The sequence below is a fragment of the bacterium genome (genome assembly GCA_020444325.1).
In the GTDB taxonomy this organism is placed as follows: domain Bacteria; phylum Bacteroidota; class Ignavibacteria; order SZUA-365; family SZUA-365; genus BM516.
On sequence record JAHLLD010000013.1, the window covers coordinates 1 to 115,343 of the forward strand.

The following is a 115,343-nucleotide window of genomic DNA, read 5'->3' on the forward strand; positions in this document are numbered from 1 at the left end:
GCTCACGCGGGAGTTCGCTGCGCTCACGCGGGAGTTCGCTGCGCTCACGCGGGAGCTCGCTGCGCTCACGCGGGAGCTCGTTGCACTCACGCGGGAGTCCCGTCCGCCTCAAGGCGTCCGGGACGCGGGACATTTTTAGCGGGTTTGTACAGATGGTTGCTTGATGTTTCCATCATTCTTTTTTTCAATCTTTCCATACCCCCCATACCCCGTGAAATGCAATCTGTAATCAGGGATTGCTTCCGTGATCGCAACAAACATCCGGGAACAAGGCAGGGGAAGCAATCCCTGCTCCATGTGGGTTTGCTATCTGGAATCTGGGATCTGCCATTTGCAATCTGCTATAGGTCCGCCAGGAGCTCGCGGGCTTCTGCGATGCGGCGGGGATCGCCGAGGTTGGATGGGCGGAGAGAGATGGCGCGGCGGAGCTGACGGCGGGCGTCGGTGTCGCGGTCCATTTCCAGGAGGGTTTTGGCGAGTTCTACGCGCGGCATGATTTCATCAGGACGCAATGTCACCGCTTCGGCGAGCAGTTCATGCGACTGTTCCAGGCTGGCGTCAGGGAGTCCCCCATACGCGGCATCGAGCACAAGCTTGAGCGCCCAGTTCAGCGATGCCACTTCCCGGTGCCACATCCCCAGCACCAGCATGGCAACATGATTCCTTCCATCCAGCTCGAGCGCACGCCTTGCATGTGCGTAAATCTTCTTGCTCAGATCCACCTTTTCATCATACGGCGCGATCACGGCCAGCTGTCCATACGCCACCGAAAGTGCCACCTGTGCCATTGCCTCCTGGGGACGCACACGCTCGGCGCGCTCGGCGTAGCGCAGGGATTTCTGCAGCAACGCTTCAGCCTTCTTCTCGTCCTTCTCTTCCGCGGCGATCTCGGTATGTACACGCGATAGCCGCCAGAGAACGGCGGCATCCTCAGGTGCGGTACGCTGAGCACGGGTGTAGTAGTCGAGGGCAAGCTTCGGCTTCATGGCGGTCAGGGCGCTGTCTCCGCGCTCGAGCAGCTGCGGAACTGTTTGAGCTGCCAGAGGGGCGGCAAGCACAAAAAGAAGCGATATATATAAACGAATCAACATGCATCAATCGTAAATGTTTCGGTTGTCCCTTCATAACAATTTTCCCGTGTATGTCGGTTCCAAACGCAGTTCTCATGATTCCGTGACACTCCCCGCTATTCTTGCGTTTGATAATTCTTTATCTTTGAAAGATATCGTGAATTCCGGTATTCGGAGGTAAGGGGAGAATGCCGGGAAGCTGACACGAAAACGACGTGCTACATATACCTGTGATACTTTTACTTGGAGGACCTTCATGGCCAAATCCAAATCGAAATCGACGGCAACCCCGCGCGCGAAGAAATACGTGTACTTCTTCGGCGGCAAGAAAGCTGACGGCCGTGCAGACATGAAAAATCTGCTCGGCGGCAAGGGCGCCAACCTCGCCGAGATGGTGAACATCGGTCTGCCCGTGCCGGCGGGATTCACCATCACCACTGATGTCTGCACTTATTACTACGACAACAAGCTCACCTATCCGAAACAGCTCAAGGAGCAGGTGGAGAAATCGCTGCGCAAGGTCGAACGCGACATGAAAGCGAAGTTCGGCGATGCGAAGAATCCCCTGCTCGTCTCCGTCCGCTCCGGTGCACGCGCTTCGATGCCGGGTATGATGGATACCATCCTGAACCTCGGTCTCAACGACATGACGGTGCAGGGACTGATCAAGCGTTCCGGTAACGAACGTTTCGCATACGATTCGTACCGCCGCTTCGTACAGATGTACGGCGACGTGGTGCTGGATCTCAAGCCGAAAACGAAAGATGACATCGATCCTTTCGAGGAAATCCTCGAAGCGAAGAAGGAGGCCCGCGGTGTCACGCTGGATATCGAGCTGACTGCCGAGGACATGAAGGAACTCGTTGCGGAATTCAAGGCTGCCATCAAGCGCGAAACCGGCAAGAAATTTCCGGAGGATCCGCAGGAGCAGCTCTGGGGCGCAATCGGCGCCGTGTTCAGTTCCTGGAACAATCCCCGCGCGAATGTCTACCGCAAGCTCAACGGCATCCCCGACGAGTGGGGTACCGCAGTGAACGTACAGTCCATGGTCTTCGGAAACATGGGCGAGAAATCCGGTACTGGCGTTGCCTTCACGCGCGATGCCGCTTCCGGTGAGAATTACTTCTACGGTGAATTCCTGATGGATGCGCAGGGCGAGGATGTCGTCGCCGGTACGCGCACGCCGCTGCCCATCATCCAGCTGAAGGACAAGGATCCCAAGGCACACAAGCAGCTGCTCGATATCCGCAAGAAGCTCGAGAAGCACTATCGTGACATGATGGACATTGAGTTCACCATTCAGGATGGGGATCTGTACATGCTGCAGTGCCGCGTTGGCAAGCGTACGGCCTTTGCCGCGATCAAGATCGCGGTCGACATGGTGAAGGAAAAACTCATCTCGCAGAAAGAAGCCCTCATGCGCATCGAGCCGGATCAGCTCAACCAGCTGCTGCGCCCGATCTTCGATATGAAGGAAAAGCAGAATGCCATCAACGGCGACCAGCTCCTGACCAAGGGACTCAACGCCGGTCCAGGCGCCGCGTCCGGCCGCGTGGCATTCAATGCCGAAGACGCCGTGCAGTTCGCCAAGTACGGCGATCCGGTCATCCTCGTCCGCATCGAAACCTCGCCTGAGGACATTGAGGGCATGAACGCAGCCGAAGGTATCCTGACCGCACGAGGCGGTATGACCTCACACGCCGCACTGGTGGCGCGCCAGATGGGCAAGGTCTGTGTTGCAGGCTGCGACTCCCTGAAAATCGATTACAAGAAGCGCGAAATGCGCATTGCAGGGCGCAAGGAAGTCGTGCAGGAAGGTGACTACATCTCCCTCGACGGCAGCACGGGTGAAGTGCTCATGGGCAATATCCCCACGCGTCCCAGCGAAGTCGTGCAGGTCCTTATCGACAAGTCGCTCAAGCCCGCCGATGCACCGGTCTTCAAAATGTACGACCGCATCATGAAGTGGGCCGACAAGGCGCGGCAGATCAACATCCGCACCAACGCCGATCAGCCCGATCAGAGCGAAAACGCCGTGGCATTCGGCGCCGAGGGTATCGGACTCACACGCACCGAGCATATGTTCTTCGGTGAAGGAAAGATCGGTCCCATGCGTGAGATGATCCTGGCAGAGGATACGGAAGGACGCCGCAAGGCACTCGCGAAGCTGCTGCCGCTGCAGCGCAAGGACTTCGAAGGCATTTTCAAAGCCATGGGCAAGCGTCCCGTGACCATCCGCACCATCGATCCCCCGCTGCATGAATTCCTTCCGCACGACGAGAAGGGACAAAAGGAAGTCGCCGACGATCTCGGCATTCCCGCCGCCAAGGTCAAGGAGCGTGTCGAAGCCCTGCATGAGTTCAATCCGATGCTCGGTTTCCGCGGCTGCCGTCTCGGCATCATGTATCCCGAGATCACCGAGATGCAGGCACGTGCCGTATTCGAAGCAGCAGCCAATGTGCGCAAGAAAGGGATCAAGGCCTTCCCCGAGATCATGATTCCCCTCGTCGGCAACGTCCTCGAGTTGAAGATGCAGGAACAGATCGTGCGCCGCGTGGCAGATGAAGTCATGAAGGCGAAGAAAATCAAATTCAATTACCTCGTCGGCACCATGATTGAAGTGCCGCGTGGCGCCATCACCGCGGCAGAGATTGCCGGTGTCGCCGAGTTCTTCTCCTTCGGCACCAACGACCTGACGCAAACCACACTCGGTGTCAGCCGTGACGATGCCGGACGCTTCCTGCCTTCGTATGTGCAGAACGACATCTACGCTCGCGATCCTTTCGAGAGCATTGACCAGAGCGGTGTCGGCTTCCTGATGAAGCATGCCGTGGCCGAGGGACGCAAGACGCAGCCCGACATCAAGCTGGGTATCTGCGGCGAGCACGGTGGCGAGCCCGCATCGGTGGAATTCTGTCACAACATCGGACTCAACTACGTGAGCTGTTCGCCCTTCCGCGTGCCCATCGCGCGCCTGGCCGCAGCCCGCGCCGCCCTGCGCAACCCCCGCAAGGTGGAAAAGAAAGCCAAGAAGACTGCGAAGAAAAAATAAATCTTTCGCCCTTCCCTGACCTTACGACCAGGTCTTATCCATCCCACGGGTAAGACCTGGTCCATTTTTATGCACATTCTGCATAATCTCGCGCCTGGAATTATGCACTTTCTGCATAAAGGTCGTTTTTCCGTCCCCTTGTAACAAAGCGGGGGGCTTTGCGTGTCTCTTCCGATGTGCCGGTACAATGGCGGACGAAGCTCCGGAACTGCTGTCCGTCCCAACTGATTTTCCTACTCATAACATACTGGTATCCCGATGCAAGCAATGAAAAGTCTCCTTTTCATCATGGGCGCGCTATGCCTGATCTCCACGCTCACGATGGCACAATCCGCGACCGTTCCCACACAACCGGAAGCCCCGCGTCCCACCATGCAGCAGGACGTTGACGCGACAGGACTGCTCTCGGGTCCCGCGGGCGGTCCCTCGATCGCATGGCACAATTTCCGGCAACATAGGTCAGCAAACGATATTGCACCCGGACTCGTGGCGACGTGGGATCTCCCCATCCTCGACCTGGGTGAAGACGCGCAGCTCACCGTGCGTCCCGGACTCAGTTACCTCCACCCAACACTGCTCCTCGACGCCGTCATGCGCCTGCAGTACAGGGGCTACGGTGCCGTGATGGCGGGATTCAGCTTCGATCCCTCAGGCGATCAGGAATTCCGTTTCGAGGAAAACACACCCGAGTGGGAATGGATGAATGAACACGACAGTTTCGGCAAGCGCAGTTTCGCCGTACTTGGCGTGCAACTCCCGACCTCCTTCGCGTACTACGAATTTCTCTACCGCGTCCAACTGGAGAAAGGATCACAGGCCTATTACCTGGGTCCCGATCAGACAACCCGCCTGCGCATGGGTGTCCGTCGCTACTTCCTGCTCTCGGTGGGAATGGGAATCTGGCTGTGACCTGCGCTATGGCTACGCCTGAGCGGGACGACCCGCTCCATGCTGATCGCTGAAGCTGCTCGGGCGTACGGAGTATGGAACAATAGAAAAATGGAAGGATGGAAATATGACAAGGGGCACTCCTCACCCGGAGTGCCCTGATTTTTACGGTCCCGGAAATGCCATTTCGCAACGTGCAGCCAGTTCCGATCCTTCGCGAAATAGGGCACGGCCCCCCCCCTGTTGACTTTTGTCAACACTTCAGACATATTAGGGATAACACATTGCGTCCAAGGCACCCGAACAAAGAAGTCGAAGCGGCAATCCGTTTCGCCGAAAGCTGCGGGTGGCGATATCGCCACCCCGGGTCCTCAGCTCACGCATGGGGATACATGTACTGCCCGCTCGCTGCGGGCGAAGGTTGTAGATTGTCCGTCTGGTCCTCCCCACGCAATCCGGGTAATCACGCAAAACAGATATTGGCAAGAATCAATGCATGCCCAGACACCGGAAGCAGAGTATGAAGAAAAATTATTCGTTCACCCTTATTCTGGAATCCACTTTCGACGCCACTGAGGGTATCGAGGATGCCCTGTATGAATCAGGGTGCTCTGACGGACTGGTGTGGACGCGCAATGGATTCGTCTTTCTTGATTTCACACGGGAAGCGGTCTCCATGGAGGAAGCGGTCTCATCAGCAATTCAGAACATCGAAGGTAGCAGAATTGGTTTGTCGGTCGGAGGGATTGCGCCTGCGCCACTGGTGACACAGTCGATGATAGCTGAACGGCTTGGGGTATCGCGTGAAGCGGTTCGGCTCTGGTCAACGGGCAGGCGAGGTCGAGCCGCGTTCCCCGCTCCGGTCACCATTTCGGGCAAAGGTACCGCGTACTGGGACTGGCTGAGCATTCTTCGATGGCGGGCCGCTGAAGGTGATTCGATCCCGGATGAGGAAATTGAAAAAGCCGAGACCCTCTCCAGGATCTCGAATAAGCTGATATCACGACGACACGCACAGGTCGCGGGATAATGGCATCAATCACCCCACGTCGGGACGGGAGATGAGCTTCGTTACGTCGAAGCCTTTCCGGGCGAGTTCCTGCTTGATGCGGTCGAGTGGCAGATAGTCCGGCTGCGGATCGCGCGCCATGATCCAGAGATATTCGCGGCTGGGAGTGCCGACAGCGACCCACTGGTACGCATCGTCCAGCATCAGAATCCAGTAATCCCCCTTGAACGGCCAGAAGAACGACACCTTCAGCTTCGCATTGTTGCTGCCTTCGACGACCCAGGCTTTGCCTTCGACATCATCGATCTCCCCGCCGACGCTGTCTTCCTCACAGCGGTTGATCACGCGCACCGTTTCGTCGTCGATGAGTGTGTACTCGGCGGTGGAGTTCCAGCAGTCCTCCTGAAACGAATTCGGCAGCCGCGCAATTTCATACCACTTGCCCGCATAGCGCTCAAGATCCACCCGCTCGACCGTCTCCAGCGGCGGATAGCTTCCCCCGCAGCCTGCAATGGCAATCATCGTCAGCGTCAATAGTACTGGTATTCTTTTCATCGGTTCATATCCTGTTCATTGCGGTTTGTTCGGTATGGAAACATGGAAACATGGAAACATGGAAACATGGAAATATAACATCGCGGTGCTATTTCCATGCTTCTATCCTTCCATTTTTCCATCCCGATTCGAAATCCGGGATTGCTTCCACTAAGCCCACAGACATCCGGGTACACCTCACGGGAAGCATTCCCGGCTGCTGTCCGGTTTGTTATCTGCAATTTGAAATCTGCCATCTGACAGAAAACCCCGCAAGTGCTGCGGGGTTTTCCGAATTCTGAACCGAGAAGGTTAAACTCAGAGCTCACCCTTATCATGGCGGGCCTGGAGCTTTTCGAGCATGTCTTTGGTCATGCTGTCGAGGTCGAAGGAGGGGTTCCAGCCCCACTCTTCGCGGGCGGGCGTGTCGTCGACGCCATCGGGCCACGAGTCGGCGATATCCTGGCGGAAGTCCGGCGCGTAATCGACGGTGAAGTCGGGGATGACTTTCTTGATACTGTCGGCGAGGTCTTTCACCGTGAAGCTCATGGAGCCGACGTTGTAGTCGTTGTGGCGTTTGAGCTTGTCGAAGGGTGCTTCCATCAGGTCGATGGTGGCCTTGAGGCAGTCGGGCATGTACATCATCGGCAGGCGCGTGTCTTCACGCACGAAGCAGGTGTAATGCTTGTTCTTGATGGCCTCGTAGTAAATCGCCACGGCATAGTCGGTGGTGCCGCCGCCGGGGAGCGTCTCGGAGGAGATGATGCCCGGGTAACGGAGTCCGCGACTGTCGAGGTTGTATTTCTGTACGTAGTAGTCGGCGAGGATTTCGCCGCAGACCTTGGTGACGCCGTACATCGTGGTCGGATGCAGTGCGGTATCCTGCGGGGCGATGGCGGGAGTGCCCGGACCCCACACGGCGATGGAACTGGGAATGACCACGCGGGCCATCTCATGCTTGACGCCGAGGTTGAGGATGTTGAGCGTGCCGTTCATGTTGACGTCCCACGCCAGGTTCGGGTTCTTCTCGCCGACGGCGGAGAGGATCGCGGCCATGTGCACGACGGTGTCGATGTCGTACTTCGTAATCATCTCTTCGACCGAGTCGATGTTGTTCACGTCGATGAAATGGAAGGGACCGGATTCCTTCAGCTCTTTGCTGGGCTCGGTTTTGCGTCCGGTGGCGATGACATTTTCGGCACCGTATTTCTCACGCAGGGCCATGGTCAGCTCGGAACCGATCTGTCCGACAGCGCCGGTTACGAGAATCTTCTTGATCTCTTTCATGAATGTGTTCCTGTGTATGATGTTCGAATGCGATTGCGCTGCTGCCGGATGGCAGGAGTCCCGCTCACGCGGGACTCCATGCACTCCGAAGTTTCAGGCGTGCTCTCAGAGCATGCCCAGTTCTTTACCGACTTTCGTGAAGGCGGCGACGGCCTTGTCGATATGCTCGGTATCGTGTGCGGCGGAAAGCTGCACGCGGATACGATCCTTGCCACGCGGAACCACGGGGAAGGAGAAGGCGATAACGTAAATACCTTCTTCGAGCAGCTTGTTGGCGAAGTCCACCGCCAGCTGCGAGCAATTGTCATACTTGCCGAACATGATCGGGACGATCGGATGATCTCCCGGAATGATGTCGAAACCGGCCGCGGTCATTTCCGAACGGAATTTCTTCGTGTTGGCTTCGAGCTTGTCGCGCAGGTAGGTGCTGGAGCTGAGCAGGTCGATCGCCTTGATCGTGGCGCCGACGACTGCGGGCGGCACGGTGTTGGAGAACAGGTACGGACGGCCCTTGTTGCGCAGCCATTCGACGATTTCCTTCTTGCCGGAAACGCAGCCGCCGGATGCACCGCCGAGTGCCTTGCCGAAGGTCGTCGTGATGATATCGGTGCGTCCCATCACGCCGCAGTACTCATGCGTACCGCGACCGGTCTTTCCGAGGAAACCGGTGCAATGGCTTTCGTCATGCAGCACGAGGGCGTCGTACTTGTCGGCGAGATCGCAGATCTCATCGAGCTTCGCGATTTCTCCGTCCATGGAGAATGCACCGTCCGTGACGATAACCTTGAAACGGCAGTCCTTGGCTTCTTTCAGGCAGCGCTCGAGTCCCTTGGCCATTTTGCCCGTGCCCGGATCTTCGGTCTCGGTGTCACCGAGGTGTCCGTGGTTGTAAATCCAGCGCTGGGCCTTGCTCAGACGGATACCGTCGATGAGTGAGGCGTGATTGAGGGAATCGGTGATAATGGCGTCTTCCGGTCCGAACAGCGGCTCGAATACGGCTGCGTTCGCATCGAAACAGGCGGCAAAAAGAATGGTGTCTTCCGTACCGAGAAACTCGCTGACCTTGCGCTCGAGTTCCTTGTGAATGTCCTGCGTTCCGCAGATGAAACGCACGGAGGAAAGACCGAAACCGCGTTCGTCGATGGTTTCATGCGCGGCCTTGATCAGATCAGGGTGCGAAGACAGCCCGAGGTAGTTGTTGGCGCAGAAGTTCAGGACCTTCTTGCCGCGAACGGTGATCTCGGCTCCCTGTTCACTTTCGATGACGCGTTCGTCTTTGTAAAGCTTTTGATCTTTGAGCGACTGAAGTTCCTCAGCCAGAAACTCCTTCATCTTCCCGTACATAAATCAGCTCCTTATGAAATGTGGTGCGTGGAGTACAAGTCCAAAAAAACTGAGGAGATAGGCTCACGTATCCGGCAGGATTTGCAGAGGTGTGAGCGGGTGCTCCCGAAGCGGGAGCCCGATCACAAATATAGTGTTTTTATTCACAATTCACGAAGTAATCCCCTCCGAAAATCCCGTATTTCGGAAGGGAGCAGGGGTGGGATTACCGGTTGTACCCGGATTTCTTGTACTGCGCAGCCAGATCGTGCGAGCCGCGGTAATCGTCCATGCGCAACACCTTGTCATACTGCTTGATCGCGTAATTTCGCTGGTCCATCATGTCATGCACCATACCCATGCGAAGGTTGGCCATCACCATGAAGCCGGAAGGTTCTTCATCCAGCTTGCGCGAAAGGCGATCGCATTCGACGAGATATTTCATGGCCTTGCCATAATCCTTCACCAGCATGGCGGCATAGCCGAGATAGTAATTCGCTTCCCGTTTCATCTTGACACTGTAGCCGCGCTTGTGCTTGAAGGTGCCCTTGAGGACATCGGCGAACACTTCCGCGGCCCGTTTCCAGTTGCCGAGTTTGACGTAGGTGCGTCCGAGATAACGGTGAAATACCGGGTTATCGGGGAACTGGGCATGCAGCTTCCGTGCGTGGCGCAGGGCGGTGGAGGGACGATTTTCCATGCTGTAATTGATCTGCAGCAGGAAATACATGGCTTCCCAGTTGGCGAAGCGGGCATGGTCAGCGGCCTGCTGGAGTTCACGCAGTCCACGTTCCTTGTTCCCTTCGGGCAGAAACATCATCAGCGGTTCGAGAACGGCGTACCGCTCGGGAAGCACGGCGGCATAGTAGTCGTAGATGCCTGTCCCGAAAGCGAGGTCCGCATTGTCGGGCGCGATCTCCGCGGCATCCATCACCACGGGAAGCGCTTCCTTGCCCCGCGTGGCTGCACTCACCCAGCTCTTGCGGTTGGCATGCAGCCGTCCCTGAAATCCAATCGCGCCGCCTTTGAAAAAGAGTCCGGCGATATCACGCTCATTGTTGTCGAGACGTTCGTCACAGAGGTCGATGACGCGGTCAAGCATGTCATGGAAATGATCATCGCGGGATTCGTCTTCCAGATCGATGAGTATCCGCCACCATTCCACCATTGCGAGCAGAAAGTGGCCGGATGGGTGGTCGGGATATTTCTGGACAACGCTCCTGAAAGCTGATTCTGCCTGCTCGAAGCGCATGTTGTAGGTATCGTGAATCCCCTGATCAATGGTGGCTTCCACGGCCTTGTCGTTGATCCACTGAGCCTGCATGGAAGGGGCGGCACACAGCAGCAGCAGAACGGCGGCAATGATGTATTTCATGTTATTCCTCGTTTCCTTTTTCTTCTGATTTCTCGCTTCCCGGACTGAGCATTGAACGCATCGCCGGCAGCATCAGCACCGCGGTTCCTCCGATCAGCACCAGGGTGGACAGGATGCCTCCTTCGGGACCGAATTGTCCTCCGCCGATCCACCAGGTGCCGTTCATGTCCATCACGAAAATACTCCGTTCGATGATGCCACTGACGGGGAAACCATACACGCTGCCGAGAAAGAAATTCCATCCGATGTGCAGTCCGATCGCCAGCCAGAGTGTTCCCGTCACGATCCGCGCTGCGCCGAGCCAGATTCCGGCCAGGAAGATGTTCATAAAACCGAGCCAGCCGATTTCGGGATTAAACCCGTGCATGAGACTGAACAGTACGGAAGTGACGATGAGTGCGAGTGCCGTACTACCCTGCCGCTGCATGGCGCTGAAAGGATACCCGCGAAACAGCAGTTCTTCGGCGACACCTACGAGTGTGAATCCAACGAGGCTGACCGCAAGAAGTCTTACCGCGTAGCCCGTGGTCAGATGCACGGAGCTGATACTTGCCTCACCCAGCAGAAGTTCCAGGCCGAGGAGCGCCGTGACCATAAGTGCGGCAATCCCTATCCCGAGCAGAACATCGCGTATGCTGTGACGGTACCATAGCAACCCCGTCTCCACCGCGAATCCGCGTCCCCCTGCCACGGCGAGCAGGAACGCCGTCGCGAGTCCCGCAGCTATCGCCATCAGGGTGGGATTGGCAAGGCGCCAGTCCAAATTGGCAGGCACCACTTTGGAAGCGGAGTACAGAACAATGAAAAGGAATATGAAAACGGTGAAATAGCTGCTCATTTTCCAGAACAGCCGCAATTCCCCATCATGCAGCCAGAAGGAATTCAGCCCTTTTTCAGGTTTCGGTTCTTCCATGAGAATACCCCAAAAAATCCGAACGCGGAAACGACCACGATATAGTACGCGTGCAGAAACTCAGCCGCAAGTAGGTCGACTGGACGCAGCGGCTGACGAAACAGCGAGGCCGCGGCGAAGAGCACGGCAGCATCCGTGATGCATTTCAGAAGAAAAAAAAGTATGCCAGCCGCAAGGGCTGCCGGCGATCCCAAACTGATGACCGGTGCGGTGGCAGCAAAGAGAAAATACACAAAAAGCACTACAAGAAAAGAAACAAAGCGGCGGTCGATATACTTCGAGGCTTTCGACGACCAGCGGATACGCTGCTGCAGGAACTCACGAACGCTTCCGGCCGCCGGAGTCCGCACGATGGCGCTTTCCCTGCTCACGAATTGCGCATGTCCCCCCTGCCGGTACACAATGTCATGCAGCAGGAATTCATCGTCTCCGCTCACCACCTCACGGTTGCTGCTGTATCCTGCGGCCGCATCAAAGCAGCTGCGGCGGTAGGCAAAATTCGCACCGTTGCACAGACGCGGATAACCGATGCCGAAAAAGCCCGCCCCCACGCCCACCAGGCCGAGAAATTCCATCGCCTGCAGGCGGGTGAAGAAACGTTCGCGGTTGGTGAACACGACAGGACCCGCAACCACATCCGCTCCGCTTACAAACGGTGATGTGAGCGTACGAAGCCAGACAGGGTCATGCGTGCAATCCGCATCCGTCGTGACGATAATCTCCCCGCGCGCCTCCTGCACGCCGCGCGTCAGCGCATCCTTTTTTCCGCTCTCGCTTTCAGAGCAGTGCAGCACGCGAAAACGTGCATCCTGCCCAAGCAGACGCTCCGCTTCCTCCGCACTGCCATCTGTCGAATGATCGTCGATGTACAGCACCTCGAGCCTGTCGGACGGATACTGCTGCGCGGCAAGCGATGCTGCGCTGGCTTCAAGCTGCGGCGCTTCGTCGCGCATGGGAACGAGCACGGTAAGGAAGGGCAGATTTTCAGTGCGTCCCGTATCATGATCGGTATCATGCCGCTGCTGTTCATACAGGTAGCGTATCCCGCTTCGTATGCGAAAAAGGAACAGCATGTATACCGCTGTCAGCGCGGCGAAGAGTGAGAAAAAGGCGAAGGCTGTCATGCGACCGTCCTCAACGGACGCCGCAGCAGCACCAGGAGGCCTGCAAATCCGGGGAGAAGGATGTTGATGGTAAACAGCAGCAGCGAGGCGCCGATGGCGGCCGCTGCGACGACACCCGCAGCGCCGAGCACGAACACGCTCGCGCCTTCACGGATGCCGAGCTCTCCGAGCGTCAGGGGCGGAATCAGTGTTTTCAGCAGCATGATGGTGCTGATGCCTGACAGCGCTGTTGTGGCGTCGACGGGACCGAGTGCCATGAGCAGGAAGTAGAATTGCAGCACGAAGGTGCAGTAGAAGAGCACGGAAAGCAGCAACAGACGGCGAAGCGTTCGCGTATCCAGATGCTGCAGTGAACTGCGCAACCGCTGCCATTTGCGGACGATGCGACCGCGGGTTTCCGCTTCTGACGTGTCGGATGAGTGACGGGCCCACAACAGCCAGAGCAGCACGGCACCGGCGAGCAGCGCTCCTTCGATTACGGCGAGCAGCCAGGTCGGCATGAAGGGATGCTGCACGTTGAACAGCAGAAGTCCCACCCCGCCAACCGTCAGCGTCACGCACAGTGTCGCCATTTTATCGATCGCGGTGAGTCCGACCACCGTCAACCGGCTCGCGCCGCGAATTGATGCCGCACGCGCGCCGAACTCCCCTATGCGTGCGGGAGTGACGACACCAAAGGTAAACCCGAGCAGCAGCGAAGCGCGTATGTCACGTGCTGCCACTGCGGGATACACGCTGTGAAGCAGCAGTTTCCACTTGCTGTACTGGAAATAAAGGTTTGGAAGGAGCAACAGGAGCGCCGTGTAAAGCCAGACGGACTGCATGCTCGCGAGCGTCGCACGCAGACTGCCGGTCTGCAGATTCTGCAGGAGAAGAAACAGGAGGAGCACGGCAAGCAGCAGCTTGCCTGTCCATATCACCCAGTGCCGGATATCCGCGGAAATGACGGACATCAGGAGCCCTCGTCGCTGTCCTTCTTCTGCGCGGTGTGGAAGGTCTTCATCATGACGTCCACATCCTGCAGCAGTTTCTTTTTCTCATATCGCGGAGCGAATACCGATCCGTCGAGATAATAAATGCGGCCCTGCTCCTCGTCATAGAAAAGGTAGCTGACAAAAGGTCCGCCCATGGTATAGTCGTTCATCCGCCACAGTCCCTTCATGCGGATGGCGAAGTGATCGAGAAAATTCACTTCGTCAAACTGCAGGTGATGCGCGGTATCGACGACGACCCAGGAAGAATCATCATACGTGCGATAGAGAATTTCCGTGAGACGATTCCGCAGGTCGAGTGCATGTTCACTGGTGAGCAGACTGGTGTTGTCGGTGTCTTCCCAGTGCACCATCAACCAGCGTTCGGTTTCCTGCGGCGCCTGCCTGCGCAGCAGCACGGTGTTAATGTCTGAACTGTCTTTGCCGACGAACCAGCTGCGGATGATGGCGAACGAGAAACCGTACTCATCCATCAGGCGCTGCTCAAGATCCTTTTCCCTCGGCAGCGACCACATATGAGCGATTTCCCGCTGGTCCCACGCCTCCTTGAAATAGTATTCGAGCTGATCGGCGTTGGTGACCATGAAGTTCCGCAGGTCCTCCATATTCCGGCCCGTGAGATGCACCACGGTCTGTCCGCGATACCAGAGATCCTTTTTCACGAACACATGCTGTTCACCGTTGCGCACAAGTTCTTTCACCGACGAATCCAGCGCTGAGCGCATGTACTCGCCCATGCGGTTGTCGGCATCGAGCGGTGCGACGAGAAGAATGTTGCGGTCCCGTTTGTGATCGAGAAGCTCCCCGAGGTTATAGCGCTGCAGTCTGAACCAGCTTTCGGTCTGCGGAGTGAACAGCGGCTGCATGAAAGCATTTTCCATCACATCCTCAAGCGCGTCATAATCCGCACTGTCGGCAATGATGGTGATGATGTCGTTTTCCCCCATGGCGTCTTCCTTACTGTCGAGTCCACACGAGGTGAACAACAGCGCGGCGGCCAGCAGGGTGAAAGGAAGGAAAGTGCGCATATCAGCCATCCAGAAAATAAACATTCAGTTCCGGGAGAAAGAGCGCATACATGAGCCACAGTGTGGCTCCGATGGCGACAGGGATGGCAAAGTTATCGTCGATGATATCGAAGGAAAAAACTTCGGCGAGGGCACCGAACACCGCAGCGACGATCGCGATCACATACTCCATGGGCGCGTGCGCAACTTTTGGGGTAAACAGGATGACCACGGCGGCGGATACGACAAAGGCCGAACTTCCTTCGAGTGTCTTGTCATTGAATTTTTTCGTTCCGAAGCGCCTGCCCACCAGCGCCGCGACGGTGTCTGATACAATCAGCACCGCGAAGGCGGTAATGGCGATGAGCTTCGGAAAGACCAGCACACAGAGTGTCGCGGAGATCAGCACCCAGCTCGCGCCGTTCAGTGTTTTTTTCTCGCGCGTGATTTCATGCGCACGGAGCATGCGTCCGAAGACTTTGCGGTAGAGCCGGTACGTCCCTTCGTGATACGTACGCATCACATCACCGAGCAGGAACAGCACGGTGAGGGGGATAAGCAGACTCAGCGCCAGTTCGCGCGACATGAAATAGTATGCGATCGGGATGGAAAGGGACATCATGTGAATGCCCTTTCGCATCAGCTCGAACTCAAAGGATACGTGTGCGGGAGTGTCTGCTGCCGGCACGTTCATGCATCCTTGTCCTGTTGCTTCTGCTCTTCTTCCTGCCGCTTGATCTCTTCGACGGCACGGCGGATTTTGTCCGCCCGCTCCTGGTCGATTTTCAGGCGCTCTTCGCCCTCTTTGACGACGCTGTCGCCGTTCTCAGGGATTTTCTTCGGCGGAAGCTCTTCGCCTCGCAGCAGTATGTCTATTTCGTCACTGTCGAGAATTTCGCGCTCGAGCAGCGCCTCGGAGAGGCGGTCGAGCGTCTCACGATGCTCGGTGAGGATGTCATCGGCCCGGGTCATGCCCTGCGTCACGATATCACGCACGGCAGCATCGATGGCGATGGCGGTTTCCTCGCTGTAATCACGATGCTGTGAGATTTCACGGCCGAGGAAGATTTCTTCCTGCTTCGCGCCGAAAGTGAGGGGACCGAGTTCGCTCATACCCCACTCGCAGACCATTTTCCTCGCCAGTGACGTGGCGCGTTCGATGTCATTGCCTGCACCGGTCGTGAGCTGTCCGAAGACCAGCATCTCCGCCGCGCGTCCGCCCATGGCATACGCGATCATCGCTTCGAGATACGGTTTCGAATACGTGTGTTTTTCGTCGATGGGCAGGTACGTCGTAACACCCAGCGCGCGTCCACGGGGAATGATGGTGACCTTGTGCACCGGATCCGCTTCAGGGATCATCTTGGCCACGAGCACATGTCCCGCCTCATGATAGGCCGTCATGCGTTTTTCGTCATCCGAGATGATGAGGCTCTTTCGTTCCATGCCCATCATGATCTTGTCTTTGGCTTCCTCGAAATCGCTCATGGTAACGGATTTCATATTCCGCCGCGCGGCATACAGGGCTGCCTCGTTGACGAGGTTGGCCAGTTCCGCACCGGCGAGTCCGGGTGTGCCTTTCGCCAGCACTTCAATGTCCACATCCGGATCCAGCGGGATTTTCCGCGTGTGTACTTTCAGAATGCCAAGGCGTCCCTTCACGTCGGGACGATCGACAACGATCTGGCGGTCGAAGCGGCCGGGACGCAGGAGTGCGGGATCGAGCACGTCGGGACGGTTGGTGGCCGCGATAATAATCACGGTGCTGCCCTGCTCGAAGCCGTCCATTTCCACCAGCAGCTGGTTCAACGTCTGTTCGCGCTCATCGTGACCGCCACCGAGTCCTGCACCGCGCTGCCGTCCCACGGCATCGATCTCGTCAATAAAGACGATACACGGTGAATTCTTCTTGGCGTTGTCGAAAAGATCGCGCACACGGCTGGCGCCGACGCCCACGAACATTTCAACAAATTCCGCACCGCTGATCGAGAAGAACGGCACACCGGCTTCCCCGGCCACGGCACGTGCGAGCAGGGTTTTGCCGGTTCCCGGGGGACCCAGCAGCAGCACACCGCGTGGAATCTTCCCGCCGAGGCGCTGGAATTTTCCGGGTTCTTTCAGAAATTCGATGACTTCCTGCAGCTCATATTTCGCTTCGTCCACACCAGCGACATCGGAGAACGTCACACGGATGGTGTTTTCGGATACCATTTTGGCGCGGCTTTTGCCGAAGGAGAAGAGTCCTTTCGGTCCGCCGCCCGCACCGGACTGCATCCGGCGCATAAAAAACAGCCAGACGCCGATAATCAGTATCCACGGCAGGAAACTGATCAGGTACTGCGTCCATTCGTTGTTCTTTTCCTTGAACGTCACCTCGATGCCGCGCGACACCCATTCCTTCTGCATCTCGGAATCCACTGCTCCGAGATTCACGGTAAACTCCGAAGAGGTAAAGGCTTTGCCCTCGACGGATTTCATCGAGATTTTGTTGTTCAGATAACCGTGCATGACGTAATCGTTGAGATTCGACTTCTCGACGACGGCACGGTTGATCTTTACTTCCGTGTCATCCAGCGTATGCCGTTCACCGTGCAGCAATTCCTGGTACTGCGAGTAGGTAATGGCCGTTGGATCGGGCTCCGTATTAAAGAAGCTGAACATGACGAAGAAAAGAAGAATGACAATAAGCCAGGTGAGAAACACCTTGGAGTAGCGTTGCCAGTTGTTTTCTTCGGGATTGCGCTGCGGCTGTTTGCCGGGGGGACGCTCACTGTTCTTCCGGGGGGGAGAATTTCTGTCGTCGTCGCTGCCAGCGGCTTTGAGGGGTCTGGGTTCTGGTCTTTCCTGCATGAAATGTCTATCTGCCAACAGTGAGTTTATGCGTCTGTATCGGTACTGTCCTGGCCGTCGAGGATATAGATCGCGGGAAGGTTGCGCGCTCTCTGCGCGTAATCGAGTCCGAATCCCACCACGAAGCGCGGGGGAATCTCGAAACCGACATAGTCGAGGTCATGCGCGATCTTCGTGCTCTCGGGTTTGTGCAGTAATGTAACAATTTTCAGGGAGGCGGGGTTCTTCGCCTGTATCCAATTCTTCATGAAATCGATGGAATAGCCCGTATCGACGATGTCTTCGACGAGCACGATATTGCGTCCTTCCACCTCACAGTTCAAATCCTTCACCAGTTCGACATTCCCGGAAGAGATCTTTCGCTCGCCGTAACTCGAGAGTTTGAGGAAATCGACTTCGCAGTCGATGGTGATCTGCCGAACGAGATCAGCGAAAAACATGAAGGCGCCGTTGAGGACACAGATGAAAATCGGACATTGGTCGGCCATGTCTCGATTGATCTCATTGGCAATCGCAGTGATGCGGGCCTGCAGCTGCTGCACCGGAATGAACGGCGTGAAGCGGTCTCCCTTGATATCGACGTGCGGGGGAATTTCTACGTTCGGAGTCATGCGCTTGTTTGCTGTTGTGTAAATCTGAGCAGGGCGATATCGCCACTGTCGTCACGCAGGGCTGCATGCGCATCGAGACGCACACCGCATACCCAGACGAGTCCGTTCTTCCCTTCGAGCACCGGGATATCGCTGCGCCGATGCGCCGGAATACCGGCCGAGGTCAGGAACCCCGAGACGCGAAGCGAGCCGATCCCTCCAATCGGCGTGAAACGGTCATCAGCCGTCCATGCCCGCAGCGTCAGCCTGTCACCGCATCGCGAAAGATCGATGTACTCCTCGTTCGGGTCGCGGCTGAAGGAGACGTCGTGTCGCGAACACCGCTGCAGTGAAACCCGGGCCGAGCCGAATTCCCGCTGCATACCCGGTTCGAGAACGGTGGCTTCAGGAACAGCGGAAGGACGACGGAATACGATAGCGTCCTTTTCCCTGAATGCGCGAAAGCCGCCACGCAGGACGGCATGTTTACCCGGTTCCGCATCAATAAGATGCAGAAGAGAAAAGACTTCATCGAACTGTCCCTCGCTGCCGCGCAGCATGCCGATCGCTTTGCGCAGCAGGGCCAGTTGCTCATATTCAAAATACCCTTTCAACGGCTGAACCGCAACCTGAAGCCCTTCCGCATCGGCAACGATACACTCCGCTGCACGCGCAGCGATATGCGCTTCGAGAAAACCGTCGAGGGAACGAAAGAGCCGGGCATTGTCCACCGCAACGCCGGGCCATGCGGCACCCGCATGCGCGCGCAGTGCGGGAATGACGTGATGCCGGAGGGCATTGCGACTGTATGCGTCACTGTCGTTGGAGCTGTCGTGGCACCAGCGGAGTCCGCGGACTTCGGCCCAGGTTTCGAGCACGGCGCGGGTTTCCGTGAGAAAAGGACGGTACAGCCGGTCGCGTACCGGGGACATCCCGGCAAGACCACGCACGCCGCTACCGCGCAGGAAATGTGCCAGCACGGTTTCTGCCTGGTCATCGGCGTGATGCGCGAGCATGATGGCATCCGCTTCGTGTTCGTCGGCGATGTCATTGAGCACGGCATAGCGGAGGCGGCGCGCAACATCCTGCAGCGACCCTCCTTCCACATCGTGTACTCCGCGCACATCGATACGGCGCGTGGCGAAACGCGCGCCCAGTAGTCCGGCCATTTCACGTACGAAACGCTCTTCCGCATCCGCGTCATCCCGGAGTCCATGATGGATATAGGCGCACACCAGTTCCAGCGACCATCGCCGCGCGATGCCGCCCATGACATCCGCGAGCACGGTGGAATCGAGTCCCCCGCTCACCGCGATTACGAAGCGGCGCTTCGGAGCCAGCACGTCATGCCTGCGCAGAAATTCTGTTGTGCGTGTGAGGAGGGACATCAGTCCTCATCCCCCATTGCCGTTTCCTCACCTTCGGAGGGATTTCCCTTCCCATCGGGCCGGTGATTGTCACCGTCATCCCGCGTCATTTCCAGCTCCCAGTTCTTCATCCAGGCAAAATCTTCGGCCAGATGCATCAGGTTCCGGAGGGCAGGTTGCGAGACCGCGAGTACGTGGCGATCGACCATGGAGCGGAATTCCTCCTCGCCGTCCGCTACGAACTCCTTCACTTTCGCATGAAAGCTGTGCACGCCATAGGAAAACTCCTCTTCCAGCTTGGCGTACAGGTCGGATTGCGGCGTCTGTTTGTGAATGGCCGATTGTACGCGCGTCAGGTATTTGGCGGTGAAGGACAAATCTCCCAGTTCCGCGTGCTTTCCGCGGTCGGCGGCGTGCTGCAGAAACGCCGCGAGCAGTTCGCCGTCACGCAGTCCATCACGCGTATACGCGTTGAGTACCGTGATAATTTCTTTCACATGGGGAGAGATTTCCATAGGGAAGCAATCCTTTTCCTTGAAGCGGGAAGTGATGATTCTTTTAACATACGCAAAAGCTGACCGGTTCTGAAGGGAATTTCCCGTACACGCGTGCGGGGAACAGAAAGCCCGCACGCCCCGTAACAACAGGGTATACAGCGTGGGAGCGTCCCCGTAACACCATTGATTTTGTTGCATTTCAAGCGATAAAAAAGTAGTTTGGCCTCTTGATGGCACATCATTTCCACAGCCCTGAGTTATCGTAGTCACCTTCATAGTTTTTTGCGGAGTATTATGAAACGCAGCTTCTTCCATCTGCTGGTTGCTACCCTGTTTATGTCCCTCGTGGCAAACGCCCAGCCCTCGAAAAGCGGTGACGGCATTACCTTTGTCTATGCGAATCCCGAAGCATCTTCGGTTTCCCTGGTCGGAGATTTCAATGCCTGGTCTACCGAGACGCATCCGATGAGCAAAGCGGAAGAGGGTAAATGGACCGTAACCGTTGACCTGCTCCCCGGTACCTACCAATACGCCTACATGATCGACGGCAGCAAGATCGAGATCGATCCGGCAAATCCTCTGACCTTCGAATCGGTGGACGGCCGGCGTCTGAACTCGCTGGTTTCGATTGCGGAGGATGGAAAGCTGATCACCCAGGGGTATCCGGTACGGAAGAATCTCAACGACTCATATGCGAAAACCGGTGGCACGGTCTTTCTGAACCTCGTGTTCCGCCACCATCTTCCTCTGTACTACGATGTAGACAAGGATCACATCGTCGCTCCTTTTGTGCGACAGCATGCGCTGCGTGACTACTTCGAGCTGGCGGATGTGATTCAGCGCTACCCGAATGTGCACGCAACCGCGGTGCTTTCCCCGACACTGCTGTGGCAGATTCAGGAAATCTATGTCAAGCGCCTCGAACCTTACATTGAGAAATACCGCCCCAACAATCCGCGTTATGCGGACATGGATGGCGCGCGCTTCCTTCGTGACATGAAGGGAAAGACCGATCCCTGGATCGATGCCTGCCTGACACCCGCCGAACAGCTCACCGAAGAAGACAAGGCTGTGCTCTACAAGAACGAGTGGAATGCCTTCACGATGAGCGAAGTGCGGCTGCACCGCTATCCCGAGCTGACGGCACTGTATGAGAAATGGCGCGACAGCAACGGCAATCCGCAATACACGACGCAGGAACTGCGTCTGCTCAAGTTCATGGCCATCTTCTCGAATTTCGATACCGAGTTCTACGAGCGCCGCGTCCCGCTGATCCAGACCGGCACGCGCATCTATCGCTCGCTCGACATGCGCGATCTCGTTTCCTTCCGCAGTGACGGCAAGTACTATCTCAAGCGTGAGATCACCGAGGAAGACTGTCAGCGCATCGTCGCTTCGATCTGGTATGTCATGGCAAGTATCGTCCCTGCTTTCGACAAGGCACAGTTCAACGCGGACGCAATGATCGGACAGCTTGAGCTTGCGGCGACCTCGTACTCCGACGCCATCCTGCCCCTGCTGATCAATACCGACGTCGCGAAAGACGCCGATCCGAAGGTGAATCTGCCCGCACAGTTTGCCTCGCCGCAGGACGCCGACGCGCAGCTGAAAATGTCGCTCGCCGCTTACAAAAAGTATTTCAATGCCACGCCTTCCGGCTATGTCGCGCCGTACGGCGCGATCTCGCCCGCAGTGATTCCGCTGCTGAAGGAAAACGGTTTCGAGTGGTTCACTTCCGACGAGCAGGTGCTTGCCAAGAGCGCACCGAAAAATCTTCCGAGCACGCTTCCCTACATGGTGTCGGTTGATGATAAGACCATGTACGGCGCGTTTGCAAACGGACTGCTGACGAACCGCATCAACTGGGTATACCGGAATTATTATGCCGAGAACGCGGCCGACGATTTCATCGAGAACGTACTCTCGATGGCGCCGAACAACAAGAAGAAACATTCTCTCGTCACCGTGGTAATCGACGGCGACGACGCCTGGGCGCATTACCAGCGCGATATCGACGGCAAGGGCATTATCAACGGCATCTACCGCAAGCTCAACAAACTGTTCAAGAGCCGCACCGTCGTGTCTGTGACCATGTCCGAGTACATCCACGGCAACCGCATGCGTGGCGTGCCGCCGCATCATCCGAAAGACTTTGACAATATCCGCGAACTCGCCGCCGGCTCCCGCTTCAACGGCAAGTTCAACACGTGGATCGGCACCCGTGAGACGAACAAGGCGTGGGACTATCTCCGCCAGACGCGCCAGGCCATCGGCGACAAGGCCGCACCGGTCACGACCGAAGAATATCTCGACAACTTCACTACCCAGCCATTCAACTTCTTCTACGGCGCGACCAGTCCCCACTGGATGGAAGTGTTCAACAAGAATTCCGTCATGCAGGGCAGTCCGAAACCGTTTGAAGATGCCTTCCGCACGATGCTCGCACAGAGTTATGAACTGGCGGGACTCGCGAAACCTGCATCGCTCGCCTCCTTCATCAATCCGAACGAGTACAAACCCGACTGGACGGCACCACGTAAACGGACGCGCGTGACCTTCATCTGCCGCCTGGTCGATCGCGAAGCCATTACCTCCGTCTTCATCGCCGGCAACCGCAAGGAACTCGCCAACATGGAACCCAACACCATACGGATGTGGGACAATGGCGAAAACGGCGACAAGAACTTCGGTGACAATGCATGGACGCTGATCGTCGAACTCGACGAGGGCGAACTGCTGTACAAGTACTCGAACTCCGGTGGCCAGGGTACGTGGGACGGTGCCGAGACCTTCCCGGATGAGTGGCGCACCATTACGATCAGCGGCGACAAGATGACTGTCGAAGACATCTTCGCCCGCATCAAAAATCGTTACTGACAGCTATGAACGCATACCGGGACATCGTGCTGCGATGTCCCGGTTTTTTTTATCTCATATGCCATGAACGCGAGCATCCCACTTTATAACGAGACCCACTACACGCGGGAAGAACTGATCAAGGACATCGCCGAGCGCGTTGATCCCGTCGATCTGACAACCGTACTCGGCGCGTTCGAGATGGCGAGCAATGTGCATGAGTACCAGGTGCGCAATGATTCAACCCCGTACTTCTGGCATCTCTCCCGCGTCGCATCCATCGTGATCAGGGAACTCGAGTACTATAACGGCGATGTCATCAGCGCCGCCCTGCTGCATGACGTACTCGAAGACAGTGATATCATTACGGCAGAAGTGCTCAAGTACAATTTCAGCGCGTATATCTCGTACATCGTCGAAGTGCTCACGAAAAACATCCATCTTCTCGGCGTACAGCGGCAGCAGGAAGACGGTGAATACATCGAGCGCCTTCGCTTCGCAAGCATCGACTGTAAAATCGTGAAGTTCGCCGAGCGCCTCGACAACTACCGCTGCCTGGAGTTCGGCGTCAAACGCAATCCATTCCGCTACGTCGAAGAAACGGAGCGCGACTACTATCCCATGGCCGAAGCGGAAGACAATGCCATGCTGAAGCGCATCGTGCGCGAAATGGACAGCATCAAGCACAAACTCTTTACCTAGCGCCGTTCCCCCTCTCCTCCGTACATTGTCTGCATACGGATCGAAGAACTTCTGTTTCATGAAGAACGAGGTCGCATGCGACTGCTCATACAGCGCGTCTCCCGCGCCTCCGTCACAGTAGATAACCGCATCACCGGCGAGATCGGCTCCGGCTTGCTCGTCCTTCTCGGCGTGCGCGAAGGCGACACCGAAGAAGATGCGCGCTATCTTGCGTCACGGCTCTCTCGCCTGCGTATTTTCAATGATGACGAAGGGAAAATGAATCTCTCTGTCGAGGATATCGGGGGCAGCGTACTCGTCGTCTCACAGTTCACCCTGCACGCCGATACGCGCAAAGGCAATCGGCCCAGCTACGGACTTGCTGCCGCACCTGCGCTGGCAGAAGAACTCTATGAGCTTTTCGTTGCCGAAATGCGCCAGCTTCTCGCTCCCGATCGCGTCGCAACCGGGGAGTTTGGAGCGATGATGGATGTCGCGCTGATCAACGACGGTCCCGTCACAATTCTGCTGAAGAGCAAGGGTGAGTACACGGATGGCTGATTCCCGCCGTACTCCATCTCACAGGCGCGTCCTGCTGGTGTTTCTCGATGGCGTCGGACTCGGCGTACGCGATCCCGGGCGCAATCCACTCTTCGCCGCACCGATGTCCTTTCTGCGCTCACTGCTGGGTGACCTGCCGTCGCTGGGCAGGCGTCATGTGGAATCACCTTCGGCACTCTGCATTCCCGCCGATGCAAACCTCGGTGTTGCCGGACTCCCCCAGAGCGGCACGGGGCAGTCGACCCTGTACACGGGCATGAACACGGCGCGCATCATCAAACAGCACTTCGGTCCCTATCTTTACTCCACGCTCAAACCCGTCGTCGCCGAACACAACGTCTTTACGCAGCTCAGCAGCAACGGCAATGCGCTTTCCGTCGCCCTCGCCAACGCGTTCCCCCAGCGCTTCTTCGACTACCTCGAGGGTCCCCGCCGCCGTATGGTCGCCGGAATGTTCGCCGCAATCGCCGCTGAGGTCCCTTTCCGCGACATTGATGATCTGAAAAACGGACGGGCGGTTTCCACCGATATCACCGCGGAACGCTGGGCGGCTATCGGACACCCCGATGCACCGGTCATCACACCGTTTGAAGCCGGCTCCGTGCTGGCGGACGTTGCTGCGCAGCATGACTTCACGCTGTTCGAGTATTTCATGACCGACAAAGCCGGGCATGATAAAAGCCCGGAATTTGCCGTCGCGACATTGTCTGATGTCGATGAACTGCTCCGTGGTGTGTACGAGAACATCGATCCTGCGCAGACGCTTGTCATCGTTACCAGCGATCACGGCAATGTGGAGGAAATCGGCATCAAGACGCATACCCGCCACCCGGTCCCGGTACTGTTCTTCGGCAACCGCGGGGAATTCCCCGTGAGGTCAATCACTTCCATCTCGCATCTCGTTCCTGCCATACGTAGTTTCCTCCAGGGATAGACCTTTCTCTCTGGGAGATGAAACATGCAACATTCCTGGCGCCGCATTGCGGGACTCCCCGCCGTGCGCATGCTTGCACTCTACTCTGCTGGTGTGCTGCTGCAATGGTACCAGCCTCAACACGCGTTCCTGCTGCTAACCGTCACCGGTGCAGTATCGCTGCTTGCCGCCGGTTGCGCAGTTGCTGCACTGCGCTGGCGCAGCTGTGCCGCGCTGCGCGACGGCATGCTGCTGCCCCTGCTCCTGCTCTGCGGCATGCTCCGCACGGCGACGGTACTCGAATCCGAACCCACCTCTCTGCTGCATTTCGCTGACAGAAAGGAAAAACTCATGCTCTCGGGATATGTGGATGGCGAGGCGCGCGTGAGCGATGACAGGCAGAGATTTACGTTTCGATGCCGAAGGGTGGAAACGGAGGACAGCGCATACGTCGTGGACGGGCGTGTCATGGTCAGCTGGCGCCGAAGCCGCTACGATGCACAGGACACCCTGCAAACCCTGCGACCTGGGGACCTGCTGCACCTGCGCTGTCGCCTGCGTACGCCCCTCGCGCCGCGTCAGTCCGGTGGATTCGATGCGCGCAGTTGGCTTATCACTGAACACTGTCAGCTGCTGTGCAGCGTATCGAAAGGCCGTGATCTGCAGATCACGGGATACCGGTCTCCCGGATATCACATGGAGATCGTGCACGATCTCCGCCGCGGCATGCGCGAGGCACTCGCAAGCCTGTACGGTCAGGAGCAATATGCGATCATGTGCGGACTCCTGCTCGGCGACCGCAGCAGTATCGGGCGCGAACGCATGAGCGATTTCCGTCGAAGCGGCATCATGCATATCCTTGCGGTCTCAGGACTGCATGCGGGCATCGTGCTCATGCTTTTTTTCATTCCCACCGAGCGACTGCCTTACACCTGGAGGGCGCTGCTGGCGATGGGCGGGATGTGGACCTTCGCCGCGGTGACGGGTTTCGCACCGCCGGTGACGCGCGCTTCGGTCATGGGAACGCTTGCATTGAGTGCAGCCATGCTGCAGCGCAGGTCCGATACCGTCAATGCGCTCGCTGCGGCGGGACTGCTCATTCTGCTCTTCGATCCGCTGCAGCTCACCGGGGTCAGTTTTCAACTGTCATTTACGGCAGTGCTCGGCATACTCATGCTGCATGGAAGGATCACGCGCACGATCACCGGCTGGCTTCCCCGCCGCATCGCGCGTACACCACTGGCAGGAAAAATTCTTGCCCTGCTCGCCCTTACGCTCAGCGCACAGGCCCTGTCGCTGCCCATTCTTCTGCACGCATTCGGGGAAATGAGTACGGCAGGATTGATCACGAATCTCATTGCTGTTCCCCTCGTGTTCATTGTGGTGAGCTGCGGACTCCTTTCCGTCCTTGCCTTCCCCCTTTCCGGCTGGCTTGCCGGCAGCTTCGCGGCAACGGCAGCATTCTGTCTCGATACCATCATGTGGGTATCCTCCGCCATCGCAGACATACCTTTCGCCTCTGTGGGATTTCCGTCGCTGCCCGTGTCCCTGCTTCTCGCATGGCCGTTGATGATCATATACCTCTCCTTCAGCCAGGGCAGGCTCCGGCAGAAAGTCGTCCTTCTGCTGCTTGTGTCAGGTGCAATCTGGATTGCAGCCGGTGTGCATTCCGACAAACAGGAAGGCACACTGCGTCTCACCTTTCTCGATGTGGGACAGGGCGATGCCGCCGTACTCGAACTGCCGTCCGGTCGTGTGATCCTCGTCGATACAGGACCGGGAGGTGACGGTGGCGATGCGGGGAGCTACAGCATCCTGCCTTTCCTGCGGAGCCGCGGAATTGCGGAACTCGATGCCATGATCATCACGCATCCCGACGACGATCATCGCGGCGGAGCAGGATCGATACTACGTGGCCTGCCGGTGGAGAGAGTGATTATTGGCGGCGCCTGGCCGGATGAAGGCGAGGCCGCGGAACTCCTCGCCCTGATCAAACGCACTTCGGATACGCTCTGCGATCTGCGCCGGGGAGATAGTATCGCGCTCGATCCATCCGTGCGGATGTATGTGCTCTCGCCTCCGCCCGGTGCGCATGTGGCTGCGGGAAATGACAATTCCGTGGTATTCATGCTGCAGCATGGCGAGAAGCGCTTTCTCTTCACCGGGGATGCCGAGGCAGGAGCCGAGCGGCAGATGGTCATGCACTTCGATACGCTGCTGCAGGCGGATGTACTCAAGGTCGGTCATCACGGCAGCATGACCAGCAGCATTCCCGCCTTCATTCATGCCGTGCGTCCACGCCATGCCGTGATCAGCGCGGGACGCAATAACCGCTTCAATCATCCGCGCATGGAAATATTGACGCGCCTTCGCACGGTCGGCGCGCGTATCTCGAGAACCGACGTCGAAGGAGCAGTCTGTTTTATCTCGGATGGAAAAACCGTGCGGAAGATTTCCGCGACGGAGTAGATAAGAATTTGCATGAAGGAAGAATCAGGCTTCCCCTTCGGCCCGAAGGCGGTCCATGATGCCCTGCACGATATTCCATTCCCCGCTGTCGTAGGCGACATGGGTGAGAACGAGTCCCTGTGGCGGTGCGAGCATCGGTGCACGTCCCCTGTCCCGCGCCTCGAGAAGTTCGACAAACCCTTCCGGCGTGATCTTTTTCCTTCCCACCTGCACGAGTCCACCCACCAGGCAGCGCACCATTCCCTGCAGGAAACGGTTCGCGCGGATGCGAAAACGCGTCACCTCCCCGTCATGCTCCCAGGATGCCTCGAATACATGACAGTAATGATGCGCCAGATCTGGCACCAGCTTGGAAAACGTGGTAAAATCGTGCGTTCCTGAAAGTGACTGAACAGTTCTGGAAATGACTGCGTGGTCAACCCCTGCAAAAAGCTGCCATTGTGTCCGGCGGTTGAGAGAATTCCGGGCGTGGGCGATGGTATAGCAGTAGCTGCGCGACGACGCTGAAAAGCGGGAATGAAAATCATCATCGGTGATCGCCGCATCGTGAATAGTGACGTCAGGCGGAAGTTCCGCATTGATCGCACGCTGCATGGTGTCGCCGTCGAGCTGCAGCGTGGCGTCAAAATGTGCCACCTGTCCTGTCGCATGCACCCCCGCATCTGTTCTGCCGGCACCATGAATGCGGATATCGACGGAAAACAGGCGTTTGAGCGCAGCTTCGATCTCGCCCTGCACCGAGCGGCCATTGGGCTGCACCTGCCAGCCGACGAAATCGCTGCCATCATATTCAACGATGAGCCTGTAGCGTTGGGATGCCAGTTCCGTCATGGTGTACTCTCCTGAATTCCTTCCGGGGATATAAGGGTGGTGCAGACTGCATCAAAATCCTTCCGGTTCTGCTGCATACGCTCTTTTACTGTGTCGAGAAGTTCCGTGGTTGAAGCACGTCCCATCGCCAGGGCGAGCAGGCGCTGCTGCGCGGGATCCGCCGGGTAGAGGTTGCCCGGGATATCGAGAAGGACGCGAAACAGCAGCTGAAGGTTTCGCAGCATCAGGTGGGTCTCACGCATCCGCTCGAGCGTGTCGCGCAGTGCAGGGAGCGCCGACGCAGATTCCCCGAGGCTGTGCGCGGTATTTCCGGCACTGCGCTGCCTGCGTGAAAGCGCCAGCAGTTGTGCCGCGAACTCGCAGTCCACCAGTCCCCCTGCCGAACGTTTGATGTCGAGGAAGTCCTCTCGCCGGAAGCGATTCTGCGGTTCCATCTGTTCACGCATGCCGCGAATCTGCTGTACATGCTGCGGTGTCAGCTCATGCCCTCGCAGCATGTGACTGATATCCCCATCGATCGCTGCAGTCAGATCCGTTTCCCCGGCGACCACCCGCGCACGAAGCAGCGACTGCAGTTCCCACAGCGATGCGCGCTGTTCGTGATAGCGCAGCCAGGCCGAACGTGTCAAGACGAGAGGAGCGCTGCCCCCTTCCGGACGCAGCCTGGCGTCTACTTCGTACAGCCGTCCCTCAGCGCTGGCCTGCAGTTCTCCGATCAACGCCGCCGCGGATTTCTGTGCCGCTTCATCGGTCCTGTCATCCTCCCCGAGAAAGATGACATCGAGATCACTGCCCGGGATCAGTTCGCAGCCGCCGTATTTCCCCATCGCCAGCACGACGAACGGCGCCTCCACACGCTGCATCGCTGCCCGCAGGATGCTGTCGGCCGTATCTGTCAGTTCCTGCGAACAGGTGCCGAGATCGATGTCGCCCAGCATATAGCGACCCAGAGCTGAAATGTCCCGCACCCGCTGCAGACGCTGCGGCGAAAGCAGGGCGGCATCATACCCGGTAAACACGAGCTCGAGTGCAAGTGGATCGTTTTCCAGCCAGCGCAGCGCAGCGGGAGCAAGTGCCGCAAGACGCAGCAGCAGGCGACGCGCTGGCGCCTGCTCGAGGACGCCAATGAGAGCGGATGGTATGCTCGCGCGATAGAAAAGGCGCTCGAGACTCAGCAGCGCTTCATCGGGCAGCGGCTGCTGTGCCGATTCCTGCATGAGGACGGGGAGCAGACTGCGCATGCGTTCTCGACTGCTGCCGTCGAAGGGACGACTGTCGCGTCCCTCCGCAAGATCCTTGTGCAGACGCTGCGTCGCCTCCCTGTCACGGAATCCCGACGGCAGCTGCTCGCTCTCCTCATCCACGCCTGCACTCCCGAGCATGCCATCACAGATGCGCTGCACATTCGTACGGGTACGGTGAAGCCGTGCTTCCAGTGCCTCACTGTTCGGCATCCGTAGCAGCCAGGCAATGCGAGCAAGTTCGCCGGAGTCCGACGGCAGATCATGACTCTGTTCGAAACGCTCAAGCTGAATGGCATGTTCGACCCGGCGCAGAAAAAGGTAGGCGTCACGCAACAGCGCTTCCTCTTCGAGAGAAAGGAGGGATGCAGCCGCAAGGACGTCGATGGATTGCAGTGTGGAAGGAGTGCGCAGCGCGGTGATGCGCGGAGCGTGCAGCATCTGCTGCACCTGCAGACTGAACTCGATATGCCGGATTCCGCCGCTCATGTGTTTGACATTACGCTCCGCGTCATGGCGTTCGCGCAGACGCCGCTGCACATCACCGGCCAGCTCCGAAGGAAGTCGCAGCCGTGTCCTGGGGTACACGAACGGCACAAGGGCTTCGAGCACCTCCCTCCCGAAGCGCTGATCTCCCGCGCAGCTTCGTGCGCGTAGCAGCATCTGGCGCTCCCACAGCGCGCCGCGGGTTTCGTAGTAGGCAAGCGTCGCATCCAGCGACAGGGCCAATGCCCCCGCCGAACCATCGGGCCGCAGACGCAGATCCGTTCTGTACAGCATCCCTTCCGGCGTCACTTCCGTGAGGATGCGCACGGTTTCCTTCACCAGGTCGCGTACAGCCCTCCCGGCGTCTGTATCAGGCGAATCGTACACCACCATCAAATCGATATCAGAACTATAGTTGAGCTCGCGTCCCCCGAGCTTCCCGAGCGCGAGGATGACGACACGCGTATCGGGCAATGTGCCATAGCGCTGCGCGTGGCGATCACAGGCATCCTCGTACGCGCAGCCGACGACAGCATCGGCCAGCGCGCTGAGTTCCGCGAGCACGCTGCCCATATCCTTGAGACCGAGGACATCCGCAGCGGCTATGCGCAGCAATTCCCTTCGCTGCATGCGGCGCAATGCATTGAGCCGCTGTCGTCCCGGTGGAAAGCGCCGCATGGCGGATTGTGCCATCTCGGTGATCTCCGCTTGCGAGGGCGCCTGCGTGAGAACGTCCGTCGTGAGCAGCCAGCGAAACAGGCTCGCATCCCTGACCATGGTATCCGCGAGCCACTCGGATGCTGCGACCAGCCGGAAAAAGCGGCGCAGCAGATCCGGAGTGCGCAGCATATCCTCAAGCACCGTTGTCGGATTGAGTGACGCCTCCAGAAAGCGATCAAGATGCAGCAATGCTCGCTCAGGATCCGGCAGTTCTGCTGCCTCACGGTTGAGCAGTGTCTCCATGACAGCGATGCCGTTCCGCAACGCTCCCGCAGCACGGATCAGCAACGCGCGAAACAGCTGCGTGCAGCGTTCTGCATCGCTGCTGCGCTGCAGCACCTGCGGTACGGGCTCGGCTGTGCGAACACTGTCGAGCAGCTGCTTTTCCGTATGTGAAGGACGTATCACGATGTTGCTGGAAAGAATATCACGAATGCGGAGCCGGACAAGCGTCGCTGATGGAGTTGCCAACCGGTATGGTTGATGCGCGCAGTATTACTGTACTGACGAGCCAGGTTGAAAATCCATGATACTTCGCATGCCATCCGCTTCAAAGATGTACCGCTGAACATCCTCGGGCAAACGCGAAGTCTGGATGCCGATGATATGCGTACCGGCGGACTGCCTGCCGTCCACCAGGACCATGGCCTCGGCACCGTTACTGTCCATCAAACGGATGCGGACATCCGCGGGACGCCACAGCTCGAAGGCGAGGAGTATATGATCGCTGCCCGCATACTGCGGCGTAGAGATGCGCGGGCCCGGCATGGTGATGGAAGGCGCACTGACTTCCTCTGCTTCGGCGATGGGCGGCAGTTCAACAGCCAGACCGCTCTCATTGTAAAACGCATCGAGCGCAGTCACGCCGGCGTTGTCATATCCATCGGGAAGCTGTGCCGAGCGCGCCCATGCGGGAAGAAGTGCGAGCAGTGTCGCGGAGTTCTTTTCCTCACCCTGCCAGCCGTAGAGTCCATACCACGAGGCACTGTCGCCATCGGACGCAGGAACGGGCGCATCCCATACCAGCATGTCATCGTTGAGCCGGACATGCAGCGGGGGATTCGGTCGAATGTTGTCGCGCCATGGCATGGGTGGAGGAATTGCGAGGTCACGGAAGCGGCCCGCGAATCCGCGCCCTCGTATATGCTCATAGCGGAAGAACACGATGCCGTCCGCTCCGTGGTCACGGGTTGCGTCCACATGATCCTGCAGCCATGGCTGTATCGCATCCTTGTAGGCAGCGACGCCGGCATAGACGTGCCGACCTGAAGCACCCTGTTTCCAGTCGTCGACCAGCGCCTCGAAATCGATGCGCGAGCCGTGACGCCGCAACCCCCAGTAAATCTGGGGCACCACGTAATCACTGTAGCCGTCCTGCAGCCAGCGCCGGGAATCCTGGTAAATCGCGTTGCGTCCTTCCCAGCCTTTCGCACCGGGAATATTGCGATAGATGCCGATGGGAGCCGAACCGACCTGCAGTGCAGGACGCAGGCGCGTCAGTTTCCGGTAGGCCTCGCGCACGATCGTATTGACGTTCTCACGGCGCCAGTCGTCGCGCTGCATCCCGCGTCCATAACGCCGATATGTATCGTCATCACGGAAGCCTCGGTCAGGGTAGCGGACATAGTCGAAGTGAATCCCGTCAATCGGATATTTCCGCACAAGATCTTCAAGCACGCGCAGCGTGTAATCCCGTGCTGCCGGGATCCCTGCGTCCATCCACATATCGTCACCGAAGCGCTGCACCCACTGCGGATGAGCACGCACGATGTGTTCGGGACTGCAGGCAGGAGGCATTCCTGCACTCCAGACGCGGCACACGTTGAACCAGGCGTGCAGCTCCATGCCACGAGCATGCGCCTCACGGATGGCGAAGGCCAGCGGATCCCACCCCGGATTGCGTCCCAGCGTCCCGGTCAGCTCCGACGCCCAGGGCTCAAGCGCCGAGCGATACATCGCGTTTCCCCTGGAGCGCACCTGGAAAAACACCGCATTGAAATGCTGCGATTGCAAATCGTCGAAAATTTCGCGCAGCGCCTGCTGCTGTGCCTCCGGATTTCCGCGGAGAGAGGATGCGGGCCAGTCGAGTCCCAGCAGCGTCGTCACCCACGCGCCGCGCAGCTCCCTGCGCGCCTGCTGCGCATGCAGCGCCGCTGCCGCGGGCAGCAGAAGCAGGAGAACGATAACCGGGATTCGGGATGTATGCATTTATTGCTCGATGGTGAAGGTATATGTGCCGCCGCCCTTTGCACGGAGGGAATCTTCGTGCATCAGCTTCTGTGCGTTTTCAAGGGACGCCTGCGCCTGTGCTGATTGCGGATACAGCTTGACAGCCTTTTCGAGCAGGGCGAGCCCCTCATCCCACTCGTGCCGCTGCATGAGCACATCGCCAAGCGGCACCATGGCCGCCGCGAAATGCGGATGCAGCAGCAGCGCCTTGCGCAGCTGATCAATGGCCGTCGTGGTGTCTTTCAATTGCAGGCTCGCAATCGCAAGCAGTGTATTGCTGCGGCTGGATTCCGGATCTTCTTGCAGCGAACGCTGCAGCACATTCGCCGCCGCCTTGAAACGCTTCTGCTGCATGAGCTGCACGGCCTCCATGTTGAGGGCGCTCGCCCTCTGCGACATGATATGCGTCCGCGTAGGAACGTAGCGGAAAGCTTCGATAATCCCCGGTTCCGTGAGGTCGGAGGAAACGATGGGATTGATATTCACCACTTCAAATTCGTCTCTCGTGGTCACGATATACTTGATGTCCTGACTGTCGAGAAGCTGCACCAGCGCGGGCAGGTCGCCGATGATCGAAAGTACTTCAGGAGAAACAGCGCCCTTCATGTCGAGCACCGCACGATCTCCGTAGTACGACACCGTACCGGGTACATTCGTCGCGATACGGGTATCCGCGGGAGTGTTGAACGACGCCCAGAGTCCCATTTTCGCGTGACGCTCGATCAGGTAGTTCACGCTCTTGTAGTGGGCGCCGCGGAAGGCCAGCCAATCCGAAATCGCGAATCCCGCCGCAACGAGTACCAGTCCGAGAGCGAGCACAGCCGCAGGCATGCGGAGAAACGGCAGAGCCCCTGCCAGCATGCCGATGAGCCGTTCGAGACCCCACAACGCAATCAGGATGAAAAACGGCAGCGTGGGCAGCAGCACGTAGTAGTCGCGGATGACAGGATGGAAAAACCAGAACAGCACTACACTCGCAAGCACATAGGTGAAGCTCATCAGCATGGGAGCGGGGTGACGGCGCAGCACGGCAGCGATGAGTGGCAGCAGTCCGAACAGCGCGAACAGGAGCATGAGAGTGGACCATGACCAGCTGAAGAAATTCTGCACTTCACCGAGATAATCCGTGGTCATGTTGCCGTAGTATGCCATCGTAGCGCTGACGGCATCCGGCAGCATGCCGTTCCCGACGATGAGATTGAATACGACATACGATGCAAGCAGCAGGACGTAGATGATCCCGCCGATGCGGGTTTCCCCGGCGGTGACCGGTCGTCCCGTGGCCTGCTCTTTCCTCAGTTCCGGCTTCACCCCGGCGTGACTGTAGACGAGATGCACAATGGCAGCAAACATGAAGACAATCGCATCGGGACGCACCCAGAGCGCGAGTCCGGCAAAGAGAAAAAACAGCATGGGACGCCGGCCGAAATACGCTGTCGCCGATGCGAGCAGCAGCACGATCAGCAACAGCGTGGGGAGTCCCGACATCGCCGCACTGGCAAAACGCGGGGAGAGCACGAAAAGTAATGCCGCAGCCACAGCCATCCACTGCTGCCTGCGAAACAGCAGCAGTCCCAGTCTGAACATCAGGAATGCCGCAACTGCGAAGCAGAGGATGCCGAACAGCTGGCTGAGAAGAACGAAATCCTCGGTGAACAGTCCACCGACTGCCAGCAGAAGGACCTGCAGCGCTGAAGTCGCACCCGTGGAAACGGGATCGAGATGATGCACGGCATACACGCCGTGTGTGATCAGGCTTCGCGCGAAATCGAGCGGAATGTAGGCTTCGTCGAACGGCAGTCCGGGTCCCCCCGCCAGCTCGGTCATCGGAAGAAGGTAGAGGAGTCCGGCACCGATCGCGGCAAGCGGAAACAGCAGCGACAGCAGCCTGCGCGGCCAGTCGCCGAATTCCAGCGGTGCGAAGACCGGGGTTACTTTGTCAACGGATTGTGTTTGTTGCTTACGTTTTCTGGACATGACTTGCGTGTTTCAATAGAGAGACTATTCCAGAAAATATACGAACTATATGGGATAACGCAGATAGATGAGAAACGCCCGCCTTTTTCCCTCCGCTGTCGCGGGGGACGAAGACGGACAGGCAGAATGTCGCTGATTCTCGCGGAGGAAATTTTTCTTATTTTTCAATGCCATGGCGCAATCTTCAAGCATACTCCCCTCCTCCATCCCCGTCAGTTCACTTCCCGGCGTGGGCAGTCGTCGCGCGCAGGTGCTGACGGCGGCGGGACTGCATACCGCAGAGGATTTACTGCATTACTATCCCCGGCGCTATCTCGATCGCAGTACGCTGGTGACCATAGGCGAACTGGGCATGCATGCGGGCGAAGTGGTGACAGTCATGGGAACCGTGGGCACGGTGCATACGGTACCCGGACGACGCAAGCGACTGGTGGTGACACTCCGCGATGGCGGGGGCAGTATGGAGCTGGTGTTCTTCCAGGGGATCAATTACTGGCAAAGCGCGTTTGCGGCGGGACAGGCAGTCGCGGTATCCGGGGAAGTGCAGTTTTACGGCCGCAATCCGAGCATGGTGCATCCGGACATCGACCGTCTGCATGAAGGAGACACACTCGAGTTCGTGAACACCGGCGGAATCATTCCCGTCTATCCTTCAAACGCAGAGCTTGAGAAAGTCGGTCTCAACCGCCATGGAGGCTTCCGCCGTCTCATGCAGCAGGTACTGGCACGTTATCTGCCGGGGGTGCAGGACTGGTATACCGAGGAATTTCGCGCCGCACATGGATTACTCGGACTGCAGGACGCCCTTGAGAACATCCATCGTCCCACCGACGCCGGCAAACGCGAGCACGCCGCCCATCGATTGATTTTCGACGAATTCTTCATCCTCTCCCTGCAGCTGGCCCTGCGGAAACGTAAACAGGGCAACGCCGCACCGGGAATCGCTTTCAAGGGAGAGAGTCCCACGGCCCGGAATCTCATCGAACAGCTCCCATTTGCACTCACGGATGCCCAGAAACGCGTTCTGCGCGAAATCGTGCAGGACATGCGTACGGAGCGCGCGATGAACCGTCTGCTGCAGGGAGATGTGGGTTCGGGAAAAACCGTGGTTGCGCTGCTGAGCATGCTGCTGGCAGTGGACAGTGGCTATCAATGCGCGCTGATGGTACCCACGGAAATCCTCGCCGAACAGCATTACCGCAGCATCACTACGATGGTCGACGATCTGAGATTATCCGTCGAGCTGCTGACGGGACAGCAGGCGGGTAGCGCGAAAAATGCGCGGCTTGCCGCCGTGGCGAACGGAGACGTACATATCGTGGTCGGCACGCATGCGCTGATACAGGAGCATGTGCAGTTCCACAAACTGGGCATGGTCGTCATCGACGAGCAGCATCGTTTCGGTGTCGCACAGCGCGCCAATCTGCGTTCAAAAGGCCACGCACCCGACGTGCTGGTCATGACCGCCACGCCCATTCCCCGGACGCTCTCGATGACACTGTACGGCGACCTGGATGTGTCCGTCATCGACCAGCTCCCTGCCAATCGCAAGCGTGTGCGCACGGCAATCCGTTTCGATGAAGACCGTGGCGCCGTGTACGATTTCGTACGCAGCGAAGTAGAAGAAGGCAACCAGGCCTATATTGTCTTCCCTCTCGTCAGCGAAAGCGAGAAGCTGGATCTCAAGGCCGCGACCGAAGAGTACGAGCGCCTGAGCGGTGAGGTATTTACGGGACTGCGGCTGGGATTGCTGCATGGACAGATGAAGGCAGAGGATAAGGATGCGATGATGATGCGCTTCAAACGCAGGGAAATCGACATCCTGGTCTCCACCACCGTCATCGAAGTCGGCGTCGACGTCCCTGACGCTACGGTCATGGTCATCGAACATGCCGAGCGTTTCGGACTCGCGCAGCTGCATCAGCTGCGGGGACGCGTGGGACGCAGCGACAAGCAGGCCTATTGCATTCTCATGACGACCAAGCGCATGTATTTCGCGGGACGCGGAAAAAGTACCGACGAACAGAAGCAGATTTCCGATCTGCGGCGCCGGCTCGACACCATGCGCGATTCCACCGACGGATTTCACATCGCGCAGGTGGATATGGAGATCCGGGGTCCCGGAGACCTCTGGGGCACGCAGCAAAGCGGCTACCCCGAATTCCGCATCGCCAATCTTCTCGAACATGAGCATATTCTCGTGGAGGCCCGTGAAGCGGCCTTCACCATCATTGAAAACGACCCACAGCTGCGCAAAAGCGAGCACCGCGGAATCCGGGAAATACTCGGTCCCCGCATCCGCCGGCAGCTGAAAATGGCTGACATATCCTGAAGCCGAGGAAACCCCATGTACATTTACGGACGCAATCCCATCATCGAAGCGCTGCGCGCGAAAAAGGACATCACCAAGATCTTCATCCGCTTCGGGACGCACGGTTCCTCGGTGGAGCAGATCAAGCGCCTGGCGCGCGAGGCCGGCGTTCCCGTCTCGCAGCTCGACAAGCAGAAATTCGACCGCCTCGGCAAGCACAGTGAAGCCCAGGGCATCGTGGCTCTTATCGAGGAGTACACGGCTGTGACGCTCGAGGAACTTCTCGCAGACACCCGTGAGCAGGATCCCCCCTTCTTTCTCGCCGTCGACAATGTCACCGACCCGCGCAATCTCGGTGCCATACTCCGTTCGGCGGAATGCGCGGGCGTGCACGGCGTCATCCTTCCCCAGCGCGATTCAGCCCCCATCACCGATATCGTCGTCAAGACCTCCGCAGGCGCCGCCTCGCACATCCGCATCGCCCGCGTCCCCAACCTGCACCAGGCGTTGGAAAAGATGAAAGAAGCGGGTGTTTGGGTGGCAGGACTCGATGCAGAGGGCGAGACTGACCTGCTGGAGTTGGACGGCTACCGTCCCATCTGTCTCGTCGTTGGAAGTGAGGGGAAAGGACTGCGTCCCGTCATTCAGAAAAGCTGCGAGATCATGATACGCATCCCCATGTGGGGACGCGTCGACTCCCTCAACGCCTCCGTCGCCGCGGCCCTCGTACTCTACGAGGTACGCCGCAAGCGGTTGTGACGCATTTCTCCCACTGAAGTCTCGGGCGTTTTCCCTACATTTGTGTTTTATCCACAAAGTGAACACGTACGTGAAGTGGTTCTTTAACATCATCCGACGCATGTATGACTGGGTGGAGAGCTTTGCCCACAAGCCGGGAGCGCTCTGGGCGCTGTTCATCATCGCGTTCATGGAGTCGAGTTTCTTTCCCGTGCCACCTGATGTGCTGCTCATCGCCCTTGCGGTGTCCATGCCGAAACGATCGATGCGCTTCGCGGCGATCACGACGCTGGGATCCGTCCTGGGCGGTATGTTCGGATATTATATCGGCTGGGAATTGATGGAAGTGGTCGGACGGCCGATTATCGATTTCTACAACGCGCAGGCATACTGGCTGCGTGTGGAGGAAGCGTATCGGGGTCCCATCGGCGTCTGGTTCCTCGTCGGCGCGGCGTTCACCCCCATTCCCTACAAGGTCGCGACCATTGCGGCAGGAGCCACGCTCATGCCCTTTGGATCCTTCCTCATCGCTTCGGCACTGGGACGCGCAGCGCGCTTTTTCCTGGTCGCCGGACTGATCTGGAAATTCGGTCCCACCTTCAAAGTCTACATCGAAAAGTATTTCGACAAGCTGGCCATCGCCTTTGTCGCCCTGCTCATTCTCGGCTTCGTGGCTGTGAAATACATATTCTGACGGCGGATGCCAGGAAGCATCCATTGCAACCGCAACGATATCGCAATACGAAAAAGCCCCGATCCACTGAAGGACCGGGGCTTTTTCACATTCTTTAATGACCTTGCAGCAGGGTCAGTTCTTGTTGTTGTCGCTGCTGCTCATCTTGTGGGCCATCTTGCAGTCTTCACTGCACTTGTCGCCGCACTCGTGATTGCTGGCCATCTTCGCATGCTTTGCCTTGTCGGCGCAGCAGCCGTCACCGGACTTGTTGCTGGCTTTCATGACCTTCGTCGACTTGTCGCCACAGCTCGCCTTGGCTTCGCCTGCACAGGAGGCTTTGGCCTTGCTGGCATGAGCCTTGGTGCTGCTGCAGCACTCAGACTTTGCCTTGTCGGCGCACGCCGATTTGGGCTTCTCCTGTGCGTTCGCGACGTACATCGTCATCGAAAGCGCAAATACGGTAACAAAACTCAGAATTCTCTTCATGGGAACTCCTGTATATGGTGAATAGTGGTGTGACTATTTGGATAAACTTTAGATAAAATATAGAAGTCATCGCATCGATTTCCAAGGGAAATCGAAGTGCCTATCAGAAAGCGAACATTTCTCAGACAGTCTGGAAAACTGGTGATACGGGCAGTTGTCCGAGGCTCAGGGATTGCTGCGAAGGACACGGACACATTCGAAGCACAGGATGCCCGTGGCGACAGCGACATTGAGCGACTGCTTCACGCCGAACATAGGAATTTCCAGCGCAATATCACAATGCTCAAGTGCCTCATCGGATATCCCCGTGATTTCATTGCCGACGACAACGGCGAGCGGGAATTGGTCCGCCTGCAGGTCGAAGCAGGAGAGACTCCCGGTGGTATGTTCCAGGGCCGCGATGCGATATCCCTCGGCATGGAGATGTTCAAGCACTTCCGTGATATCGTATACATGCTGCCATGGAACTGATTCCGTGGCGGAAAGTGCGGTTTTGGATATTTCCTTCCGTGGCGGAAAGGGCGTGAACCCGCAGAGGTACAGTTTCTCCACGAGTGCGCCATCGCAGCTGCGAAAAATTGATCCCACGTTATAGAGGCTGCGCACATTGTCGACCACTACGACGAGTGGATGCCGGGGCTTGCCGGAAATATCCTCGAGCGCAGTGCGTGAAATTTCTTCATGCCGCAGCTTTCGTATTGCCATGCTCAGTCCTTCCCTTTTTGCCAGATGAGCAGGCGTTCCTTTCCAAGCCGGGGTTTGACGGAGGTCCCGGGTGTGCTTTCATGCGCGAGCGAAAAGCGGGAAGCGGCTTCGCGCTTGAATTCTTCCACATCAATGCTGAATGGGGGGCCACCAGGACGGCCATCAACCGGGAAAAGCAGGGCCATGAGAATGCCACCGGGACGCAAAACGGCATGCGAGAATTCGAGGAACTCCTGCCGGCGCGCGGGATCAATGGCGCAGACACAGGTGTATTCGACGATGAGATCGTACGACGCTGCATGTGTGTGCGCAAGAGAGAACATGTCTTCCTGCAGTACTGTCACGGGGAGTCCGGCATGCCGCGCTTCCGCACGCAGCCATTCGAGCGGTTCCGCAGCAAAATCCACCGCGGTGACTTCCCACCCTCTCCCGGCGAAAAGCAGTGCATCATATCCCCTTCCGCTGCAGGGAATCAGCACACGCGGAGGATGGCCCAGCTGCGCGAAATGCAGTGCGCCGAGAGAACGGAAATCCATATCCAGACGTGTAAGCAAATCCGCAAAGACAGGGGTCGGTGTTCCCATGTCCCATCCGTCACGCTCCTCCCTGTAGGCGGCGTCCCAGTATCCCGGCGCGTTGATATCACCCATCACTGCGATGCCACTCCTTCCGGGGCGTATAGGATCTGCTGAGCGCCTTTTTTTCTGCCTGCCGCCGCCGCGCCAGATCGATCAGACGCTCCACAAGGGTTTCATAGGGGATGCCGCTGGCCGCGAATAATTTCGGGTACATGCTGATCGACGTGAACCCCGGTATGGTGTTGATCTCGTTGATATAGAGATCGCCGGTATCACGTGAGAGCAGGAAATCGACACGTGCCATTCCCTCGCAGTCGAGCGCTTTGTAGGCATCGACCGCAAGACGACGCACCGTGTCGGCCACACCTTCCGGCAGCAGGGCCGGAATGTGCAGTGCGGAAGCGCCGTCGACATATTTGGCGTCGTAGTCATAGAATTCGTTGCTCGGTACGACTTCACCCGGGATACTGGCGACAGGGTCATCGTTGCCGAGCACCGCCACTTCAATTTCCCGTGCGCCCGGGACGGCTTTTTCGGCGAGTACTTTGCGATCAAAGCGCGCAGCAAGTTTCAGGGAGGCGACGAGAGCCCCGTGATCCCTGGCCAGGCTGATACCCACGCTGGAACCGAGGTTGGGAGGCTTGACGAAGACCGGGAGTCCGATACGCGCAGTGATATCCTTCGCCACTTCCTCCACGCCGGCCGTTATCTCATGCGAGCGGTAATGCACGAAGGGGACGATGGGAATACCCATGGCCTCATGCAGGCGCTTCTGCAGCACCTTGTCCATCGCCACGGCTGAAGCGGTGACACCCGCGCCGACATACGGGATTTCCGTAAGCTCGAACAGGCCCTGCATCGTGCCGTCCTCTCCGTTGCTGCCGTGAAGAACCGGGAAAAGCACATCGATGGGCTGTTCTACCCACGCGCCATCTTCCTCTACGAGAAGCACGCCACGGCCGGGCTCCGGAGGGAGCATGCAGCGCGGTGGCTGCACATCAGCGCCTTTCAGGAATGCCATGGCATCACTGCCGCAGTACCACCTGCCGTCCTTCCCCACTCCCACCGGAAGTACAGTATACCGGTCAGGTTGCAGGGCCTGCATGACAGATGTGGCGGATACGAGGGAAACTTCATGCTCCCCGGAGCGTCCCCCGAAGAGAACAGCGACAGTAATCTTATCCATGATGCTTCACAGGCGATTGAAACGGTGTCGCAAAAACATACGGCGCAGTGACTGTTTTTGCAACGTGGGAACCTCGCGTTGTTTTTCGCGGTATGTGATGCTAATTTGATTTGATGCAGCGCGCACTATATATCGTCCTCTTCATGCTCTGCTTTCTCCCTGCTCTCCTGCACGCGCAGGATGAAGGAGAGCCGTCAACCGACAGCCTCCACACGCCGGAAGCGCTCGAAATTGAGGCATCCCGCGTCGTTGATGTGGAGGACAGTGCCGATACAAAATCCCCGATGGGTGCCGTGCTGCGTTCTGCTCTCGTCCCGGGTTGGGGACAGTTTTACAATGAGTCCTACTGGAAAGTCCCCATCGTCCTTGGCGTCAGCGGTTTTCTCATCTACGGCATCATTTCCGAGCATCAGAACTTCGTGGATTACGCCGACCAGTACGACGCTACCGTCACCGAGGACAATCCCTCCGGCGATCTGCGACTGAAACGGTACAGGGAGTTCTACCGCGACAACCGCGACAGCTACGGATGGTGGCTGCTGGTGACCTATCTCCTCCAACTCGCCGATGCCTACGTCGACGCCTCGCTCTTCGCGTTTGACGTCTCCCCCGAATCATCCCTCACCCTCCTCCCCCGGCCCGGCGGAGTGGGTGTGCAGCTGAGATTTTAAAGAGGAACGCAGATTCTCACAGATTTTTCGCAGATTTTCGCGGAGTTGTTTTATCATATTTCACTCTGCGAGAATCTGCGCATATTCTGCGAAAATCTGCGTTCCTCTTAATTTATTACACGTCGTAGTAAAGCGAGAACTCGTACGGATGCGGGCGGAGGGCCAGCTGTTTGGCTTCGCGGTTCATTTTGTAGTCGATCCAGGTTTCCACGACGCTTTCGGTGAAGACGCCGCCGCGGAGCAGGAAGTCGTGATCGCGCTCGAGGGCCATGAGAGCTTCCTCGAGGGTGGCAGGGGTGTTGGCTACGTTCTTCAGCTCTTCGGGCTTCATATCGTAAATATCCTTGTCCAACGGATCACCCGGGTCGATGCGGTTGGTGATGCCGTCGAGTCCCGCCATGAGCAGCGCGCTGAATGCGAGGTAGGGATTGGTGGAAGGATCCGGGGTACGGAATTCCACCCGCTTGCTCTTGGGCGAGGAGGAGTACATCGGAATGCGCACCGAGGCGCTGCGGTTACGCTGTGAATAGGCCAGGTTGACCGGGGCTTCAAAGCCCGGGACGAGGCGCTTGTAGCTGTTGGTGGTGGGATTGGTGATGGCGCACAGAGCGGGAGCATGCTTGAGCAGTCCCCCGATAAAGTACAGTGCCATTTCACTGAGTCCGGCATAGCGATCTCCGTAAAACAGCGGCTTTCCTTCCTTCCACAGGCTCATGTGCACATGCATGCCGGATCCGTTGTCGGCGAACACGGGCTTGGGCATGAAGGTGACAGAACGGCCATTGCGATACGCCACATTCTTGATGATGTATTTGAACAGCAGGAGTTCGTCGGATGCCTTGACCAGCGGCGCGAAACGCAGATCGATTTCGGACTGTCCACCCGACGCCACCTCGTGATGCTGCGTCTCCACGTGCAGACCACAGTTCATCAGCTCACGCACCATCTCGTTGCGCAGGTCGTTGAAATGGTCGGTCGGCGGCACGGGGAAATAGCCTTCCTTGTAGCGCGGCTTGTAACCGAGGTTGGGACCTTCGTCGCGCCCCGAATTCCAACGTCCTTCAACCGAGTCGACTTCATAAAACGAGTGGTTTTCCCCGCTGCTGAAGCGGACATCGTCGAAAATGAAGAATTCGGCTTCAGGACCGAAGAACGCTGCATCGGCAATACCGGTGGAAATCAGGTACTGTTCGGCTTTCTGCGCGATATTCCGTGGACAACGCTCGTACTTCTCATGCGTCAGCGGCTCGTAAATGTCACAGATGAGACTGACGGTAGGCTCCTTGATGAAGGGATCGATCATTGCCGTCGCGGGATCCGGAATGATGACCATGTCGCTCTCGTGAATGCTCTTGAAACCACGGAGACTGGAACCATCGAAGCCGAAGCCTTCCTCGAACGAGTCCTCTTCCAGCTGATGCACCGGTACGGAGAAATGCTGCCACTGTCCGGGAAAATCCATGAATTTGAAATCGACCATGGTCACACCCTGTGCCTTGATCATTTCGAAAACGCTGCCGATGGCTTCCTTGCGCGTGTCGCTCATGCTGCCTGTTCCTTTATGGTTGTGTTGATGAATCAATAACGGATAAGTTCAACGTCTCTTTGCGAGTGGAGAGCACCACGCTCGTACGCGTGCGCTGCACTTCTTTCCAGGATTGTATGCGTGATAATACCTGCTCGAGCGTGGAGGTATTGGTCGTGCGGATTTTCAATAGATGCGTCCCTTCCCCGGTGATCGCATGACACTCGAGAATCTCGACATCCTCGTCGACATGTTTCAGGAAATTCTCGTAATGCCGCGAGGTATCAACATGCACCTGCACGAACGCCGTCACATCCTTGTCGAATTTGACGGGATCCAGCAATGCCGTATACCCGGTGATAAACCCCCGCTCTTCCAGCTTCCGCAACCGATCACTCGCAGCAGGAAGCGACAAATCCACAAGTTCCGCCAGATCACTCCGCCGTACACGACCATTTTTCTGTACGGCTTCAATGATTTTCCGATCTGTTTCGTCGAGCATTGACCTTAATAACTAATGATTATTGCCAAATATACATTAATTATTAAGGCATAGCAAGAAGAGGAACGCAGATTATCACAGATTTAACGCAGATTTTCGCAGAGGGCCTCCATAAATTCCTTAGTCAGCGAGAATCTGCTGGTACTTTGCGAAAATCTGCGTTACTCTTTCTTCCTCAGTAATTGCCACAGTGCTATCCCCACCATGGCATAGAAACACAGACTCATGAGTGTGCCGCTGAGGGCGATGAGGATACTCCATGAGGGGTGGTGATAGCGGAGAAGCCACATCCCGCCGAAGGTGAGCACGAGACTGACGAAGGGTTCAATGATGAGGGTTTTGTGCAGCCAGGCAGGGAGACCGGTGGTAAGGAGGAATATGCCGCCGACGGCGAGGAAAAGCAGGCTGAGGCTGAGGATGTGCGTATGCGTCAGCGTCAGGAGTTCGGCGGGGGATTTTTCGTATAGCAGCTCATGGTCAGGAGGCAGTGTCATGGGATCGAGTCCTGCTCCTTCCGTCCCGAGATAGCGCTCCTCGATTCCTCCCGTGTGGAGTCCGGTACTGTGATCTACGAAGAAGACACCGAGCGTGTAGCCGATCGCGGCAGTCAAGAGGAAAGCGGACAACAGGAGACGCAGGGAACGCGGAAGGTCACCGAGCCGGGGAAGCTGCATCACAGGCGTTTCTCCTTTAGAAGATAGTGCATGTACGTAGCACAGGCATGCGCACCGCGGGTGAGCGCACGAGAACTGATGGTTGCCCCGCTGATATTGCGAATATCCTTTCCGACGGTGAGCGCATCGTCATGCGATTTTTTCTCGAACTGCTTGAGGAATAGCGGTGACTGCACCTCGCCGCCATGGGATTCACGGTAGGTAAGAATCTCCATCATGCGTATGCTGCCGTCCATGCCGAATGCAACGAGATAGGTAATGGGACGCGCCTTCCCCTTCACATTGTCCACCATCATAACGCCCACTGTCTGGCCGTTCTGCTGCACACGCCAGACCGCGATTTTTGTCCATGCATGACGTCCGCCATTGAATTTACTCAGAGCTGCTGTTTCAAGGGACGAAAGCTCCTGCCCGGAGCGTTCGAGCTGTACATCATCCCCATATGCAGAAACTGCATATTCCGTGAGATCCTCGCGGGACTGCCCGATGGCAGTCCCTGTGAGGAGAAGCAAACAGATAAGGACATCAGAAAAACGCATATCCAATCCCTGCGTTGAATTGTCCACGTGCGTCAAGATCGCGCGCATCGTCGAACAACTGATAATCCATCTTCACCGCGACTTCCGGCGAGGGCAGCCAGGTGAGTCCGACAGTCACATCATTCCTGTCATAGATGTCCATCGCCTCAAATCCGGTGGTCTCCGCCTGCGTATTGTACATTTCGTAACGACCGAAGACGAAGAGCTGCTGTTCACTGTCCGCAATATGAGGCAGGAAATTATATGCAGCTTCTGCATACCACCCGTTGATCTGATCGCCGATGGCCGATTCCGTGGCCGCGTTGATCATATCGGCATCCGCGATGGAGATGAATGCGGCTTCCCCGCGCAGGCGCAGGTTTCCGACGGCATAGCGCACATCGCCCGCGAACAGAGTGACTGCGGCGTCACCGAATGCGGCATTTCCCATATCCGCGCCGCCGGCAAAGAAGGAACCGCCCAGCGACAGTCCCAGCAGCGGCATGTACTCGACACGTCCCGTCACCGCCATATTGCGCGTCGACGACTCAATGCCCTGCTGTCGACCTCCGCGCAATCCCCCGCCGGCGGAAAAACCCGTCGCCTTGAGACTGCTCACGACATACACCTGGAAGTTCACGGTATGCGCCGGAGCACCGAAAAAGCCGATTCCCGCTTCCCGCCAGGTCGTGGGAATGACGTTGCGGTGATAATTGGGCCGTTCGACGCCGTGAAAGGTGTTCGGCTCGTGATACAGGTTGATAATGCCCACAGGTGCCAGCATGATTCCGGCACGGAAGCCGTAGCGTTCCCAGGGACGCAGTTCGAGATATGCCTGCTCGATGGCAAGCTCTCCGGGAGCGTCCTCTTCAGCAGCGACGAAGGTATGTTCGAGCTCCGTCTCGGATGCAAAGGAGATCCAGTCGTTGAACTGATGATCGAGATAGATCACGAAACGGTGAAAGTCGAGTCGTCCCCCGGCGCTCCCCTCAGGCTCGTTGTAGTGCAGTTCACCGTAGCCGCCGACCGTGGTACCGCTCTCCTGTGCCGTGGCAACGGCAGCCAGGGCGAGGAAAAAACTTAATGTTGCAATGGTAGAAAAGGTCTTCATGGATACTCCATTTCAGCAATTCAGCTTACTTAGATTTGGTATAAATAAAAATAGAAGCTGCAGGGAGAATAAACAACCCTTGCAGCACTTTTTTTATATGAGGCGGGCGCGTATGAATGCCATTGTCTGTTGTCGGCATTGGCGCTATTATGGGAAATAGCCTTTTCCCCGATTTTCGCGGAGCATTCATGAAATCGTTTCTTACCCTTTTCCTTTTCATTTTCCTTCTCCCCGCGCTGCTGCCTGCGCAGCATGTCGAGGCGTCATCGTCATCGCAGCAGCGTTTCGATGATAGCGACGCACCTGCCGCAATGATGCAGCAGGTACATGAAGTCGAAATGCGTCGACATGCCCTGCTCGCGAAGCGCAGCAGTTTCGTACCGGCCGCATCGGAAGATTATGACGTCACATATTACCGGCTCGACGTCACCTTCCCGAGCGATCCCACGCTTTCGTTTTCCGGCAATGTGCGCATGGAATTCCGCAGCCTGGCTGATGCGCTCGGCGAGGTCGTGCTGAATTTCGGCAACCTCGGCGATATCGACAGCGTGCTCGTCGGCGGGAGCCGCCTCGATGCCGCTTCCATCTCTCATGCCGGCGACGTTCTCACACTCACCCTTCCCTCCGAGCTGCAGATGGACGAAGCGGCTGCGGTGACCATGTATTACTCGCATCCTTACGGAGGCAGCGCGGTGATGGTGACCAATGTGCAGAACGTGGATCTCGGGAAATCCATCCTCAGCATTGCGTCGCAGGCCGAGCCGTATGACGCGCGCAACTGGTGGCCGTGCAAGGACGATCCGGCCGACAAGGCAGATTCCGTCGACATTCTCCTCACCGTGGACGAACCGATGTATCCCGTCAGCAACGGCGTCGTGCTCTCGGATGTGAGCAACGGTGATGGTACGCGTACCGTGCACTGGAAAACCCGCTATCCCATCGTGACGTATCTCGTTTCCGTCGCCGCGGCGGAATACAACTACCGCGCCCTGAGCTTCGATTACCAGGGAGAAAGCATGCCGGTGGGCAGCTGGTGGTACGGTATGCCCGGTACCACGATGAAGAGTTTCGAGCAGGATATGCTTGACGGACTGCAGGTTTTCTCTGATCTCTTCATTCCGTACCCGTACATGGAAGAGAAATACGGCATGGCGGAATACGAATGGGGCGGCGCGATGGAACATCAGACCGTCTCGTCCATGGGCTTCTATTCCACCGACGTCGTGGTGCACGAGCTGATGCATCAGTGGTTCGGCGACAAGGTCACCTGCGCCACCTTCGAGCATATCTGGCTCAATGAAGGCTGGGCGACCTACGGCGAGGCGCTGTTCCATGAAGCACGCGGCGGACTGAAAGCACTGAAGGGGAACATGGCTGGGAAGATGTATTTTGGTCCCGGGACCATTTTCGTCGACAACCCGGAGCAGCAGCCGTTCTCCCGTCTCTTCAGCGGCAACCTTACATACAATAAGGCGTCATGGGTCGTTCATATGCTGCGCCATGTGGTCGGCGACGAGGCCTTTTTTGCCGCTACGAAAAAATATCTCGGTGGACTCGCGAGAGACAATTACCGCAGCGTAAGGACCGCTGAGTTTCAGCAATACTACGAGGACGAATCCGGGATGGACCTCGACTGGTTTTTCCAGCAGTGGATCTACGGGGAATACTATCCCACCTACGATTTCACCTGGGATGTCGCGAATCAGGGAGGCAGCTACACGGTGGATGTCAATATCGAGCAGCTTTATCTCAGCGAACGCCAGCTTTTCACCATGCCCATCGACATATACGTGCGCTTTTCCGACGGTAGCGACAGCACCGTGTTAGTGACGAACAATATGGCGATGCAATCCTATTCGTTCACCTTTGAGAGGGATGTCGATTTCCTCCAGCTCGACCCGGACGGCTGGATACACAAACAGGTAATTGAGAAAATGGACAGCCCAACGTTCGACCGGGGCGTCCTTGTGGTCAATGGTGTGGACTGGGACGTGGAAGCATACACCGCCGACCTCAAATCTGCGTTCGTTGATTCTGTGTTCAGCGGTGGACAGCCCTATACGTTCTGGGATCTCTTCCCGGACCCGGCCGTGGGCTACCCCCCCAGCGTCCCGCAGCCCGTAGGTGACGGATACGTCCCGGCGCATGTGCTCGAGCGATACTGTACCGTCGTTTGGATTGGTAACGCATACAACGGCGACGAGAATATCTGGTTCAATACCTCCATTATGAATTACCTCCGGGCAGGTGGCAACGTCATTCTCGTCACACGTATCGGACAGGAATTCATCACCGAGGACATGCGAGATCTGCTCGGCATCAACTGGGAAGCCTTCTATAGCACCGCAGCGAACTGTCAGGCGAAGATCCCCTCCCTGTTCAGCATGGACTTCAATGGTGCCCAGAACCTGCTCCACCTTTTCAACGCTACGCTCACTCGTGAGGAAAACGAGCTGCTGTTCACCGAGACACAGTCCTTCTCGACCGAGCGCGGGATCGGTGTCTGGGGTAAACCGATGATGACGGAACAGGGACTGAGCGGACACATGATGTACATCGGCCTGCGTCCCTACCGTATCAACAACGAGCAGTTCAAACTGAACATGGAAACACTGCTTGCGCAGCTGCCCTGCAACCCGGTGACCTCGGTGCGGGAAACCGCTCCCGTAAGCAACAACATGACGCTCGAGCAGAATTATCCGAATCCCGTCCCGGCCGGAGGAAGTGCGCTGTTCCGCTACAGCCTGGCGCGTCCCGCCACCGCATCGGTTGCACTGCGCGTCTATGACATGCTGGGACGACTGGTGCGCGAACGCGAGGTCCCTTCGGCCACTGCCGGACTGCACAGCGTTTCGCTGTCGACTGCCGGACTCCCTGCGGGTGTCTACACCTGCAGCCTCGAAGCCGCCAGCAGCAGTGTCTCCCGCACCATGGTCATCATCGAATAGGATTACGCGGATTATACGCAGAGAATAGAAGAGAAACGCAGATTTTCACTGATTAACCGCAGATTCTCGCTGAGATAAATTTCATAAAATTTAGCCTGCGAAAATCTGCGGTTGATCTGCGAGAATCTGCGTTTCTCTTCTATTCTCTGCGCAATCCTGTTTATTGCTGGTAGAAGAGTTCGGCGCCGGGGCCGACGGGGAGACCAAGAGTGAACCACACGATAAGAAGTACTGTCCATATCAGGGCGAAGACCACGGAATACGGGAGCATGGTTGCAATGACCGTACCGATGCCTGCGCGCGGATCGTATTTTTCCATGAATGCTACGATGAGTGCGAAGTAAGACATCATCGGCGAGATAATATTCGTCACACTGTCACCGACACGATATCCTGCCTGCACGAGTTCGGGAGAAAATCCGAGCAGCATGAACATCGGGATAAAGACCGGTGCCATGATAGCCCATTTCGCTGATGCGCTGCCCATCACGAGATTGATAACGGCCGTCACGAGGACGAAGGCGAGCATGAGCGGAATGGCACCGAGTCCGGATGATTTCAGAAGCTCGGCACCCTCGATCGCGGTGATGAGACCGAGATTGGTCCAGTTGAAATAGGCGACGAACTGTGCGGCGAAAAACACCAGCACGGTATAGATTCCCAGTGTCTCAATCGCCTTTCCCATGCCCTTCATCACATCGCTGTCATTTTTGATCGTGCGTGCCCCGATACCGTATGCCACGGCGAGCACGACAGCGCCCATGAAGATAAACGCCACCACTCCATCGAGGAATGGAGAATCAAGAATGCCATGGGTTTCCATATTGCGCAGGAAACCATTTTCCGGGATGAGTCCGAGCAGGATAATCGCCGTGCTCACGAGTCCGGTGATACCGGCAAATCGCAGTCCGCGTTTCTCCTCTGATGTCAGGGGACGCAATTCCTCCCGCTCCGCATCTCCCTTGTACTCCCCGAGCCGTGGGATGACGATTTTCTCCGTCACCCAGGTCCCTGCAGTCGCAATGAAAAACGTGGATACAAAAAGGAAATAGTAGTTGGCGGCTGCGTTCACCACATATCCCGGCTCGATGATACGCGCAGCCTCCTGCGAGAGTCCGGCAAGCAGCGGGTCAATGGTTCCGAGCAGCAGGTTGGCGCTGTACCCACCCGACACCCCCGCAAAGGCTGCGGCCATGCCGGCGATGGGATGGCGTCCCACGGCCAGAAAGATCACACCGCCAAGCGGAATGAGCAGCACGTATCCCACTTCACTTGCCGTGTTGGACAGGATGCCAGCGAGAACGATCACAAAGGTGAGCAGTTTCCGCGGCGCTGCCAGCACCATCTGCCGCAGGGCGGTACCGATCAGTCCGCTGCTCTCCGCAATGCCAATTCCGAGCATGGAGACGAACACCGTTCCCAGTGGCGCGAAACTGGTGAAGTTCGTCACCATCGTGGTCAGGATCCGGTGCAGGCCTTCAATCGAAAGCAGGTTTACCGGACGAATGGTCTCCCCTGTCCCGGGATGCTGCACGGCAATGTGGAACTGACTGAATACCCAGGAAAAGAAAATCACCGATAATGCTAGAAGCGCAAAAAGTGTCGCAGGATGCGGCAGCGCATTTCCGACGCGCTCAACCATACCGAGAAATCGATCTATTATTCCCTTGCGGGCACTCTTGTCCGTTGCCATATCAGCCTGTACGTTGTGATTGAAAATTCGATTGCGCGGATAGAAGAGCTACGCTGATTCTCGCTGATTCTTCGCAGATATTCGCAGAGTCAAATTTTAATAAACTTCATTCCGCGAGAATCTGCGTTACATCAGCGAGAATCAGCGTAGCTCTTTTATCTGCGCATAATCCGCGTTACGACTTTGCTTCCGCGAGGAAGGGGTCGTTGATGGGGATTGCGTTGCGGCGACGGAACTGCACGGCAGCCGTCAGAATGAACAACCCGCCGAGAGCGATCGTCGGAGCGAATTCCATCCAGCTCAGGGGAACAGAGGTATGGCTGTAATTGGGCATGACCAGCCAGAACATGTCAATAAAGTGCGCACAGAGCAGAAGAATGGCGCCGCCAAGAAGGACATTGAGACTGCGCTTCGTGGCTTCCGAGAGGAGGAGCAGGAAAGGGAAGATAAAATGAAATACCAGCAGAATGCCGGAGACAACTTCCCATCCGTGACCGAGGCGGTATGTGAAGAACACGATTTCTTCCGGGAGATCGGCGTACCAGATAAGCAGGTACTGGGAGAATGCGATGTAGGCCCAGAAGATGTTGAATGCGAACAGCAGCTTTCCCAGGTCGTGAAAGCGGTCGGAAGTCAGCCAGTCGCTGATCAGACCTGCCTTCTTGAGCAGAACAGCGACAATGGTGATTACCGCAAGTGCACCCACGAGGGATGATGAAAAATAGTACACCCCGAAAATCGTGCTGAACCAGTGCGGGTAAAGGGACATGAGCAGATCGAACGCGGCGAAGGTGATCGTGACAGCGTAAAAAATGGTGATCGGTGCACTGAGCGTCCAATTTCTGCGTGTAGGCTGGATGTCGTTCCGTGTATCCTGCTTGAAGGAATTTCCTACGATAAAGAAGTAGATCCCAATCCAGCTCGCCACATAAAAAAACAATCGAGCGGTGAAAAACGGCACGTTGAGCCATGCGGCTTTCCCCTGCATGATGGCGTCCCCGGGTTCGGGATGCACCCAGTGATGGTAGAGCTCACCGATGCCGAAGACGATGGGGAGCAGGAGAATAATCAGGAGGGGTGTAAAGCCACCGAGAATCTCCGGGATGCGGCGCACCGCGGTCGACCAGCCTGAACGCGTGAGATACTGCAGCATACTGAAGAAGACTGCAGTAACTGCGATTCCGCCCCAGAACACGAATGCCAGGAGATAGTCGAAAAGGAAACGCTGCATGTCGGTCATCGCGGCGGCGATGCTGAGCACGATCCCGAGAACAGCGGTACCAATACCGATCATCTGCATGCGTTTGACAAAGCTGGTGTCCGCCAGCAAAACGTTCTGAACACTCATTGTGCCGCCTCCACATTCTCATTCGCGTTATCCGTTGCATTCGCATTTTGCGCCGCACCCGAATCGCCACCTGCGGCAGTGCTGTCAACCGATGCCGGTGCAGTTTCCGGGTACTTCAGCGGTGCCTTCTGCAGCTCACGCACGTAGTTGACAATTGCCCAGCGGTCCCCCTCTTTCAGCTTGTCCGCATAGCCGGGCATGATATTCTGCCCAACGCTGATGACATGGAAAATGTGGGCATCGGAATATCCCTTTGCGTTTTTCCCCGCCAGGTTTGGTGGCTTCTGCAGCCCGCGCCGTACAACCTCCGTCGTATCCTGTCCACTCGGGGAGTGACAGGGCGAGCAGAACGTATTGAAACGATTTTTCCCGCGGGCGAGCACCTCCGGTGAAACCGCGAGAGGATTATGCAGTGCCGCTTCAGCCTCTTCGGGCGTCGTGTAAGGGTACACCGTGCCATTACGCGGCAGCGTCCCCGGAACGTGACCGCGCATGACGGTACGGTCGGCGAAAAACGTACTCGGTTCCTGCGCCATGTACTTACTCTGATAGTACATGTCGAAACGCACCTTGATCGGCGGCTCCTTGGAACGCAGCGCCTGGAATCCGTTGCCCGCCCAGAGGACGAACAGCACCACGGCAACGATGCCGGTGAGGAGTATGACGGGTAAGGGAATGTGTATGTTCTTAATCTTCATATTCGACTTCGCGTACTTGTTCAGCTCCGAGAGATTCAAGCAGGGTTCGTGTCTTCCCTGCGTCATACATCGCATCCTCACTGTCGACGGTTACCATGAAGGCATCATCCGTCGTACGCAGGAAGTGCGGATCGTTCTGCCACTTCGAATACCAACGGGGAAGTCCGTTCAGCGCAAACATCCCGATCACCGTTCCGATGGCGCAGAACAGTACCGTCAATTCGAACATGATGGGAATGGAGGGTTCGAAAGCGAAAAACGGTTTCCCGCCGATGATCAGCGGATAGTCCACCGCTCCGGTCCACCACTGCAGAAGCGTCGCCGCCAGCGTACCGAGGAGTCCGGTACCAAAGGCAATCCACGGCAGTACCGTGCGCTTCACGCCCATTGCGTCATCGAGTCCGTGCAGCGGATACGGCGTATGGAAATCAAACTGCCGATATCCGGCGCGTCGAATTTCCGTCGCTGCGCTCAGCACCGTATCGGGGTCGTGAAAGAGTCCGGTCATACCGGCTGTCTTTTTCATGCGTCACTCTCCTCTCAATGATGCGAATGTGATGGTTGTGAACCGGGCAAAATGCCCTTGACTTCCGACATGGCCAGGACCGGGATATTCTTGGCAAACAGCAGGAAGAGCGTGAGAAACAGTCCTATCGTTCCCGCGAAAATCGAGATATCGACCCACGTGGGAGAGAAATATCCCCAGCTCGAGGGAAGGAAGTCACGATGCAGTGAGCTCGCGATGATCACGAAGCGCTCAAACCACATACCGATGTTGACGAAAATGGAAATCACCCAGGTGATCGCGAGATTGCGGCGAATGTTCTTGAACCAGAACAACTGCGGGATGAGCACATTACAGGTAACCATCGTCCAGTATGCCCAGCCGTATGCACCGAAGGCACGGTTGATGAACACGAAACGCTCATAGGGACTGCCGCTGTACCAGGCGATAAAGAATTCGATGCCATAGGCATATCCGACCATGAGCCCGGTGGCCATGAGCACCTTGTTCATATTCTCGATATGCTTGATCGTGATGAACTGCTCGAGATTCAGCAGCTTGCGCGCTAGAATCATGAGGGTGAGCACCATGGCGAATCCGGAGAAAATCGCTCCGGCCACGAAATACGGCGGGAAGATCGTAGAGTGCCAGCCCGGCAGAATGGAAACCGCAAAGTCGAAAGAAACGATGGTGTGTACCGAAAGAACCAGCGGTGTGGAGATGCCGGCGAGGATCAGGTACGCCTTCTCATAGCGATGCCAGTGCCTGTTGGCACCCGTCCATCCGAGACTGAGAAAGGTCCAGATATACTTGATGAATACGTTCTTCGCACGGTTTCGCAGGGTCGCGAGATCCGGCACCAGTCCTACATACCAAAACATGGCCGATACCGCAAAATAGGTCGACACCGCAAAGACGTCCCACAGCAGCGGGGAGCGGAAATTCACCCACATCTCCATCTGGTTCGGCAGAGGGAGCAGCCAGTAGATGGCAACCCAGGGACGACCGGTATGGATAACGGGGAAAATCAGGGCGCAGATGACGGCAAAAATCGTCATGGCTTCGGCGGCGCGGTTAATCGCGGTGCGCCATCGCTGCCTGAACAGGAAAAGAATCGCGGAGATCAGTGTGCCCGCATGTCCGATACCGATCCAGAACACGAAGTTCGTAATGGCCCAGGCCCATGCAACCGGCTGGTTGTTTCCCCAGACGCCGATACCGGTATAGACGGTATAGAGTATGGTGATAATGCCCCATCCGGCCAGCATGCTCGTCAGCGTCAGTGTCGCATACCAGAGTTTTGTCGGTTTGCCCTCGACCACATTGGAAATCGTCTCCGTGACGTCATGCGGTTTCGGCTTGCCTTCAAACAGCGGTTCGCGGATTTCATCGGGATTCACGGCGAGTGTACCGCCACTCTCCATATCCCAGCTGTCCTGACGATGCTTGTCAGTCACAGTCTTCATGCAGCTCCTCCGTTCGTATTGCGGATTTTGGCCTTGTACGTGATGGAAGGAATGATGTTCAGGGATTGCAGCACATGGTAGCCACGTTCGGTCTCGCGGCTGCGGGAAACGGCACTCTCCGGGTCATTGATATTCCCGAAGACAATGGCGTCGGCGGGACAGGACTGCTGGCAGGCAGTGACAACTTCACCGTCTCGCAGCAGGTCGCGCCCCTCATTTTTCGCAGCATACTTTGCTGTGTTGATGCGCTGCACGCAGAACGTGCATTTCTCCATGACACCGCGCATACGCACCGTCACGTCGGGATTGAAGACGAGACTGAGCGGATCGCGATCATCGTCGTGATAGTTCAGGAAGTTGAATCGGCGGACCTTGTAAGGACAGTTGTTGGAACAGTACCTGGTGCCGACACAGCGATTGTACGTCATCTGGTTCAGTCCTTCATCATTGTGTGTCGTCGCGGCGACGGGACACACGTTCTCACATGGCGCCTTCTCGCAATGCTGGCAGAGCATGGGCTGCAGCGTCGTGTCCGGATTGTCCTCGTCCCCGCTGTAGTAGCGGTCGATGCGAAGCCAGAACATTTCGCGGCCGTTCATCACTTCTTCCTTCCCCACCATCGGAATATTGTTCTCGGCCACACAGGCGGTAACGCAGGCATTGCAGCCCACGCAGGCTGTCGTGTCAATGGTCATACCCCAGCGATGCTTGCCATTGTATTCGTGTGCCGGCATGATACTGATGGGACGATCCGTGGCGTTTTCCGCACCGTACACAGGGACATCATTCGCATACAGCGCCGCGGGATTGGCCACGAATTCAGCAAGTGACCCCTGCTTGACAATATCCTTCCGGTCGATGCCGAAAAACTCGTCACCGCTCAGGGAATGATGATCCTGCGTTGTTGCGATGGGATACTGGTCTCCGGTCGCCTTCACCTGCACCGGCATATAGCCCAGGACCTGGGTCGCTGAGGATGCCAGCGGAAAGACATTGACACCTTTGTCCGCCAGCACGCGACCACCTTCACTCCGTCCGAATCCGGTCGATGCAATGATGAGATCATCCGCCATGCCAGGCTGTCGGAACACCGGAAGGCGCACACTGCCCGAAGCGGTGCGCAGTTCCACGACGTCTTCATTCGTGACGCCGAGCTTTTCCGCGGTCGCGCGACTCATGACAGCGCAGTTGTCCCACGTCACTTTCGTCACGGGATCCGGGAGTTCCATGAGCCATCCGAGGTTCGCATACCGTCCATCGTCGAGGCTGTGGCTCGGGAGCACGCCAAGCATCATCGCTTTCGCCGGTGCGCTGGCGGTAGACTTGAGCATCTTCACCGTTTCATCCTGTCGAAGCGACGCTGTTGCCGGGGCCGGCTTCAAATTGACGGTGCCTTTCCGCAGCGCATTGTTCCAGAACGCGGTGAATGACGCGGCACCGCTGCCCGGGAACAGTTCCTCCTGCCAGCGACTGCGCACATAGTCATAAAATGTTTTGGTCTCGCTGAAATTCTGTTCGTCATACGCGCGGGCAATGCCCATCAGTGCATCCGCAAGAGATGGCTGCGCCTCGTTGAGCGGCGCGATCAGCGGCTGAGCGACAGCCTGCGAACCGTCGAGCATGGCGACGTCGCCCCAGGCTTCGAGATAGTGATTGACGGGGATGAAAATCGAGCAGTACTTCGACGTCTCATCCGCATACAGGGATAGCGAGAAACGATGCATCACCCGCGAGGTGAGCTTGCGAAACAGGTCGCCCGGCATGCTGTAGGCCGGATTGACATCCCCGAAGATCAGCGCACCGACCTTGCCGCCTTCAAGTTCGCGACGCAGCTGGTCGATGCCGGCGGACTTGTCATTGCTGTATGGCAGCGCATGGCGCGGGTCGATGATCCGATCCTCACCGATGGCACCGATGACCTGATTGCACATGACGCCCAGCGCATGTGTCTCTGCAGGAAGATGACGTCCGATCATGACCACCCCGGCACCGCCGAGAAGATCATCGGCAATCGCACCGATTTCCTTGAACTGCGGGTTGCCGGCATCCGACAATGCAGACACTGCGGCCGCGTCAAGCCCGCCCTTTCCTCGCACCACCACCATTTCATGGAGCAGGGCGCGGAGAAACTCATTGATCTCCGCGGGATGAATGCGGATATGCTGATCGGCGTTCGAACCGGAAACTGTCATAGCCGATTCGACAGCATAGTAGCGGCTCATCTCCGGGAGAATGCGCTCCGGCTTGCGGGACTGCGAGAACTTCCGAATATGGTAGAGCGACTCACTGTCAGTCCCGAGAAAATCGGAGTCCACTCCAAGCACAACCTTGGCTTTCGACAGATCGGGGACCAGCACCGCGTCGATTCCCAGTAACCGGTGGTTCGCCTCAGCAGCACCGTACGATGTCAACGCAGGCCATGTCACAACCCGGGTATCCGGCAGCATGCGTGCAAGATCGCTGTACAGCGCGTGCAGCGATGGTGAGGCATGTTCATCGACCATGATGCGTATACTTCGCCCCTGTTCCGCAACTTCGTGCAATGCATCCGCAATGCGCCGGTAAGCGTTCAGCGGCGTGGAGTCGCTGTCATGGACGGTGGGACGCAGAACGCGATCCGGGTCATAAAGCGACAGCAGTGACGCCTGCGCAAGATGGGTGCTTTTCCCACCGCTGATGCTGCAGAGGTCGTTGCCCTCGATCTTGATCGGACGACCCTCTCTCGCGGTAACCAGCAGACCGGCCGCGAAGTTCTGGCGTGTGAACGCTGTGGTGAAGGTGTTTGCGATGCCCGGTGTAATGTATTCCGGCTTTTTGACGTACGGTACGATCTCCTGTTCCGGCTTGCGGCATCCCGTGGCGACAAGCGCCGTGGAAGCCGCGAGCAGTCCCATGAAGGTACGCCGCGTCATCGCGCTGATGTTACCGCTCGGGACATCGTAGTCGGCAGGAAATTCGTTGGACAGCTGCTCCATGACAGCCGGGTCTTTCGCCAGCTCTCCAAAGCTCTTCCAGTACGTCTTTCCGTTATTCTGCTTTTCAGCCATGCTGTCTATCGTTGGTGTGAATCTTCTGCGTATTGAATCGTTCGGTAGTCGAGATCAGTGATGACATGCGGAACAGTCCGTCGGTCCCTTCGGCAGCGCACGCTGCAGGATGGCAGGATCGACATCGAGTCCGCTGAGCTCACGTGTGGGAATGACATAGGCATCGGGATCACGGTGACAGTCGAGACACCATCCCATGGTCAGCGATTTCTTCTGCACAATGACGCCCATTTTTTCCACTTCTCCGTGGCAGGACGCACAATCAATGCCGCTGTTCACATGCCTGCTGTGATTGAAAAATGCGTACTCCGGCAGCCGATGCACGCGGATCCAGGGAATCGCAACGTTGTTTTCATAACTCGTACGCACCAGTTCCAATTTCGGACTGTCGCGTTTCACCGATGTATGGCAGTTCATGCAGGTCTGCGTCGGCGGCACGGTACTGTGCGGAGAGGTCTCCACACTGGTGTGGCAGTACACGCAGGATATCCCCAGTTCACCGACATGCAGACGATGATCGAAGGGCACCGGCTGCTGCGGCCTGTACCCGACATCCATCACGCTGGGATGGCGAAGGAAGTAAAACGCCACTGCGCTCACCCCGATGAGGATGACGAGACTGACGATGATGCGTTTGAGTTGTGTATCAATTTTAGCAGTAAACATAGTCACTGTTATCCGTTAAAGTGCGTTGTGCCTTCCGCTTCGCGAAGCTTGCGCTGTGCCAGCCAGAGCCGGAGCACAAAGCCGCCGAAAACCAGGAACGGCATAATCATCATAAAGACAATACTGGTATTGAATCCCGAAGCGACAGGCGACTGGCCGTCGCTCATGTATGCCTCCTTACAGTTCGGACAGGCGTGCAGTACATCGGGAAGAATGAAAAACACGCCGAGAAGAAGGACGATATAGAAAGCTTTTCGTTTCATGACACTCAGGCGTAGAAATGATACAACATCAGGTAGACGAGCACCCCGGTCACCGAGGTGTACATCCATATCGGCAGCGTCCAGCGCGCGATGCGCCTGTGGCGCTGCACATTCATTTTGAGTCCGCGGAACAACGTAATGATGGCCAGCGGCGGTACCGCAACAGCGAGCACGGAATGCGAAATCAGGATGAAGAAATACAGCGTTCGGGCAAAACCTTCGCCCTGGAAACGCGTCACCAGTTCCACACTGAAGTGGTAGGTCAGGTAACTGACCAGAAACACGGCGGAGGTAATAAATGCGGACAGCATCATCGCCCTGTGCTGCGGAATTTTTTTCTGCCGGATAAACATGAATCCGATCATGAGGAAGACCGCCGAAAGACCGTTGAGCGTCGCGTTGACCGACGGGAGATCCGTGATGCTCATGCACCCCTCCCGAGCAGGTAATTCAATGCGGCACGCAAATCATCAACCTTGGTCTCATCCGTTCCATCATAATACCCGCGTATCATGCCCTTGCCATCGACGAGGGCGAAACGCGTGCTGTGCATGGCAGGGACGGAGGCATCCCCCATCATGAAACCGTTGGAGGCAAGATCGGCGACAACATCCTTGTCATTCCGCAGCATGTACCAGCGTCCCGGAGTCGCGTGATAGCGTTCGGCATACTTGGTCAAGCGCTCGAGATCGTCGCGCTCGGGATCGACGCTGAAACCGACAATGCGGAAATCATCGGCGTCGGCGTACTCCGCCTGCAGCACATTGGCCGTGGAATTCATGATCGGACACGGTCCACCGCAGGAGGTGAAAAAGAAATAGGCGATGAAAACCTTGCCCTCAAGATCCTCATCGGTCAATTCGCCTCCATTGAAATTCGTGAATTTGAACGCAGGCACGTGCTTGATCTCAGGGAGCTCATGCACTTCATGCTGCGGCGCGCCCGACTGGCAGGCTGCAAGAAACAGCAGCGTCAGGGAAAGCAGCGCGTATGTACGTATGTGGCCTTTCATCGTTGTTGCACCATGCGAAATGAAATCATTGTCAGCAGGAACAGCAGTGCGGCCGTCACAGCGATAGACAATCCCACCGCCGGTGCCGACGACACGGAAATGTCGCTGCCGAGGAAAAAACTCTCTTGGAAAAGTGTCGTGACGTAATACAGCGGGTTGAGCTGCATGACGATGCGCATCCACCCGCTTGCACTCGCAAGGGGAAAGAACGCACCGGAAAGCATCCACAGCGGAAGCAGCAGCAGGTTCATCACTGCGTGAAAACCCTGCGTCGACTGCATGCGCCATGCGATGATGAAGCCCAGCGCTGTCAACATCATACCTGCCACGACAAGAATGATCAGGCTGAGCACAATCGCATTCAGGCTCAGCGAAATGCCGGAAAACGGCAGAAGAATCATGAAGATTACGGACTGCAGCACGGCGATCGTGGTGCCCGCGAGCATCTTGCTCAGCACGATGGCACCGCGCGGTGCGGGTGATGTCATCACCCCCTGCAGGAAACCGGAGTCCCTGTCATCTATCACGGATATCGTGGAGAAGATTGCAGCGAACAATGCGATCAGAAGAATGACGCCCGGGAACAGCCAGCTTCCATATTCCACACCGCCTGCATGCATGCTGTTCCGAAATCCCGCCGCCAGGAAAATCCAGATCACGAACGGTTGTCCGACCGCGCCGATCACCCGGCTGCGCTGCCGCACGAAATGCTGCAGATCACGAATCCAGAGTGCATACGTCGGAAGCAGAAGCGTCGTCAAGCCGTCACCCTCCCTTCCGCTGCCGTATGAATCGCATGCCCGGTCTGTTCAATGAAATAGTCTTCCAGCGTTGGCCTGCGCATATGCACATCACTGATACGCGCGTCCGCTTCATCGAGCAACTGCATCGCGTCATCGAGGCGCATGTTTCTGACCAGCAGCGCATTGTCATGCAGACGCAGCGTCTGCGCCGAGGGTGGGATATACCGCCCTGCCGCCTCAATATCGGTCGAGGTGATTTCCACGACGGAAGCCCCGAATCCAGCCAGCAGCCGGGCGGGTGTATCGTCCGCGATGAGACGTCCCTCTTCGAGCAGGGCGACACGGTCACACTGTCCGGCGAGCTGCAGATCATGCGTGATCAGCAGTGTCGTCAGTGCCCGCTGGGCGGTAATGCCCTGAAGCACGCGGAAGAAGTTTTCACGCACGGCGACGTCGAGACCGGTAAATGGCTCATCGAGCACCAGCAGCGACGGCTCGGGAAGCAGTGCCTTGGCGAGTTCCACGCGACGGCGATACCCGCCCGAGAGCTCCGCGACGCGCACATCGAGTTTGTCGTCGAGTTCGAGCACCGTCAGAAGGTCCGCCGGCAGGTCGCCACGTTCAAAGCGCATGCCATAGAGCATCCCGTGACAGCGCATGTTCTCGAATACCGATAACTGTTCATCGAGCGCGGGCGACTGGAAGACCACGCCGATTCGGGAAACGGCAACCGCTTCCCCGTTCATTTCCACATTCCCTTCCTGCAGGCGCAGCGTTCCCGTGATGAGACGAAACAGTGTGCTCTTCCCGCTGCCGTTCGGTCCGACCAGCGCCGTGATATCACCGGGACGTGCATCGAGCGATACGCCACGCAGCGCCTGCACGCTGCGCTTTCCGCGCGTGCCACGGGTACGGGTGTGATAGGTGTACGCTATGTCGGTGACTTTCAACACGTCGATCAGAGTCCGAGAATGGTTAACGCAAGAACGAAGGTCAGGAAGAAGAAGGCTGGGACATACACGAAAAAGCGCAGTCGGCTGTTATCGAACTTCAGGTGCATGAACACCCAGATGACAAGCCCCGCTTTCGCAATGGCTATCAGCACCCCGACAACGATGTTCATCACATCGCCGAAGTGTATTGTGGTAACCGCGACGGTAAGCGCAGTCAGTACAAGCAGTGCCAGAAACACCTTGAAATAGGACTTCTGTATTGTCTCGAAGCTTTCGCCAGCTGCCATGGTTGTCTCCTTCTCGCTGCTAGAAAATCAGGTAAAGGGTCGGGAAGAGGAAAATCCACACGAGGTCAACGAAGTGCCAGTACAGCCCGAGTGTCTCGACGCGATGATGCATTTCCTGCGGGTATCCCTTGATGAGGGATTTCCCGAGCATCCATGTCATCGGAATCAATCCCCCGATCACGTGCAGCGCATGGAAACCGGTCATCGTGAAATAACTGGCATAGAACGTATTCGTCCAGGGATAGATATCGTGACTGAACTTGGTTGCATACTCGTAGGACTTGATGCCCAGGAATCCGAAGGCGCACACGATGGTCAGCGTCAGGAAGAGGCGGAATTTCGCTTCATTCCCTTTCTCGAGTGCGAGATGGGCAAGCGCCATGGTCAGACTCGAGGTGATAAGCACCGCGGTATTGATCGTTGCAACAACCTTGTCGAGGTGATGCGCACTTTGGGTGAACACCTCGATGTTCATATTGCGCAGTACGATAAAGGCACCGAAGAAACCGGTAAAGAACATGATTTCGGATGCGAGGAATACCCACATGCCGAGCTTTCCGTGGTAGATGCCCGTATCGAAACGAGAGTGACTTGCAGCAAGGGTGGACATGTGATCAGGCCTTGTCTATGAACATCAGGGTGAACAATGCGAGCAGATAGAAATACGATGACAGCAGCACGGTACGTGCGTTACTGTTACTGCGCTCGTAGAAAAAGCGAATGCCGGTCGTGAAAAATCCCGCTCCCAGCAGCAGGGCGCCGATGAAATACAGCACACCGGTATCACCGAACACTGTCGGCAGCAGACTGAAGAGCAGGAGCATCAGTGTATATGTGAGGATGTGCCGGGCAACGACCACACCGCTTCCGTCGAGCACGGTAAGCATGGGGAAGCCGCCCCGTTCGTAATCCTTGCGGTACATCCATGCTAGCGACAGAAAATGTGGCATCTGCCAGAGAAACAGGATCATGAAGAGCGCGAGTCCTTCGCCACCGATACTGCCCGACACCATGGCATAACCGCCAAGCGGCGGAAGTGCGCCCGGGATGCCGCCAACCAGGGTGGAGAGTTGCGTGCGCCGCTTCATGGGGGTGTACACGGCGAGATACAGGAACACAGTCAGTGCTGCCAGAAGCGCCGTCAAGGTCTGGGCGGCAAACAGCATGGCCAGTCCGGCGGTGATGAGTGCCACGCCGAACAGCAGGGCGTTCAGCCAGCTGACGCGTCCCGAAGGAATGGGACGAAACATCGTGCGTTTCATTCCGCGATCAGCGTCATGCTCCATCACGTGATTGAGTACGCAGCTGCCGGCGGAAACCAGGGCGGTACCCAGCACGGTCACCACAAAGAGCAGTGCATATTCAAGCGTGAGGAAATTCCGCGGCAGCGCCAGGTAGAATCCGGCCGCCGTACTGACGACAACCATGAGGGTGATACCGGGTTTGGTCAGCTCGTAATACGCAGCGAACTGCTCGCGCAGTGACAGTGCATCGACCTGCATGGTGTTTACATGGGCCCCGTTGCCGTGCATCGGGAGAACTGTTGACTTGTGATCTCTCATGCGCCTGCCCCCTGCGGATGCAGTGCGACGGATGACTCCGCATCACTGGCGAAGCGGTAATACCTGCGGCTGCGTGCATACGTGAGAAATACAAAGGTGAACGTAAGCGCTCCTCCCATGACATGGAGCGTGTTCGGTACGATGGCTTCGCGCGTCCATATCACCGTCGCACCGAGCATGAACTGGATGAGCACCATGCCGATAGCCAGGGCCGCAGGCTTGCGCAGCAGCTGCAGGTCGGGTCGACGAAGTATACGCACACCCTGCACAAGGATCAGTGTCGTGACGATGAGCGCCCCGACGCGATGCGCAAACTGAATGGCCACACCGAACGTCGTGAAGTCGGGGATGATACTGCCGTTATTCAACGGGAAGTCCGTGATTGCCATTCCGCTGTATGTGTGCCGGGTAATGGCACCGAGCAGAATCTGCACAAAGGTAAAGATGACGGTGAACAGCAGGAGTTTCTGCAGGGATGACGATACCGGGACCTGCGCGGGGGCTTCCCTGCTCATCCAGCGCGGCGATGTCGCTGCGGCAATGAGCATGGTCATGAGCATGAACGACTGTGCGAGCATGGCATGGCTGACGGAGACTGCAGTCGGGAGACGCATCAGGACGGTCATACCACCGAGTACGCCCTGTACGATCACGGCGAGCAGGGCACCGGCAGTCAGCCAGCGGAGCCAGCGCCTGTCGTCGCGCAGCCAGACCCAGATCGTCACGGCGATCATGAGCATGCCGATGACAGTTGCGATCAGGCGGTGTCCGTGTTCATAGACGATGCCTCCGGTCCATTTGCTCACCGGGAAGGTGAACATGTTTTCCCCGTACGTCGTGGGCCAGTCAGGCACAGATAGACCTGCCCCGGCACTGTGCACCAGTCCCCCCTTCGTGATCAGGAGAACCGTACCCACGGCCAGGACGATGGCAAGGCGATGCAGCCAGCGGCGTGATGAGGTCGTATGTTTGTAGCTTCCTTTCTTCATGATATCAGTCCTGCGTTACCGTTGCTTCCTGCTGCTGTTCGAGACGTTTCTGATGGTGACGGTGCTGTTCGGCGAGTTCCTCGGGCGACGTCGTCTGCGGGAGATAGTCCTGCACGGCTTCGGGACTGCTGTACTCATAGGGTCCGCGATACACCTGCAGTGGACGATCAAAGTTGCCATGCGGAGGAGGCGACGGCGCCTGCCACTCGAGCGTGTTCGCTCGCCAGGGATTACGCTTGGCCTTCTGACCGCGGAACCAGCTGTACCCGAAATTGATGACAAGCAGCAACTGGGCGAAGCCGAGTATCATCGCATTGATGGTGATGAATTCATTCATCGGCTGGAACGGCTTGAGGAAATCGTAGATGGTGGGATCGTAGATACGGCGCATCATGCCGCCGATACCCAGGATATGCATGGGGAAAAACGTACCGTTGAAGCTGACGAAGGTAATCCAGAAATGCCATTTTGCCAGGCGCTCATTATACATGCGCCCCGACATTTTCGGGAACCAGTAATGCAGTCCGGCGAAAATCGCGAAGAGACTGCCGCCGAACAAGACGTAATGAATATGTCCGACAATGAAATAGGTGTCGTGAATGAAAACATCCACCGGTGTCGACGCCATGAAAATCCCGCTGAGTCCGCCGATGACGAACATCGAGACGAAGGCAACCGCATTAAGCATGGGCGCCGTGAATTCCATCTTCCCGCGCCACATTGTTCCGAGCCAGTTGAAGGTTTTAATGGCGGAGGGTACCGCGATAACCATGGTGCTCACCATGAATGTCGTACCGAGCAGCGGATTCATACCCGACTGGAACATGTGATGTCCCCAGACGATGATGCCGAGGAAGGCAATGGCGACAATCGCAAACACCATGGCCTTGTACCCGTAGAGGGGCTTGCGTGAGAACGTGGACAGCACATCAGACACCACGCCCATGCCCGGCAGAATCATGATATAGACCGCGGGATGGGAATAGAACCAGAACAGATGCTGCCACAGCAGCGGCTGTCCACCACCCGCGGTACGCGTCATGTCGCGCGCCGGAACGATGAGATTCTCCGGAAGGAAAAAGCTGGTGTTCAGGAAGTTATCCATGAACAGCATGGACAGCGCAGACGCAAGTACCGGGGTACCGATGATGATAATGATGGCGGTAATAAACACGGCCCAGACGGTCATGGGCATGTCGAAGAGCTTCATTCCCGGTGCCCGCATATTGAGCACTGTCGTGATGTAATTGACGGCACCGAGGATTGAGGAAAAGCCGATGAAGAACAGTGCGACGATCCAGAGCGTCTGTCCGGTGGATGCGACGGCACTCAGGGGTGGATAGGACGTCCAGCCTGCTGCGGCCGACCCTCCTTCCACAAGGAACCCGGCCATCATGAGCATGCCCGCGAGCGGGAAGAGCCAGAACGACACCATGTTGAGGAAAGGAAACGCCATGTCATCGGCACCGATCATCAACGGGATGGCGAAGTTGCCGAAAGTTCCCACGAGCAGCGGGATGACAACGGCGAAAATCATGATCGAGCCGTGCATCGTCAGCAGCTGCGTGTACCATTCCGCCGTCACCGCCCCGGCATCATTGACCCAGGTCGATGGCAGAAACTGGCCGATCACGGGAATGGGCTGGCCGGGGTAGGCAAGCTGCCAGCGAATGAAGAGTGCGAAGGCGCCGCCGATGAAAAGAAAAATGATGGCCGTCACCATGAACTGCTTGGCGATCATCTTGTGATCGGTAGAGAATATGTAATGCCGGATGAAGGACTCGTGATGCCCGTGTGAGGCGGCGTGTCCGTGCTGTTCCGAACTGATAGCTGCTTCCATATCGCTTTGTACCGTTACTCGTTGGTCTCTGCAGGTGCCGTGTCAAGCGACGCGAGCACGTTAGTGTACTGTTCGTCAATCCATGTGTCGTATTCTTCCTGCGACGTGACGTCGAGAGTCGCACGCATCAGGTAGTGACCACTCCCGCACAGCTCGGCACAGGCAATCTCATATTCCCCTGTCTTGCGGCTGTTGAACCAGACATCCACCCACTGCCCGGGCACCGCATCCTGCTTGACGCGCATGTTCGGGAGAAAGAAGCTGTGAATCACATCCATCGACGAAAGGCGGACGAGCACGGTCTTGTTGACCGGGATCATCATGCTGTTGATCGTCGTGTAATCGTCTTTCCCGTTCGGGTCATCAGGATCAATGCCGAAAGGATTGGTGCTGCTGATGAATTTCTGGTCACGCCGTCCGAAGAGTCCGTCAGACCCGGGATAGCGGAAGTGCCACATGTACGTCTGTCCCATCACTTCAACGACGACATCCGCATTCGGCGTTTTGCTCGAATACTTGATGTCCTCCCATATCCCGTCGCTGTAAAACGCGAGAAAAAGAAACAGCACAAACGGCAATGCCGTCCAGGAAAACTCCAGGAGGTTGTTGCCGTGGTAATAGTGCGCTTTCTCACCCTTGCGCTTGCGGCGATAGCGAATGATGAAGGTGATGTATATCACATTGACGATCAAAAATATCGCAATTGAGATATAGTAAATGATGGAGAACAGGTGGTCGACACCTTCTCCAAAGATGGAGACATTTTCAGGAAGCCAATCAAGCATGGACGTTTAACCTCGATTGCATTCGGTGCTCGTGTGTCACAGGGAGGATTTGAGTTCTTCTTCTGACCAGGCGCCGGATTTCGATTTCGTCGCCTCGCGCTGCTCTTTCACGACTTCAGGGGTGATCTCAGGGGCGCTGTTGCCGAAATTCGAGCGCACGAATGTCAGCACATCCGCGATTTCCTGATCACTGAGATCGTTCTGCCAGGGCTGCATGACGCCGTTGTACTTCTTGCCTTCACGCTCAATGGGGCCGTGAAAACCGTGCAGTACAATCCGCACAGGTAACCGAGGGTCGCCGGTCGCGATCTGAGATCCGCTCAACGGCGGATACACTCCCGGGATGCCCTTTCCGTTCATCTGATGACAGACAGCACACTTCGCATTGAACACGCTGGCGCCCGGACCACCCGACTGCGCGATCGCGGAGACATCCTGTGCGGAGGACGATTCGTCTTCCCACTCCGGGGGAGTCTCATCATCCACGAAGGCATAGCAACCGTGGAGGAAAATCATCGCGCTGAATACAGCGAGAAAAAGCGTGTAATTTTTACGCAGTCCAAATAAAATTCGACTGGAACAGGGAAAGACGTCGTCACGAGAACTCATTGCGGGCCAAGACTGATGTTGAAACCGTGAATACGTTTGATTAAGGTAATCGAAACAAGCTACGGCTTGTCCGAATTCCAGTCAAGTACACACGGGAAGATTTCAGCGATTTTCTACAATTTTCAACGGATTTGGGAAAGGGAATAGTTCCGTTGAACAAAGGAAGAATGGCCGAAAATCGCCTGTTTTCAGGGATTCAACAGATTTTCGCCTCCCCTTCTCGCTCGTCCTGATCTCCGGTTGCCGTGAAGGTAAGCAACTGTTTTGTGTGTGTTTAGAATACGCGAAACGGGATGCCTTCGGCACCCCGTTTCATTGAATTATTACCTCAAAAATGGCGAGGATTATTTTTCGGATTTCTTTCGTTCATGCGCCGTCTTCGTGTGACAAATTAATATGCGGCGAGCTCGCGCACGGATTTGATATCTCCATCGAGCGTGAGCGTGTGCTCCTCAACCACGAGATCCTGTCGTCCACTCATGGCGAGCGCCTGCTCAACGATCATGGACAACCCACGACAGCAGGGCACTTCCATGATAACCACGATGACCCGCGGAATGCTGCTCTCCTGGAAAATGGCGGCCAGCTTGTCTGCGTAGAGGGCCGTGTTGTCGAGTTTGGGACAGGCAACGACGACACTGCGATTGCGCAGGTAGCGCTGATGCACTTCGGCGGACGCGATGGGACCGCAGGTGCTCATGACCAGCATTTCCTTATTGCGGAAGAACGAGGCACCGGGCTGCACAAGATGCAGCTGCACGGGCCACTGTCCGAGCTCGCTCGGAATGAGCGTCGGCGATGCCGTGGGATTCGTCGTGGGACCTGCCGTGCGCCTGAGCTCACGTGCAGCGGATCCCGGACATCCTGCACTCACCGCCCCGGGGTGTCCGGTACTTGCAACCTGCCCCGCGTTCTCCGCCGAATGCTGCATCACGGGAATATGCACCTCCCGGTGCAGCTCGCGCTGGGCACTTCCCGGACAGCCACCTCCATGTCCGCCCTGCTCTTGCGCAGCATGGATTCCTTCATGTCTAGCCTGCGCCATTTCGTAACGGCGCACGGCTTCCATGCCCTGCGTTTCGAGAAGATGACGCCGGGTGGCTGCGTCATCGAATTCAGGGGCTTCGCGTTTTATGACTTTCAGCGCACCGGTATGGCAGACGCCGATGCAGTCGCCGAAACCGTCGCAGAACTCTTCACGCACCAGGCGGGCCTTGCCGTCAATAATCTGTATCGCACCTTCCGAGCAGCCGACCACACAATCGCCGCAACCGTCGCACAGTGCTTCGTTGATTTCTATGATGTCTCTTGTCATGATACACTCCTGATCAGCAATGATGTCTGCTGCAATATGGCGCGCGCAGGGCGCTGGAGCCTTGATTAAAGTCAACTCAGGTCAGAATTATGCAGAAACTGCATAAAATTCCGGCCACGAATATGCAGAAACTGCATAAACGGCGGCTCAAAAATATGCAGAACCTGCATATTTGGTTGCGTTGTAGTGAATTTCAGTCACCGGTGCAGGCGCGGAGGGCGGAGATATCCTTCAGGAAGAACCCGTTCCGGCGTTCCTCGATCAGATCACCGGATTTGAATTCTTTCAGGGTGCGTGAGAGCGTTTCGGGGATGGTGCCGATCAGGGTGGCCAGTTCTTTTTTGGTGAAGGGTATGGGACAGAAGGCGATGCCTGCGCTGTCTTCCGCGTGACGCAGAAGATAACGGGCCAGTCGCGCCTTGACATCGCGCAGGGCGAGGTCTTCCATCGCGGTGACAAAACCGCGCAGTCGCCGTGAGTATGCATGAAGGATGCGAATCGACAGCGTGGGCTGGTCAAGCAGCAGCGCGATGAAGCGCCGACTGTCCACACGCAGCAGCGTACACTCCGTCATGGCCACACAGGAGGCGGGATACGTCTTGACATCGAACATCGCGGCTTCAGCGATGAGATCCCCCTCCTGCTGTATGTGCACGATAAACTCGTCCCCCGCCGGAGTAATGCGATACACCTTGCACTGCCCTTCGAGCACAGCATAGAACGCGAGGGCGTCGTCACCTTCCCGGTACAGCACATCACCTTTCTCCAGGCTGCGCAGTGTCACGCATTCCCTGGCAAGCGCACGCTCACCCTTATCGAGAGCGGCGAAGAGAAATATCCTGTCAAATGCTTCGTCTACATGCATGCGAAGAACATACTGCAGTGCAATACAAACGGCAAGGGCGACTCCAAAAAGGAGCCGCCCCTGGCATTTCATGACTGGTCCCCTGGATGGCGGGGCCGGTCAGTAAAATATCGTGAGCGTGTCAGCGAAGGATGGCGAGCACGTCGGCGCGGGAGAGAATCAGGTAATCTGTCCCGTCATAGCTGATCTCATCGCCGGCGAACTTGGCAAAAAGGATGCTGTCGCCTTCCTTGAAAATCTCCTGCAGATCTTCGTCAGTGCCGATGGCCACGACCTTGCCCAGCTGCGGTTTTTCTTTCGCGGTGTCAGGGATGATAATGCTCCCGACTTTCTGCTCTTCCTGCTCGATGCGCTCGATGAGCAGACGATCATCAATCGGTTGAATGTTCATGCGTTCTCCGTTACGTGTTTTATTTGAGGTTCAGCAAATTATCAATTTTTGTTTTATCGAAGCCAACGATGGGACGGTTGTTAATCCACAACTGCGGAACGCCCTGCTGGCCCGTCTTGCGCACCATATCGGCCGCCGCGCGACTGTCCCTGCTCACATCCACATCCTTGAAACGAATGCCCTGCTGCTTGAGATAACGCTTGACGTTCACGCAGTGGGGACAGGTGGGGGTGGAAAATACGACTACTCGTTGCGTCTGTGCCATGGTATCAAATCCGTTCGTCTGTGAGTGCTGTTTTTTCCGACTCAGCCCAGCGCCTCAACGGCGAGCAGCACGCCCATGAACGCGAAATACGGGACGGCGACTTTCGGATTGCACATGATCGGACACCCGCCGGTTACACGGCTGAGGTTTTTGCTGATCAGGTAACCCGCGCCGCCACCGAGCACGGCACCACCAAGAGCTGTGAGTATCATCATGGGTGTGTCTTTCTGTTTGCTGTTGCCTGTCGTTGCTGGAAAACGACTGCGCGATGCAGTCGTCGGGATCGGAGCATGCCGTTCTCCCGAAATCGGAATACTCACGTAAGATGCAGGGATGTCCGGGAAGATTCAGTCGTCGCAGCCCACCACGGGACAGTGATCAATCACGCTCTTCAATGCCGAGCGATTCGAGCAGCATGCGCCGCGCGTCGTCGGAGAAACAGGGAGAAGATGCGCGATACAGTCCGATCATCTTGTCTATGGAATCACAGTACGACTTGCAGTCGGGACATTTCTCGAGATGACGTTCCAGCGCGCGACAGCGTTCCGAATCGTCCTGATCTCCGAAATGTGCGCAGATGTAGTCGAGGACTTCCTCGCAGGACTCAAAATGCTGATGTACAGGTTCACTCATGCTCTTGCTCTTTGAAAATGGGTGTCAGTTCGCTCCGCAGAAAGGCGCGGGCCCGGTGCAGCCGCGATTTGACTGCCGGGATACTCAGGTTCGTGATATTACTGACTTCCTCGGTAGATAATCCTTCGATGTCGCGAAGAACGAAAATCACCTTGTACTCAGGTGCAAGCTTGTCGATCGCTTCGTCGAGATGCGACTTGAGATCCGCACGCTCAACGCTCGCTTCCGGATCATGCTCCCAGTGGTCGACAGCAATCTCCGGTATGGTGTTGTCATCATCGTCGAGGCTCATGTGCCGCCGCGTTTTCTCGCTGCGGGCGAGCATCAGACAGTGATTCGAGACGATGGTGTAAAGCCAGGTGGAAAACTTCGAGCGATTGTCAAACTGGTTCAGCTTCTTCAGTATGCTCAGGAAGGTTTCCTGCGTGGCATGTTCCGCCCGGTCCTGATTCCGGCAGATATTGTACGAAAAGCGAAAGATCACAGGCGCATACGTATCCACCAGTTCCTTGATGGCGCGCTTGTCTCCGGCTTTTGCCTTCTCAATTATCCGGGCTTCTTCTTCGTTACTCATGAGGTGTGATGCCGAGTACGGGAAAATGATTCATTCAAGTTTGAAATGTACGAAAATTCGCGTTTTTACGCATCTTCCGTGTTGAAGTCGAGGAGCCAGCCATGTTCACGCAGCCACTTCCTGTGCACGTCATGATCCGGACAGTATCGTTCGACAATGCTCCAGAAACGCCGCGAGTGGTTGAGCTCTTTCAGATGCGCAAGTTCATGGATGATGACGTAGTCGCAGACCTCCACCGGCGTCAGCATGAGCCGCATGTTCAAACTCAGCCTCCCGGTGGAGGAACAGCTCCCCCATTTGCTGCGCTGGTCGCGTATGCCTACGTGACTGTAGCGCAACTTCATCTGCCGCGCGAGGGCCTCTGCCCGAAGAGGAATATCCTGCTGCGCCCATTTGCGCAGCCAGCGTTCAAACAGATCCTGTACCACCACCGCATCCGAGCACATCTCATGCGGAAGATCCACGCGCAGTGCCTGTTTCGTGAGGCGGATTTTCCCTGATCTGCGATCCCATCCCCTGATCTCAAGTGGCGTCCATTTCCCGCGAAGCAGAATCTGCGCACCGTCATGGTAGCGCCATTTTGGCTGTGCCGCTTCCTCCCGGCGAAATTGTTCAAGCCGATCGAGTATCCAGCCGCCCTTCTCCCGCACCATGGCATGCAGCTCCCTGTCGGGTGTGCCGATCGGGGCGGAAATCCGAACACCGTGGCGTGCGGATACCGTCAGGCGCACATAGCGGTTGCGCCTGGTTTTTTCCACCTGGTAATCAATCGATTTCCCCTCTACGGTAAGTCGCGGCATGCTACACTCGGCGTGCGGTGCACACGAGCAGTCCATCCCTGATGGGGACATGGCTCGCATGACAGGAAGGGTCGGCAAAGGCAAGGCGGTTAAGTTCCGCCACTCCTCTGGTGGAGGGGCTGTCATCGTCCTCCAGCATACGTCCCGACCAGAGCGCATTGTCGAAGACCAGGACGCCGCCCTCGCGCAGACGCGGGAACGCCGCGCGCCAGGCATCCGGGTACTCGTGCTTGTCGATGTCGCAGAATATCATGTCGAAATCTCCTTCGATGCCGGAGAAAATCGACAGGGCGTCCCCTGTGTGGAAGGTGATGTGGGGACGCACACCGAACTCTTCAAAAGCGGATTCCGCGTACGCACAGTTCTCCGCGTCACCGTCTGTGCAAATAATCTCCGCATCTTCGCCGAGCACCGTCGAAAACCACAGGGCGGAGTAGCCGAACCCGGAACCCAGTTCCATGATGCGGCGCGCGCCCGTGAGCTGTGCGAGCTGCGAGAGCCAGGTACCGACGAGCGGACCAATAATCGGAAAGCCATTGTCCCGCGCGCGTTCTTCCATGCGCTGCAGCACGCTGTGCCGCTCGGGAAGCAGTTCCGTCATATATGTGTTGATTGCCGGATTGACGATATGCATGGTACTTCCTTTCACCTTCCTCCGCCGCTGACCGCCAGTCGCCGTCTCCGCATTGCAAGTAGTGAGGAATGGGTTTTTACGGCGGTCGTTTATGCGGCGGCGGCAGGAAGGTTGCGAAGACGGCGCATTACTTGGCCAGAAGCATTTTCTTCGTCACCGCGCGGCTTCCGACACGCAGCTGGTAAAGGTACATGCCACTGGGCAGATCACTTCCATCGAAAATGAGGGCATGCGTGCCGGTTTCCATTGTGCCGTCGAGGGGACGCGCGACGAGACGGCCATGCATATCCCGCACCTCCAACGTTCCGTACCGGCCATCGAGTTCCGCGGGAATGTGATACGTCATCGTGGTGACCGGATTGAACGGGTTCGGCCTGTTACTGACCTGCAACATGTTTTTCACGTTCAACGGCTCGATGCAGTCACCGGCGATGGTAATCCATCCATCCTCCGTGAGAACGGCCACGCCCGGCTGCATCTGGAACAGGTGATGCCTGAATTCAAGCGGCTTCTGGAATACACCAAAACTTCCTTCCACGCCATCCTGCGCATGCAGACGGCATTCGAGGTACATCAGCACACCATCTTCATCCACTGCGTTCTGACTGGAGGCGCTAATCCTCACCGTCCCATCCTCCGGGTAGTCGACACTGGGCTCAGGCCAGCTGTCGAGCACGCTGCCATCGAAACTGACGGATGGTATTTCAACAAAAGCTTCGTCCGCTGCTATTGCGATGGTCAATTCCGTAAGTGAGACGTCAGCCGGATTGCTCCAGTATACCGGGACCATGATGGATTCTCCCATGACTCCGACATTGTCTTCAGGGATACGCAGGGAGATCAAGTAAACTTCGGGCTCGACGAACACGATGGACTTACAGCTCACGCCGGGGAATTCCCGGGAGGTCACATCGACGTCAAAGGTGGCACCAGGGGACGGTGTGGAGGAAAGCGCGCGTACACCCCAGCTGATGCTGGCTGTATTGCCTGGGGCAAGAGGCTGTCCGAGAGACTTCAATGAGGACTCACCGCTTTCAAGTAGGAAGTTCACGCCCATCGACAGCGCAGCGCTGACATCCGTGAGCGGCACATTGCCGGTATTGGTAATGCGCACGGTGTAGGAGAAGGGATTCGGATCCCATCCATTACCATTAAAGAACAGGGTGTCGGGGCCGGTACAGCTGACGGCGATATCGACGGAGTCATTGCTGGCCGGATGGAAGAGCACGGTTTCCACGCCACAGTTTCGTACGAGATTCTCATCACTCTCGACGCGAATCGTACTCTGCGCCAGGGTGGTTCCCGTCTGCGGTATCCCGCGGCAGTTCCACGAAATCGTCGCGCTCTGACTGGGATTCAGGTCCACCCCGAGTGCCTTGGTCAACGTCTCCCCAGCTTCGAGTGCGATCTCCGAGGCAGGATTCAGTGTCCCGCGTACGTTGGTAAGGGTACGCGAACCCGTATTCGTGATCTCCGCCTTGATCAGGAATGGCTGCGGATCGTAGGCATTGGCCGATGGCTGGTACGTAATCGTGTCAATCGTCGTGCAGCCCAGTACGAAATCGGAGGGAAGAACAGGAGGCGGCGCGACGATCAGATCCGAAGCGCATTCCTTCAAACTGCCTGCCCCGACAAACTCGACGCGGATACGTTTGCTCTTGTACACCGTCGCCGTATCCCGCACCGTGCTGAGCGTCCACGTTACCTGTTTGCTCGAACCCGGCTGCAGGTTGCGGACAACCTTCACCTGCGTCTCCCCGGTCGCCAGCAGCACGCCGTTCGGCAGAATAATGCTGCAGCGCACCGAATCGACCACCACGGCGGATGTGTTGTGTACCGTGGCGGTGAGGACGGACTGATTGTACTCGCCAGTGGACTGCTCAACGAACACCGTGTCGGGCGCGATGGTGCAGTCCGCGTTAAAACCGCTCTGCTCTGCAGGCGGAATCCATACTTTCGTGCAGCAATTGAGCGGGGAATGGAAGCGCGCGGTAACATTGAAGCAAACATCGACGCTGTCGCCGGTGATACCGCGTTCCGCAACAAGTTTCCAGATGAAATAGCGGATGGCTTCTCCTGGACGAATGGAATCGGCCGTCAAAGTCAGAGGTTGCGACGGCGGTGCGAGTCCGAGCGCACCAGGCAGCTGCACCTGTACGGCTACGTCGTACGCCGTGGCGCTGCCGCCGTTGGTCAGTCCCGCTGCCACGAGCACTGTGTCACCATTGCCCGCATCGGGCTGCTGGATGACTTCACAGCTGAGCTGCAGTGCAGCTTCGCGTGCGGCAGGGACAAAGATGATGACGGGACAGGGTTCGGTCTGCTGCAGGCTCTTGCCCTTCGATTTCACCTGCACCAGGATCGTGTCATAGCGACCAACCGTGCGCGGCACCGCTTTGAGCTGCCACATGGCCACACCGCTTCCATTGACGGGGAGCGTCGACGGAATAAGAAGCTTCGCTGCCTGCTCACCTGCCGCGAGGGTGAAATCAGGCGGCGGAAGAATCTCGGCGACGACGGAATCCGCCGGAGCAGTGCCAACATTCCTTGCCTCGAGCTGTACCGTGAAGGGCGACGGTTCATAAGCATTGAGAGCGTCATTGAACACAAGCGAGTCGGGACCGTCACAGTTGAGTTCAAGCACCGGTCCGCGAACGGCTTCGATGTAGATGATCTTTTCACACACCACCGCGCCGCCATTCGCCGCGTACACGGTAACACGCAGCGTATCGCTGCGACTCACCGTGCGGTCAAGGACCCGGATGCGGAAGCTTGCGTCAATCCCTGCACCCGCGGCGAGCGAATCCGTGAGCAGCTTCAATGCCTGGTCCGGCGCTTCGATCGAAAAATCTTCGCCCTGCAGCAGTGCACCGTACACGCTGAGTGCCGGGTTCGTCCCCGTGTTGTCGACATGCAACTGAAGGGTGAAGGGATTCGGGATATAGCTCCCGGCGTTGTAGCGAATCGTGTCGGGACCGTCAAGCGCACAGGCCAACGTGGGAATCGCATTCACCGTTTCAATATCGAGAGGCGTACAGCACTGCGAACCCGGATAGTTTTCGGCGGTGACATTGACACAAATCGAAGCCGGTGATGTCGGGCGTCCCACGGCGACAACAACCCATTTCACTTCGGCACTGTCCCCGGGCGCGATGACGGCGGAATTCGGGAAATCCTTTGTCGCAACTTCGTTCACCTCGAGATCGAGGAAGGGTGGCAGCTGAATGTGTCCACGCGTCGTCGTCATCGGAAGGTTCGACAGGTTGCGCACTTTGGTGATGATCAGCATGCGCTCGGGGTCATATTCCCCTGTGCCGTCATCGTAGACGAGCACGCGCGTATCACCGCAGCTGAGCTGTGCTCGTACAGGCGAGGCTTCAATGAACACGTCCTGACAGCACACTGCGGTGTCGAGCCCTGCGGCGACCTTGATGCAGAATTTTGTCAGCTCGGATGTCGGCCGTTCAAGGGGTCGCACCATCCAGGTTACCACCCCGGTGTCGGCCCTGGTTATGCGTGAAGGACGCAGTATGGTATTCACCGGGGTTGTACTGTCCACGGCGAAACCGGGAGGAACATGAATCCACGCAGGAACGTCATTCGCGTCCAGATCGCTGTAGTTGCGAATACGCACGGTGACGGGGAACACGTCGGGGATGTATTTGTTCAGACTGTCGCTCCAGACGATGCGGTCAGGCATGCTGCATTCGGCCTCGAGTTTCGTCTGTGCCCGTTCGACGATCACGGTTTTACAGCAGGTCGTCACGCGGCCGCTGTCTGGCTGCACTTCTATACAAATACGGTAAATGCGCGTCGAATCGACCGGCAGCACGCGCAGTGTGAATTCCACGAGTCCACTCTGTCCGGGTGGCAGCGGGTTCTGCGGCAGTGGCACGGTCTTCGTTCCGGACACCAGTTCCATTCCCGGGGGAACGTCAATGGTGACGAGCGTATTCTCCGCGGCAAGATTGGTATTGTTCTGTACGGCAATGCCGACACGAACGATGTCGCTGACAAATGAGCCGGTGCTCTCATCCCACTCCACGCGCAGGGAATCCCCGCAGACAATGTCGAGCCCGGGGCGTTTGAGTATCATCAGGCGATGCGTGTCGCCATCGTATTTCACGCAATCGTCGCTCTTGATATCCAGGTAATACGCCGGATACCAGAATACGGTATCCTTTCCGACAGGCGGCGTGGCATACCGGATTTTCATGAGCGTGGTTGAACCTGCGGACACGTTGAGCGGGCCCGCAACGCTGACAATAAGTGAATCCCCGACAATCTGCTGGGAAACCGTACCCTGCTCGGCGAGGAATCCGGTGGTGACCAGTTCCTGGAAGGTGAGCGGGGGACGCTCGAGGATTTTGAAATCGATGCGCCCCACCGTTCCGGATATATCCGCATGGAAGGTGACGGGAACGAGCATATCGCCCCGCTCATAGGCGTAGGTGGAATCGAAGGTGACGGAATACGTCGGCAGATTCGGATCGAGCGGCGCATAGAAATGTACGATGACGGTATCGGCCAGTCCGCAGGCTTCGGCGATGACTTTCAGTTCGCGCCGCGTGCCGTCGGGACAATTCGAGAGATAGGAGAACGTGCAATCGTTTGCCCCGTTGGTGACATGCGACATCATCGACATGATGACGTTGGCGATGTCATCCGGGTGATCCACAGAGAGGAATTTCCCTCCCGTGGAATCGGCAATCATCTGCATGATCTGCAGTTCATCCTGATTGTCGATGTAGCTGATCCCTATGGTGTACACCGGGATGCCGAGCTGCTTTGCAAGCGCGATAACCTGCGCGAGCGTGGCGCTGCTTTTATTGTCGCCGCCGTCGGAAATCACGACCACGGCTTTGATGGGATTCGTGCCGTTGGTGCGCACTTCATTGAGTGCCGCGATGATGGCGTCGAACATGGCCGTCTCGCCATAGGGCACGATCTTGTTGATGGCCTCATAGAGGTCATTCTGAATGGTGCTCATCGGCATGTGGGTGGTGACATCGTCACCGAAGCTGAGCAGCCCCACTTCGTCATCGCCACTGCCATGCGACTGCATAAGCTCGACAATGCGGAATGCGCCTTCCTGGATCTTGTAGAGCGGAGTGCCGGCAACGGAGCCGCTGCGATCAAGAGCGAGCGCGAGGGATACGGGGACGGTCTGCGCGGGACAGTCGAGCGTTCCCTGCATGCCTTTCAGCACACCGTTCTCATAGATGCGAATTGTCAGGGGATTGATGTTCGAGGTCTGCTGTCCTGCACAGAATGCCCGTGCATAAACCTTGACCGACGGGAAATTGGTCGTGTCAACACGCAGGATGCGGACTTCATTCCATACCTGTGCGTTGGTGGACGCGAAGGGGAAGGCTAGAATGAGCAGAAGTGGAATGAGGAGCAATCGCTTCATACGGGCATCAGGCTAAATACAACAAACCATGAACCCGCACCTCCACTGGCAAGGCACGGTTCACAAGACGTTAGCGGGAGGGAGCGCCCGGGCTCCAGTCGACGACGGTATCCTCATCAAAATACGAAAAAATCTTGCTCCTGCGAGGGATTTCCCCGTCTCCTATCGCAAAAGCATCAAGAGCGGCGGACCTGTACGCGGGGAGATCCTCAACAGTGGAACTGTAGAGACGGCAGAGGACGTCATCCTGGCTGACCACGTCACCGGTTTTCACCTGCAGCACAATGCCCGCAGTCGGATCCACGGTATCCGTGGTCTGTCGCCTCCCTGCACCGATTTCCGAGGCAAGGATGCCGAGCCGGAAGGCATCGACATGATGCACATAGCCGGATTGAGGCGATTGCACCTCGACAATCGCATCCGCATTGCGGTACGAGAGTGTATTTTCGAGCAGTGAGCTGTCCCCTCCCTGCGCTTCGGTGAGACGCAGCAGGTTCTCGAAGGCGAGTCCCCGGCGCACGACATCCCGTGCGATGGCCATGCCTTCGGTGACGGACTGTGCTTTACGGCCGAGATGAATCATGAGTCCTGCAAGCGCATAGGTGACTTCCATCAAATCCGGTGTCTCCCGGCCCTGCAGGCAATCGACCACTTCCACAACCTCCAGCCAGTTGCCGATTGCGCGTCCCAGCGGCTCACTCTGATCGGTGATCAGCCCCACCGTCGGCAGATCGAAATGCCGTCCCACCTGCGCAAGCAGCAGCGCCAGCTCCTCGGCCTGCGCGCGTTCACGCATGAACGCCCCACTCCCTGTTTTGATATCGAGCACGAGTGCATCTGCCCCGCCGGCTACTTTTTTACTCATGATACTGGCGGCAATGAACGGGAGGATTTCCACCGTTGCGGTAACATCCCGCAACGCGTAAATGCGCCTGTCGAGAGGGACGAGTTCGTCCGATTGCCCTGCCATGACCATGCCGATCTCGCCGAGCTGCCTCTGCATGCCGCTCATGGGCATCCGCACGTTGAAACCGGGTATACTTTCGAGTTTATCGAGTGTCCCACCCGTATGCGCCAGTCCCCTGCCCGAAATCATGGGCACGCGCACACCCGCGGCGGCAACAATGGGGACGAGAAGCAGCGATGTTTTATCCCCCACCCCGCCCGTGCTGTGCTTATCCACTTTCACGCCCTGCACCCCGCTGTAATCGAGGCTGGCGCCGGAACGGATGAAGATATCCGTCACAGCGAGCGTTTCCTCCATGCTCATGGGCGTATAGAACGCCGCCATAAGCAACGCGGTCACCTGGTAATCGGCGACCTTCCCCTGCATGTATGCGTGGAAAAATTCCTCCAGCTCCGCGCGGGACAGCGTTCCCCCGTCACGTTTTTTCCGAATGATTTCCTGCGGCAGCATGGGATGAATGTAAAGGAAAAAACCCCGTTATTCAACGGGGTTTTCAGATCATATTGTAATTGCAACGCTTTTGACGAAGCGCTGCAGCACTGCGCGTTATCGCTGCAGTTCCGCCTCGAGTTCGGGACGGAAACGCTCGATCGTAAATTTTACCGGCCAGGCAGCGGCATCACCCAGTGCGCATACCGTATTGCCTTCAATGTTCTTCGCAACACTGTGCAGCAGGTCGAGGTCCTTCGCTTCGCCCTGTCCCTCGAGCAGGCGGTGGAGCACCTTGAGCATCCAGCCCGTTCCTTCGCGGCAGGGCGTACACTGACCGCAGGATTCCACCTTGTAGAAATGCGTGATGCGGGTGAGGATGCGTGTGATGTCCGTGTCTTCATCCATCACCATAATGCCCGCAGTACCGATGGCGGAGCCAACTTCCTTGAGCGATTCGGCGTCCATACGGATGCCTTCGAGCTGATCACCCCGCAACGGCGGCATGGAGCTTCCGCCGGGAATGACCATTTTGATTTTCTTGCCATCGGGAACGCCGCCGGCGACGTCATTGATCAGTTCGGTCAGCAGCATGCCAGTCGGCAGCTCGTAGACGCCGGGTTTGTTCACATGCCCGGAAATACCGTAGAGGATGGGACCGGGGTGCTTCTCGGCGCCGATACCCTTGTACCACTCGGGTCCCTTGTCCATGATGACGGGGATATTGGCAATGGTCTCGACGTTGTTGATGGTGGTGGGGCAGCCCCAGAGTCCGACCTGTGCGGGGAAGGGCGGCTTGACGCGGGGATAGGGACGAATGCCCTCGATGGAGTTCATCAGCGAACTCTCTTCGCCGCAGATGTATGCGCCGGCGCCGCGATGCACGTAGATGTCGCAGGCGAAATCGGTTCCGAAGGTTTCCTTCATTTTCTCGCCGATATACCCCTTCGCGTAGGCATCCGCCACGGCCTTTTCCACCATCTGCACCCAGGCTTCATACTCGCCGCGGATGTAAATGTAGGCCGCCTTGATGCGCAGCGCGCGTCCCGCGATGAGGATACCCTCGATCATAAGATGCGGATTGAATTCAAAAATCTGGCGGTCTTTGAACGAACCGGGTTCGGATTCATCTCCGTTGACGCAGAGATAGTTGGGTTTCTCCCCGTCTTTCGGCATGAACGACCATTTCAGTCCCGTCGGGAACGCCGCGCCCCCGCGTCCGCGGAGACCGGAGTCCTTGACGATGCCGATGATGTCCTCTGGCGTCATGCCCATCGCCTTGCGCGCCTGGGCGTAGCCGCCGTGTTGCTCATACACGTCGATCTTGTGCAGATCGGGGGTACCGGGTAGAATTACGGGCTGGTAGTCAGTCATATGCTGTTCTCGCTCGTGGCGTGGGAGAGGTCTGCATCCCGAGGGACGGCATCCTCAGCCCTGCGCCTTCAGCTGATCAATAAGTTCGTTGATCCTGTCCGGGGTCAGGTTTTCGTGATAATCCTTGTTTACCGACATCATCGGCGCGGTGCCGCAGCTGCCGAGACATTCCGCCTCGTGGACGGAAAACAGTCCGTCGTCTGTCGTCTCGCCGATACCGATACCGATATGGTCCTTGATCGTCTTCAGCACCATGTCGGAGCCGCGCAGCATGCAGGACACGTTCGTGCAGACCTGCAGCTTGTACTTGCCGGTTTTGTGCTGATGATACATTTCGTAGAACGTCACCACGCCGAGCACTTTCTCTTCAGGGACGTCGAGCAGGGACGCCACGTAGGTCACACCTTCGTCCGAGATATGGCCGTACTTGTCCATATACATGTGCAGTACGCCCATGACGGCGGAGAGATTGCTCGGGTAGTGGGATTTGAGTTCTTCGACTTTGCGGAGTTCTTCTTCTGTAAACATCGAGGTGCTTGCCAGTGGTTATTTATCAGCTTCACCCATGACGGGATCGAGACTGCCGAGAACGGCGAGAATATCCGAAAGCAGATGCCCTTTCAGCAGCTGGGGCAGCGCCTGCAGATTGCAGAATGACGGGGAGCGGATTTTGAGTCTCCAGGGATGTCCCTCGCCGCGGCTGACGATGTGGAAACCGAGTTGCCCCTTGGCCGATTCCACGGCATGGTAGACTTCGCCTTCAGGTGGATTCACGCCGAAGTTGACGATCATGAAATCGTGGATAAGCTCTTCCATGCGTGTGTATATGCGTTCTTTGCGCGGGAGCACTTTCTTCGGCTCATGCGCATGGACAGCGCCTGTGGGCAGTTTGTCAATACACTGCCGCACAATTTTCACGCTTTCCTTCATTTCGGCAAGTCGGACGTAGTAGCGCGCCAGCGAATCGCCTTCCGTCTCGGTGATAACGTCGAAATCGAGCTGATCGTACACCATGTACGGATTGTCGCGGCGCAGATCCATCGCGATGCCGGAACCGCGGAGGTTGGGACCGGTGAGTCCTATCGCGAGTGCATCTTCCCCGCTGATTACGCCTGTATTGCGGCAGCGGTCGAAGAAAATGCGATTGCGGTTGAGCAGGCGCTCGCCTTCGTTGAGGCGCTCGGGGAACTGGTCGAGAAAGGCGCTGATGGCCGCGAGCCCTTCATCGGTGATATCCTGTGCAATCCCGCCGATACGCGTGAAACTCGTGGTGAAGCGCGCGCCGACGACGAGATCGAAAATGTCATGAATTTTCTCGCGCTCGCGGAAGCACCAGAGCAGCAGCGTCATGGCGCCGACGTCCATCGCCATCACGCCGAAACCGACGAGATGCGAGGAAATGCGTGCGAGTTCGGAGAGCATGGTGCGGATATACTGCGCGCGCACCGGTGCTTCGATGCCCAGCAGTTTCTCCACCGCGAGAATGTACGCGACGTTGTTGTGAAGGGGCTGCAGATAATCGAGCCGGTCCGTATGCGTGATGAACTCGTGGTAGGTCTCGTTCTCCGCGATCTTCTCGTACCCGCGGTGCAGATAGCCTAGCTCGGGCATGGCGTTCACGATGGTCTCGCCGTCGAGACGCAGAAGGATACGCAGCACACCGTGTGTGGCGGGATGCGATGGCCCCATGTTCAGGATCATGTCGTTTTCCAGCGGATCGTCGAAACTGATGTCGGGATCCATATCCAGCAGTGCCTGCAGCAGCTGCGTGCGCTGCTCCTTCGGCGGCAGGTTCGAGGTGACGACCGGAGTGTCGAAAAAGTCTGTTGTGCTATGTGTAGTGTCGCTCATATGCTAACCTCGTTTGGGCAACGGGATCGACCCCGGCACACCCATCATCGGGAAGTCCTTGCGCAGCGGATGATATTCGTAGTCTTCAGGCATGTATGCGCGGCGAAGATCCGGATGACCGCTGAAGTGCACCCCGATCATATCCCATGCCTCTCGTTCGTACCAGCCGGCGCCGGGAAAGACGCTGGTAATGGACGGCACGACGGCATCCTCTTCGTCCACACGCACCTTGAGGTGAATGCGCACCTTTTTCGTGATGGAGAAGAAATGATAATTGACTTCAAAACGCTTCTTGCGTGTGAAGGCGTCGAGGGCGAAGACATCCTCGCAAAGCGGGAAAGGGACATCTTCATTGTCACGCAGCCAGGTGGCAGCGGCGACCACGACGTCACGCGACAGGACCACGATCACGTCGTCACGAAACTCGCGTACTTCCTCCACGGCATCACCGAACTGCTCCTGCAGTCCGTTTACTACCTGTTCGACAATGCTGTTCATGTGTGTTCGCTGTTTGTTATCCCGCACAGGGGATTTTATGAAACGATAATCGGTTCTTTGCGGTCGCGATAATCCAGCACACTGGAACTCTGCACTTTCTTCTGCAGCTCGATCAGTGCGTTGAAGAGGTTCTCGGGACGCGGGGGACAACCGGCGGTGAATACGTCCACAGGCAGGAACTGGTCGATGCCCTGCACCACGGAGTAGCTGCGGAACATGCCGCCGGAGGAAGCGCAGGCGCCCATGGCGATCACCCAGCGGGGCTCAGCCATCTGGTCATAAATCTTGCGGACGACATGCGCCATCTTGTACGTCACCGTACCGGCGACGATCATGACGTCGGACTGCCGGGGCGAGAAGCGCATGACTTCCATGCCGAAGCGGGAAATGTCATGGCGCGGATCGCCGGCGGACATCAGTTCGATGGCGCAGCAGGAAAGCCCCATCGGCATGGGCCAGAGGGAATTCTTGCGTGCCCAGCCAACGAGTGCGTCGAGTTTCGTGGTGAGATATCCCTCACCGAGGGCGGATTCTAATCCCATTGCAGTGCTCCTTTCTTCAGCTCATAAATGAAGCCGACAACCAGGACGGCGACAAACACTAACATAACAACGAAACCCGGCCATCCGAGTTCCGTGAAACGCACCGCCCAGGGATACATGAACACCACTTCGATATCGAAGATGATGAAAGAGAGCGCCACCATGTAGTATTTGACCGAAAATCGGTAATGTGCGGTGCTTACAGGATCGACACCACTTTCGTAGGTCGTAAATTTTTCCCTGTAAGGTCGCTGGGGACCGAGCAGCCAGGACATGTTGGCAGACACCACGCCGAAGATCAGCGAGACGCCGAGGATGAGGAAAATCGGGATGTAGTTTTCGATCATATCACATAGAAACAGTTGTTTCTGTCAATTAACCAATGTAGGAAAAAGTCCCCATATTCACCAATGAAATAGAAAGGGATCACTGGCGATACATGGCTTCAATAAGGTCCTGGTAGCGCTCTTCCACAACCTTGCGGCGAATCTTCAAGCTGGGCGTCATCGCCCCGTTTTCAATGGTGAACGGCTCATCGAGCAGGGTGAAACGGCGCACTTTCTCAAAATTCGCCAGGTCCTTCTGCGTCGCCTGTATCGTGCCCTCGATCAGCTTGTACACCTCGTTGTGGCTGAGCAGCTCCGCGGTGTCGCGGTAGACGATGTTGCGTGCGTCGGCGTACTCTTTCAGCGCGTTGAAATCGGGGACAATCAGCGCGGTCAGAAACATGCGTTTGTCCCCGATCAATACGAACTGGTCGATGAATTCGTTGCCCGCAAACAGGCTTTCGATGGGTTGCGGCGCAATGTTCTTTCCCCCGGAGCTGACAAACAGATGTTTTTTCCTGTCGGTGATGTACAGGTATCCGTTTTCATCGAGCATGCCGACGTCACCCGTATGCAGCCATCCGTCGGCATCAATGGCCTCCTCGGTGGCTTTTTTGTTGTTGTAATACCCCTTCATGACATGGGGACCGCGGGTGAGAATCTCTCCGTCCTCGGCGATTTTCACTTCCACGTTGCTGAGCGCGTGCCCGACGGTGCCGAATTTCTGTTTGCCGAGACGGTTTGCGGCGATGACCGGACTGCTTTCCGTCAGACCGTAGCCTTCAATGATCGCGAGTCCCACGGCCTCGAAAAACTCACCGAGTTCCCGCGGAAGCGCAGCACCGCCGCTGACGAAGTAGCGGATGCGTCCCCCGGTGCGCTCCTTGAGCGTGCTGAATACGAGCTTTTCCGCAAGCGCACGCTGCGACTTGAGCAGCACTCCCGCGCCGCCTTTCTTTTCCGCCTGCACGTACTTGCGTCCCACGGCAACTGCCCAGTAAAAGACCTTCTTTTTCGCGCCCGATCCTTTGTCGACCATACGGGCGATGCGGTTGTAGATGCGTTCGAAGAGCCGCGGGACGGCAATGACGACGGTGGGACGAATTTCCACCATATTCTCCGCCACGGTTTCAATGCTCTCGGCGTAGGCAACAGTGGCACCGCATGACATGGCGGTGTAGTAGCCTGCCATACGCTCAAATACATGACAGAGGGGAAGAAACGACAGCAGGACGTCGCTGTCGTTGATCTCTATTGCCTCCGCGGCGGCAGTGACGTTCGCGACGAAGTTGCTGTGAGTCAGCATGACACCTTTGGGATTCCCCGTGGTACCCGAGGTGTAGATGATGGTACACAGATGCTCGGGTTTGATGAGAATCGAGGCTTCCCGCAACGCATTCGGATGGCGCCGGTGTTCTGCCAGTCCCGTGTCGAGTACCTGCTGAAAACTGATCACGCCTTCCGGAAGTTCGTCGAGTTCGTTCATCACGATAATGTGCCTGAGCGATTTGACCTCGTCCCGGATGCGCATCACTTTGTTGAGCTGGAAGAGGTTGGAAACGACGACCACGGATGTGCCGGCGTCGTTGAGGATATATGCGACCTGCTTCGCCGTCTGCGAAGGGAAAATCGGAACATCCGCGGCACCGTGGTAGAGGCAGGCCAGATCGGTGACTACCCACTCGGGCCGGTTCTCGGCCAGCAATCCGATGCGATCGCCGTCCTTAATCCCGAGCTTCGCGAGTCCGTGATAGAACTGCGCGACCATTGTGCGCATGTCGCTGTAGCGCAGGGGACGATATTTCCCTTCTACTTTCCGAAGTATCATGGGACGTTCGTCGTGCATGTACTTGTCCGTGAGATTGAGAAACATCTCCGGAATCGTGGCGAAGGTCACAGCTAAGCTCATGATCATTCGGTATTTGTTCTGGATAATGAGGCGAGGTTATCGGAAGATACATCCCTGCCCTTGCAAGTGCAATGCGGGACAGACCATGTCTGTACACCGGGCACGCAGACTGAAAACCTCATGCCCGGTGTACGGAACAGGCTATTTTTTTCCGGACCTGCCGGGTTTCGTGACGGGGAGTCCTTCACGACAGAGGGGACAGTCGTCGGGCTGATGCACCACCACATCAAGCGTGAGCAGCGCTTTCGCCGGAACGCCGAAATCCACCTTGCCACCACTGCGGTCAACCAGGTACGCGAGCCCGATGATCTGCGCCCCGGTCTGCTTGACCGCGTCGATGACTTCGAAGACGCTGCCGCCTGTGGTCACCACATCTTCAACGAGAAGAACGCGATCTTCGGGTCCGAGCGCAAAACCGCGACGCAGCACCATGCTGCCATCCACGCGTTCGGTAAACATGGCGCGCACGCCGAGCTGCTTGGCAGTTTCATGGGCGAGAATGATGCCGCCGGTGGCCGGCCCGAGCACCACATTCGGTTTGTCCTCCGCATACATTTCGGCAAATCCTTCGCAGAGCTGCGCCGTGAGCCCCGGATGCTCGAGTACGCGGAACTTCTCCACGTAATGCGGACTGTGCAATCCGGATGTCAGGACAAAGTGGCCTTCGAGAAAGGCGCCGGATTCCTTGAACATTCCGAGAATTTCTTCCTGTGACTTGGGCATGGGTACTCCGTTGGAATTGATGTGTTTCGGGGACGCTGTCCGCTTGCGCAGCTCAGCCCAGATCGTCGAGTTCGTCCTGCATTTCCGAGGCGGCATGTGTCTCGCCCGCTGCGCGTGCAACTTCTATACCGTTGCGCAGCACGTTGCCAGCTTCTTCCTCGTCTCCCAGCTGCGCCAGCTGCTGTCCGAGCATATGGTACGCGGCGATGTAAGACGGGTCCCGGTCAATGGTTTCACGCAGCAGCGCAATGCCGCGGTCCGTGTCCCTGCGACTGATATGCTCGAGCGCCAGGGCGTAGCGCGTGAAACTGTCCGCGGGATCCGCGTCGAGAAGCTGCTCCAGTTTTTCCAGCCGTTCTGCGGGATTCATTGCGTGAATGCCTCGTCTATCTGTTCAGCAAGCGAAAAATCTTTGTCTGTGATCCCGTTTTCACTGTGCGTCGAAAGACTGATGACCACCTTGTTGTAACGGATATCGATGTCCGGGTGATGGTCTGCCTTTTCGGCCAGGATGGCGATTTGCGCTACGAATCCGATGGCACGGTGAAACGACGCTGCGTCATACGTGCGGGTGATCTGACCGTCGCTGAGCGACCAGCCGGACATCTTTTCAAGGCGCGTATGTACTTCCTGCTGTGCGAGTGCAGACATTATATCTCCGTCAATATGAAACATGCGGTTGTTTCAAGTCAACACGAGAGAGCCGATGATGGTTGCATCGACAATACGGTCAGAACTCATCGTCCTCCAGCTCCGGGAGATCTTCAAAACTCCCTATACTGTCCCACTGAACTCTGAGCAGTTTTTGCAGTTCATTCACCTGGCGCGCAACCTCGAGATTCGAGTCGTCCGCTCGCAATTCCTGCTGTTTTTTTTCGTGTTCACTCTCCACCATGCGCCGCAAGACTCGTTTATATGCATCCAGCATCACGCGACGATAATCCGTCGGCGTTACCGTCTGCTTTCGACTCCATTCGCTGACCAGTCTGTTTTTTTCCATCAACATGTCAGCCAGCAGATTGTGCATCGGTACGTTTTCTTCCACGTAGCGCCAGAGATCGTCTGTCTTGATATGTCCTTCATGTTCCTGTTGCTCGAAAAGGACGTGCAGGAACTGGCGGATACGCGCATCACGGAAATGCCCGATGCGAATGAACTGCAATACTTCCGACTGCAGCTCCGGCGGAGCCTGCAGCAGCAGTTCACAGAACGTCTTCTCTTCCCGTGGAATGGCGGCACCATCGGCGTCCCCCTCGGGTTCGGGTGGCAGCACTTCCGTCGGCAGCTCCCGGGCCGGCTTGCGTTCCTTGCCACGGAGCTCTTTCGCCAGCTCCCTGTAGAGAACGGATTCATAAATGCCGTATTTCTCCGCAATGTGATGCACGTAAAACTCGCGGCGGATCGGATCGTCCATGCGCGCGACGAGATCGACGATGCGCCTGATCACCTGCGTTTTACCCTCCGGCGTCTCGAGTTTTCCTTCCTCACGAAAACGATCCGTGATGAAGTCGACGAAGGAAACCGCATTGTCGAGATGTGCGCGAATACCCTCCGCGCCGTGACGCCGGACATAGGAATCCGGGTCTTCCCCAACCGGCAGCTGGACGATGCGGGCGTCGCAATCCTCATCCAGTATCGTATCGATCCCTCGCAGCATGGCGTTGAGTCCGGCCGAATCCGCGTCATACAGGAAATAGAAATTCCGCGTATAGCGCGAGAGCATGTGCACCTGGTCCGGTGTCAGCGCGGTGCCGCTGGTAGAGACCACGTTCTCAACGCCGGCCTGGTAGAGGGAAAGGACGTCGGCATAGCCCTCAACGAGCACCACGGCATCGAGATCACGAATCGCGCGGTGCGACTGTGAGAGTCCGTACAGGACACGGCTCTTGTTGTAGACGGCCGATTCCGGCGAGTTCAGGTATTTCGGATGGTCGTCGGCTTCGAGCGCGCGGGCGCCGAACCCCAGCACCTTGCGCGACACGCTGATAATCGGAAAGACCACGCGGTTCCTGAAACGGTCATAGGTTTTCCCGCCGTCCTTGCGGATGATCAGTCCCGTCGCCTCAAGAATGTCATCGTCCATTCCCTGCGCACGTGCATGCTCGAGAAAATGGTGCCAGCCCTGCGGCGCAAATCCGAGTCCGAAGGTCCGCTGTGTCTCCTGGCTCCATGCGCGTCCCTCGTAATACTTCCTTCCCACCTCACCCTTCTCGCCCTGCAGGGTATCGTAAAAGAAGCGCGCCGCGAGACGATTCGCTTCATACATGGACTCGATCTGATCGCGGGTTTCCTTTGAAGGACCCCCTTCGCGATTGATGGAAATGTTGTAGCGCTCGGCCAGGGCCTCGACGGCATCGACGAACGAAAGCTGTTCCATTTCCATCAGAAAAGTGAAGACATTCCCGCCCTTCCCGCAGCCGAAGCATTTGAATATTGCGCGCTCGGGATTGACGTTGAATGAAGGCGTTTTTTCCCTGTGAAAGGGACAGAGACCTGTGTAGTTGCGGCCCGCTTTCCTCAGACGCACGAAGCCGCTGACAACATCGACGATATCAGCGGCCGCGCGTACTTCTTCAACCTTTTCTTCGGGAATTCTCATTTCATCAGAAGCATCTTCCGCGATTGCGTGCTGCCGTTGACCAGGAAGCGTGCCGTGTAGAGTCCGGCAGGCAGTTCCTGTGCATCGAACACGACGCGATGCCGGCCGGCGTCGCGTACGCCCTCCTCGAGCACGGCGACACAGCGTCCGAGTGCGTCATGCACCGACAGGCGCACATGCTGCGCATCACCGAGCGTATAGCTCAGCGTGGTAGTGGGATTGAACGGATTCGGGTAGTTCGTCTCGAGCGTCGCGTTCATTGGGGCCGGAAGCAGCTCGGCATCAACGACCTCCACGGGCGGCAGGTCGGGATCGTACGTGACAATGGGACGAATGAAGAGTCCCGCCGATGCTCCCTCCGTCGCCAGACTGTTCTGCGAGGTGGCAGTATCCACGGTGATACTGTAGCGGCGATAGCGCTCGTATTCCGTGACGTTCGGATGCAGCAGCACGCTGAATCCATTCCAGGTGCCCTCCCCGATGGCATAGCGCTGATTGGACTTGACCTTGATTCCGACAATGAAGTCCCTGCGGGGGGAGAATATCACGGGAGGGTCGAGCTGTACGGCGAGGACATCGCGCGCGCCCGCTTCCAGCGGATTTTCAAAACGGATATTGGGACTCGGGAAACCGGCGTCGCCGAGATCGACCTTGTACGTTTTCACAATGTTCGTCAGATGCGGGGGCACCGTCCCGTTCTCGTATACGTAGAGGAACAGCGTGTCATTGCCGGTCAGCGGCTGAAATTTCACGAGGCTGAAACCGACGAGCACCGTATGCAGCGTGCATTTTTCGGCCGGCGTAAAGCGTGCGTTGAACACCACATCGAGCTCACCCGGGAAACGGGTCACCGCGACAAGCTGTCCATTATAAATGTCGTTGAGTCCGTCATACTGCAGCGTATCCGACTGTGCGGACGCAGTGCTCCACAGACAGACGAGAAGGACGAAGGTGGCGAAGTACTTCATGGACGCTCCTGCAATTCTGATGATCGCGTGCGTGAAAGATAATAATTTTCTGTTTCGGTGTCAGCTGTCCGCTTTATCGCCGGTGCGCTTGAGATGGTACTCGATCGAGGCCTTTACGAAATCACGGAACAGTGGGTGCGGTTCGACAAGGCGCGAGCGAAGCTCGGGATGGAACTGCGAAGCGACGAACCACGGGTGATCCGGAAGTTCGATCATTTCCATGAGCGACTCGTCGGGAGAGGTGCCGGAGAACACCAGGCCCTTCTCTTCCAGCTGCGCAATGAAGGCGTTGTTGACCTCGTAGCGGTGACGGTGGCGCTCACTGATGTTTTTCCTGCCGTACGCATCGTAGGCGCGGGTGCCGCGCTTGAGTACGCAGGGAAAGCCACCGAGACGCATGGTACCGCCCATGGTCTGAATGCTTTTCTGTTCGAGCATCAGGTCGATGACATTCGATTCCGTTTCTACGAACTCCGCACTGTTGGCATCCTTGATGCCGCAGACGTTGCGCGCATATTCAATCACGGCGCACTGCAGTCCGAGACAAATGCCAAAGAACGGGATGTTGTTTTCCCGCACGTACTGTACGGCTTTGATTTTCCCTTCGATCCCGCGTTCGCCGAAGCCGGGAGCCACCAGCAATCCATCGAGATGCTTGAGATATTTCGCCGCCCCGTTTGTCTCGATATCCTCGGAATGAATCCAGTCGAGCTTGACCCGTGCGTTGTTTTCCGCACCTGCGTGCGCGAAGGCTTCGATGATACTCTTGTACGCATCATGATACTCGGCGTACTTCCCGCAGAGTCCGATTTCGATTTCGTGCTTGGGTTCCTTGAGCCGGCGCAGAATCTTGGTCCAGCGATCGATTTCCGCATCCTTGGGACGCATGTGCAGCAGATTGGTGACCTTCCTGTCGAATTCCTGCTTGCTGTATTCGACGGGCACCTCGTAGATAGTCTTGACGTCCAGCGCCTCGATGACCAGCTCCGGTTTCACATTGCAGAACAGACCGATTTTTTCCTTGATGGACTGCGGCAGGGGACGGTCGGAACGGCAGAGCAGGATGTCGGGCTGAATTCCCAGCTCGAGCAGCATTTTGACAGAGTGCTGCGTCGGCTTGGTCTTCAGCTCGCCGGCGGACGGGATGTAGGGCACCAGCGTGAGATGCACGATGATGGCGTTTTTCTTCCCGACGTTCATGACGAACTGACGCATGGCTTCGAGGAAAGGAAGGCTCTCGATGTCACCCACCGTGCCACCGATTTCCGTGATGATCACGTCATATTCATCCCCCTTGGCCAGCCGCGCAAAACGCCGCTTGATCTCATCGGTGATATGGGGAATCACCTGCACGGTAGCGCCGAGATAATCGCCGCGGCGTTCCTTGGTGATCACGTGGTTGTAAATCTGTCCGGTCGTGGTGTTGTTGTCTTTCGACATGTCACGGTTGAGAAAACGCTCATAGTGACCGAGATCGAGATCGGTTTCCGCGCCATCCTCGGTAACATACACCTCGCCGTGCTGGTAGGGACTCATCGTCCCGGGATCCACGTTGATGTAGGGATCGAATTTCTGAATGGTGACGTTGAGCCCGCGGCTCTGCAGCAGCATGCCGAGAGAGGAGGCCGCGATGCCCTTTCCGAGGGAGGAAACAACGCCGCCGGTGATGAATACGTATTTGGTCTGTTTCATGGGGGTGTGAGAGTGGTTACGTAACGCGCCGTATCACGCAAATACTACGAAATCAAGGTAGAGAAATACGGCGGGTGAAACAAAAATGAAGCTGTCGAAACGGTCGAACACGCCGCCATGTCCTGGCAGCAGGGTGGACGAATCCTTCACGCCGGCGTCGCGTTTGAGCAGCGATTCGACGAGATCGCCCAGCTGACCGATTATGCCTACGATTGCGCCGATGACCAGGGCTTCGCCGACCTGCAAATACCCGAGCAGCCATTGCTGTGCGATCAGCATACCCGCCAGGGCGGCGACGAATCCCCAGATGGCGCCTTCCCAGGTTTTGTTGGGACTGACGCGTGGGAAAAGCTTGTGCCTGCCCATGGCGCGTCCGCCGAAATAGGCGGCAGTATCGCAGAGCCAGATGGAGGCGAGGACGGAAATCACGGTATATCCGCCCCAGCTGTCGAGCTGCGACATCTGGGCAGCAGTGAGGTCAGCTGTCCCGAAGATCGGACCGACATGAAATTCCAGCACACTGAAAATTTCACGCATGCCAACGGCACTGCCGAGAAACAGTCCGATATACACGGCACCCAGAACGGTAGCCGCCACGTTGAGCAGCGGCCCCTCACGGTTGCGGAACAGCTCGATGAGCAGCACTGCCGGCATGAAAAGAAGCAGAATCCAGATGAACGCCTGCCATTGCAGGGGCCAGGGTATTCCGCCACCGAGCAGTGCGGGGATGTCGGCACTGAGCCGTTCATGGAGAAATACCAGCAGCAGCGCGAGTCCGGCGAGTATCATGGCCGCGGTCTGCGGCGCGGTGCCCTTTGCACGCGCCATGGCCGCGAATTCCTGCAGGGCAACGACCATCACAGCTGCGATGAACAGTGCCCACGCGTAGCCGCCGAGCCAGGCAAGCAGAAGAATGCCCGGAATCGCGATGACCGCGACTATGACCCGCGTGCCGGTATTACTCACCCGTTGTCCTCATCCTCGTCGTCCGACGAGAGCCCTTCCTCGCTCATCAGCGCGGTAATCACATCGCGGGCTTCGTCGATCTGCGCGCGCGGCACCATAACGTTGACCAGCGCAAGTGCGCCCATGTTGGTGAAATACACGTGATCATGCTGGTTGAAGATCATCGCATTGATACCCGCGCCCTCGAGATTGGCCTTGATCATCTCGGCCTCGTAGTCGGTGGACGTGCGGTAGGCGACCACGAATCCCTGATGCAGGTTGAGGTGATCGTCGTTCTCACAGAAAATGCGTCCGTTGTGGCGGGTACTGCACTCTTCACAGACCGGTTTCCCGCAGATCACACAGCCGCCGACGGCACGGCGGTCGGGATGGTTTTCACATTCCGGGGTGTCATCACTCGGAAGATCTGACTGAAGAACTCCACAGTTGTCGCAGAAGGTATCTTCGTCCCGCACGAATTCCTTGCAGTTGGGACAGAACTTCGGGGTGCCTTCAACCAGCGGGATTCTGCAATCGATACATTCCTTGATCCCGGGCTGATATTCTACGTGGCATTGCGGACAGTAAGGCATAAGACCTCCATGGTTAGGATGGCCGGGGGTACTCCCGGTCGCGATGGGCTGTAAGCTGCCAGAACAGTACAAGGCTCGCAATGAACACGGCGAGCGCAATGACGCCCGTGACCGCAAGCATGGCGGCGGAGGGCGTGTTCCCCGCAGTTTCCGCCGGCAGCAGACTGTCCGCATCGAACAGATACAACGCCAGCACCGCGATAGAATTATTCACCACATGTCCGGTCATCGCGTAGACAAGAGACGAACCGCGCCAGGTTATCACGGCGAAATACGTCCCAAGCAGTGCGAGCGGCACAAAGGTGATCGGATTCAAATGAAACATCGAAAAAATTGCGCCATTGAGCAAGAAGGCCCAGCGCAATCGCATACCTTTTTCAAACGACCAGAGGACAGTGCCGCGGAACAGCACTTCCTCGCAAATCGCCGGAGTCACGGCGATTACCAGCCATACAAACAGCGCTTCACCCGGAGAATGCATACCCAGCAGCGTGCCGTACAGCTCTTCGATGAGGTTTTCAAACTTGTCGAGCAGCGTCAGCATACTCTCTGGCAGCAGGTAATTGCGCAGGACGAACTGCTGCGCTTCCATGTACGCCTGCACGACGAACTGCAGTGAGACGACGCCGACGACGACCAGCAGCAAAGGACCAATACGCGGCATGTTCAGCCGAAGCGCCTGTCTCCAGTCCCACCGCATCAACTTCAAGAGAAGCACCGACGGTACAAGGAGGAAAAGAAACTGCGAGAACATGGTCACGAGACGCATTCCCTGCACATTCTCTTCACTGCCGAGTCCGAACAGAAGAAAACTGATGATCCCACCCAGAAGCTGATAGGAAACGAATACAATGATGAGAACAAGAAAACCGAAGAACACGGGATGCATGCCTGAAGAGACTGCGATTCCGCCAGGCATTCCGGTCTGCATCACCCCGCCCGGGCCCTGGAGAGAACTGCGGTCATTCAACGCACCATCGCCCTGCTCCTGCGCGGCATGCTCCTGATCCTGCACGGCATGCTCCTGATCCTGCACCGGATCTTCTCTTTCCTGCGGCTCGTGCTCAGTCATGGCCCTCTCCCGCGGCGCCGGTAATGTGTCTGCGCACCATCGCCGCCAGCAACGGAATCATCAGTTCATGATGGCCGGTGAACACGTACCCGCGTCCCGCTCCGAGCGTGGGACGCGTGACGACGTTCATGTTGGGACGGTAATGCTGTATCATATCGAAATTCGCAGCACTGAATCCGCGGGCGTCATGCCCGAGATTGCGCACGATGGTCAGTGCCTTGAGGAACACTTCGGGCAGGATCACGGCGGAACCGACGTTCATGACTACGCTGCGTTCACGAAGATCCTTTACTGAATGCGCGAGCACACGAAAATCCCTGAAACTCATTTCCCCGGTGACCGCACCGTCCATGCTCGGCTGCTGATGAACGATGTCAGTGCCAATGGCGGCATGGACGCTGACGGGCACGCCGAGCCGTACGCCGGCGGCAAGGATACTGTACGACAGGTAGTCCGGCGCAGTGTCGATAAGTGCGCGTCCGATGGCTTCCCCGAAACCGCAGTCATGCGCATCGCGTGCGGCCGCGAGGCTGCCGTTGATGAAATCTCCTGTCTCCTTCCACATCCCGAAGCTGCCGTCCTGCAAATTCGTTGCGACGTCTTCGGACGTCACCCCGAACAGGGCGGATTCGGAATCGTGAATGGCACCGGCACTGTTGAGCGCCACATGCGTCACCACCCCACGTTCCATCAGATCGATCACCAGCGGAGCGAGTCCCACCTTGATGACATGCGCACCCATCATGAGAATACAGGGCTGTCCGGCGGCATGCGCCACACCCACGACGTCGGCGAATGCGCGCAGCTCGCGGGCTTTGAGAATATTCGGCAGGGAGGCGAGAAATACGCCGAAATCATCTGTTCCGTCGAACGGCTTTGCGCAATCCTGCAGGTTCACCTTGTTGCTGCGCAGCTTGACGGACTGCGTCCGTATGTCGTCGAAATTCAACTGGGGAAACATGTACTACTCATGTAGGTGTGAGGAGACGGTCCCGAAGGACCCGGGAGTCCGTGGGTTCGACAGCACAAAGTACGAAAAAAGTCTTTCTTCCGGCATGTCACGGCTGAATCGCGAAGATCGCCAGGCTGACACGCCCACGCGAGGTACAAAAAGAAGGCGCGCCGTCTCCGCGAAGGGTGAGGGCGCGCCGGGGAAAAGTTCGTTTGCCGCGTCAGTTGATACGGGCCTTGATCGGCCCCCGAATCCCCTTGTACTCGGTAAGTTCGGAAGTAATGGATCCGATGGGGATTTCCGCATCGACCTGCACGGGGATTTTTCTTTCATCATCGGTCATCCAGACGAGGATGCGCCCCGATGCCTTGAACAGTCCACCTTCTTCCATCACCGGTTCGAGGACGATGGTACGGAACGTTCCCGCCTCCACCTCCACCGTTTCCTTGCCGTGATAAACCACGGTGAGTGTGTAGGTGCTGTCCTTGTAGAAATTCTTCAGCTCTACCTTCTGACCCTTGCGCATGCGACTGTAATCATAGGTACGCATGTAGTAGAATGCGGAAAGCACATCCTGCGTAAAGGCCGGCACGGGATACTTCCCTTCGCTTGTATACGCAATTTCCTTTTCGTGATCGAAACGGGCGCTGAAATCACGCTTGTAGCCGCCTTCGCGTATCCGCTGGATAAATTTCCATGGGAACAGGCCCTCCGCATCGATATGGGATTCATAGCGGTCACGCACCTGGTACAGGGCGTCGAAAAACGAGGTGGATTTGACAAGGAACTGGACATGGTAGCATTTCCGGCCTTTCTGCCACGAATAACGTGGAATGGCCATGCGCGCTTGTCCCGCAGTGACGAAGCCATAATTCACATCGAATATGAGTTCCTCGCCAACCGTGAAGGCAGACTGGTCGATTTCCCTGAATCGCGGCGGCTCGGCGCTGCTGTTTCCCGTTTTCTGTGCCATAAGCGTGGGAAAGGCGAGCGTGAGCTGCAGCATGATAAGCGATGTATAGACGAGCAGTTTCATGATAATCCTCCTTGGGCTGCCCATTATACCGCCTCCTGTCTGTCGTGGTTCCCGATTGTTGACCTGTTCATGTATAGTGCCGAATTCCCCGCTGCGAGACAAGACCAATCGCGATGCGCCGCGACGAACTCCTATCCCTGACCCGCGAGCAGATCCTGTGCAGCCTCGGCGGCGTCACTGGCTTCGATGCGCAGCATGTCGTCATGCTGCGGGCAGGAAGATGACGCACAGTCGGTACAGTCTTCCGCCAGGGGTGGGGTGAGGACGCGAACATGGTGTCCGAGGGGACCCCAGCGGCGGGGATGACAGACACGTTCGAAAGGGTAGAGTCCCAACACCGGGGTGCCCACAGCGGCGGCAAGATGCAGGGGGCCGGTGGAATTCGCAACGCAGAGCGCCGCACCGGAGAGTACCGCCGCGAGCTGTACCAGACTGAGTGATGAGGAGATGGGTCGTGCATATCCCGCGGACTGCGCAACGACACGTTCCTGCAGCTTGCGTTCTGAGGGGGTGCCGGTAACGATGGAAATGAGATCCTCGTCTTTGCCCAGCATTTGTGCCAGTTCCGCGAATCGCTCCGGCGGCCAGTCTTTCGCCGAACCTCCGCTCCCGGGGTGCAGCACGACGAAACGTTGTCCCTCTTCAATCCCTGCTGACGCGAGTTCATGGCGCGCTTCCTCACGCAGGGCGTCAGGAATGAGGAGCTGCGGAAGTAATGCTTCCCCCGCTTCTATCCCCGCATTGCGGAGCAGACGCAGATTGTAATCTCTCTCATGCAGCAGGGATGGGTGCCGGTGTTCCTTCCTGCGATGCGTAAAGAGGAAAGAGTACCAGCGGTAAGCGATGCCCGCGCGAATGGGAATACCGGCCAGGCGGGCTGCAAAGGCGAGCCTGGGACGCGGATAGGCAAAAAAGGCGGCATCGAAACGCTGTGCACGCAGGGTACGCGCAAACGTCTGGATGCCGCCTGTCAGATCACGAGCGGGAATGCTGATGACGTCGTCGACGAAGGGACAGAGCGCAACAAGGCTGCTCGTGTACTCCTGCACAACGAAGGTGATGCGGGCAGCGGCGTCATGCCGTCGGAGCGCTTCCGCCATGGGAAGCGTCAGCATGAGATCGCCAATGCGATCAGTGCGGAATATGCAGTAATGCGCCACCGTTCCGCACCGGGATCAGAGCTGCTTCATCATTTCCTTTGCACGCATGGCGTCCTGCGAATCCGGATACTTCGCAATCAGCTCTTCCCAGATTGCGCGTGCTTCCTCCTTGTTGTCGGCCACAGCAGCGAGGGCACCGAGGTTATACATGGCCGTGGTGTTCTCCGGTTCGAGTTTCAGCACACGGCGTGTAATATTCTCGGCTTTGTCTTCCTGCTTGGTCTCAAAATACGCCACCGAAAGGTCGAGCATGGCGGCAGTATTCTTCGGTGCAGCCTTGATGTAGCGTTCGAAAAGCGGCAGGGCGTTTTTTGCCTGATGGGCGTCAAGCAGCATGCGTGCGTACACGAGCACGTCGCTGGTATCGCTGGCATCCTGCGCTTCGATTTTATCACCGAGTCTCTTGAATTCGGCCATGAAATCGCCGCGGACATTCCCGGCGCCCGGATTTTCATCGCCCCCCATATTTGGTACGTCAGGGTGTCCAGGAGGCATTTCTCCTGCCGCCGGCGGCTGCTGCTGCGGCGCTTCATTTTCATCCGGCAGCAGCAATACGATGACAATAATGGCCACCAGCGCCACACCGATGATCATATAAAGTTTTGATGCGTTCATATGTACTTCCTTCTTGTCTTGCGTAAGAGCATGTAAACATGCATTATCAGAACGTAATGATACGAAAAAAGCGGGAGAAGCGGAGGCGCGGGACGCCCGCGATCCCGTTCCCCGCCTTTTCGTCCATTTCGCCAAGTCGCCCGGACTTGCGATATTGGGATACCCCGTTTCAGTAATTATTTCAAAATCCGTGCCGCAATCCCCGCTCATTCTCGCTTCCCGTTCTCCGCGCAGGAGTGCCCTGCTGCGACAGATCGGCCTGGAATTCACCTGTCTCCCCAGCAGCGTGGATGAGATTCTCGATGAAACCGTGTCGCCGGCCGACCACGTCACCATCCTTTCAGAACGCAAGGCGCGGGATGTGGCGTCCACACTGGACGAAGGTGTGGTTGTCGGCGCTGATACCATCGTCGTTCTTGACGGGGAAATCATCGAGAAGCCCGCTTCTCCCGACGAAGCGGTACAGATGCTGCAGCGACTCAGCAACGCCCGGCATGAGGTGTTCACGGGCTACGCACTCGTGGACGCTGCGACGCAGCGCACGCTCACCCGCTTCGAACGGACGGAAGTCTGGTTCCGCCAGCTCGCTGAAGAGGAGATCTCCTCATACGTGCAATCGGGCTCGCCGATGGACAAAGCGGGAGCGTATGGAATACAGGACGATTTCGGCGCCGTCTTCGTTCGCAAAATTGTCGGGGATTACTATAATGTAGTGGGGCTGCCCCTGTGCAGCTTTTACTGCAGTTACCGAACATTCACCAAGCAGGGACCCGAGATCAATGGGTGCACGCTGGCGTAAGAAAATATTTTTCTCACTCGCCTTTGGTGCGCTCGTCTGGATCGCACTGACCATTTACGCGGATTTTGATGATCTGCTCGCAGCATTTGCGGAGTTCAACTGGGCCTGGGCGCCGCTGATCCTCTGCTGCACGTTTATCAACTACGTGTTCCGCTACTGGAAATGGGATTATTACACCGCCACGCTCAATGTGCGACCGAAACGTTCGGAAAACATCATCATATTTTTCACGGCGTTTACCATGGCGGTGACACCCGGGAAATTCGGCGAAGTGCTGAAATCCTACCTGCTCAAGCAGGTGAACGGCACCCCGGTGCGTGTATCCGCCCCGATTGTGATTGCCGAACGCCTCACGGATTTTATCGGACTCATCCTCCTGCTTATCATCGGCGCCTATGTCTTTGACATCAGTCGCGTGGCCGTTATCGCCTTTGCAGTCTTTTTCGCACTGGTCACCGCCCTGCTTGCGTGGAGGCGCGGCTCTCTCAAAATGATCGCACTGTTCGGCCGTCTCCCCTTCTTCAGTCGCTTCATTGAACATGCGGAAAGCGCCTACGAAAGTATGTATGTCATGCTGCGTCCCCGTCCCCTCCTGGTCACCATCCTTCTCAGCGTGGTGTCCTGGTTCTTCGAATGCTTCGGGTACTACATCGTACTGCATGTCTTCGATGCGCCGCCGACCGTGCTCAAGGCCACGTTCATCTATGCATTTTCCACCGTCGTCGGCGCGGTGAGCATGCTGCCGGGGGGACTCGGAACCACTGAGGGCAGTTTGACCGGACTCGCGCAGCTTGCAGGCGCCACGCCTGATGTCGCTGTCGCTTCTACATTTATCATCCGCAGCGCCACGCTGTGGTTCGCCGTGCTGCTGGGCATCATCGTCACTTTCGCGTTCCAGCATCGCCTGCATGTCAACCTCGACGAGATCGATCTCGAAAACATAGAGAGCTGACAACCACATTACGCAATTAGGGAGATTGCATCATGCGTACCGCTATTCTATTGCGGACAGGACTACCATTCCTGTTCGCCATCTGCTGTTGTGCCGCAGCTTCGGCGCAGCAGCATACCATTGACCCAACCCTGCTCGAAGCATTCATTGATCCCGAGCAGGAGGACGATCTCGAGCAGATACTTGACGACCTCACCGCATTGCAGGAGCAGCCGCTCTGCCTTGCCTCTGCCACACGGCACGACCTGGCCGCCCTGCCTTTCCTCGATGAAAGCGACGCGGCTGCTATCATCACAATCATGAATGACAGTGTCCCATCGTGGGAGGCGCTGCGTCGTGTCTTCTCAGGTCAGCCCGCGCAGTTCACCCTGCTTCGCGCATGCGCGAGATTGCGCTGCGATGAAGCAATGGAAATGCATATGGGATTGCGCAGCCGGTTCCAGCAGGAAGATCTCCCGCGCCAGGGATACCTTGACGGCAGCTATACCGGATCACGCGCCCGTCTCCTGCAGCGTTTCAGGATGTCCGTCGGCAGAAATGTGCATGCGGCCGTACTGCTGGAGAAAGATCCCGGTGAGCGCATGCTCACCGATCACTATGCCGGGTATCTCAGCGTGGAAAACATCGGCGTGCTGCGCAAACTCGTACTCGGAGACGCAGCGGTGACTGCGGGACAGGGACTGGTATTCTGGCAGTCGTTCGCCATGTCCAAATCGTCGCAGGCCACCGGCGTGGCGCGCCGTCCCTCCCTGCTGCGCGCGCGGGTGAGTTCGAGTGAAGGCGGGGGCTCGCGGGGTGTCGGACTGCAGCTGAATCTCGCTCCGGCTGACCTGGTTCTGCTGTTCTCGAGCACGTCGCGGGACGCAACCATCGACGAAGAAAGTGGGACCGCGGGGAGTTTCGGTGAAGATGGACTGCATCGGACGGAGAGTGAGCAGCAGCGCAGATCCCGTGTCCATGAGCAGCTCGCCGGGATGCACCTGCTGCTCAGCGACATCGCTCCCGGATTGCAATGCGGTACCTCCATGCTGGCCGCACGCTATTCCGTCGCCTCGCTTGCGTCGAGTCCTTTCTCCTTCGAAGGCGACCGGGCATGGACAGGCGGACTGAACCTGCGATGGTCGGGAGCTTCGGCAACCATCTACGGTGAAGCGGCCCTTGCACATACGCACGCTGCCGCCTTCGTCGCAGGCACGGAACTGCAGCCGCATGCGCATGCGCGTCTTGCGTTACTGTATCGGCGCTATGACGCAGGCTTTGTCAGTCTGCAGGGAAACGCCTTCGGTGAACGCAGCGGCAATACGCAGAACGAGGAAGGACTGTACTGTGGTCTCCGCCTCCGACCGTATCCCCGGCTGCGTGCCGACATCTGGGTCGACATTTTCCACTACCCCAACAGAACAGCCCTGCTCGATCTCCCCGCTTCGGGCAGTGAAGCATCATTTGGTCTCAGCTGGCGTCCCTTCACGCGCACCGAGGCCGCTCTCCGTGTTCGCAGCGAACGGAAAGACCGGGAAGTGGCCGCGACCGATGCGCTCGGACGCGACACGCGCAGTCTGACGTCCCGCAATAGCACGACGCTGCGTCTTCAGCTCGACCACCGCAGTGCGGAGAACTGGCTGCTGCGTCTGCGGGCCGATTATCATCATGTTTCCTGGGACAGCTGGCTGCCGTCCTCCGAAGGCTACATGGCAGGTGTGGATCTGCGCTGGCAGGCCACAGAAAGTGTAAAGCTTACGGCAAGCTGCTGCGCGTTTCACAGCGGCGACTGGGAATCGCGGCTGTACCGTTTTGAATACGACGTCCGCGGTCTCATGCGCAGCATTGCCTGCGATGGTGACGGGTTCCGCAGCTATCTGCTTGTCGACGTTGCCGTCGCACCACGCATCACTATCGGGGCACGCTATGCACTGCTTGTCCGTGAGGGAGTTCAGAAGATCGGCAGCGGGCGCGACGCCGTAGAGGGAGACCGCCTGGGGATACTCTCGCTGCAGCTCGACTGGGAATACGGACCATGAGGCGTCCATGCTTCAGTGCAACCGGGGAAACGGACCGTGTTCAGCTGTCGCGTTCTTCTTCGCTTTCGAGAATCTGGAGGTAGTTTCGATACCGGAGGGGATGGATGTCTTCACGTTCCACTGCGGCCTTGACACCACAGTCGGGCTCATGCGTATGCGAACAGGAGGGGAAACGGCATTCGTCGGCATACTGCAGGAATTCCGGGAAGTACGTATGCAGATCGGTCGCGTCGAACTGGAACAGCCCGAATTCCCGTATCCCCGGTGTATCGGCGATCCACCCCCCTTGAGGCAGCGGGAAGAGTGTGCTGCGCGTCGTCGTATGCATACCGCGCTGACTCTGATCGCTCAGTTCGCTGATCTTCTCATCGACTTCAGGAATCAGGGCATTGAGCAAACTGGTCTTCCCCACCCCGCTGTGCCCTGAGAATGCGGAAAGCTTTCCTTTCACTTCCGCGCGCAACGCGTCGAGTCCCTCATCAGTTACACAACTGGTGAGCACGACATCATATCCTGCGTCATGGTACATGGACTGCAGTTCGTTGATAAAGTCCATACCGTCTTCATCGGCAAGATCGATTTTATTGATGCAGATCAGCGCATGTACCCCGCCCATCGCTGCCGCGACCAGGTAGCGGTCAATGAGTCCGGGACGCAGCAGTTCATCCGTCGCCGCCGCGGTGACGATGATTTGATCGATGTTGGCGACCAACACCTGTGCGTATTCCGCATCGCGTATCGACGAACGCAGCAGGTACGACTCGCGCTCATACACATGGGTGATCACGGCTTCATCGTCGCCGCTGGACAGGTAGCGCACACGGTCACCGATGGCAAGCAGTGTCGTATCGGGATTTTCCGTCGTGGTGGAGCGGCGGGGACGCGCGCGCAATTCTTCATCCCCGTCCAGCAGTACGGCATGGGTCCCCCCGGTCTGCAGCACCAGGGCGTCGCGCTCTTCTTCCTGGGATACGAGATGGAATTGCCGTGGTGCAGATCGTTTGCGGTCGAGCTGATCGTCGTCATTTTCCCCTTCCCCGTCATACGACCAACGGCCGGTCCCTTTGCGCCATTGCTTTGCAATGTCTTTGCGCTTGTGCACCTGGCGGTGCACCTTCTTCCGCTTTTTCTGCTCGTCGCTCATTGCCGCCTATTCATCCTGATCCTCCGGCGCACCAAGCGACTTGCACCAGGTGCTCAGGTCCTCGATGAGTTCGGGCATAACATGCCCTTCCTGCTCATAATTCCATGGCCCCGGCCTGGCATCGGTACGGATGAAAATATGGTAGGCGTCAGGGTACGTGCGGAAGGTGACATTGTCTTTCCCCTCCAGCCATTGCTTCCAGAGCACCATCTCCATCTGTGAGGATTGATAATCCTTGCTCCCGCGCGCGATGAACATCGGGACCTGAAGCTGCCGGGCAAAGGCTTTCTGATCACGCTTGTGCAGGTCATAAAAATACGATGCCGGCATGTGCAGCAGCATCTTGCTTTCCATCAGTGTCTCTTCCTGGATTTCCCTGCTCTTCTTGATCGCATTGTCCAGTTTGATTTTCTCGGTGGGCGAGAGCGTGTCCTGCTGTGAGGCGATGAAGCGAAGCTGATCGGCAATCACAACTTCGAGGGGACGCGCGGTGGGTGCCAGCATGATAACGCCGTCAACCGATGGCATGTGCGCGGCGATTTCCGGGCTCAGGCTCGCGCCGAGGCTGTGTCCGAGAAGGATAAGATGCGTGGTGTCGCATTCCGGGCGGTCGCGCAGCAGTTCGAGTGCCAGGATGGCATCATCGATGGTTTCTTCCTGCACGGTGATTTTCAGCGGGTTCAGCTCCCGCGCGTACTGCCGCGTGCGCTTGACATAGCGCAGCACCATCACACCCCGGCTCGCGAGACCCCAGGCCAGGTCACGGAACATCTTGTTTCCCGCGATTGTCTCGTCCTTATCGTTGGGACCGGAACCATGCACGAGCACGACGCCTGGGAACGGTCCATCACCTTTCGGTACACTCACCACGCCAGGCAGGGGATACTCTTTTCCCACATTTACATCCACCTCGGTGAAGGACGTCGTGTCGGCATACGGAGGGATGGGAAAACTGTATTGCCGGCGAATCGGATTCAGCCAGAATCCGCCGATCAGGTTGCTGGAATCCACCACCATGCGCACATCAATACTGTCTTTTTCCAGGTACAGCCGCCGGACGACATTTGCGTAGCTGCCATTCGGCACGGCAGTGTTCTGCCGGTGGCGGAGAATCTTCCCGGCTGAGGCCTGCAGGCGGTCGAGCAGCTCACCCCATTTCTCGACGGTGATTTTCTCACGCAGCGTTTCATGTTCGAGCGCCTCGACCTTTTCCCACTGGCGATTGATCAGGGCGTCGAGGAAGACCTCCGCGGTGTGCTGCTGCTCAGCAGACTGCGCATGCAGCAGCGAAGCGGCGGGCAACATGGTTGCCGTCAGAATACATATGAAAAAAAATCGGTGTGTCATTATTGACCGGTACTGGTGTGACATCGTCGCCGCTCGTGCGCGGCGCTGCTTGTGCAGAAAGATACAGTGTGACGGCGTGCAGGGAAAGAGTCCGCAGATCTTCATGAAATGGCATCAGGGAATGATGATCAACGGGAAACTCCCGCGCACACCCGCTTCGGGACATGCGAGCATATAGCTCCCGGCAGGAAGTGCGTCCAGCCTCAGTTGCAGCACGTTCTCACCGCGCTGCAGCGAATACGTCTCTGAGAGCCTGGTGCGTCCCAACGCATCGCGCAGCTGCAGTGTGACTTCCTTCGCCTCGAGGCTCTCCGCGGTGAGCGACACGATGCCCTTCGCCGGCTGAGGCCATGGAGCGGAGAGAAACACACCGCTCAGAACGACGACATTGTTGTAGCAGGAATCGCGTACGACAATCATGCCATCCCCTGTTCGGATTTCCACTGCGGCATTGATCCTGGCATCGTCCAGCAGTCTCACGGGGATGCGGTATCCCGCATCGGGAAACACGCGAAGCGGCAGCTGTACAGGGAAATATGCAGAATCTGCATATCCCTGCAGCTCAAGCTGCAGCTGTTCCGCATTATGCACTTTCTGCATATTTGCGCGCGCAACGCGCCATCCCGGCGGCAATCGCAGCGCCGTGGCATCAAATGGGGGCACAAATACGGCCTGATCAGCCGAAATTTCGGCCGTCAGGGTGATGCGCTGCAGCTTTTCCGGCACATCAAGCGGCAAAACATGCAAATGGAGCCAGCCCTCTCCACCGCGGTCGATGCGCACGGTATCGAGCTGCATGACACCCGATGCGGAATATGCACTTTCTGCATATCGCAGGCAGCCGTTCGCGGAACGGGAAATCGTGCCCGCCAGCCGAGGCTGCTCACCCGCAGCATAATGAAGCTGAAAGCGGGCAAGGAGATAATATCCGTCCTGCAATCCGCTCGCCGGGGGCTGCACCGACACTTCGAGCGCTCCCCCTGTCTGCGAGAAACCGGTCACCCATTGCAGGGCTTCCAGCTGCATGGCACGCATGCCGCTGAGTGGAATGCTGAGGGTGAAATCCCCGGGCTGCAATCCTTCACGCAACTCAACACCCATTGCCACCGTTGTCACCGTATCGTCATCCCATGGCTCCGCGGGCGAGAACCAGACGTTGAGCGGCAGAAGATCTCCTTCGCGGTATGGCAGCGTAACCTCCTGACGCTGCCAGAGCGTGTCACCGCTGGCAAGGATATAGCCAATCTCGAATTGCCGGGTTTTGCCGTTCGCGCAGCTGCGTCCCGTCGCAGACAGCGTGCACCAGAGGCGCATGGTATCAGGCCGCAGGATGTCGTTGTATATGGAATCGACAGCACCGGGCACGTCATGTTCAAGCATGAAACCACCCGTCGCCCTGGTCAGTGTCTCCATGGCCTGCACGCCTTCTTCCCTGTTACGCAGCAGGAGCACGTATATGGGGACGTTGTCAACCGCTGCGCGTCCGCGCACCTGTTCCAGCGTCCTGCCGTACCAGCTGGTGTTGTTGTATCCGTCCGTCACGAACACCACCGCGCGCCGGCTTCCGCTGCCCTGCCCCACGGCGTCTTCGATGGCATTGTGCATGCATTCATACAATGCCGTACCGTTGAAGGGCCACTGTGCGACGCTGAGTCCGTCAACCGCCCGCTGCAGGGACGCGCTGTCACGCGTCATATCACGTTCATGATCGATGCCGGTGGCGAACGCCCAGAGGGAAGCTTCTGCTTCCTGATCGGTAAAGCGCATACGCGCGAGAAAGGATTTCGCAATCTGAATGGCAGGCGGAAAATTCGCATCGAGGCTGCGTTCGATGCCCAGGGCGATGGAGGGGGTTTCCACGGGTACGGGGGGACAGTCCAGGCGCACCGGCAGCAGACTCCCGTCCTCACGCAGCACGATACGCGCTTCCTCCGGTGGATACACCGCTCGTCCACCCGCAGTGACGCGCAGGGAAAGCGTGATGGCAGGATACGCGGAAACATCGAGGCCACGTATTTCCAGGCTGTTCTGAGCCGCGGCGCCTGCCACGACCACACAGAGCAACAGTACTGTCAGAGAAGCGCGCATGCCGGAAACTACAAAGATGGAGGAAGGAAAGCCATGCCGGGTCAGTGTGTCCCTGTCTGCCGCAGCCACTGTTCAAAATCCGCGATGCGCTCGGGCGTACCGAGATCACTCCAGTACGCTGCGCTTTCGAAGCCCTGGAGCTCCGCGCCCGCAGCCATCGCCTGACGGTAAATATCGAAGATGTCGGCGAAACCGCGGGGGAAATCCGTACGGAACAGCGCGGGACTGATCACATGCACACCGCAGAAACCGCGCTGCATTGCGTCGGCGGGTGGGAGCTGCGTTTCGTCAAACCAGCTCTGCTTGCCGAGAAAGCGCCAGTCGCGGTCGAAAAGTACGGGACGGCTGGTGGGACGTTCATTGACGAGAAGGGTGGCCAGCGCACCGCGCTCCTCATGCCGCGCGAGCATGGGACGAAGGTCCTGCGCGGTGAACGTATCCGCGTTACACACAAGGAAGCTGCCATCGCCCGCGAGATGCTCTGCGGCGTTGAGTATGCCTCCTCCCGTCCCCAGTATGTCGCGCTCATGGACAAGTGTCAGCCGCATGCCGAAATCCTGCTGCTCGAGCCACGAGGCAATCTGCTTTGCGCGATGATGGAGATTGACGATCACCTCGCTGCACCCGCTGCGATGCAGTGTTTCGAGAGCCAGGGAAATCATCGGCCTGCCACCGGCATGCACAAGCGGTTTCGGAAGCTCGGGGATATGCCCGGCGAGCCGCGTTCCGAATCCGGCGGCAAGCACCATGCCTTTCATTGCCAGCGCTCCCGTTCGGTATGTTCGACCGTACAGGTGTAGCCATGCAGCCGCAGCATGCGTGCCGCATACTCGACGCAGAATACCGAGCGATGCTGCCCCCCCGTGCAGCCGAATGAAACCTGGAGATGTTCAAATTTCCGCGCGTTGTACAGACCGGCGGCATGTTCGATCATCGCGATCGCATGCGAGAGAAAGACGGCGGTTTCGGGCTGCTTCTCCAGGTACGCTCGCACCGCGTCATCGAGTCCGCTGACATGTCTGTACTGCGCCTCCCGGCCGGGATTGGGCAGGCAGCGCGCATCGAACACAAACCCCCCGTGATTGCCGTGGGGATCGACGGGGATACCGCTGCGGTGATAGCCAAAGGAATAAAGCGCAATGGTGAGCATCAGGACTCCGGGAATTCGAGATGAAGGGCGTCAGGCTGACCGCTGATATCGAGCAGCAGTTTCTGCAGGTTCGGAAGGTTCTCCATGATCTCAGCCTCCCTGACAAGCATGGCAAGGCTCTGCAGACGCGAAGGAATCAGAGTGAGAAAGGACGGCTTGTTCTTGTTGAGCCCGAGATTCCCGAATGCGCCGAGCGCCTGCAGCAGGCGAAGAACAGCGAATCCTTCAAAGAGACGGGCGAAGCTGCGCCGTTCTATCGAAATGCGCCGTTGCACACCGTCCATGTAATGTTCAAGCAGACGCTGCCGTATGTCCCGCGGGAGGCGTCCCTTGCTGTCAAACAACAGGGCAGCCACATCATATTGCAGCGCTCCGCGTCGGCCGGACTGAAAATCGATGAACCATGGCGCGCCGTCACGAACCATGATATTGCGGGATTGAAAATCCCTGTACAGAAAGAACCTCCGCTCAGACTCGAGCAGCAATGAAATCAGGCGCTCCCCGTCGCGGACATATGCGCTGCTGTCGTATGGGATACGAACGAGCGGCTCGAGAAACATCGATCGAAAGTACGCGAGATCGAAGCGCATGGCATCGGTCCCGAATTCAGCGGTCTGGTAGCAATAGGAATAGTCGACAGCATCAGCGGCATCGATCTGGAAGCGGAGAAGATCATCGAGGACGTCGCGATACATTTGTTCCGCTGCGGCATCGATGCCATCACCTTCGCGATGCGAGTCCAGCCATGCCGCCAGCGTTGTTTCCCCGAGATCCTCTTCGAGATAACACCGCTCCCGCGGGTCGACGGCATGGATTTCGGGTACAGGGAGTCTGGAAGCTCTGAATCCTCTTGCAAAAGCGATAAACGCGCGATTTTCTTCGAGGGACGGTCCCATGACCCCGATCGCGGAATTGCCACCCCCACGAATACGCAGAAGTTTACGGTCTGAAGCATCCCCCTTGAGCAGGACCGCAGCTTCTGCAGATGCGCCAAAGGTATCGTGGAACGCCTGTTCCAGCCAGCGCAGGTCTTCGTCCTGCACACCGCTGTGTTCAAGCCCCGGGGTTATCATCGCGCGGCAACCGGCGGCGATGGTGCAGGGAGCTTCATCAGCATGGGATGATATTTCGGGTTGATGGTGCCGAACGAAAGCAGGCGGTCATGAAACGCGCGGAGCGAGAACTGCTCCCCTTCCGCGGCCTGCACGCGGTCGCGCAGCTGACGGATTTTCATGTTGCCATAGAAATACGTGCTGAGCTGCACACTGGTCAGACAGGCCCGCCTCCACTTGCCCGCGGCCTCTCCCTCTTCCTGGAAACCGCGGCGCATCATCAGATCCATCGCTTCTGCTTCGCTCATCCCGCCACGATGAATGCGCTGGTCAATAATCGCATTGATCAGGAGGCGGAGATACATCTTGAGCTGCTGCATGTGCATGGCCTCACCACCAAAGCCTGCGTCCGCCATGAACTGCTCACAGTATGTCGCCCATCCCTCTGCGAAGACGCCGCTGGGAAACACGTTGCGCAGCAGTGTCGGTGTCTCGGCATGATTGGCGGTCACGAGCTGCAGGTAGTGCCCTGGCATGGCTTCGTGGACAACCAGATCTTTGAGCATATGCGTGTTGTACTCACGATAGAACGACGCCCTGCGGCTTTCCGGCCAGTGTTCTGGCGTCGGAGCGATGGCAAAGAAGGTCTTCCCGTTTTTCTCGAGTGCCCCGGGGGAATCACAGTACGCGACGGCGACACCACGCTGGAACTCAGGCATGACGATGATATCGAGCGGCTCTTTCGGCACCGTCACGAGCTGATGTTTGAGAACAAACGCCCTGGCTTCCTCAAGCGTCGTTTCCGCCAGTCCGACAATGGTGCTGTCGCTGGGGTGGTCCTGCGCCAGCAGGTCGAGCACAGCGCGGATGCGTTCTCCGCGTTCCGCGGGAAGCGGAGCTTCCGGCATAAGCTTCGCATACAGTGAGGATGCGACCCGGTCCATTTCCTCCGTCGTAACGTCGAGCAGTCGCTCTGCCTCTTCAAGCAGTTCCTGTGGCGCGAGGTCGGTATCGAGTTGCAGCGCGAACTTGCGGCTGTACAGCTCCTCTCCCAGGCGGAAATCCCCTGTCGACCTGTCCAGGAGTTCATTTCGCAGCCAGAGCTCATAGGCTTCCAGCTCCTGCACCGCCGCGTCACGTGCAATGGATACGGAGTCACGCAGTGCCGGAGGCAGCGAATCGATGAAGGGCTGCATGGTGACTTCCAGCAGGGCGATACTTCCCGCATTCTGCAGGATGGCTGTCTGGGTATGGATGAGCGGTGGATGCTGCAGATTCACCCGCGCACACCCCAGGACGTGCTGCATCGCGTTCATCCGATGCATGGCCGAGCGCATACGCTGTTCGAGCGGGATGCCGTCGCGCGCGATGAGCAAATAGATCGCATCACTGGCGTTGTAATCCAGCGGATTCCATTGCCATTCCCGCAGTTCCTCGATTTCGAAAATCCCTTCGTCGAGCACGTGCTGAAAAATGTCATAGTCGATCATGTGCTCGGGCGAAAGCGTCTCCACCCTGATGCTGCGGAGGGTATCGCGGTAGGCGCGGTAGAGTGCCGCAGCTTCGGCATATCCTTCGGCAGTGCAATCATTGAGAAGATCGTCAAAGCGATGGTCGCCCAGCGCCGTGGCCGCTTCGGGGAAGGTGGCGAGATACTGCTGCAGGAAACGATCTGCCAGCGCCTCGAAGGCGCGGTCTTCGTCACTGCGCGAGTCGCTGCTGCATGAGAACAGGAGCAGCAGGACGGGAAGGAGGAAGAGAAGGGTGCGTTTCATGGGAGTCCGGATAAAAAAACGGGATCATCGAAAGTACGTGAATTTCCGGTGATCCCACAAGCGTACGTGCTGCAAGCAACGATTAACGAATACGAATCACTACGATAGTGATGTCATCGTTCTGTTCAGCCCCGTTGCGGTGCAGTTCGACTTCATGGATGAGCATGTCCTGCAGTTCCGCCGAAGTTTCACAGCGTGCCTGCTGCACAATTTGAATCACGCGGTCTTCCCCGAACTCATGCTTCTCCGCGTCCATCGCTTCCGTCAATCCATCGGAATAAAGCAGAAGCAGTCCATCCTCCCGCAGCGGGAATGTCTTTTCTTCCAGGGCCCGCTCGAACACCTCGCCGGGTTCGAGACCGAGACCCATCCCGTCCGATCCGAGGAAGCGCATTTCCCCATTGAGATCCACAAGGGGCTGCGTATGACCCGCACGGCACACGGTCACAGTCCCTGCATCGAGGTCGAAAAGGGCGAGGATCATCGTTATGAAGGAATTGCGTTCCATGCCTTCGTAAATGAGACGGTTGACGCTGCTGAGAATTGAGCGTGGCGTGTCGTACTGCTGCGCGGCAAAGCGGATCATTCCCTGCACTTTCGCCATGTACAGCGCAGCGGAAACACCCTTGCCGGACACGTCGCCGACGGTAACGAGAAGCCTGTTGTTCGGCAGCTCGATATAGTCGTAATAATCGCCGCCCACAGTCATGGCGGGAATGGAGATTCCAGCGATATCGAGGCGATCAATCGGGGGATTGGTTTTCGGCAGCAGTCCCTGTTGTATGCGCTGTGCGATCTTGAGCTGCTCGGCAATTTTCTGCTTATCGATTTCAGAGCGATGCAGACGTGCATTCTCGATTGCGATGGCCGCCTGGCTGGCGACGGTCGAGAGCAAGTCCATATCCTCCTGTGAATACACGCTTCCGCTCATCTTGGGTCCCACATTGATCGCACCGATCATGCGGTCCTGCAGGAACATGGGCACCATCAGAATAATGCCTGACGCTTCGAGTTTCTGTCTGTCGACCTCGCTCGTGATGCGTTCATCTTCATCGAGATGGGCAACGGAAAACGGAGCCCGCGTTTTCTTGAGCAGCTGCAGAATACCGCCTTCCTGCGCCGAAAACTCCACGAACTCTTCAGGGATGTTTTTACTCAGCACATTGCATCCGTTGTCGCCGTCACAGAGTCCGACCGACACTTTCTCGACATGCATGGTGGATGCAATCCGGTTGACCACGCTGCTCAGAATCTGCTCGAGATTGATCTGCCTCGGCAGTTCATTGCTGAATTCGAGCAGTGCCTTCTGGTAATTGTAACGCTCCCTGTAAAAAAGCCTGTCGATGCCAAGCTGCACTCGCTGTTTGAGAGGATCGAACAACAATGCGATGGCGATGAAGGCAACCAGGGTAAGCAGCTGATTGTCCGTTTCCCCCAGCACATTACCGAGCAGGCTTCCCAGACCGAACACGACGCCGAGATAGATCGCAGCGATCGCCGCCGTGATCAGACCGTACATGAGGCTGCGCTTGACGATCACCGTAAAGTCCATCAGTCTGTATTTGATGATGGAGTACCCGAATGCCGGCGGAATGCCGATGACCAGCAAAGCGGGAATCAGCAGATACGGTTGCAGAAAGATGGCGAATCGGTACGTCGTCGTGAGGATGAGGATATACAGGAACGCTGCGATACCGATGAAAACGGACTGCAGGATGGGACGCAGCTGAACGCGACGATCGGGTTCGACCTTCCGGTAATAGCTGTGGATGAACAGTCCAAGTCCCGTCAGGAAGAATGCATACGGCAGGATTTCCGCCACCGCCACAAGTTCCTTCCCGAGGACCAACCCCAGATCTCGCTGAAAATAAAACGCGAGGGAATACAGACTGGCAAGTGCCGTCGTTCCGTAGAGAACGGGCATCAGCCACCGGCGCTGTGTGATGGCGCGACGAACGGGGAAGAACAGGAAGAAGCTGATAAAGGTCGGTGGGGCCAGGGCCCGTGCCAGCAGGTTGATCGATCCCATGGTGCGTACTTTCCACAGCGGGTCGTAGTAGTCACTGATGGCCAGCGTCGACATGCCGAAGAAGAACATGGCGAATATGCCAAACCTGGCAAATTTTCGCTGAATGCTTCCCTGGGGACGCGCCATGACCACGAGATATCCCACGAGCAGAAAACCGAGTCCGAGCAGAAACTGCGCGAGGTAAGGATAGTTGAAAGTTTTCCGCACACTGACGTTGAATGTGCGCAGCTGACCGTCGCGATCGACCAGGAACCTGGCGGTGGATCCCGCTTCGTGCATGTTCAGGTAATACTGCGGTCCCCTCGGATTATTGACACTCACGCCGTCGATACGGAGCAGCACGTCGCCATCTTTCACCCCGGCACGATCCGTGACGCCGTCCTGCACAATGTCGGTGATGACCATGGTTTCAAAAATGCGATCACGCAGCAGAACGCCAAGGGTGTCTTCACCCTCGTGGCGCGTCAGCAGAATCTGCCTGCTGCGGTGGTCACGTTCAATGCCCAGCTGCACGCTGTCGCTGCGTGGCGACGCATCGAGAATGGGACGAATATCGGTGGTGCGGGACACCGGGACGCCATTGACGGAGGTGATAATGTCACCAGGTTCGAGTCCGCCCCTGTCTGCAGCTCCCCCTTCAGAAAGGTGATATACGTGAATACGTGTGGTGTCGGAGTACAGCTGCTGCCACTTGCACTGATCATTGCTCGGTACACGCCACACCATGATGTGCATGAAATTGTACGATGTCACCGCGAGCACCAGCATCGCGAACACCGTATACATCAGGCGGATCCAACTCGTTGATATGCCATTGAGGGTATTGCGCATACGTCGGCAGCGATGGTTCAGCAGTGAGACAAGAAATCTTTATAGCGATGCCTGAAAGTACGATGCAGAACGCATTATTAAAATCTGGAAATTCATCCCTTCTCCGTCGGGATGGTCCTGCACGCAATCCAGGATTGAAATGATGACCTGTACTTTTCAACCTACGTGGAAAACCTCCCACAGTTGCATTCCAAGGCAGGGAAATACGCCTGCCACGATGAGGGATGTCCCCTGTGTCTGCACCCTGTCCTGCTGCAAAGCGCGTGGCTGAAATATTTGCCATTTTGCGGTCTATTCCGCAGATTATTTTCCATCCCTTCAACCAGGAGGCGTCTGCATGGCCTCAACGCTCGCGTTCCCCGATCTGCTGATCGTCGTGTGCTACATTCTTCTCGTCATCGGCATCGGCGTGTACTTCACGCGGAGGGGAACGACGCGGGTCGACTATTTCCTCGCCGGAAGAAATATCGGCTGGCTGGCGATCGGCGCATCCCTTTTCGCGACGAATATTTCGAGTGAGCATTTGCTGGGACTCGCGGGAACGGGGTCCAAATCCGGTCTTGCCGTGGGACATTTTGAATGGCTGGCCTGCCTGATCGTGCTGTTGCTCGGCTGGGTATTCACGCCATTCTATCTCAAGTCGGGCGTGTTCACCATGCCCGAGTTCCTCGAGCGGCGATACGGAAAAAGTGCCCGGTGGTATCTGAGCGTCATTTCCATCGTTGCGTATGTACTGACAAAAATTTCCATTTCCCTCTACGCGGGCGGAATCCTCTTGAACGCCGTGGTGGGATGGGACATGTACACCTCCGCTGTCGTGATCGTGCTTATCACCGGCATCTATACCGTGCTCGGCGGACTCAGCGCCGTGATCTATACTGATCTCGTGCAAATGTTCATTCTCATCTTCGGGTCTGTTGCGTTGACAGTGATTGGACTCGATCGTGCCGGGGGCTGGGATGCCGTGGTGGCTGCGACGCCCCCGGATTTCTGGCATATGTTCAAGCCCATGAGCGATCCGGATTTTCCATGGACCGGCATCGTTTTCGGCGCCCCGATACTGGGGATCTGGTACTGGTG

Annotated in this window: 102 protein-coding genes (1 of these 102 running past the window's edge); 17 read left to right on the forward strand and 85 right to left on the reverse strand. The window is 57.3% G+C overall.

The window, feature by feature from the left end; translation table 11 throughout:
- Window positions 1-341: 341 nt before the first annotated feature.
- Window positions 342-1,091: a hypothetical protein gene (locus tag KQI65_14875; protein MCB2206022.1), complete on the reverse strand. Its 750-nt coding sequence runs from the start codon at window positions 1,089-1,091 to the stop codon at window positions 342-344.
- A gap of 235 nt (window positions 1,092-1,326) precedes the next feature.
- Here KQI65_14875 and ppdK point away from each other — a divergent pair, with 235 nt between their 5' ends.
- The 3 genes from ppdK (at window position 1,327) to KQI65_14890 (ending at window position 6,040) form a co-directional block, all read left to right on the forward strand.
- Entirely contained in the window at window positions 1,327-4,122 is a 2,796-nt protein-coding gene (gene ppdK, locus KQI65_14880; protein MCB2206023.1) for a pyruvate, phosphate dikinase, read from the forward strand.
- 258 nt (window positions 4,123-4,380) lie between these two features.
- The gene (locus KQI65_14885) at window positions 4,381-5,031 is read left to right on the forward strand and encodes a hypothetical protein (GenBank protein MCB2206024.1); all 651 of its coding nucleotides are present in this window, start codon (window positions 4,381-4,383) and stop codon (window positions 5,029-5,031) included.
- A 499-nt stretch (window positions 5,032-5,530) separates the two neighbouring features.
- Complete coding sequence (locus tag KQI65_14890) at window positions 5,531-6,040, forward strand: DNA-binding protein (protein MCB2206025.1); 510 nt, start codon at window positions 5,531-5,533, stop codon at window positions 6,038-6,040.
- 9 nt (window positions 6,041-6,049) lie between these two features.
- On the opposite strand, the gene KQI65_14895 is transcribed toward KQI65_14890, so the two are convergent.
- From KQI65_14895 to KQI65_14955, 13 genes are all read right to left on the reverse strand, one after another.
- Window positions 6,050-6,574, reverse strand: coding sequence for a lipocalin family protein (locus KQI65_14895; GenBank protein MCB2206026.1), 525 nt, complete (start codon window positions 6,572-6,574; stop codon window positions 6,050-6,052).
- A 297-nt stretch (window positions 6,575-6,871) separates the two neighbouring features.
- The gene (locus KQI65_14900) at window positions 6,872-7,831 is read right to left on the reverse strand and encodes an NAD-dependent epimerase/dehydratase family protein (GenBank protein ID MCB2206027.1); all 960 of its coding nucleotides are present in this window, start codon (window positions 7,829-7,831) and stop codon (window positions 6,872-6,874) included.
- A gap of 114 nt (window positions 7,832-7,945) precedes the next feature.
- Entirely contained in the window at window positions 7,946-9,184 is a 1,239-nt protein-coding gene (gene kbl, locus KQI65_14905) for a glycine C-acetyltransferase (GenBank protein MCB2206028.1), read from the reverse strand.
- 205 nt (window positions 9,185-9,389) lie between these two features.
- Window positions 9,390-10,538, reverse strand: a complete 1,149-nt coding sequence (locus KQI65_14910; GenBank protein ID MCB2206029.1) for a tetratricopeptide repeat protein — start codon at window positions 10,536-10,538, stop codon at window positions 9,390-9,392.
- A gap of 1 nt (window position 10,539) precedes the next feature.
- On the reverse strand, window positions 10,540-11,451 hold the full coding sequence (locus KQI65_14915; protein ID MCB2206030.1) for a CPBP family intramembrane metalloprotease: 912 nt from the start codon (window positions 11,449-11,451) through the stop codon (window positions 10,540-10,542).
- On the reverse strand, window positions 11,421-12,575 hold the full coding sequence (locus KQI65_14920; protein ID MCB2206031.1) for a glycosyltransferase: 1,155 nt from the start codon (window positions 12,573-12,575) through the stop codon (window positions 11,421-11,423). Before KQI65_14920 ends, KQI65_14915 begins: the two co-directional genes overlap by 31 nt.
- Complete coding sequence (locus KQI65_14925) at window positions 12,572-13,528, reverse strand: flippase-like domain-containing protein (GenBank protein MCB2206032.1); 957 nt, start codon at window positions 13,526-13,528, stop codon at window positions 12,572-12,574. Before KQI65_14925 ends, KQI65_14920 begins: the two co-directional genes overlap by 4 nt.
- Window positions 13,528-14,595, reverse strand: coding sequence for a DUF4837 family protein (locus KQI65_14930; protein MCB2206033.1), 1,068 nt, complete (start codon window positions 14,593-14,595; stop codon window positions 13,528-13,530). Before KQI65_14930 ends, KQI65_14925 begins: the two co-directional genes overlap by 1 nt.
- A gap of 1 nt (window position 14,596) precedes the next feature.
- Window positions 14,597-15,268, reverse strand: coding sequence for an SEC59/DGK1/VTE5 family protein (locus KQI65_14935; GenBank protein ID MCB2206034.1), 672 nt, complete (start codon window positions 15,266-15,268; stop codon window positions 14,597-14,599).
- Window positions 15,265-17,424, reverse strand: coding sequence for an ATP-dependent zinc metalloprotease FtsH (ftsH, locus tag KQI65_14940; protein MCB2206035.1), 2,160 nt, complete (start codon window positions 17,422-17,424; stop codon window positions 15,265-15,267). The genes KQI65_14935 and ftsH overlap by 4 nt, the downstream gene beginning before the upstream one ends.
- 26 nt (window positions 17,425-17,450) lie before the next feature.
- A complete protein-coding gene (gene hpt / locus KQI65_14945) occupies window positions 17,451-18,035 on the reverse strand; it encodes a hypoxanthine phosphoribosyltransferase (GenBank protein MCB2206036.1) in 585 nt (194 codons plus the stop codon).
- Window positions 18,032-19,402: a tRNA lysidine(34) synthetase TilS gene (tilS, locus tag KQI65_14950; GenBank protein ID MCB2206037.1), complete on the reverse strand. Its 1,371-nt coding sequence runs from the start codon at window positions 19,400-19,402 to the stop codon at window positions 18,032-18,034. The genes hpt and tilS overlap by 4 nt, the downstream gene beginning before the upstream one ends.
- The gene (locus KQI65_14955; protein MCB2206038.1) at window positions 19,402-19,878 is read right to left on the reverse strand and encodes a hypothetical protein; all 477 of its coding nucleotides are present in this window, start codon (window positions 19,876-19,878) and stop codon (window positions 19,402-19,404) included. Before KQI65_14955 ends, tilS begins: the two co-directional genes overlap by 1 nt.
- 294 nt (window positions 19,879-20,172) lie before the next feature.
- Here KQI65_14955 and KQI65_14960 point away from each other — a divergent pair, with 294 nt between their 5' ends.
- From KQI65_14960 to KQI65_14980, 5 genes are all read left to right on the forward strand, one after another.
- Window positions 20,173-22,755, forward strand: a complete 2,583-nt coding sequence (locus KQI65_14960) for a hypothetical protein (GenBank protein MCB2206039.1) — start codon at window positions 20,173-20,175, stop codon at window positions 22,753-22,755.
- A 63-nt stretch (window positions 22,756-22,818) separates the two neighbouring features.
- Entirely contained in the window at window positions 22,819-23,436 is a 618-nt protein-coding gene (locus KQI65_14965; GenBank protein MCB2206040.1) for an HD domain-containing protein, read from the forward strand.
- Window positions 23,437-23,511: 75 nt separating this feature from the next.
- The gene (gene dtd, locus KQI65_14970) at window positions 23,512-23,976 is read left to right on the forward strand and encodes a D-tyrosyl-tRNA(Tyr) deacylase (GenBank protein MCB2206041.1); all 465 of its coding nucleotides are present in this window, start codon (window positions 23,512-23,514) and stop codon (window positions 23,974-23,976) included.
- A complete protein-coding gene (locus KQI65_14975) occupies window positions 23,969-24,910 on the forward strand; it encodes an alkaline phosphatase family protein (protein MCB2206042.1) in 942 nt (313 codons plus the stop codon). The genes dtd and KQI65_14975 overlap by 8 nt, the downstream gene beginning before the upstream one ends.
- Window positions 24,911-24,934: 24 nt before the next feature.
- Complete coding sequence (locus KQI65_14980) at window positions 24,935-27,358, forward strand: DNA internalization-related competence protein ComEC/Rec2 (protein ID MCB2206043.1); 2,424 nt, start codon at window positions 24,935-24,937, stop codon at window positions 27,356-27,358.
- Between the two features lie 24 nt (window positions 27,359-27,382).
- On the opposite strand, the gene truA is transcribed toward KQI65_14980, so the two are convergent.
- From truA to KQI65_15000, 4 genes are read right to left on the reverse strand one after another with little or no spacing between them, the layout of a single operon-like run.
- Window positions 27,383-28,189, reverse strand: a complete 807-nt coding sequence (gene truA, locus KQI65_14985; protein MCB2206044.1) for a tRNA pseudouridine(38-40) synthase TruA — start codon at window positions 28,187-28,189, stop codon at window positions 27,383-27,385.
- Window positions 28,186-31,107 carry a hypothetical protein gene (locus tag KQI65_14990; protein ID MCB2206045.1) on the reverse strand — a complete coding sequence of 974 codons (2,922 nt, stop codon included), beginning with the start codon at window positions 31,105-31,107 and terminating at the stop codon, window positions 28,186-28,188. The genes truA and KQI65_14990 overlap by 4 nt, the downstream gene beginning before the upstream one ends.
- Before the next feature lie 24 nt (window positions 31,108-31,131).
- On the reverse strand, window positions 31,132-32,844 hold the full coding sequence (locus KQI65_14995; protein ID MCB2206046.1) for a family 10 glycosylhydrolase: 1,713 nt from the start codon (window positions 32,842-32,844) through the stop codon (window positions 31,132-31,134).
- Complete coding sequence (locus tag KQI65_15000) at window positions 32,845-34,842, reverse strand: tetratricopeptide repeat protein (protein MCB2206047.1); 1,998 nt, start codon at window positions 34,840-34,842, stop codon at window positions 32,845-32,847.
- A 172-nt stretch (window positions 34,843-35,014) separates the two neighbouring features.
- On the opposite strand from KQI65_15000, the gene recG reads away from it, so the two are divergent.
- The 3 genes from recG (at window position 35,015) to KQI65_15015 (ending at window position 38,585) form a co-directional block, all read left to right on the forward strand.
- The gene (gene recG, locus KQI65_15005; GenBank protein MCB2206048.1) at window positions 35,015-37,174 is read left to right on the forward strand and encodes an ATP-dependent DNA helicase RecG; all 2,160 of its coding nucleotides are present in this window, start codon (window positions 35,015-35,017) and stop codon (window positions 37,172-37,174) included.
- Between the two features lie 15 nt (window positions 37,175-37,189).
- Window positions 37,190-37,912 (forward strand): 23S rRNA (guanosine(2251)-2'-O)-methyltransferase RlmB, encoded by a 723-nt coding sequence (rlmB, locus tag KQI65_15010; protein ID MCB2206049.1) that lies wholly within the window; start codon window positions 37,190-37,192, stop codon window positions 37,910-37,912.
- A 100-nt stretch (window positions 37,913-38,012) separates the two neighbouring features.
- Window positions 38,013-38,585, forward strand: a complete 573-nt coding sequence (locus KQI65_15015) for a DedA family protein (protein MCB2206050.1) — start codon at window positions 38,013-38,015, stop codon at window positions 38,583-38,585.
- Window positions 38,586-38,699: 114 nt separating this feature from the next.
- Here the strand turns inward: KQI65_15015 and KQI65_15020 are convergent, their stop codons facing one another.
- The 4 genes from KQI65_15020 to KQI65_15035 all read right to left on the reverse strand — a co-directional run bounded on the left by KQI65_15020 (window position 38,700) and on the right by KQI65_15035 (window position 41,522).
- On the reverse strand, window positions 38,700-39,053 hold the full coding sequence (locus KQI65_15020) for a hypothetical protein (GenBank protein ID MCB2206051.1): 354 nt from the start codon (window positions 39,051-39,053) through the stop codon (window positions 38,700-38,702).
- A gap of 165 nt (window positions 39,054-39,218) precedes the next feature.
- Complete coding sequence (locus KQI65_15025; protein ID MCB2206052.1) at window positions 39,219-39,752, reverse strand: RNA methyltransferase; 534 nt, start codon at window positions 39,750-39,752, stop codon at window positions 39,219-39,221.
- A gap of 8 nt (window positions 39,753-39,760) precedes the next feature.
- Entirely contained in the window at window positions 39,761-40,408 is a 648-nt protein-coding gene (locus tag KQI65_15030; GenBank protein MCB2206053.1) for a methyltransferase domain-containing protein, read from the reverse strand.
- A complete protein-coding gene (locus KQI65_15035; protein ID MCB2206054.1) occupies window positions 40,401-41,522 on the reverse strand; it encodes a D-alanine--D-alanine ligase in 1,122 nt (373 codons plus the stop codon). The genes KQI65_15030 and KQI65_15035 overlap by 8 nt, the downstream gene beginning before the upstream one ends.
- A 113-nt stretch (window positions 41,523-41,635) precedes the next feature.
- Between KQI65_15035 and KQI65_15040 the strand changes: the two genes are divergently transcribed.
- Window positions 41,636-42,193 carry a hypothetical protein gene (locus tag KQI65_15040; GenBank protein ID MCB2206055.1) on the forward strand — a complete coding sequence of 186 codons (558 nt, stop codon included), beginning with the start codon at window positions 41,636-41,638 and terminating at the stop codon, window positions 42,191-42,193.
- Window positions 42,194-42,308: 115 nt separating this feature from the next.
- Here KQI65_15040 and glnA read toward each other — a convergent pair whose 3' ends face one another.
- The 5 genes from glnA to KQI65_15065 form a co-directional block, all read right to left on the reverse strand.
- Entirely contained in the window at window positions 42,309-43,739 is a 1,431-nt protein-coding gene (glnA, locus tag KQI65_15045) for a type I glutamate--ammonia ligase (GenBank protein ID MCB2206056.1), read from the reverse strand.
- A 13-nt stretch (window positions 43,740-43,752) separates the two neighbouring features.
- Window positions 43,753-44,220 carry an Lrp/AsnC family transcriptional regulator gene (locus KQI65_15050; protein ID MCB2206057.1) on the reverse strand — a complete coding sequence of 156 codons (468 nt, stop codon included), beginning with the start codon at window positions 44,218-44,220 and terminating at the stop codon, window positions 43,753-43,755.
- 161 nt (window positions 44,221-44,381) lie between these two features.
- On the reverse strand, window positions 44,382-44,894 hold the full coding sequence (locus KQI65_15055) for a hypothetical protein (GenBank protein ID MCB2206058.1): 513 nt from the start codon (window positions 44,892-44,894) through the stop codon (window positions 44,382-44,384).
- A complete protein-coding gene (locus KQI65_15060) occupies window positions 44,894-45,433 on the reverse strand; it encodes an FMN-binding protein (GenBank protein ID MCB2206059.1) in 540 nt (179 codons plus the stop codon). The genes KQI65_15055 and KQI65_15060 overlap by 1 nt, the downstream gene beginning before the upstream one ends.
- Complete coding sequence (locus KQI65_15065) at window positions 45,420-46,523, reverse strand: OprO/OprP family phosphate-selective porin (GenBank protein ID MCB2206060.1); 1,104 nt, start codon at window positions 46,521-46,523, stop codon at window positions 45,420-45,422. The genes KQI65_15060 and KQI65_15065 overlap by 14 nt, the downstream gene beginning before the upstream one ends.
- A 188-nt stretch (window positions 46,524-46,711) precedes the next feature.
- On the opposite strand from KQI65_15065, the gene KQI65_15070 reads away from it, so the two are divergent.
- Window positions 46,712-49,471: a T9SS type A sorting domain-containing protein gene (locus KQI65_15070; GenBank protein MCB2206061.1), complete on the forward strand. Its 2,760-nt coding sequence runs from the start codon at window positions 46,712-46,714 to the stop codon at window positions 49,469-49,471.
- A 160-nt stretch (window positions 49,472-49,631) separates the two neighbouring features.
- Here the strand turns inward: KQI65_15070 and KQI65_15075 are convergent, their stop codons facing one another.
- The 50 genes from KQI65_15075 to KQI65_15320 all read right to left on the reverse strand — a co-directional run bounded on the left by KQI65_15075 (window position 49,632) and on the right by KQI65_15320 (window position 99,078).
- Window positions 49,632-51,164, reverse strand: coding sequence for an AbgT family transporter (locus tag KQI65_15075; GenBank protein ID MCB2206062.1), 1,533 nt, complete (start codon window positions 51,162-51,164; stop codon window positions 49,632-49,634).
- A 175-nt stretch (window positions 51,165-51,339) separates the two neighbouring features.
- Window positions 51,340-52,512 (reverse strand): hypothetical protein, encoded by a 1,173-nt coding sequence (locus tag KQI65_15080; protein MCB2206063.1) that lies wholly within the window; start codon window positions 52,510-52,512, stop codon window positions 51,340-51,342.
- Window positions 52,509-53,210: a cytochrome c gene (locus KQI65_15085; protein ID MCB2206064.1), complete on the reverse strand. Its 702-nt coding sequence runs from the start codon at window positions 53,208-53,210 to the stop codon at window positions 52,509-52,511. The genes KQI65_15080 and KQI65_15085 overlap by 4 nt, the downstream gene beginning before the upstream one ends.
- On the reverse strand, window positions 53,200-53,736 hold the full coding sequence (locus KQI65_15090; protein MCB2206065.1) for a DUF3341 domain-containing protein: 537 nt from the start codon (window positions 53,734-53,736) through the stop codon (window positions 53,200-53,202). The genes KQI65_15085 and KQI65_15090 overlap by 11 nt, the downstream gene beginning before the upstream one ends.
- Before the next feature lie 14 nt (window positions 53,737-53,750).
- Window positions 53,751-55,139 (reverse strand): polysulfide reductase NrfD, encoded by a 1,389-nt coding sequence (nrfD, locus tag KQI65_15095; GenBank protein MCB2206066.1) that lies wholly within the window; start codon window positions 55,137-55,139, stop codon window positions 53,751-53,753.
- Window positions 55,140-55,177: 38 nt separating this feature from the next.
- Window positions 55,178-58,228 (reverse strand): TAT-variant-translocated molybdopterin oxidoreductase, encoded by a 3,051-nt coding sequence (locus tag KQI65_15100; GenBank protein ID MCB2206067.1) that lies wholly within the window; start codon window positions 58,226-58,228, stop codon window positions 55,178-55,180.
- 54 nt (window positions 58,229-58,282) lie between these two features.
- Entirely contained in the window at window positions 58,283-58,894 is a 612-nt protein-coding gene (locus KQI65_15105) for a cytochrome c family protein (protein MCB2206068.1), read from the reverse strand.
- An 8-nt stretch (window positions 58,895-58,902) separates the two neighbouring features.
- A complete protein-coding gene (locus KQI65_15110; protein ID MCB2206069.1) occupies window positions 58,903-59,157 on the reverse strand; it encodes a hypothetical protein in 255 nt (84 codons plus the stop codon).
- Window positions 59,158-59,162: 5 nt separating this feature from the next.
- The gene (locus tag KQI65_15115) at window positions 59,163-59,585 is read right to left on the reverse strand and encodes a DUF420 domain-containing protein (protein MCB2206070.1); all 423 of its coding nucleotides are present in this window, start codon (window positions 59,583-59,585) and stop codon (window positions 59,163-59,165) included.
- Window positions 59,582-60,169, reverse strand: a complete 588-nt coding sequence (locus tag KQI65_15120; GenBank protein MCB2206071.1) for an SCO family protein — start codon at window positions 60,167-60,169, stop codon at window positions 59,582-59,584. The genes KQI65_15115 and KQI65_15120 overlap by 4 nt, the downstream gene beginning before the upstream one ends.
- On the reverse strand, window positions 60,166-60,930 hold the full coding sequence (locus KQI65_15125; protein MCB2206072.1) for an ABC transporter permease: 765 nt from the start codon (window positions 60,928-60,930) through the stop codon (window positions 60,166-60,168). The genes KQI65_15120 and KQI65_15125 overlap by 4 nt, the downstream gene beginning before the upstream one ends.
- The gene (locus KQI65_15130) at window positions 60,927-61,865 is read right to left on the reverse strand and encodes an ABC transporter ATP-binding protein (protein MCB2206073.1); all 939 of its coding nucleotides are present in this window, start codon (window positions 61,863-61,865) and stop codon (window positions 60,927-60,929) included. The genes KQI65_15125 and KQI65_15130 overlap by 4 nt, the downstream gene beginning before the upstream one ends.
- A 5-nt stretch (window positions 61,866-61,870) precedes the next feature.
- A complete protein-coding gene (locus KQI65_15135; protein MCB2206074.1) occupies window positions 61,871-62,152 on the reverse strand; it encodes a cytochrome C oxidase subunit IV family protein in 282 nt (93 codons plus the stop codon).
- Between the two features lie 19 nt (window positions 62,153-62,171).
- Entirely contained in the window at window positions 62,172-62,762 is a 591-nt protein-coding gene (locus KQI65_15140) for a cytochrome c oxidase subunit 3 (GenBank protein MCB2206075.1), read from the reverse strand.
- 4 nt (window positions 62,763-62,766) lie between these two features.
- Window positions 62,767-63,714, reverse strand: a complete 948-nt coding sequence (gene cyoE, locus KQI65_15145) for a heme o synthase (protein MCB2206076.1) — start codon at window positions 63,712-63,714, stop codon at window positions 62,767-62,769.
- Window positions 63,711-64,703, reverse strand: a complete 993-nt coding sequence (locus KQI65_15150; GenBank protein MCB2206077.1) for a COX15/CtaA family protein — start codon at window positions 64,701-64,703, stop codon at window positions 63,711-63,713. The genes cyoE and KQI65_15150 overlap by 4 nt, the downstream gene beginning before the upstream one ends.
- Before the next feature lie 4 nt (window positions 64,704-64,707).
- A complete protein-coding gene (locus tag KQI65_15155; GenBank protein ID MCB2206078.1) occupies window positions 64,708-66,543 on the reverse strand; it encodes a cbb3-type cytochrome c oxidase subunit I in 1,836 nt (611 codons plus the stop codon).
- 14 nt (window positions 66,544-66,557) lie between these two features.
- Complete coding sequence (gene coxB, locus KQI65_15160; protein MCB2206079.1) at window positions 66,558-67,328, reverse strand: cytochrome c oxidase subunit II; 771 nt, start codon at window positions 67,326-67,328, stop codon at window positions 66,558-66,560.
- Between the two features lie 36 nt (window positions 67,329-67,364).
- On the reverse strand, window positions 67,365-67,844 hold the full coding sequence (locus tag KQI65_15165; protein MCB2206080.1) for a cytochrome c: 480 nt from the start codon (window positions 67,842-67,844) through the stop codon (window positions 67,365-67,367).
- Between the two features lie 484 nt (window positions 67,845-68,328).
- Complete coding sequence (locus tag KQI65_15170; GenBank protein ID MCB2206081.1) at window positions 68,329-69,252, reverse strand: 4Fe-4S ferredoxin; 924 nt, start codon at window positions 69,250-69,252, stop codon at window positions 68,329-68,331.
- Window positions 69,253-69,445: 193 nt separating this feature from the next.
- Window positions 69,446-70,117 (reverse strand): Crp/Fnr family transcriptional regulator, encoded by a 672-nt coding sequence (locus tag KQI65_15175; protein MCB2206082.1) that lies wholly within the window; start codon window positions 70,115-70,117, stop codon window positions 69,446-69,448.
- Between the two features lie 121 nt (window positions 70,118-70,238).
- Entirely contained in the window at window positions 70,239-70,508 is a 270-nt protein-coding gene (locus KQI65_15180) for a co-chaperone GroES (GenBank protein MCB2206083.1), read from the reverse strand.
- Window positions 70,509-70,527: 19 nt separating this feature from the next.
- Window positions 70,528-70,773: an NrdH-redoxin gene (locus KQI65_15185; protein MCB2206084.1), complete on the reverse strand. Its 246-nt coding sequence runs from the start codon at window positions 70,771-70,773 to the stop codon at window positions 70,528-70,530.
- A 41-nt stretch (window positions 70,774-70,814) separates the two neighbouring features.
- Window positions 70,815-70,988 carry a YtxH domain-containing protein gene (locus KQI65_15190; GenBank protein ID MCB2206085.1) on the reverse strand — a complete coding sequence of 58 codons (174 nt, stop codon included), beginning with the start codon at window positions 70,986-70,988 and terminating at the stop codon, window positions 70,815-70,817.
- 163 nt (window positions 70,989-71,151) lie between these two features.
- On the reverse strand, window positions 71,152-71,406 hold the full coding sequence (locus tag KQI65_15195) for a hypothetical protein (GenBank protein ID MCB2206086.1): 255 nt from the start codon (window positions 71,404-71,406) through the stop codon (window positions 71,152-71,154).
- Window positions 71,399-71,980: an RNA polymerase sigma factor gene (locus KQI65_15200; protein MCB2206087.1), complete on the reverse strand. Its 582-nt coding sequence runs from the start codon at window positions 71,978-71,980 to the stop codon at window positions 71,399-71,401. Before KQI65_15200 ends, KQI65_15195 begins: the two co-directional genes overlap by 8 nt.
- Window positions 71,981-72,045: 65 nt before the next feature.
- Complete coding sequence (locus KQI65_15205; GenBank protein MCB2206088.1) at window positions 72,046-72,780, reverse strand: M48 family metallopeptidase; 735 nt, start codon at window positions 72,778-72,780, stop codon at window positions 72,046-72,048.
- A gap of 1 nt (window position 72,781) precedes the next feature.
- Complete coding sequence (locus tag KQI65_15210; protein ID MCB2206089.1) at window positions 72,782-73,429, reverse strand: O-methyltransferase; 648 nt, start codon at window positions 73,427-73,429, stop codon at window positions 72,782-72,784.
- A 112-nt stretch (window positions 73,430-73,541) separates the two neighbouring features.
- Window positions 73,542-78,827 (reverse strand): VWA domain-containing protein, encoded by a 5,286-nt coding sequence (locus tag KQI65_15215; protein MCB2206090.1) that lies wholly within the window; start codon window positions 78,825-78,827, stop codon window positions 73,542-73,544.
- A 70-nt stretch (window positions 78,828-78,897) separates the two neighbouring features.
- Window positions 78,898-80,244, reverse strand: a complete 1,347-nt coding sequence (locus KQI65_15220) for a thymidine phosphorylase (GenBank protein ID MCB2206091.1) — start codon at window positions 80,242-80,244, stop codon at window positions 78,898-78,900.
- 96 nt (window positions 80,245-80,340) lie between these two features.
- Window positions 80,341-81,597, reverse strand: a complete 1,257-nt coding sequence (gene nuoF / locus KQI65_15225; GenBank protein MCB2206092.1) for an NADH-quinone oxidoreductase subunit NuoF — start codon at window positions 81,595-81,597, stop codon at window positions 80,341-80,343.
- A gap of 54 nt (window positions 81,598-81,651) precedes the next feature.
- Window positions 81,652-82,125 (reverse strand): NAD(P)H-dependent oxidoreductase subunit E, encoded by a 474-nt coding sequence (locus KQI65_15230; protein ID MCB2206093.1) that lies wholly within the window; start codon window positions 82,123-82,125, stop codon window positions 81,652-81,654.
- A gap of 18 nt (window positions 82,126-82,143) precedes the next feature.
- Window positions 82,144-83,448 (reverse strand): NADH dehydrogenase (quinone) subunit D, encoded by a 1,305-nt coding sequence (gene nuoD / locus KQI65_15235; GenBank protein MCB2206094.1) that lies wholly within the window; start codon window positions 83,446-83,448, stop codon window positions 82,144-82,146.
- A 3-nt stretch (window positions 83,449-83,451) separates the two neighbouring features.
- The gene (locus KQI65_15240; GenBank protein ID MCB2206095.1) at window positions 83,452-83,946 is read right to left on the reverse strand and encodes an NADH-quinone oxidoreductase subunit C; all 495 of its coding nucleotides are present in this window, start codon (window positions 83,944-83,946) and stop codon (window positions 83,452-83,454) included.
- 35 nt (window positions 83,947-83,981) lie between these two features.
- The gene (locus tag KQI65_15245) at window positions 83,982-84,488 is read right to left on the reverse strand and encodes an NADH-quinone oxidoreductase subunit B (protein MCB2206096.1); all 507 of its coding nucleotides are present in this window, start codon (window positions 84,486-84,488) and stop codon (window positions 83,982-83,984) included.
- Window positions 84,479-84,835 (reverse strand): NADH-quinone oxidoreductase subunit A, encoded by a 357-nt coding sequence (ndhC, locus tag KQI65_15250; protein MCB2206097.1) that lies wholly within the window; start codon window positions 84,833-84,835, stop codon window positions 84,479-84,481. The genes KQI65_15245 and ndhC overlap by 10 nt, the downstream gene beginning before the upstream one ends.
- A gap of 79 nt (window positions 84,836-84,914) precedes the next feature.
- A complete protein-coding gene (locus KQI65_15255) occupies window positions 84,915-86,723 on the reverse strand; it encodes a long-chain fatty acid--CoA ligase (GenBank protein MCB2206098.1) in 1,809 nt (602 codons plus the stop codon).
- A gap of 141 nt (window positions 86,724-86,864) precedes the next feature.
- Window positions 86,865-87,446 carry an orotate phosphoribosyltransferase gene (gene pyrE / locus KQI65_15260; GenBank protein ID MCB2206099.1) on the reverse strand — a complete coding sequence of 194 codons (582 nt, stop codon included), beginning with the start codon at window positions 87,444-87,446 and terminating at the stop codon, window positions 86,865-86,867.
- A 52-nt stretch (window positions 87,447-87,498) separates the two neighbouring features.
- Window positions 87,499-87,816 (reverse strand): hypothetical protein, encoded by a 318-nt coding sequence (locus KQI65_15265; protein ID MCB2206100.1) that lies wholly within the window; start codon window positions 87,814-87,816, stop codon window positions 87,499-87,501.
- Window positions 87,813-88,097, reverse strand: coding sequence for a 4a-hydroxytetrahydrobiopterin dehydratase (locus KQI65_15270; GenBank protein ID MCB2206101.1), 285 nt, complete (start codon window positions 88,095-88,097; stop codon window positions 87,813-87,815). The genes KQI65_15265 and KQI65_15270 overlap by 4 nt, the downstream gene beginning before the upstream one ends.
- Window positions 88,098-88,176: 79 nt before the next feature.
- Window positions 88,177-90,045: a DNA primase gene (gene dnaG, locus KQI65_15275; GenBank protein MCB2206102.1), complete on the reverse strand. Its 1,869-nt coding sequence runs from the start codon at window positions 90,043-90,045 to the stop codon at window positions 88,177-88,179.
- Window positions 90,042-91,013 (reverse strand): T9SS type A sorting domain-containing protein, encoded by a 972-nt coding sequence (locus tag KQI65_15280; protein MCB2206103.1) that lies wholly within the window; start codon window positions 91,011-91,013, stop codon window positions 90,042-90,044. Before KQI65_15280 ends, dnaG begins: the two co-directional genes overlap by 4 nt.
- A 60-nt stretch (window positions 91,014-91,073) precedes the next feature.
- Window positions 91,074-92,705 (reverse strand): CTP synthase, encoded by a 1,632-nt coding sequence (locus KQI65_15285; GenBank protein MCB2206104.1) that lies wholly within the window; start codon window positions 92,703-92,705, stop codon window positions 91,074-91,076.
- A 33-nt stretch (window positions 92,706-92,738) separates the two neighbouring features.
- Window positions 92,739-93,671, reverse strand: a complete 933-nt coding sequence (locus KQI65_15290) for a phosphatidate cytidylyltransferase (protein ID MCB2206105.1) — start codon at window positions 93,669-93,671, stop codon at window positions 92,739-92,741.
- Window positions 93,668-94,243 carry a DUF2007 domain-containing protein gene (locus KQI65_15295; protein MCB2206106.1) on the reverse strand — a complete coding sequence of 192 codons (576 nt, stop codon included), beginning with the start codon at window positions 94,241-94,243 and terminating at the stop codon, window positions 93,668-93,670. The genes KQI65_15290 and KQI65_15295 overlap by 4 nt, the downstream gene beginning before the upstream one ends.
- A 13-nt stretch (window positions 94,244-94,256) precedes the next feature.
- On the reverse strand, window positions 94,257-95,315 hold the full coding sequence (locus tag KQI65_15300; protein MCB2206107.1) for a CPBP family intramembrane metalloprotease: 1,059 nt from the start codon (window positions 95,313-95,315) through the stop codon (window positions 94,257-94,259).
- Window positions 95,308-96,276, reverse strand: a complete 969-nt coding sequence (locus KQI65_15305; GenBank protein ID MCB2206108.1) for a hypothetical protein — start codon at window positions 96,274-96,276, stop codon at window positions 95,308-95,310. The genes KQI65_15300 and KQI65_15305 overlap by 8 nt, the downstream gene beginning before the upstream one ends.
- Window positions 96,277-96,487: 211 nt before the next feature.
- Complete coding sequence (locus tag KQI65_15310; protein ID MCB2206109.1) at window positions 96,488-97,327, reverse strand: DUF3108 domain-containing protein; 840 nt, start codon at window positions 97,325-97,327, stop codon at window positions 96,488-96,490.
- Window positions 97,328-97,434: 107 nt separating this feature from the next.
- On the reverse strand, window positions 97,435-98,463 hold the full coding sequence (locus tag KQI65_15315) for a glycosyltransferase family 9 protein (GenBank protein MCB2206110.1): 1,029 nt from the start codon (window positions 98,461-98,463) through the stop codon (window positions 97,435-97,437).
- Window positions 98,464-98,478: 15 nt separating this feature from the next.
- Entirely contained in the window at window positions 98,479-99,078 is a 600-nt protein-coding gene (locus tag KQI65_15320; protein MCB2206111.1) for a tetratricopeptide repeat protein, read from the reverse strand.
- Between the two features lie 190 nt (window positions 99,079-99,268).
- Here KQI65_15320 and maf point away from each other — a divergent pair, with 190 nt between their 5' ends.
- From maf to KQI65_15335, 3 genes are read left to right on the forward strand one after another with little or no spacing between them, the layout of a single operon-like run.
- Window positions 99,269-99,877 carry a septum formation protein Maf gene (maf, locus tag KQI65_15325; protein ID MCB2206112.1) on the forward strand — a complete coding sequence of 203 codons (609 nt, stop codon included), beginning with the start codon at window positions 99,269-99,271 and terminating at the stop codon, window positions 99,875-99,877.
- Window positions 99,858-100,829 carry a flippase-like domain-containing protein gene (locus KQI65_15330; protein MCB2206113.1) on the forward strand — a complete coding sequence of 324 codons (972 nt, stop codon included), beginning with the start codon at window positions 99,858-99,860 and terminating at the stop codon, window positions 100,827-100,829. The genes maf and KQI65_15330 overlap by 20 nt, the downstream gene beginning before the upstream one ends.
- A gap of 32 nt (window positions 100,830-100,861) precedes the next feature.
- Window positions 100,862-102,847: a hypothetical protein gene (locus tag KQI65_15335; GenBank protein ID MCB2206114.1), complete on the forward strand. Its 1,986-nt coding sequence runs from the start codon at window positions 100,862-100,864 to the stop codon at window positions 102,845-102,847.
- 40 nt (window positions 102,848-102,887) lie between these two features.
- On the opposite strand, the gene rsgA is transcribed toward KQI65_15335, so the two are convergent.
- The 8 genes from rsgA to KQI65_15375 form a co-directional block, all read right to left on the reverse strand.
- Window positions 102,888-103,991 (reverse strand): ribosome small subunit-dependent GTPase A, encoded by a 1,104-nt coding sequence (gene rsgA, locus KQI65_15340; protein MCB2206115.1) that lies wholly within the window; start codon window positions 103,989-103,991, stop codon window positions 102,888-102,890.
- 6 nt (window positions 103,992-103,997) lie between these two features.
- On the reverse strand, window positions 103,998-105,338 hold the full coding sequence (locus KQI65_15345) for an alpha/beta hydrolase (GenBank protein MCB2206116.1): 1,341 nt from the start codon (window positions 105,336-105,338) through the stop codon (window positions 103,998-104,000).
- A gap of 114 nt (window positions 105,339-105,452) precedes the next feature.
- Window positions 105,453-107,426: a VWA domain-containing protein gene (locus tag KQI65_15350; GenBank protein MCB2206117.1), complete on the reverse strand. Its 1,974-nt coding sequence runs from the start codon at window positions 107,424-107,426 to the stop codon at window positions 105,453-105,455.
- A 41-nt stretch (window positions 107,427-107,467) separates the two neighbouring features.
- Window positions 107,468-108,184, reverse strand: coding sequence for an NTP transferase domain-containing protein (locus KQI65_15355; GenBank protein MCB2206118.1), 717 nt, complete (start codon window positions 108,182-108,184; stop codon window positions 107,468-107,470).
- A complete protein-coding gene (locus KQI65_15360; GenBank protein ID MCB2206119.1) occupies window positions 108,181-108,576 on the reverse strand; it encodes an ATP-binding protein in 396 nt (131 codons plus the stop codon). Before KQI65_15360 ends, KQI65_15355 begins: the two co-directional genes overlap by 4 nt.
- On the reverse strand, window positions 108,576-109,649 hold the full coding sequence (locus KQI65_15365; GenBank protein ID MCB2206120.1) for a phosphotransferase: 1,074 nt from the start codon (window positions 109,647-109,649) through the stop codon (window positions 108,576-108,578). The genes KQI65_15360 and KQI65_15365 overlap by 1 nt, the downstream gene beginning before the upstream one ends.
- A complete protein-coding gene (locus tag KQI65_15370) occupies window positions 109,646-111,403 on the reverse strand; it encodes a DUF885 domain-containing protein (GenBank protein MCB2206121.1) in 1,758 nt (585 codons plus the stop codon). The genes KQI65_15365 and KQI65_15370 overlap by 4 nt, the downstream gene beginning before the upstream one ends.
- An 82-nt stretch (window positions 111,404-111,485) precedes the next feature.
- Window positions 111,486-114,263, reverse strand: a complete 2,778-nt coding sequence (locus KQI65_15375) for a SpoIIE family protein phosphatase (GenBank protein MCB2206122.1) — start codon at window positions 114,261-114,263, stop codon at window positions 111,486-111,488.
- A gap of 337 nt (window positions 114,264-114,600) precedes the next feature.
- Here KQI65_15375 and KQI65_15380 point away from each other — a divergent pair, with 337 nt between their 5' ends.
- On the forward strand, window positions 114,601-115,343 hold the 5' portion of the coding sequence (locus KQI65_15380; GenBank protein MCB2206123.1) for a sodium:solute symporter. It continues 862 nt past the right edge of the window; the window shows 743 of its 1,605 coding nt (coding positions 1-743); its start codon is at window positions 114,601-114,603; its stop codon lies off the right edge, out of view.

Bases quoted from the DNA above. Each gene is read 5' to 3' on its own strand.
- KQI65_14875 (MCB2206022.1), bottom strand. From the start codon at position 1,091: ATGTTGATTCGTTTATATATATCGCTTCTTTTTGTGCTTGCCGCCCCT.
- ppdK (MCB2206023.1), top strand. From the start codon at position 1,327: ATGGCCAAATCCAAATCGAAATCGACGGCAACCCCGCGCGCGAAGAAA.
- KQI65_14885 (MCB2206024.1), top strand. From the start codon at position 4,381: ATGCAAGCAATGAAAAGTCTCCTTTTCATCATGGGCGCGCTATGCCTG.
- KQI65_14890 (MCB2206025.1), top strand. From the start codon at position 5,531: ATGAAGAAAAATTATTCGTTCACCCTTATTCTGGAATCCACTTTCGAC.
- KQI65_14895 (MCB2206026.1), bottom strand. From the start codon at position 6,574: ATGAAAAGAATACCAGTACTATTGACGCTGACGATGATTGCCATTGCA.
- kbl (MCB2206028.1), bottom strand. From the start codon at position 9,184: ATGTACGGGAAGATGAAGGAGTTTCTGGCTGAGGAACTTCAGTCGCTC.
- KQI65_14910 (MCB2206029.1), bottom strand. From the start codon at position 10,538: ATGAAATACATCATTGCCGCCGTTCTGCTGCTGCTGTGTGCCGCCCCT.
- KQI65_14915 (MCB2206030.1), bottom strand. From the start codon at position 11,451: ATGGAAGAACCGAAACCTGAAAAAGGGCTGAATTCCTTCTGGCTGCAT.
- KQI65_14920 (MCB2206031.1), bottom strand. From the start codon at position 12,575: ATGACAGCCTTCGCCTTTTTCTCACTCTTCGCCGCGCTGACAGCGGTA.
- KQI65_14925 (MCB2206032.1), bottom strand. From the start codon at position 13,528: ATGTCCGTCATTTCCGCGGATATCCGGCACTGGGTGATATGGACAGGC.
- KQI65_14930 (MCB2206033.1), bottom strand. From the start codon at position 14,595: ATGCGCACTTTCCTTCCTTTCACCCTGCTGGCCGCCGCGCTGTTGTTC.
- KQI65_14935 (MCB2206034.1), bottom strand. From the start codon at position 15,268: ATGAACGTGCCGGCAGCAGACACTCCCGCACACGTATCCTTTGAGTTC.
- ftsH (MCB2206035.1), bottom strand. From the start codon at position 17,424: ATGCAGGAAAGACCAGAACCCAGACCCCTCAAAGCCGCTGGCAGCGAC.
- hpt (MCB2206036.1), bottom strand. From the start codon at position 18,035: ATGACTCCGAACGTAGAAATTCCCCCGCACGTCGATATCAAGGGAGAC.
- tilS (MCB2206037.1), bottom strand. From the start codon at position 19,402: ATGTCCCTCCTCACACGCACAACAGAATTTCTGCGCAGGCATGACGTG.
- KQI65_14960 (MCB2206039.1), top strand. From the start codon at position 20,173: ATGAAACGCAGCTTCTTCCATCTGCTGGTTGCTACCCTGTTTATGTCC.
- KQI65_14965 (MCB2206040.1), top strand. From the start codon at position 22,819: ATGAACGCGAGCATCCCACTTTATAACGAGACCCACTACACGCGGGAA.
- dtd (MCB2206041.1), top strand. From the start codon at position 23,512: ATGCGACTGCTCATACAGCGCGTCTCCCGCGCCTCCGTCACAGTAGAT.
- KQI65_14975 (MCB2206042.1), top strand. From the start codon at position 23,969: ATGGCTGATTCCCGCCGTACTCCATCTCACAGGCGCGTCCTGCTGGTG.
- KQI65_14980 (MCB2206043.1), top strand. From the start codon at position 24,935: ATGCAACATTCCTGGCGCCGCATTGCGGGACTCCCCGCCGTGCGCATG.
- truA (MCB2206044.1), bottom strand. From the start codon at position 28,189: ATGACGGAACTGGCATCCCAACGCTACAGGCTCATCGTTGAATATGAT.
- KQI65_14995 (MCB2206046.1), bottom strand. From the start codon at position 32,844: ATGCATACATCCCGAATCCCGGTTATCGTTCTCCTGCTTCTGCTGCCC.
- KQI65_15000 (MCB2206047.1), bottom strand. From the start codon at position 34,842: ATGTCCAGAAAACGTAAGCAACAAACACAATCCGTTGACAAAGTAACC.
- recG (MCB2206048.1), top strand. From the start codon at position 35,015: ATGGCGCAATCTTCAAGCATACTCCCCTCCTCCATCCCCGTCAGTTCA.
- rlmB (MCB2206049.1), top strand. From the start codon at position 37,190: ATGTACATTTACGGACGCAATCCCATCATCGAAGCGCTGCGCGCGAAA.
- KQI65_15015 (MCB2206050.1), top strand. From the start codon at position 38,013: ATGTATGACTGGGTGGAGAGCTTTGCCCACAAGCCGGGAGCGCTCTGG.
- KQI65_15020 (MCB2206051.1), bottom strand. From the start codon at position 39,053: ATGAAGAGAATTCTGAGTTTTGTTACCGTATTTGCGCTTTCGATGACG.
- KQI65_15030 (MCB2206053.1), bottom strand. From the start codon at position 40,408: ATGGGTGATATCAACGCGCCGGGATACTGGGACGCCGCCTACAGGGAG.
- KQI65_15035 (MCB2206054.1), bottom strand. From the start codon at position 41,522: ATGGATAAGATTACTGTCGCTGTTCTCTTCGGGGGACGCTCCGGGGAG.
- KQI65_15040 (MCB2206055.1), top strand. From the start codon at position 41,636: ATGCAGCGCGCACTATATATCGTCCTCTTCATGCTCTGCTTTCTCCCT.
- glnA (MCB2206056.1), bottom strand. From the start codon at position 43,739: ATGAGCGACACGCGCAAGGAAGCCATCGGCAGCGTTTTCGAAATGATC.
- KQI65_15050 (MCB2206057.1), bottom strand. From the start codon at position 44,220: ATGCTCGACGAAACAGATCGGAAAATCATTGAAGCCGTACAGAAAAAT.
- KQI65_15055 (MCB2206058.1), bottom strand. From the start codon at position 44,894: ATGCAGCTTCCCCGGCTCGGTGACCTTCCGCGTTCCCTGCGTCTCCTG.
- KQI65_15060 (MCB2206059.1), bottom strand. From the start codon at position 45,433: ATGCGTTTTTCTGATGTCCTTATCTGTTTGCTTCTCCTCACAGGGACT.
- KQI65_15065 (MCB2206060.1), bottom strand. From the start codon at position 46,523: ATGAAGACCTTTTCTACCATTGCAACATTAAGTTTTTTCCTCGCCCTG.
- KQI65_15070 (MCB2206061.1), top strand. From the start codon at position 46,712: ATGAAATCGTTTCTTACCCTTTTCCTTTTCATTTTCCTTCTCCCCGCG.
- KQI65_15075 (MCB2206062.1), bottom strand. From the start codon at position 51,164: ATGGCAACGGACAAGAGTGCCCGCAAGGGAATAATAGATCGATTTCTC.
- KQI65_15080 (MCB2206063.1), bottom strand. From the start codon at position 52,512: ATGAGTGTTCAGAACGTTTTGCTGGCGGACACCAGCTTTGTCAAACGC.
- KQI65_15085 (MCB2206064.1), bottom strand. From the start codon at position 53,210: ATGAAGATTAAGAACATACACATTCCCTTACCCGTCATACTCCTCACC.
- KQI65_15090 (MCB2206065.1), bottom strand. From the start codon at position 53,736: ATGAAAAAGACAGCCGGTATGACCGGACTCTTTCACGACCCCGATACG.
- nrfD (MCB2206066.1), bottom strand. From the start codon at position 55,139: ATGGAGAGTGGCGGTACACTCGCCGTGAATCCCGATGAAATCCGCGAA.
- KQI65_15100 (MCB2206067.1), bottom strand. From the start codon at position 58,228: ATGGCTGAAAAGCAGAATAACGGAAAGACGTACTGGAAGAGCTTTGGA.
- KQI65_15105 (MCB2206068.1), bottom strand. From the start codon at position 58,894: ATGTTTACTGCTAAAATTGATACACAACTCAAACGCATCATCGTCAGT.
- KQI65_15110 (MCB2206069.1), bottom strand. From the start codon at position 59,157: ATGAAACGAAAAGCTTTCTATATCGTCCTTCTTCTCGGCGTGTTTTTC.
- KQI65_15115 (MCB2206070.1), bottom strand. From the start codon at position 59,585: ATGAGCATCACGGATCTCCCGTCGGTCAACGCGACGCTCAACGGTCTT.
- KQI65_15120 (MCB2206071.1), bottom strand. From the start codon at position 60,169: ATGAAAGGCCACATACGTACATACGCGCTGCTTTCCCTGACGCTGCTG.
- KQI65_15135 (MCB2206074.1), bottom strand. From the start codon at position 62,152: ATGGCAGCTGGCGAAAGCTTCGAGACAATACAGAAGTCCTATTTCAAG.
- KQI65_15140 (MCB2206075.1), bottom strand. From the start codon at position 62,762: ATGTCCACCCTTGCTGCAAGTCACTCTCGTTTCGATACGGGCATCTAC.
- cyoE (MCB2206076.1), bottom strand. From the start codon at position 63,714: ATGAGAGATCACAAGTCAACAGTTCTCCCGATGCACGGCAACGGGGCC.
- KQI65_15150 (MCB2206077.1), bottom strand. From the start codon at position 64,703: ATGAAGAAAGGAAGCTACAAACATACGACCTCATCACGCCGCTGGCTG.
- KQI65_15155 (MCB2206078.1), bottom strand. From the start codon at position 66,543: ATGGAAGCAGCTATCAGTTCGGAACAGCACGGACACGCCGCCTCACAC.
- coxB (MCB2206079.1), bottom strand. From the start codon at position 67,328: ATGCTTGATTGGCTTCCTGAAAATGTCTCCATCTTTGGAGAAGGTGTC.
- KQI65_15165 (MCB2206080.1), bottom strand. From the start codon at position 67,844: ATGATTTTCCTCCACGGTTGCTATGCCTTCGTGGATGATGAGACTCCC.
- KQI65_15170 (MCB2206081.1), bottom strand. From the start codon at position 69,252: ATGACAAGAGACATCATAGAAATCAACGAAGCACTGTGCGACGGTTGC.
- KQI65_15175 (MCB2206082.1), bottom strand. From the start codon at position 70,117: ATGCATGTAGACGAAGCATTTGACAGGATATTTCTCTTCGCCGCTCTC.
- KQI65_15180 (MCB2206083.1), bottom strand. From the start codon at position 70,508: ATGAACATTCAACCGATTGATGATCGTCTGCTCATCGAGCGCATCGAG.
- KQI65_15185 (MCB2206084.1), bottom strand. From the start codon at position 70,773: ATGGCACAGACGCAACGAGTAGTCGTATTTTCCACCCCCACCTGTCCC.
- KQI65_15190 (MCB2206085.1), bottom strand. From the start codon at position 70,988: ATGATGATACTCACAGCTCTTGGTGGTGCCGTGCTCGGTGGCGGCGCG.
- KQI65_15195 (MCB2206086.1), bottom strand. From the start codon at position 71,406: ATGAGTGAACCTGTACATCAGCATTTTGAGTCCTGCGAGGAAGTCCTC.
- KQI65_15200 (MCB2206087.1), bottom strand. From the start codon at position 71,980: ATGAGTAACGAAGAAGAAGCCCGGATAATTGAGAAGGCAAAAGCCGGA.
- KQI65_15205 (MCB2206088.1), bottom strand. From the start codon at position 72,780: ATGCCGCGACTTACCGTAGAGGGGAAATCGATTGATTACCAGGTGGAA.
- KQI65_15215 (MCB2206090.1), bottom strand. From the start codon at position 78,827: ATGAAGCGATTGCTCCTCATTCCACTTCTGCTCATTCTAGCCTTCCCC.
- KQI65_15220 (MCB2206091.1), bottom strand. From the start codon at position 80,244: ATGCTGCCGCAGGAAATCATTCGGAAAAAACGTGACGGGGGAACGCTG.
- nuoF (MCB2206092.1), bottom strand. From the start codon at position 81,597: ATGACTGACTACCAGCCCGTAATTCTACCCGGTACCCCCGATCTGCAC.
- KQI65_15230 (MCB2206093.1), bottom strand. From the start codon at position 82,125: ATGTTTACAGAAGAAGAACTCCGCAAAGTCGAAGAACTCAAATCCCAC.
- nuoD (MCB2206094.1), bottom strand. From the start codon at position 83,448: ATGAGCGACACTACACATAGCACAACAGACTTTTTCGACACTCCGGTC.
- KQI65_15240 (MCB2206095.1), bottom strand. From the start codon at position 83,946: ATGAACAGCATTGTCGAACAGGTAGTAAACGGACTGCAGGAGCAGTTC.
- KQI65_15245 (MCB2206096.1), bottom strand. From the start codon at position 84,488: ATGGGATTAGAATCCGCCCTCGGTGAGGGATATCTCACCACGAAACTC.
- ndhC (MCB2206097.1), bottom strand. From the start codon at position 84,835: ATGATCGAAAACTACATCCCGATTTTCCTCATCCTCGGCGTCTCGCTG.
- KQI65_15255 (MCB2206098.1), bottom strand. From the start codon at position 86,723: ATGAGCTTAGCTGTGACCTTCGCCACGATTCCGGAGATGTTTCTCAAT.
- pyrE (MCB2206099.1), bottom strand. From the start codon at position 87,446: ATGCCCAAGTCACAGGAAGAAATTCTCGGAATGTTCAAGGAATCCGGC.
- KQI65_15265 (MCB2206100.1), bottom strand. From the start codon at position 87,816: ATGAATCCCGCAGAACGGCTGGAAAAACTGGAGCAGCTTCTCGACGCG.
- KQI65_15270 (MCB2206101.1), bottom strand. From the start codon at position 88,097: ATGTCTGCACTCGCACAGCAGGAAGTACATACGCGCCTTGAAAAGATG.
- dnaG (MCB2206102.1), bottom strand. From the start codon at position 90,045: ATGAGAATTCCCGAAGAAAAGGTTGAAGAAGTACGCGCGGCCGCTGAT.
- KQI65_15280 (MCB2206103.1), bottom strand. From the start codon at position 91,013: ATGAAGTACTTCGCCACCTTCGTCCTTCTCGTCTGTCTGTGGAGCACT.
- KQI65_15285 (MCB2206104.1), bottom strand. From the start codon at position 92,705: ATGAAACAGACCAAATACGTATTCATCACCGGCGGCGTTGTTTCCTCC.
- KQI65_15295 (MCB2206106.1), bottom strand. From the start codon at position 94,243: ATGCCTTACTGTCCGCAATGCCACGTAGAATATCAGCCCGGGATCAAG.
- KQI65_15300 (MCB2206107.1), bottom strand. From the start codon at position 95,315: ATGACTGAGCACGAGCCGCAGGAAAGAGAAGATCCGGTGCAGGATCAG.
- KQI65_15305 (MCB2206108.1), bottom strand. From the start codon at position 96,276: ATGTTTCCCCAGTTGAATTTCGACGACATACGGACGCAGTCCGTCAAG.
- KQI65_15310 (MCB2206109.1), bottom strand. From the start codon at position 97,327: ATGGGCAGCCCAAGGAGGATTATCATGAAACTGCTCGTCTATACATCG.
- KQI65_15320 (MCB2206111.1), bottom strand. From the start codon at position 99,078: ATGAACGCATCAAAACTTTATATGATCATCGGTGTGGCGCTGGTGGCC.
- KQI65_15330 (MCB2206113.1), top strand. From the start codon at position 99,858: ATGGGTGCACGCTGGCGTAAGAAAATATTTTTCTCACTCGCCTTTGGT.
- KQI65_15335 (MCB2206114.1), top strand. From the start codon at position 100,862: ATGCGTACCGCTATTCTATTGCGGACAGGACTACCATTCCTGTTCGCC.
- rsgA (MCB2206115.1), bottom strand. From the start codon at position 103,991: ATGAGCGACGAGCAGAAAAAGCGGAAGAAGGTGCACCGCCAGGTGCAC.
- KQI65_15345 (MCB2206116.1), bottom strand. From the start codon at position 105,338: ATGACACACCGATTTTTTTTCATATGTATTCTGACGGCAACCATGTTG.
- KQI65_15350 (MCB2206117.1), bottom strand. From the start codon at position 107,426: ATGCGCGCTTCTCTGACAGTACTGTTGCTCTGTGTGGTCGTGGCAGGC.
- KQI65_15355 (MCB2206118.1), bottom strand. From the start codon at position 108,184: ATGAAAGGCATGGTGCTTGCCGCCGGATTCGGAACGCGGCTCGCCGGG.
- KQI65_15360 (MCB2206119.1), bottom strand. From the start codon at position 108,576: ATGCTCACCATTGCGCTTTATTCCTTTGGCTATCACCGCAGCGGTATC.
- KQI65_15365 (MCB2206120.1), bottom strand. From the start codon at position 109,649: ATGATAACCCCGGGGCTTGAACACAGCGGTGTGCAGGACGAAGACCTG.
- KQI65_15370 (MCB2206121.1), bottom strand. From the start codon at position 111,403: ATGAAACGCACCCTTCTCTTCCTCCTTCCCGTCCTGCTGCTCCTGTTC.
- KQI65_15375 (MCB2206122.1), bottom strand. From the start codon at position 114,263: ATGCGCAATACCCTCAATGGCATATCAACGAGTTGGATCCGCCTGATG.